Below are 115,343 nucleotides of genomic sequence, written 5' to 3'. Positions count from 1 at the left end.
TTGCGGTGCACGCCCAGCTCCGCGGCTGTCGGTTCCCAGCCGCCGTGGTGGGCCAGCCACGTCCGCAACGTCAGCACCAGCGCCCGGTCACCGGCTTCGTCGAGGGCCACCAGCGGCGCCAGGGTCTTCTCCGCGAAGCTCCGGGAAGCGTCCGGCGGCAGCAGCGCGTAGAAGTCCGCCGCGCCGGTTTCCGCCACCACCGGACGGCCCAGCGCCCGGGCCCGCGCCAGCAGCAGCTCCACCTCCGCCCCGGCCGACGCCGCCCGGGAAGCGGGCACCGGCGAACCCACGGCCGCCAGCCAGCCGTGCTCGCGCAGGTCCTCCAGCACCGGCCGCGAGACGTCCCCGGCGACGGCCACGAACGCCGGCCCGGGCAGCACCGAGACCAGCGGCGTGTCCAGCCGCGCCCGCAGCCAGTCCGGGCGCTGGGCCACCTCGTCCGGCCCGCGCCGGTACGCCGCCCCGGCGACCAGCCGGACCACCTCCGACCCCAGCAGCGACCGGGCCACCTCGGCGGGCGACGTCCGGCCGAGCAGCAGGCCGGTGGCCGCCGCCCCCAGTTCGGCCGCGTCCGAGCCGGCGCGGCCGACCAGGCCGAGCAGCGCCGCGCCGACCGCCAGGATCGCCCGCTCGGCGCCGTCGAAGCGCCGGGGCCTGCCGACCACCACCAGGTGCGACGCCGTCGCCTGCGGGTACACCGGCTGGACCACCACGAACCCGCCGTCCACCTCGGTGGTCGCGCTGCGGATGCCGCTGCCCGCGCGCACCGTCGCCACCAGGTCGCGCACCTGCGGCGGCAGCGGCGCCGGCGCGTCGTGCGCCGAGGCCAGGACGTCGCCGGCGCCGACCAGCGCGACCCACGCCCGCAGCTGCGCGGCCAGCGACGACGTCAGCTCGCCCAGCCCGCCGCCCGCCGCGCGGGTCAGCGTCTCGCGGGCCGCGGTGATCCGCCGCTGCTCGCGCTGGCCGGCCTCGGTCAGCGCGACCGACACCGCCCGGTTGACCGCCAGGAACGGCGTCCGCGTCGGCACCACCAGCAGCGGCAGCCCGTGCCGCGCGCACGCCCGGCGCAGCGGCTCCGGCAGCGTCTCGAACACCGTCGGGGTGAGGCCGAACCCCAGCGCCGTCACGCCGGCGTCGCGCAGCCCGCGCACGTACCGGTCGATCCGCTCCGGCAGGTTGACCCCTGCGGTGAGGATCAGCTCGCCGCCCACCAAGTAGGGCGCGGGGTCCTGCAGCTCGCTGACGTGCGCCCAGCGCACCGGCGCGTCCAGGGCGCCCGGCCGCAGGGTTTCCGGGACGACGTGGAGCGCGAGCTCCCGGTTGCCGACCACGTCCCGTAACGGGACATTCACTTCCGTGGACAGCACATCCGTGATCGAGGTCATTTCATCCCCGCCGAGGTCGACATGGAGATGAATCATCCCATGCCGCAGCGGTGGCGGGCGAACCTACGGTGTCCCGAAACGACGTGAGGAGGACACCGTGACCGGCGACTACGCGGTGATCGCGCTGTACATCGCGGGCATGATCGGGGTCGGCTGGTACGGCCTCCGGCTCGCGAAGACGAAGTCCGACTACCTCGTCGCCGGGCGGCGGCTGGGCTGGTTCATGTACTCCGGCACGATGTCGGCCGTCGTCCTCGGCGGCGCGTCCACCGTCGGCGGCGTGAAGCTCGGCTACAAGTTCGGCATCTCCGGCATGTGGCTGGTCGTCAGCATCGGCGTCGGCATCCTCGTGCTGCACACGCTGTTCGCGCGCCGGCTGGTGAAGCTCAAGGTCTACACCGTCGGCGAGATGCTCGACCTGCGCTACGGCGGCCGCACCAGCAAGGTGTCCGGCGTGGTCATGTGGGGCTACACGCTGATGCTGACCGTCACCTCGACGCTGGCCTTCGCGACCATCTTCAAGGTGCTCTTCGACCTGCCGAACTGGGCCGGGATCGCGGTCGGCGGCTCGATCGTCGTCCTGTACTCGGTGCTCGGCGGCATGTGGTCGATCACGCTCACCGACATCGCCCAGTTCGTCATCAAGACCATCGGCATCCTGGCGATCCTGCTGCCGGTCGCGATCAGCTCGGCCGGCGGCTTCTCCGGCATGAGCGAGAAGCTCGACGCGAGCTTCTTCAGCTTCACCTCGATCGGCACCGACACGATCATCACCTACTTCGTCATCTACACCTTCGGCCTGCTCATCGGCCAGGACATCTGGCAGCGCGTGTTCACCGCCCGCACGCCGGGGATCGCGACGTCCGGCGGCATCACCTCCGGCGTCTACTGCCTGGTCTACGGCCTGGCCGGCGCCCTGATCGGCACCGCGGCGCACACGCTGTACCCGGACCTCGCCAGCGCGCAGGACGCCTTCGCGACGATCGTCGAGCGCCTGCTCCCGACCGGCGTCCGCGGCCTGGTGCTGGCCGCCGCGCTGTCGGCGATGATGTCGACCGCCAGCGGCGCACTGATCGCCTGCGCCACCACGACGACGTCGGACCTGCTGACCAAGCTGGGCCTGAAGAAGGGCGGCGAGGTCAGCCGCAACCGGATCGCCACGCTGGTGCTCGGGCTGATCGCCATCGCCATCGCGATGGTCGTCGACGACGTCGTCAACGCGCTCACCATCGCCTACGACATCCTGGTCGGCGGCCTGCTCGTCGCGATCGTCGGCGCGCTGTTCTGGAAGCGCGGCACCCGCCAAGGCGCGTACGCGTCGATGGTGGCCGGCACGATCTCGGTCCTCGCGTTCATGATCATCGACGGCGTCGACGCCAACACCCCGATCTACTGGGGCCTCGGCACGAGCCTGGTCGTCTACCTCGCGGTCAGCTTCGCCACGCCCCGCACCCCCGACTCGATCCTCTCCGTCTGGACCCGCCGCCTGAGCGGCGCCGAAGAAACGCCCATCTCGAACCGGGAACAGGAGCCCACCAGTGCCTAACATCGGACCCCTCGACTCGTCGCGCGTCCCCCGGTTCGCCGGGTTCGCGACCTTCGCGCGGCTGCCGCGGATCGACCAGGTCGAGCGCGCCGACGTCGCCGTCGTCGGGGTGCCCTTCGACTCCGGCGTGTCCTACCGGCCCGGCGCGCGGTTCGGCCCGGCCGCCGTCCGCGAGGCGAGCCGGCTGCTGCGGCCCTACCACCCCGAGCTGGACATTTCGCCGTTCGAGGAGAAGCAGGTCGTCGACGCGGGCGACATCGCGGTCAACCCGTTCAACATCGGCGAAGCGATCGAAACGCTGCAGCAGGAAGCCGAAGCACTGCAGGCGGACGGGACGCGGCTGGTCACCGTCGGCGGCGACCACACCATCGCGCTGCCGCTGCTGCGCGCCGCGGCCAAGAAGCACGGACCCGTCGCCCTGCTGCACTTCGACGCGCACCTGGACACCTGGGACACCTACTTCGGCGAGCCCTACACCCACGGCACCCCGTTCCGGCGGGCGTCCGAGGAAGGGATCCTGGACACGAGCGCACTGTCGCATGTGGGCACTCGCGGGCCGCTGTACGGCAAGCGCGACCTCGAAGAGGACCGCCGCCTCGGCTTCGGCATCGTCACCTCCGGCGACGTCCTGCGCCGCGGCGTCACGGAGACCGTGGACGCGCTGCGTCAGCGCATCGGCGACCGGCCGCTGTACGTCTCGGTCGACATCGACGTGCTCGACCCTGCGCACGCGCCCGGCACCGGCACCCCCGAGGCCGGCGGGATGACCAGCCGCGAACTCCTGGAAATCCTGCGCGGGCTGCGTGACCTCAACCTGGTCGGCGCGGACGTCGTCGAGCTGGCCCCGGCCTACGACCACGCCGAGATCACCGCCATCGCGGCCTCCCACGTCGCCTACGACCTGGTGAGCCTGCTGGCCCTGGGGAAGGGCGAATGACGCGCATCGGGGGCGACGTCGTCGTCGAAACGCTGCGGGCCCTGGGCGCCGACACGGTGTTCGGCCTGCCCGGCCAGCACGCGCTGGGCCTGTTCGAGGCGCTGCGGCGAGCCGACGACCTGCGCGTGATCAGCGGGCGCGTCGAGAACAACCTCGCCTTCGCCGCCGACGGGTTCGCCCGCGCGCGGCTCGCGGCGAACCCGGACGGGCCGGTGCCGGTGACCCCGCTGGTCGTGTCGACCGGTCCGGGCGCATTGCTGACGTTGGCTTCCCTGCAGGAATCCCGCGCGGCTTCGGTGCCGGTGCTCGGGATCTCCAGCCAGGTCCCGGTCGCCGGGCTCGGCGGCGGGCGGCACGGCTACCTGCACGAGCTGCCCGACCAGCAAGCGAGCTTCCGGGACGTCGTGAAGTCGGTGCACGTCGTGCGGCGGGCGAGCCAGATCCCGTCGGCCTTGCGCGAGGCGTGGACGTCGGCGGCGACCGCGCCCTACGGCCCGGTGTGGGTCGAAATCCCGCAGGACGTGCTGCTCGGCCCGGCCGGTATCCCGCCGATCACGTCTGTTTCGGCCGCTCCTTCTTTGCCGGAACCTCTTCCGGAGCTGGTCACCGCGGCGACGGAGCTGCTGGGCGCGGCGGCGAACCCCGTCATCCTCGCCGGCGGCGGTGCGTTGCGGTCCGGCGCTTCGGCCGAGCTGATGGCGCTGGCCGAAGCGTTGCGCGCGCCGGTGATCTCGACGTTCGGCGGCAAGGGCGTCTTCGGCTGGGACCACGAGCTGTCCGGGCGATCGTGGCTGGAAGACTGGCACACCACGGAGTTCCTGGCGGACGCGGACGTGCTGCTCGTGCTCGGCTCCGGGCTGGGCGAGCTGTCCAGCAACTACCGCGAGTTCGCCCCGCGCGGCCGGGTGATCCAGGTCGAGGCCGATCTCGGCAAGCTGGAGTCGAACTACCCGGGCCTGGGCATCCACGCCGATGTCCGGCTCACGCTGCAGGCCCTGCTGGAGCAGGTGCCGATGCGGGCGTCCGACGGCCGGGCCGAGAAGGCGGTCTCCGGACTGCTCGCACGTGTCGAGTCGCGTTTGGACGCTCAAGACCTCGCCGTCGAACGCAAGCTGATCGACGACATCCGCGGCGCGCTGCCGGAGGGTACGCAGACGTTCTGGGACATGACGATCGCCGCGTACTGGGCGTGGTCGGCGTGGAACCCCGAGGGCGCGCCGATCCACACCGCGCAGGGCGCGGGCGGGCTGGGCTACGGTCTGCCGGGCGCGCTCGGCGGCGCGGCGGCCGGGGGCCCGTCGCTCGCCGTGTCCGGTGACGGCGGCGCGATGTACGGCCTCGCCGAGCTGGCCACCGCGGTGCAGCACGGCCTCGACGTCACGTGGCTGATCGTCGACGACGGCGGCTACGGCGTGCTGCGCGAGTACCTCACGGACGCGTTCGGCCAGACGACGGCGACCGAGCTGACCCGGCCCGACTTCGTCGCCTTGGCTCGTTCGTTCGGCGTCCCCGCCCGCATGTCCTCTTTGGACACGGTGGGCGCGGACCTCGCCGAGGCGATCCGCACGCCCGGGCCGTCCGTCGTCGTCCTCCCCGCGTTGCTGAAGCTGTTCGCGCCGACCCACCTGGAGCAGGCATGACCCGCACGCTCGACCTGACCGACCCGGCGACCGGCGAGGTGTCCGGCACCAGCCCCGTCGCCTCGGAGTCCGATGTGGACAACGCGCTGCAGGCCGCCGCGCAAGCGTTTGCGGTGTGGCGGCGCAGCACTCCGGCGCAGCGGCAGCTCGCGCTGCTGAAGATCGCCGACGCGCTGGAGGCACGGGCGCCGGAGTTCGCCGGCCTGGAGGTCCGCGAGACGGGCAAGATCCGGTCCGTCGTCCTCGACGAGGAGATCCCGGAGTGCGTGAGCGCCCTGCGGTTCTTCGCCGGCGCCGCGCGACACCTCGAAGGCACCGCGGCGGGCGAGTACGCGCCGGGCCACACGTCGGTGATCCGCCGCGAGCCGGTCGGGGTCTGCGCGCAGATCGCGCCGTGGAACTACCCGCTGATGATGGCGGTCTGGAAGATCGCCCCGGCACTGGCCGCGGGCAACACCGTCGTCCTCAAGCCCGCCGAGACGACGCCGTCGACGGCTGTGCTGCTGGCTCGCGTCGCGGCGGAGTTCCTGCCGGACGGCGCGTTCACCGTGCTGACCGGCGACCGCGACACGGGCCGGGCCCTGGTCAAGCACCCGATCACCGCGCTCGTCTCGATCACCGGGTCGACCCGGGCGGGCATCGACGTGGCCACCGTGGCAGCCGCCGACCTCAAACGTACCCACCTGGAACTGGGCGGCAACGCTCCCCTGCTGGTGTTCCCGGACGCCGACCTCGCTGCGACGGCCGAGGGCATCGTGGGCGCGGCGTTCTACAACGCAGGCCAGGACTGCACCGCGGGCAGCCGGGTACTCGTCCACGAGTCGATCCACGACGACTTCGTCGCTTCGCTCGCGAAGGTCGCGGCGGCGCAGACCCCGGGCGTCGACTTCGGGCCGCTGAACAGCGCGGCGCAGTTCTCGCGCGTCGAGGGCCTGATCTCGCGGCTGCCGTCGCACGCGCGGCTCGAGACCGGCGGTACGCGGTTCGGTTCGCGGGGCTACTACTTCTCCCCCACCGTGGTTTCGGGACTGCGCCAGGACGACGAGATCGTCCAGGAGGAGATCTTCGGACCGGTCATCACCGTCCAGTCCTTTTCGGACGAAGCCGCCGGCATCGCACTGGCCAACGGCGTCCCTTATGGACTGGCCGCCTCGGTGTGGACGCGCGACCTCGGCGTCGCCGCGCGGGTGTCGGCCGAGCTGGACTTCGGCTGCGTGTGGGTGAACACGCACGGACCGCTGGTCGCGGAGATGCCGCACGGCGGGTTCGGCCACTCCGGCCACGGCAAGGACCTCTCGGCGTACGCCTTCGCCGAGTACACCCGCGTCAAGCACGTGATGACGAGGTTCGCATGAGTTCCCGGGTGACGGAGGTCGAGCAGCACGGCATCGCGCCGATCCCGCCCGAGGAGCAGACGTCCCGGCCGCGCGACCTGTTCCGGATGGCGTTCGGCGGCGCGAACACGTTCGCCACGATCATCCTGGGCACGCTCCCGATCGCGTACGGCCTGAGCTTCCGCGACGCGGCTTTGGCGACGGCGCTCGGCGTGGTCGTGGGCGGGCTGGTCCTGGCCCCGATGGCGTTGTTCGGCCCGCGCACGCGCACGAACAACGCGGTCTCGTCGGGCGCGCACTTCGGCGTGGTCGGCCGCTGCGTCGGCTCGTTCCTGTCCCTGCTGACGGCGATCACGTTCTTCGCGATCTCGGTCTGGGTCAGCGGCGACGCGGTGGCCGGCGCGGCCCAGCGGCTCTTCGGCTTCGACGGCGGCGCGGTGCTGCGCGGCGTCGCGTACGGCGTGATCGCGCTCGCGACGCTGGTGGTGTGCATCTACGGCTACCGGTTCATGCTGCTGGTGAACCGAATCGCGGTCGTCCTCGGCACGCTGATCATGCTGCTGGGGATCGTGGCCTACGGCGGCACGTTCGACCCGGGCTACGCGGGCACAGGCACGTACGCGCTGGGCACGTTCTGGCCGACGTTCACCCTGGCGGCGTTGACGGCCCTGGCCAACCCGATCTCGTTCGGCGCGTTCCTCGGCGACTGGGCCCGCTACATCCCATCGTCGTTCAGCAAGCGCTCTCTCCTGACAGCGCCGTTCCTGGCCCAGGTGGCGACGCTCCTCCCGTTCGGCTTCGGCATCGCGACGGCGACACTGGTCGCGAACCCGGCCGACTACATCACCGGCCTGACGGCGATTTCCCCGCTGTGGTACGCGATCCCGCTGATCGTGGTCGCGCTGATCGGCGGCCTGTCGACCGGAACGACGTCGCTGTACGGCACCGGCCTGGACTTCAGCTCGATCTTCCCGAGGCTGTCGCGGGTCCAGGCGACGCTCCTGATCGGCACGCTGAGCGTGGCGTTCATCTTCGTGGGAAATTTCGTGCTGGACATGGTGTCGAGCATCAACGCGTTCGCGACGCTGATCGTGCTGTGCACGTCACCGTGGATGGTGATCATGATGATCGGCTTCGTCCAGCGCCGCGGTTTCTACGACGTGGCGGACCTGCAGGTGTTCAACGAGGGCCGCCGAGGCGGCCGCTACTGGTTCACCCGCGGCGTGAACTGGCGCGCGATGGCGGCCTGGATCCCGGCGACGACGCTGGGACTGCTGTGCGCGAACACCCCGATGATCGCGGGCCCGCTGCGGGATGTGGCGGGCGGGGTGGACATCAGCCTGCTGGTCACCCTGGTGACGGCGGCGGTGGCGTATCCGGTGCTGGTGAAGCTGTTCCCGGAGCCGCCGGAGGTCTTCGCGTCGGCCCCCGCGGCGGTCCCGATCGCCTTGCCCGCCGAAGCCTGACCCCCGGCCCTGGGGGCGCCCCCTGTTTTCCACTCTACCGGCGGGCACCGACAATCCCGGACCGCGAAAGAACGTTCCGCGACGCCCGGCCCCCAGCGCCCCAAGGCCACATTGGTTGCGTCCCACGCACCCAATGTGGCCTTCGGTGCGTCTGGTGCACCCAAGGCGGCCTTGGTTGCGTCCCACGCACCCAAGGCGGCCTTCGGTCCATCCCGCGCACCCAAGGTGGCCTTGGTTGCGTCCCACGCACCCAAGGCGGCCTTCGGTGCGTCTGGTGCACCCAATGTGGCCTTGGTTGCGTCCCACGCACCCAAGGCGGCCTTCGGTGCGTCTCACGCACCGAAGGCCACATTGGGGCGCTTCGAACCGGGCCGCTCAGCTGCGGTCGGCGCTCTTCTCGGACTGCTCGGGAGCCGTGCCCAGGCGGCCGGCGGCCCACTCCGTCACCCGGCGGGCCACGTCCTGCGCCGTCAGCCCGATGCGGGCCAGGACCTCGTCGCGGCTGCCGAGGTCGTGGAACGTCTGCGGCACCGCCAGATCGCGCAGCGGGACGTCGCACTCGGCGTCGCGGAACATCGCCGCCAGTGCCGAGCCGAAGCCGCCGTGGCGGCCGCTGTCCTCGACCGTCACCACCAGCTTGTGCTGCGACGCCAGCGCGACCAGCTCGGCCGGGACCGGCAGGACCCAGCGCGGGTCCACCACCGTCACGCCGATGCCCTGGTCGGCCAGCCGGTCCGCGGCCGCCAGCCCGAGGGTCGCGAACGCGCCGACCGTCACCAGCAGCACGTCGGCGCCTTCGACCGGGCGGCGCAGCACGTCGACCGTGCCGATCCGCTCCACCGCCGTCACGTCCGTGCCGACCTTGCCCTTCGAGAACCGCAGCGCCGTCGGGCCGTCGGCGACGTCGACGGCCTCGTTCAGCTCCTCGCGCAGCGTCGCCGGGTCGCGCGGGGCCGCGACGCGCATGCCCGGGACCATGCCGAGCAGCGAGAGGTCCCACATGCCGTGGTGGCTCGGGCCGTCCGGCCCGGTGATGCCGGCCCGGTCGAGCACCAGCGTCACCGGCAGGCGGTGCAGCGCGACGTCCATCAGGACCTGGTCGAACGCGCGGTTGAGGAACGTCGAGTAGATCGCGACCACCGGGTGCAGCCCGCCCATCGCGAGCCCGGCGGCCGAGGTGACCGCGTGCTGCTCGGCGATGCCGACGTCGTACCAGCGGTCCGGGAAGGACTCGGCGAACTTGTCCAGCCCGGTCGAGCGCAGCATCGCCGCGGTGATCGCGACGACGTCCTCGCGCTCGGCGCCGATCTTCGCCAGCTCCTCGCCGAACACGCCGGTCCAGCTCGGGCCCTTCACCGGCGGCAGGCCAGTCTCGGGGTCGATCGGGTCGGTCTGGTGCATCTGGTCGTGCTCGTTGTTCACCGCGGGCGCGTAGCCGTGCCCCTTCTCGGTCACCACGTGCACGATCACCGCGCCGCCGAACGCCTTCGCGCTCTGGAACGCCTTCTCCAGCGCCACCTGGTCGTGCCCGTCGACCGGGCCGAGGTACTTCAGGCCGAGGTCGGAGAACATCGCCTGCGGGCTCAGCGCGTCCTTCAGCCCGGCCTTCGCGGCGTGCAGCGCGGCGTAGATCGGCTTGCCGACGACCGGGGTGTGCTTGAGCAGCTCGCGGCCGCCGTCGAGGAGCCGCTCGTAACCGGGCTGCAGGCGCAGCGCGGCGAGGTGGTCGGCCAGTCCGCCGATGGTCGGCGAGTACGAGCGGCCGTTGTCGTTGATCACGATGACGACCGGGCGGTCCCGGTGGGCGGCGATGTTGTTGAGCGCCTCCCAGCACATCCCGCCGGTGAGCGCGCCGTCGCCGACGACGGCGATCGCGTGCCGCCCGCCGCCGTCCAGCTCGAACGCCTTCGCCAGACCGTCCACATAGGACAGGCCGGACGACGCGTGGCTGCTCTCCACCCAGTCGTGGTCACTCTCCGCGCGCGACGGGTAACCGGTGACGCCGCCGGTCTGGCGCAGCAGGTCGAACCCGGCCGCGCGGCCCGTGACGATCTTGTGCACGTACGCCTGGTGGCCGACGTCCCAGACGATCGCGTCGCGCGGCGAGTCGAACACGCGGTGCAGCGCCAGGGTGAGCTCGACGACGCCGAGGTTCGGCCCCAGGTGCCCGCCCGCGCGGCGGACCTTGTCGACGAGGAAGTCCCGGATCTCGGCAGCCAGTTCGCCGAGGTCCTCGACACTCATGCGCTTCAGGTCCGCCGGCCCGCTGAGGGACTCCAGCATCGTCACTCGTCTCCACCTCGCTCGTCTCCGGACACCCCACGTTCCGGCCAGTCTACGGAGACCCGCCAGGGTGGTTCCGCCCGCCGCGTCCGGCATCACAGGCGGAGAGCGATCACCCGTCAGCAGGCGGGGTGAACCTCATCTCCCCGGCGTGCTGTGGCGGTCACGCGGCGTGGCCACGAGAATGGCGGTCATGGCGGACTTCTTCATCGGCGGCGACTGGGTGGACGCGCTGGACGGCGGGCGCCGCGAGATCCGCTGCCCGGCCGACGGTGCCCTGGTCGCGGCGGTCGCCGAGGGCACCGCCAAGGACACCGAGGCGGCCATCGCGGCGGCGCGCCGGGCGTTCGACGCCGGCCCGTGGCCCGGCACGCCCGCGCACCTGCGCGGCGACCTGCTGCTGCGCACCGCGGACCTGCTCGACCGCGACGCGGAGGCGTTCGCGCGCGCCGAGTCGCTCGACACCGGCAAGCGCCTGGTCGAGAGCCGCTACGACATGGCCGACATCGCGGCCTGCCTGCGCTACTTCGGCAAGCTCGCGGCGCAGGACGCCGGCCGCGTCGTCGACACCGGCAACCCGGACGCGATCAGCCGGATCGTGCACGAGCCGGTCGGCGTCTGCGGGCTGATCACGCCGTGGAACTACCCGCTGCTGCAGACGGTGTGGAAGATCGCGCCGGCGCTCGCGGCGGGCAACACGTTCGTGCTCAAGCCCAGCGAGCTGACGCCGCACACGGCGATCCTGTTCCTCAAGCTGCTCACCGAGGCCGGCCTGCCCCCGGGCGTGGGCAACCTCGTCCTCGGCGCGGGCGCCGAGGTGGGCGCGCCGCTCGCGTCGCACCCGGACGTCGACCTGGTGTCGTTCACCGGCGGGCTCGCGACCGGCAAGGTGATCGCCGCGGCCGCCGCGGGCACGGTCAAGAAAGTGGCCCTCGAGCTGGGCGGCAAGAACCCGAACGTGGTCTTCGCCGACGCCGACTTCGAAACGGCGGTCGACTACGCGCTGACGGCGGTGTTCCTGCACTCGGGCCAGGTCTGCTCGGCGGGCGCGCGGCTGATCGTGCAACGCGAGTGGCACGACGAGTTCGTCGGCGAGCTGGTGCGCCGCGCCGAGCGGATCCGCCTGGGCGGCCCGTTCGACGACCGCGCGGAGACCGGCCCGCTGATCTCGGCGGCGCACCGGTCCAAGGTGGAGGCGTACGTGGCGGCGGCGCTGGCGGAAGGCGCGGTGCTGCGCACGGGCGGCCGCCGCCCCGGCGACCCGGCGCTGGCCGACGGCTTCTACTACCTGCCGACCATCCTGGACGACGTGCGGCAGGGCTCGTCGGCGGTCGTCGAGGAGTCGTTCGGGCCGGTGCTGACGGTCGAGACGTTCACCGACGAGGACGACGCGGTCCGCATCGCCAACGACACGCACTACGGCCTGGCGGGCGCGGTGTTCACGCAGGACGCTTCGCGCGCGCAGCGGGTGGCCGGGCGGCTGCGCCACGGGACGGTGTGGATCAACGACTTCCACCCGTACCTCCCCCAGGCCGAGTGGGGCGGTTTCAAGCAGTCCGGCTTCGGCCGCGAGCTGGGCCCCACGGGGCTGGCGGAGTACACCGAGGTCAAGCACATCTACCAAAACCTGCGCCCGGGCCCGCAGCACTGGTTCGCGGGCTGAGTAACCCGATCGGGATCATTCGAACGGCCCAGCGTTTTATGCTGCGTGACGTGACGCAGTGGCGAGGGCCGCGAGCCGCGCTGGTGGCGGTCGCCGGGCTCGGGGTGATCGCGGGCCTGACCCTGCGCACGGCGTCGTTCCCGGCCGCGCTGCCCCCGGGCACCCCGGACCCGGAACTGGACGTGGGCCTGCGCCTCGTCTGCGCGGCGGCGGTCCTGGTCGCGGGGACGCTGGCGTACCTGACGTTCGCGCGGCGCCAGGACGAGCCGCTGGCGATGGCGTGCCTGCCGGGGCTGGTGGTGACGGGCGTGGTGCTGCGCCACCTGGTGGTGACGTTGCCCGGGGTGGCCCGCTTCCAGCCGGCGGCGCGGGTGGTGCCGGGCGCCGGGGCGTGGGTGCTGCTGGCGTCGGGGGTGGCGATGACGGCCGCCGGACTGGCGGCGGCCTTCGCGGTGCGGCGAGCAGGCTGACACGGGCCGGGAGCATCCGGCTCGCGTAGCGGTGCACGGCGCCGCAGCGAAAGGCTCGCCCGGCGGTGCTCGGCGCCGCGCACCGGCCGCCTGCGGACGGCCGCGGGCGCAGCGAGGACGCCACCCGCGCAGGGCAGGCAGCACGAGCCGCGGTTGCGAGCCCGCCGACAGCCGCGCGAAACCACCCGCCACGCCGTCAGCACTCGACGGCGAACATCAGCCCGGCCGCGCGCGCCGGCCCGCAGCGCACGGCTCGCTCGGCGGTGCTCGGCGCCGCAGCGCACGGCTCGCCCGCGCGGCGGCCGGCAGCGCACGCCGGCCGCCTGGCGGACGGCCGCGAGCAAGGCGAGGACGCCGCCCGCGCAGGCAGGCAGCACGAGCCGCAGCTACGAGCCCGCCAACCGCCGCGCGAAACCACCCCGCCGCAGCAACCCACCCCGCCGCCAGGCACCCCTCAGTTCCGCACCGACCTCCTCCCCAAGAACGCCGCCAGCCGGTCCGCCGCCGTCGCGCCCTCCGGTGCTGCCACCTCCGGCCCGAACGGCCCGCCCGCCTGCCGCGGTGCCGAACCGAACCGGGATCGCCACTGCTCCAGCGCCCCCGCCGCCAGATCCGGCAGCAGGTCCGTCGAAGCGCCGGTCGCGTCCGCGATGTCCCAGCCGTGGACCACGTACTCGTTCACGCGCATGTGCACCAGGAACACCCCCGGCACCTCGCCCAGCGGAGTCGTCACCTTCCGCGTCAGCAGCCCCGGTGAAGTCAGCACCGAACGCGCGCGCAAGACCGACGCCGCGAACGATTCGACCGGCGACGCTCCCAAATAGTCACCGTCCGGCGCGGGCGGGCCCGCTCCCGCCCAGAACGCCACCTTCGCGTTCCCGTGGGCCAGGTGGTTCACCACCGCGCGCACGTCCCAGTCCGCGCACGCCGTGGGCGCGCGCCAGTCGGTGACCGCCGATACCAGGCCGGTCACCGTCGAAGCCGCCGTGTCGAAGTCCTCGAGTGGAGTCATGCCGACAGTGTGACCGCCACCACCGACAAAAAACTCAGGACAGCAGCGCCACGCACTCCACGTGGTGCGTCATCGGGAAGGCGTCGAACGCCCGCAGATCGGTCAGCGAGTACCCGTGCGAGGCGAACGTCGCCAGGTCGCGGGCCAGGGCCGCCGGGTCGCAGGCCACGTACACGATCCGGTCCGGGGAACCCGCCACGATCGACTCCACGACCGCCTTGCCCGCGCCCTTGCGGGGCGGGTCCAGGACCACGACGTCGACCGGCTTCTCGGCCGCCTCCAGCACGTGCTCGACACGGCCCGCCTGCCACGACACCTGCGGGAGATCCGCCAGGTTCCGCTCGCCGTCGGACACCGCGCGCCGCCCGGACTCGACCGCCAGGACGCGGCCCGACGCGCCGACCTGCGAAGCCAGCACCGACGCGAACAGCCCGACCCCCGCGTACAGGTCCCACGCCGAGCCGCCCGCCGGGGCTTCCGCCCAGTCCGCGACGACCGCCGCCAAGGTGGGCGCCGCCGCCGGGTGGACCTGCCAGAAGCCGTGGGCGTCGAGGCGCCAGTCGCGGCCCGCCGCGTGCTGGACCGCGACGCCGCCCGACAGCTGGCGGGCGCGGACCTTGCCGCGGACCGTCGACAGCTCGCGCACGTGCCGCGTGCCGTCGCCGTCGCTGGTCACCTCCAGCTCGGTGCCCGGGCGCCAGCGGCGCGCGAGGACGTCGTCCAGCGCGCCCGGCACCGCGATCGGGCACTTCTCCAGGGGCACCACGCGGTGGCTGTGGTGGGCGCGCAGGCCCGCGCGCCCGTCCTGGCCGGCGACCAGGCGGACGCGGCTGCGCCAGTCCAGCGGCCCGCCCTCCAGCGCCTCCACGACGACGTCGCGCTCGATCCCCGCCAGCCGCCGCAGCTGCTCGGCCACCACGGCGGCCTTCAGCTCGCGCTGGTACGGCGGCGTCGCGTGCTGCCAGTCGCACCCGCCGCACCCGCCGGGCACCGCGAGGGGGCACGGCGGCTCGACCCGCGCCTCGGCGGCCGACAGCACCTCCACCGCGTCGCCGCGGCAGAACGAACCGCCGTTGTCCTCGGTGACCTCGACGCGGACCCGCTCCCCCGGCAGCGCGTGCCGGACGAACACGACCCGGCCGTCGGCGCGCGCGACGCAGTGGCCGCCGTGCGCGACCGGCCCGACCTCCACCTCGAGGACCCGGCCCAGCCAGCTCGTCATTCGGCGGGCTCCTTGGGCTTCGGCGCGGCCGCCTGCTTGCCGTTGGGCGAGAACCCGCGCCGGACGTCGCCGGCCGCGGGCCGTTCGTTCCGGACGCGCGCGGCCGCCTTGGCCGAGGACTCCAGCTGCCACGGCACGCTCGCCACGATCACGCCGGACTGGAACAGCAGGCGCCCCTTGAGCCGCAGCGCGCTCTGGTTGTGCAGCACCTGCTCCCACCAGTGCCCGACCACGTACTCCGGGATGAACACGGTCACCACGTTGCGCGGGTTGTCGCCGCGCACGCGCTTCACGTAGTCGAGCACCGGCTTCGTGATCTCGCGGTAGGGCGACTCGACGACCTTCAGCGGCACCTTGAAGTTGTGCGCGTCCCACTCGGCGGTGAGCCGTCGCGTGTCCGCGTCGTCCACATTGACCGTCACGGCCTCGAGGACGTCCGGGCGCATCGCCTTGGCGTAGGCCAGCGCGCGCAGCGTCGGGCGGTGCAGTTTGGACACCAGGACGATCGCGTGGTTGCGCGACGGCAGCACGGTCGGGGTGTCGCCGAGGTCCTTCAGCTCGTCGGCGACGCGGTCGTAGTGCCGCCGGATCGCCGTCATCAGCACGTAGATCGCCACCATGGCGGCGATCGCGATCCACGCGCCGAGCAGGAACTTCGTGATCAGCACGATCACCAGCACGGTCGCGGTCATGGTCAGGCCGATCGCGTTCACCGTCTGCGAGCGCCGCATCCGCCGCCGCACGCCCGGGTCGGTTTCCTTGGCCAGCAACCGGTTCCAGTGCCGGATCATGCCGGCCTGGCTCACCGTGAACGACACGAACACGCCCACGATGTAGAGCTGGATGAGCCGGGTGACCTCGGCGTCGAAGGCGATGATCAGCACCAGCGCGAACGCCGCCAGGAACAGGATCCCGTTGGAGAACGCCAGCCGGTCGCCGCGGGTGTGCAGCTGCCGCGGCAGGTAGCGGTCCTGCGCCAGGATCGAGCCCAGCACCGGGAAGCCGTTGAACGCGGTGTTCGCGGCCAGCAGCAGGATGATGCCGGTGGAGAAGGAGATGTAGTAGAACGCCGGCGGGAAGTCGGCGAACACCGCGTGCGCGATCTGCGCGACGATCGTCTTCTGCTCGTAGCCCGCCGGCGCGCCCGCGAGCTGCTCCGCGGGGTCTTCGGCGAACTTGACGTCGGTGATCGTGGCGAGCGTGATGATGCCGACCAGCATGGTGACCGCCAGCACGCCCATCATCAGCAGCGTGGTCGCCGCGTTCTTCGACTTCGGCTTCCGGAACGCCGGGACGCCGTTGCTGATCGCCTCGACCCCGGTCAGCGCCGCCGCGCCGGAGGAGAACGCCCGCAGCACCAGGAACGCGTACGCGACGCCGGCGAAGGTGCCTTCGGCGTTCAGCGTGAACCCGGCGCTCTCGGCCTTCATCTCGGTGCCGGTGGCCGCCTGCAGCAGGCCCCACACCACCATGGCCAGAATGCCCAGGATGAAGCCGTATGTCGGGATCGCGAAGGCCTTCCCCGACTCGCGGATGCCGCGCAGGTTCAGCGACGTCAGCACGACGACGATGACGATCGAGGCGAGCACCTTGTGCTGGGCCACCCACGGGACGGCCGACCCGATGTTGGCCACACCGGACGAAGTGGACACGGCGACGGTCAGCACGTAGTCGACGAGCAGCGCGCTGGCCACGGTCAGCCCGAACTTGCCGCCCAGGTTGGTGTTGGCGACCTCATAGTCGCCACCGCCGCTCGGGTAGGCGTGGACGTTCTGCCGGTAGGACGCGACGACGACCAGCATGACCAGGGCGACCATGACGCCGATCCACGGCGCCAGCGCGTACGCCGAGAGACCCGCCACGCTCAGTGTCAGGAAGATCTCTTCGGGTGCGTACGCCACGCTCGAGAGCGCGTCGGACGCGAAGATCGGCAGCGCGATGCGCTTGGGCAGGAGCGTGTGAGAGAGCCTGTCACTGCGGAACGGACGTCCGAGGACCAGGCGTTTCAGCACGGTCGGGAACTTCGACACCACGAAAGCCTAACCGGCGGAGCACACGGTAGGTTCGGCGCTGGCATGTCGGGGTAGGAACGGACGGGTAACCGCCGAAGAGGAGGCAGGGCGTGCACGTGGTGATCATGGGATGCGGCCGGGTCGGCGCGTCCCTGGCCGCTGCGCTGGAGCGGCTCGGCCACGAGGTGGCCGTCATCGACAAGAACCAGCAGGCGTTCCGCCGGCTCGGCAGCGACTTCCACGGCCAGCAGGTCGTCGGCGTCGGCTTCGACCGCAAGGTGCTCGTCGAGGCGGGCATCGAGCGGGCCGGCGCGTTCGCGGCGGTGTCCAGCGGCGACAACTCGAACATCATTTCGGCGCGGGTCGCGCGCGAGAACTTCGGCATCGAGCACGTCGTCGCGCGGATCTACGACCACAAGCGCGCGGCGGTGTACGAGCGGCTGGGCATCCCGACCGTGGCGACCGTGCCGTGGACCACCGACCGGTTCCTGCGGACGCTGCTGCCGGACGGCGTGGCGTCGGCGTGGCGGGACCCGTCGGGCAACGTCGCGCTGCTGCAGCTGCCGCTGCACGAGGGCTGGGTCGGGCACTCCGTCCGGTCCCTGCAGGAGGCGACCGGCGCGCGCGTGGCGTTCATCATGCGCTTCGGCACGCCCGTGCTGCCGGACAACAAGACCGTGGTCCAGGACGGCGACGACGTGTGGGTGGCCGCGCGGTCCGGCACCGTCAGCGACGTGACCAGCGTGGCGCACCGCGAACCGGAGGACGAGGCATGAGGGTCGCGATTGCGGGCGCGGGCGCGGTCGGCCGCTCCATCGCCGCCGAGCTGATCGACGGCAGGCACCAGGTGATGCTCATCGAGCGCGAAGCGGATCAGTTCGAGCCGCACGCGGTCGAGCAGGCCGACTGGGTGCTCGGCGACGCCTGCGAGGTGTCGATCCTGGAGGAGTCCGGGATCGAGCAGTGCGACGTCGTCATCGCCGCGACCGGCGACGACAAGGCCAACCTGGTGGTCTCGCTGCTGGCGAAGACGGAGTTCGCGGTGCGGCGCGTGGTGGCCCGGGTGAACAACCCGGCCAACGAGTGGCTGTTCACCGACGCCTGGGGCGTCGACGTGGCGGTCTCGACGCCCCGGATGCTGGCGGCGATGGTCGAGGAGGCGGTCAGCGTCGGCGACCTGGTGCGGCTGATGACGTTCCGGCAGAGCAACGCGAACCTCGTCGAGCTGACCCTGCCGGCCGAGACGCCGCTGGCGGGGAAGCCGGTGAGCGAGCTGTCGCTGCCGCGCGACGCGGCGCTGGTGACGATCCTGCGCGGCGACCGGGTGATCGTGCCGCAGCCGGAGGACCCGCTGGAGCCGGGCGACGAGCTGCTGTTCGTGGCGACCTCGGACGTGGAGCCGGAGATCCGGACGGCGCTCGGGTACTGAGGACGTGAAGAAGGCCCCTGGCGTGCGCGCCGGGGGCCTTCTGCGTGGCTCGATCAGGCTTCGGGAGCCGCGTACTTCTCGCGCAGCCGGGCTTCGACCTCCGCGTCCGTCTCCGGCTTCGGCTCGGTCTCCGCCAGCGCCTTCAGGCGCTTGTCCGACCGCCGCACCGCCCACACGACCACCAGCAGGCCCAGCGCGTACAGCGGGTACCCCATCGCGATCTTCGCGAAGGCCAGCCAGCCCGTGTAGTCCTCCTGGTACAGCCAGCGCTGGACCACGAACCGGGCGGCGAAGATCAGGGCCATCGCCAGCGTGGCGATGTCGTAGCCGTAGCGGGACGGCTTGTCCTTGCGCCAGGCGTGGCCGCTGCCGTTGAGCATGTTCCAGACGACGCCCGCGATCGGCCAGCGGACCACCACCGACAGCACGAAGACGCCGCAGTAGATCAGGCTCGCGTAGATCCCGAACAGGAAGAAGCCCTTCGCGGACCCCGTCCGGTAGGCGATGAACGCCGCGATCGCGACGCCGAAGAACCCGGAGATCGCCGGCTGCAGCGGCTCCTTGCGGACCAGCCGCAGCACGGTGATGGCCACCGCGCTGCCGATCGAGGTCCAGATGGCCGCGGTCAGCCCGAAGAACGAGTTGGCCAGCACGAAGACGATCACCGGCAGCGACGAGTAGATCAGGCCGGACACGCCGCCCATCTGCTCGAGCAAGGTCGGCTGCGGCTCGTCGTCGGTCTTCTCGCTCGGGGCGGGTTCAGTCACGATGGGTGATCAACTCACTGGGCTCTGGAGCTCGTAATAGGGGTTGTACAGCACCTTCTGGCCGTCACGCTCGGCCATCCGGCCGCGCACCTTGATCGTCCGGCCAGGCTCGATGCCCGGGATCCGGCGGCGGCCGAGCCAGATTAGCGTCACGCCCTGTGTTCCGTCGAACAGCTCGGCCTCCAGGGTGGCGGCCTCGTTCGTCGGGCAGAGCTCCACGCTGCGCAGTCTCCCCATCACGGTGACCTCTTCACCGGAACGGCAGTCACAGGCCCGCTGCGCCCCTTCGGCGCCCGACCTCATCGACATTTCGTCTGCGTCGAGATCCTCGACGTCGCTGGTCAGCTTGCGTACCAGCCGGCTGAAGTAGCCGCCGTCTTTGGCGGACATAGGTGCTCCTGTGCTCCGGGGCCCCCGACATAACTGCTTGCGGCCCGTGCGATTCCAGCGTACTGCGGTCCCCGCCAGGGAAACGCCTTTGCGCAAAGATCGCAACGTGACGTCCGCGATCAGAGTTCCCGCCGCGGTGCTGCTGCCCGGCACCGGCTCGGACGAAGTGTTCGTCCGGGCCGTCTTCGAAGGGCCCCTGCGCGCCCTCGGTGTCCCGCTCATCGCGCCACCGCCACCCCCGGGCGCGGCGCTGGCCGACGGCTACCTGGCGACCCTGGACGCGTTGGCGGCCGACCACGGCGAGCTGCTCGTGGGCGGTATCTCGTTCGGTGCACACCTGGCTGCCGAGTGGGCGGTGCGCAACCCGGGCCGTTGCGGGGGCCTGCTGGCCGCTCTCCCGGCCTGGAACGGCGTCCCCGGCTCAGCACCCGCATCGCTCGCCGCGACGCTGTCCGCGGATCTGGTGGCCGGTTCCGGCGTGGCGGCCGCGCTGGCGCAGACCGCGGGCAGCCCGGACTGGCTGCGGGCCGAACTGGACCGGGCGTGGCGCCGCCACGGCGACGGGCTGGCCGACGGCCTGCGCGTCGCGGCGGGCCGTCCCTCGCCCACCCTCGGGGAGCTGGCGCGGCTCGCCGTCCCGGCCGGGATCGGCACCTGCACCGACGATCCGATCCACCCGACGAAAGTCGCATCGGAGTGGGCCACGGCACTCCCCCGCGGCGTCCTCGGCGAGACGACGCTCACGGCGCTGGGCGCCGACCGCGAGTCCCTCGGGCGGGCGACCGTCCTCGCCTTCCTGCGGGCCCTCGAAACGCCGTGAAGGCCTCCTTACCGGTCATAAGTGCCGGTAAGGAGGCCTTCACGGAATGAGCGTCAGCCCTGTTGCTGCTGGGCCGCGATGTGCTCGGCGACGGCCTCGGGCAGCGTGATGGTCAGCGGGGTGCGGACCGGCATCGGGGCGTCGCCGCGGTCGACGATCGTGCGGCGGACGATCTCGCGCAGCACCTCGACGGCAGCCGCGGCCTCCGACTGCGGCCCGGCGATCACGCCGCGCAGCATCCAGCGCGGCCGGTCGACGCCGACGAAGCGCAGCGCGACGTCGTTGACGATGGCCGAGATCTCCAGGCCCCACTTGCCCCGGCCGATGTTGACCTTGGCGCCGTCGGCCCGCAGCTGCTCGGCGAGCTCGGTGCTCACCTCGCGCCACAGCCCGCCCGACCGCGGCGCGGCGTACGCGCTGACCGTGATCTGGCCCTGCTCGGTGACGACGTGCACGGCCCGCACGCCCCCGGTCTCCGGGTCCATCTCGACCTGGACCTGGGAACCGTCGGGCACCGGCACCTTCACCGAGCCGAGGTCGATCCGCGGGACGCCGTCGTCGTCGAAGTCCGCGACGTCGAACGGGCCGTCGGAAACGTCCGAAAGCTCCGCCTCCTCGTCGTCGTACGGCTCGTCCTCGATCGTGTCTTCGGCCTCGGGCGCGGCGTGCCTGCCGGCGGACCCGCCCTCGGTCCGCCGCTTGCGTCCGAAAATCCCCACTACTTCTCCGTTCCTTCCCCCGCGCCGGCGCTCGCGGCGAGCGCCGGTGCTCCCAGTGTGGCGTGTCCGCCGGTGGATCCGTAGCCGCCGGCACCCCGTTCGGTGGTGTCGAGCTCCGCGACCTCGACGAACTCGGCGTGCTCGACCCGCTGCACGACCAGCTGGGCGATGCGGTCGCCGCGCGTCAGCTCCACCGGGTGCACCGGGTCGTGGTTGATCAGGCAGACCTTGATCTCCCCGCGGTAGCCCGCGTCGATCGTGCCCGGGGTGTTCACCACCGACAGCCCGACCCGGGCGGCCAGGCCCGAGCGCGGGTGGACGAACCCCGCGTACCCGGGCGGGAGCGCGATCGCCACACCGGTGCCGACCACCCCGCGTTCCCCGGGTGCCAGGACGATATCCGAGGTGGTGACGAGATCGGCGCCCGCGTCGCCCGGCCGGGCGTAGGCGGGCAGCGGGACATCCGGGTCGAGCCGGGAGAGGAGTACCTGAACGCTGGACACGGGCGGCGAGATTACTCTCTACCCGTGGGTGAATCAGCGAAGACGGCCGCTAGTGCCGCGGTCCGGCACTCCGAGCGGCTGTACGTCCCGTGGTGGGGCTGGCCGCTGCCGGTGCTCGGCGCGGTCCTGCTCGCGGCCGAGATCGACCTCGGCTACCCGGGGATCCGGGCGTGGCTGCCGTACGTGATCGCGCTGCCGGTCGTGGTGGCGCTGCTGCTGTCGCTGGGCCGGTCGAAGGTCCGCGTCACCGGCGGCGACGAGCCGGAGCTGTGGGTCGGCGACGCCCACCTGCCGCTGCGCTACGCCGGCGAGGTGGAGATCTTCGACAAGGAAGCCAAGCGCAAGGCGCTCGGGCGCGACGGCGACCCCGCCGCCTACGTGCTGCACCGCGGCTGGGTCGGCCCGGTGGTCAAGGTCCGCCTCACCGACGCGAGCGACCCGACGCCGTACTGGCTGTTCAGCACCCGGCACCCCGAGCGCGTCGCCGAGCTGCTCAAGGGCACCTGACCCCCTCCGGACATGGGAAAGGGGCCGGCCCGCCGGCCGGCCCCTTTGTCCCCAGCGCGCTTCGAGCCTCCCCCTGGGTGTCCCTCGAGGCTCTCCGTCGCGTCTGTTCGTCCCCTGTGTCGAGAACCCCCGCGCTCGTCAGGCGCAGTCGCGGCAGATCAGGCGTCCGCCGTTGTCCTCGGCCAGCCGGCTGCGGTGGTGCACCAGGAAGCACACGGAGCAGGTGAACTCGTCCGCCTGCTTCGGCACCACCTTCACGGTCATGTCCTCACCGGAAAGCCCGGAAAGGTCGGCACCCGGCAGCTCGAAGTTCTCGGCGGTCGCGTCCTCGTCGACGTCGACGACGCCGGACTGGTTCTCGTTCCGCCGGGCCTTGAGCTCCTCCAACGAGTCTTCGGCCAGCTCGTCGGCTTCGCTGCGGCGCGGAGCGTCGTAGTCGGTAGCCATCTTGTCCCTCACCCCTGCGATCAGCTTGTGTGTTCTTTTCTCCGGACCCCCGGGTCGCCCCGTGAGTCCGCCGTGCCGCTGGTCAACGTTCCAGGGCCCTCGTTTGTGCCCGACGGCCGAAGTGACCGAGGTCTCTTCTTTTCGCGCCTCTTCCTGCGGCCGGAGCCCGGGAAGGGTAGCTCACGCCCGCGACGGTTCTGCAACGAGTCAGACATTGCCGGGGATTCGTCACCCGACAGGGGGAACCCGCAGGTAAGACGCGTTGTCGTCCGTTCGGGTTGCCCACGGGTGGAGAACCCCACAGGCGGCCCGTGTCCGCTTGCCCCGGCCGGCCGGGCGTGGTGCGATCGCCGCACGGGGATCGGGCGTTCCGGCGGGGTGACCCGGAACGAGGCGCGCCGGCCGCAGCGCCTAGGCTGATCGGCCACGACGGGTGCCGGGGTTCGCACGGTCGGTTTCGGTGTTCGGGAAGGGACGGGCAGGTGGCGTCGGGGAACGGCATCGGGGACCGTGGGGCGCGGCCGTATCGCAAGCACAAGCCGCTGCCGGCGCTGATCGTCATCGGCGTGCTCGCCCTCGGCGCGATCATCGTCTGGATCAACGCGGCGGTCGGCAAGGGCGACGTCGACGAGGCCGTGAAGTGCGACCCGCCCGCGAGCCCGCCGCCGGGTGTCACGTTCAGCACCGTCCCGCACAACTCCCTCGACGACCGCGCGCCGATCCCGCCGGACAAGGTCGCGGTGAAGGTCCTCAACGCGTCGAGCACCCGCGGCCAGGGCGGCATCGCCACCACGGCGCTCAAGGAGCTGGGCTTCACCGGCGCCGGCGAGCCGGCCAACGACCCCGCCTACGACGGCCGGGTGGCCAAGTGCCGCGGCCAGATCCGCTTCGGCGAGAACGGCGTCACCGCGGCGCGGACGCTGAGCCTGGTGGTCCCGTGCGCCGAGCTGGTGCAGGACAACCGCAAGGACGCGAGCGTCGACCTGGTGACGGGCTCCCTCTTCGGCGACATCCGGCCGCGCCCCGAAGCCCGCCAGATCCTCACCCAGCTCGCCGACTGGTCCAGGACCCACCAGGGCGGCGGCGGCAACGAGCAGTCGGCGGGCGCGAAGGCCCCGGTGATCGACCAGACCCTGCTGGCCTCGGCCCGCGACGTCGCCTGCTGACTTCCCCGGCTCCCAACGCCACAACCCCCGCGCGTGGGGGCGCCCCCGATCTCCACGCTACCGGGAGGCACCGACAGTTCCGGCCGCCAAACGACAGGGTCCCGGCAAAGTCGCGGCGGCGAGCGGGTGACCGGCCGCGGGCCGGCCGCGTGGTCTGCCCGGCGTCACGGGGATGTCGTGAAAGGGTCGTTCATGTCGTCTGGCGAGATGAACGACCCTTTCATGACATCGCGGAGGGGCGGACCGGCCGGCTCAGACCTCCCCCGCCCCGCACTCGGCCAGCAGCTTCCGCAGCGGATCGGCGATCGACGGCGCCGCCGCGTAGGTCGCGTCCGCGCCCAGCTCCGGCACCGACCCCGGCACGGACACCACCGCGCCCGCCTCCGCCGCGATCAGGGCCCCCGCCGCCCAGTCCCAGCGGTGCAGGCCGTGCTCGAAGTACGCGTCCAGCCAGCCCGCCGCCACCGCGCACAGGTCCAGCGACGCCGCCCCGTTGCGGCGGATGTCGCGCACCCGCCCCAGCAGCTCCGCCGCGAAGCGGGACTGCCGCGTCCGGCGCTCGGCCGAATACGCGAAACCGGTCCCGACCAAAGCCAGTTCGAGCCGCGCGGGCTCCGACACCGCCAAGCGGCGGCCGTTCAGGAACGCGCCCTGGCCGCGGGCCGCCGTCCAGACGCGGCCGCCGGCCGGCTCCACGACCGCGCCCGCCACCGACTCGCCGTCGACCTGGGCGGCCACCGACACCGCGAACCACGGCAGCCCGTAGAGGAAGTTGACCGTGCCGTCGATCGGGTCGACCACCCAGGTCACGCCGTCGCCCGCCGCACCGCCGCCCTCCTCGCCCAGCACCTCGTCGCCCGGCCGCAGCGCGGCCAGCCGGGCGCGGATCAGGCGTTCGGACTCGTGGTCGACCGCGGTCACCACGTCGGTGTCCGCGGACTTGGTCCCGACGGCCACCGAACGACCGTTCGCCATCCCCTCCCAGGCCTCGCGGACCAGCTCGGCGGCTTCCGTCGCGACCTGCTCCGCGACGCTTTTCAGCAACGACTCGTCAACTCCCACGTCCGCCATGTCACCACATCCGGTTAAAGTCTCCGAGGCAGGCTTCTGAATCGTGCGAGAAGGGACCACGTCCGTGGTGGAGGCGACCCGCCGAGGTTTCGGCATCGACATCGGCGGCAGCGGGATCAAGGGCGCCTTGGTCGACTTGGAGCAGGGCCGGCTGATCGGCGACCGGGTCCGGATCGAGACGCCGAAGCCGTCCACGCCGTCGGCGGTGGCGGACGTCGTGCACGACATCGTCACGCAGGCGGGCTGGGACGGCCCGGTCGGCGTGACGCTCCCGGCCGTCGTCAAGAAGGGCGTCGCGCACACCGCGGCCAACATCGACAAGCAGTGGATCGGCACCGACGCCGACGCGCTGTTCGCCAAGCGGCTCGGCCGCGGCGTCGACCAGGTCGCGATGCTCAACGACGCCGACGCGGCGGGCATGGCCGAGATCCGCTTCGGCGACCCGGTCGCGCGCAAGGGCGTGACCGCGCTGCTCACCTTCGGCACCGGGATCGGCAGCGCGGTGTTCCAGGACGGCAAGCTCGTCCCGAACACCGAGTTCGGACACCTCGAGATCGACGGCCACGACGCGGAGAAGCGCGCGGCGGCGTCGGTGAAGGACAACGAGGGGCTCTCCTACCCCGAATGGGCCAAGCGGGTGCACCGTTATCTGACCGTGCTCGAGAACCTGATCTGGCCGGACCTGTTCATCGTCGGCGGCGGTGTCAGCAAGAAGGCCGAGAAATGGGTGCCGCTGCTGGACATCCGCACTCCGGTGCTGGTCGCGACGCTGCAGAACAACGCCGGGATCGTCGGCGCCGCGGCCGCCGCGGCCGAGGGCATCCAGCACTGATCCGGCGCTCGCGACGCGGCTGAGGGTGATCGCTTCGCACCGCATGCGCGTACCGTCGTTACAATGGAACACGGCCCACGGCTGCGGAGGGCAAAACCGCAGGCCGAGGCGTGATCCCCGAATGTGAGGCAGCAGTGGCCGCCAGGCCGTTGCTCGTCATGATCGACCGCTGCGAAAGGGCGTAAGTGGCAGCCGCAAGAACCGCAACCCGAGGCGGGACGAAGACAGCGACCGCAGCCGGAGAGCCGGCCGAAGAGGCAGCCACCGGGACGGCGAAGCCTGCGGCCCGCAAGACCACCACCGCCAAGAAGGCCCCGGCCAAGAAGGCCCCGGCGAAGAAGGCCGTGACCAAGGGCGCGAAGACCGAAGACGGCGATCCGGACGGTCCTGGCGAACTCGACGAAGCCGAACTCGACTCGCCCGATCTGTCGGACCTGGAAGAGGTCGAGGTCGACGTCGTCGACGAAACCGTCAACGACGAGCCGGACTCCGGTTCGGCCGACGACGACGAGGACGACGACGAGGAAGCGGACGAGGAGACCCCGGCGCAGCGCCGCCGTGGCGCCGCCGCCGACAAGGCCGCCAAGGGCTCCGACAACCCGGACTTCGTCTGGGACGAGGAGGAGTCCGAGGCGCTGCGCCAGGCGCGCAAGGACGCCGAGCTCACCGCGTCGGCCGACTCCGTGCGTGCCTACCTCAAGCAGATCGGCAAGGTCGCGCTGCTGAACGCGGAGGAGGAGGTGGAGCTGGCCAAGCGGATCGAGGCCGGGCTCTACGCCGCCGAGCGCGTGCGCACCGCCGAGGAGGAGGGCGAGAAGCTCGTCACGCAGATGCGCCGCGATCTCAAGTGGATCGTGCGCGACGGCGAGCGGGCGAAGAACCACCTGCTGGAGGCGAACCTCCGGCTCGTGGTGTCGCTGGCCAAGCGCTACACCGGCCGCGGCATGGCGTTCCTGGACCTGATCCAGGAGGGCAACCTCGGCCTGATCCGCGCGGTGGAGAAGTTCGACTACACCAAGGGCTACAAGTTCTCGACGTACGCCACGTGGTGGATCCGCCAGGCGATCACCCGCGCGATGGCCGACCAGGCCCGCACCATCCGCATCCCGGTGCACATGGTCGAGGTCATCAACAAGCTCGGCCGCATACAGCGCGAACTCCTGCAGGACCTCGGCCGCGAGCCGACGCCCGAGGAGCTCGCCAAGGAAATGGACATCTCCCCGGAGAAGGTCCTGGAGATCCAGCAGTACGCGCGTGAGCCGATCTCGCTCGACCAGACGATCGGCGACGAGGGCGACTCGCAGCTCGGTGACTTCATCGAGGACTCCGAAGCGGTCGTCGCGGTGGACGCGGTGTCGTTCACGCTGCTGCAGGACCAGCTCCAGTCGGTGCTGCAGACGCTGTCCGAGCGCGAGGCGGGCGTGGTCCGCCTGCGCTTCGGCCTCACGGACGGCCAGCCGCGCACGCTCGACGAGATCGGCCAGGTGTACGGGGTGACCCGCGAGCGCATCCGGCAGATCGAGTCGAAGACGATGTCTAAGCTGCGCCACCCGTCGCGGTCCCAGGTGCTGCGCGACTACCTGGACTGAGTCACGGCATACGGAAGAACCCCGTCACCTCGGTGGCGGGGTTCTTCCGCGTTTCAGGCCCGTCCGGTCAACGTCGTCCAGGGCACGTGCACCACCACCCGCTCCCGCAGCTGCTCGTTCAGCAGCCACAGCTCCCCCGTCGCCGGCCAGTACGACAGGTTCTGGCTGTTCACCGGCGCCTGCCCGGCCAGCCTCGACGTCGACACGCCCCCGACCCCGCCGTGCAGGCAGGACGGGTGGTCGCCCGCCACGCCCGCGTACTCCGGGCACACGCCCGTCAGCACGAAGTAGCCGTTCCGCGACACCGCGCCCTGCACGCCCCACACCGGTGAGGAAAACCCTTCGGCAGCGTGCACCAGGCCGTCGGCCGACGGCACCAGGCGGCCCGTCGTGCGGTCGAACGGCCACTTCAGGATCCGGCCGCCCGCCTCCGGGGCGTGTTCCGCCGTCACGAACGTCGAGTCGCTGTGGTCGAACGACAGCGTAGAGAGGCACGGGCGCGCACCCACCGCCGTCGTGCAGGCGCCGCCGCCCGGGTACCAGTACGCGCCGATCTGAGGCATCGCGTAGTCGTAGAACGCCGCGTGGTACTTGCCGTCCGCGCCGCGGCCGACCGTGCCCGCGCTCGCGTCGACCTTCCAGAAGCGGGTGGTGTCGAAGACGCGGATCAGGCCGCCGGTGGTCGCGACGTACAACAGGTTGCCCGACCACGTCATGCCGTGCCCGTGACCCGCCACGACCGCGAAATCGGTGTCGGAAGTCGGTTCCACGAGCAGGACGTGCCGGTACCCGAGCCCGGTCGCGTCCACAAAGGACAGCCGGACCATGGTGTCGCCCGGGGTGTGCCACGACGTCGCGGCGACGCGCTTGCCGGCGGCGGTGCCGGTCGCCGGGTCGGCGTCGCCGGAGCCGGTGAGGCCCTGCGGGATCCAGTCGTTGGTCTTGTCGTCGTTGGCGTCTTCCCAGCAGAACCCGGCCGGCTTCAGCGCCGCGGCGAGGTACGTGCCGTGGCAGAGCGGGCGGGCCTTGCGGTTGGTGTCCCCCAGCAACGACGAAAGCCCGCGCGGCGGCAGCTGGCGATCCAGCGCGGCGACCCTCGAGCCGTACGTGGCGAAGGTGTCCCCGGCGGTCAGCCGGTAGTCGTCGACCGACGCCAGCCGGGGGAAGTTCGCCGCGGCCCGGGCCGGCGGCGCCAGGGCGAGCAGCAGCAGCGTCACGAAACCGATCAGGAAGCGCATGCCCGCAGCGTGACCCGGCCCCGTACACGAGCCGTACAACTCAGGGGACGGCCAGCCCGCGCTCCCGCAGCGACTGCTCGACGCGCAGCCGTTCGATCTCGCGGTCCATCCCCTCGGGCAGCTCGGCGAGCCGGTGCGGGACGCCGACCTGGCGGCAGGCCTGGGTGAGCAGCTCGTCGTAGGCCTGCCGGGTCCCGAAGCGCCGGGCGGCGGGCGTGCCGGAGGGGTAGCCGGCGAGCAGCCGGTGCACGCGGCGCAGGTCGGCGGCGACCCGCTCGATCGGCGGTCCCGACGGCGCCGGCGCGCTCCGCTTCGCGCGGATCCGGTGGACCAGCCGCGGGACGCGCAGCGCGCACCAGAACAGCACCGTGGGAGCGAAGCAGACCACGGCGAAGAGGATCAGGTTCGCGAGGACGCCGGAGCCGTCCATCCCCCGATGGTAGCGCCGGGGACGCAACTTTCCCTACGAAAGTGGCGCCCCCGGCCGGGGATCAAGCGGGGTCGGTCTCTTCGACCAGCCACAGGACGCCCGCGGGCGGCAGCTGCAGCACCGCCGAGGCCGGCTGGCCGTGCCACGGCTCCTCGGTCGCCTCCACGAGCCCGAGGTTCCCCACCCCGGATCCGCCGTACGCCTCCGCGTCGGTGTTCACGACTTCGCGCCACCGCCCGGCGGCCGGCAGGCCGACGCGGTAGTCGTGGTGCGGGATGCCCGCGAAGTTCGCCACGCACGCCAGGCGCGAGCCGTCGGTGCCGAGGCGCAGGAAGCTGAGCACGTTGCCGCTCGAGTCGTTCGCGTCGATCCAGGCGAAGCCCTCGGGCGAGGTGTCCTGGCTGAACAGCGCCGGCGTCGACCGGTACACCGAGTTCAGCGACCGCAGCAGGTCCTGGATCCCGCGGTGCAGCGGTTCCTCCAGGAGGTGCCAGTCGAGCGAGCGCTGCTCCGACCACTCCCCCTCCTGGCCGAACTCGCCGCCCATGAACAGCAGCTGCTTGCCCGGGTGCGCCCACATGAACGCCAGCAGCGAGCGCAGCCCGGCCGCCTTGTTCCAGGCGTCGCCCGGCATGCGGCCCCACAGGGATCCCTTGCCGTGCACCACTTCGTCGTGCGACAGCGGCAGGACGAAGTTCTCGCTCCACGCGTACACGAGCGAGAACGTCATCTCGTTGTGGTGGTACGCGCGGTGGATCGGCTCGTGCGACAGGTACCGGAGCGTGTCGTGCATCCAGCCCATGTTCCACTTGAAGCCGAAACCCAGGCCGCCCAGGTGCGTCGGGCGCGTGACGCCCGGCCAGGCGGTCGATTCCTCGGCCACCATCACGATGCCCGGGTGTCGCTTGTAGACGGTCGCGTTCAGCTCCTGCAGGAACCGCACCGCGTCCAGGTTTTCGCGGCCGCCGTACTGGTTCGGCAGCCACTCCCCTTCCTTGCGGGAGTAGTCGAGGTACAGCATCGACGCCACCGCGTCCACGCGCAGGCCGTCGAGGTGGAACTCCTCGATCCAGTACAGCGCGTTGGCGACGAGGAAGTTGCGGACCTCGTTGCGGCCGAAGTCGAACACGAGCGTGCCCCAGTCGGGCTGCTCGCCGCGGCGCGGGTCCGCGTGCTCGTACAGCGCGGTGCCGTCGAACTTCGCCAGCGCCCAGCTGTCGCGCGGGAAGTGCGCGGGCACCCAGTCCACCAGCACGCCGATCCCGCGCTGGTGCAGGCGGTCGACGAAGTAGCGGAAGTCGTCCGGGGAACCGAAGCGGGACGTCGGCGCGTAGTACGACGTCACCTGGTAGCCCCACGAGCCGCCGAACGGGTGCTCCGACACCGGCAGCAGCTCGACGTGCGTGAAGCCGGTCTCGACGAGGTAGTCGCCGAGCTGGTCGGCCAGCTCGCGGTAGTCCAGCCCGGGCCGCCACGAGCCGAGGTGCACCTCGTAGACGCTCATCGGCGCCGCGGCCCACTCGGTCGCCTCGCGCTGGGCGACCCACTCGTCGTCGTTCCACAGGTACGCGGACGTGGTGACCACCGACGCCGTCGCGGGCGGCTGCTCGGTGGCGAACGCCATCGGGTCGGCCTTCTCGTGCCAGTTGCCGTCCGCGCCGAGGATCCGGAACTTGTAGCAGGTGCCCGGGCCGACGCCGGGGACGAACAGCTCCCAGATCCCGGACGAGCCGAGCGAGCGCATCGGGTGCCCGCGCCCGTCCCAGCCGTTGAAGTCGCCGATCACGCGGATGCCGCGGGCGTTCGGCGCCCACACCGCGAAGGACGTCCCCTCGACGACGCCGTTCGCCGTCTCGTACGACCGGACGTGCGAGCCGAGCGCTTCCCACAGCCGTTCGTGCCGGCCTTCGCCGATCAGGTGCAGGTCCAGCTCGCCCACCGTGGGCAGCCAGCGGTACGGGTCGTCGGCGGTCGCGGTGTGCCCGTCGTACTCGACTTCCAGCCGGTAGTCGCCGGGGTGCTCCGGCACCGCGACGGCGAACAGCGCGTCGATCACCGGTTCCATCGGGTACCGCTGCTCGCCCGCGCTCAGCGTGACCGCCTTGGCGCCGGGCAGCAGCGCCCGCGCCACGAACCCCTTGCCCGCCGGGTGCACGCCGAGGACGGAGTGCGGGTCGTGGTGGGAACCGGCCAGCAGCCGGTCGATGTCGGCGGCGGGCGGGGCCGCGGCCGGGAGGCCATCCGGAACGGCGTTCACGGTGTCATCCCTCTCCACTCGTGATCCGGGCGATCGAAGCGAGCGGCACGCCCAGCCAGTCCGGCCGGTTCGCGTGCTCGTAGCCCACTTCGTAGACCGCCTTGTCCAGTTCGAAGGCGCGCAGCAGCTCGCCCTGTTCGCGCGGGTCCGCCGCGACCGCCGCGTAGCCCTCGCAGAAGGCCGCGCGGTTGCGCTGGGACCACTCCCAGGCCCGCTCGGCCAGCGCCGGCTCGTCGGGCTGCCCGACCAGCAGCTGCTGGGCCGCGTAGTCGAACGACCTCAGCATGCCCGCCACGTCGCGCAACGGCGACCGCAGCGCGTGGCGCTCCTCCACCGGCGCCGCGGGCTCGCCCTCGAAGTCGATCAGGAGCCAGCCGCCGACGGTCCGCAGCACCTGGCCCAGGTGCAGGTCGCCGTGGATGTACTGCATGGTCACCGCGCCGGCGGGCAGCGACTCCAGCTTCTCGAACGCCGACCGCAGCGCCGGGGCGTGCGCCGCCAGCTCCGGGACCCGCCCGGCGATCGTGTCCAGGCGGGCGGCCATCGCCTTCGTCGTGCGCTCCAGCTCGTCGGCGTCGACGGTCTCCGTGCCGAGCGCCTCGGCGAGGTCGGCGTGCACCTCGGCGACGGCGCGCCCCAGCCGCTCGGCCTCGCCGGCGAAGTCGCCGCCGACCTCCTCCGCGTGCAGCTCCGGCGCCGCCATCAGGTCGCGCACGCTGGTGGTGGCCATCGCCCAGCCGTCGACGGCGTCGGCGACGAAGTGCTGCAGCATGCCGACCGTGGTCGGCTCGCCGCCGAGGTCACCGGTGATCGACCCGAGCACCGGCGCGATGTGCTTGCTGCCGACGCCCTGCAGCGCGCGGTGCAGCAGCAGGTCCTTGTTCTTGCCCGGGGTCAGCTTGCGGAACAGCTTGAGGATGTACTGCCCGCCGTAGACCAGCGAGGTGTTGCTCTGCTCCGACGAGATCGGCCGCGCCCGCAGGCCGGTCTCCAGCTCCGCGCCCGGCTCGTGCTCGAAGACGAGCGACCCCACCGCGTCCTCGCGCGCCATCAGGTCCAGCAGCACGCCGGTGAGGTCCAGGTCGCCGGACGCCTCGTACGCGTTCAGGTCGCCGACCGCGCCGATCCAGCTGGTCGACGCGATCTCCGGCGGGTGCGTCCGCCGCCCGACGAGCAGCTGGTACGGCTCGCGCCGGTCGTCCTGGGCCACTTCCACGACCACGTGCAGCAGCTGCGGATCACCGGTGAGCAGCTCGGTCACGCCGAGCGGCCGGACGCCGGTCACCGGCCGGTCCTTGCCGGCGAACCAGCGCTGCTCGGGCAGCCAGCGCTTCAGGTCGCCGGTCAGGTCGTCGACCAGCTCGCGCGGGTCGGACAAGGGACTCACCTCGTTTCGCCTTCGTCTCCCGGGCTCGTCAGCTGGAACCAGTAGAAGCCGTGGCCCGGCAGGGTCAGCAGGTACGGCAGCTCCCCGATGCTGGGGAACCGCACCCCGCCGGTGAGCTCCACCGGCGTGCACCCGCGGTGCCCGGTCAGGTCCAGCTCCACCGGCTGCGGGAACCGGGAGAGGTTGTTCACGCAGAGCACGACGTCCTCGCCGCCGTCCGGGCGCCGCCACTGGCGCTTGTAGGCCAGCACGCTCGGGTTGGACCCGCCGAGGTCGATGAAGTCGCCCTCGGCGAACGCGTGGTGCTCCTTGCGCACCTCGATCATCCGCCGGGTCCAGTTGAGCAGCGAGGACGCGTTGTTCGACTGCGCTTCGACGTTCAGGCCCTGGTAGCCGTACACCGGGTCCATGATCACCGGCAGGTAGATCCGGCCCGGGTCGCAGGAGGAGAACCCGGCGTTGCGGTCCGGGGTCCACTGCATGGGGGTGCGCACCGCGTCGCGGTCGCCGAGCCAGATGTTGTCTCCCATGCCGATCTCGTCACCGTAGTACAGAACGGGCGAGCCCGGCAGGGACAGCAGCATCGCGGTGAAGAGCTCCTGCTGGTTGCGGTCGTTGTCCAGCAGCGGGGCCAGCCTCCGGCGGATGCCGATGTTGGCCTTCATGCGCGGGTCCTTGGCGTACTCCGCGTACATGTAGTCGCGCTCTTCGTCGGTGACCATCTCGAGGGTCAGCTCGTCGTGGTTGCGCAGGAAGATGCCCCACTGGGTGCCGCTGGGGATCTGCGGGGTCTGGACCAGGATCTCCGAGATCGGGAACCGCGACTCCCGCCGCACGGCCATGAAGATCCGCGGCATCAGCGGGAAGTGGAACGCCATGTGGCACTCGTCGCCGCCGACCTGCGGGTCGCCGAAGTACTCGACGACGTCCGAGGGCCACTGGTTGGCCTCGGCGAGGAGGATGCGCCCGGGGTACTCGTCGTCGACGACCTTGCGGCAGCGCTTGAGGAACTCGTGCGTGCGCGGCAGGTTCTCGCAGTTGGTGCCCTCCTGCTCGAACAGGTACGGCACGGCGTCGAGGCGGAACCCGTCGATGCCCAGGTCGAGCCAGAACCGCAGGGTGTCGATCATGGCGTTCTGGACGTCGGGGTTCTCGAAGTTGAGGTCCGGCTGGTGGGAGAAGAACCGGTGCCAGTAGAACTGGCCGCGCACCGGGTCGTAGGTCCAGTTCGACGTCTCGGTGTCGACGAAGATGATCCGCGCGTCGGCGTAGCGCGAGTCGTCGTCGCTCCACACGTAGTAGTCGCCGTACGGGCCGTCGGGTTCGTTGCGCGACTGCTGGAACCACGGGTGCGCGTCCGAAGTGTGGTTGAGCACCAGGTCGGTGATCACCCGGATGCCGCGCCGGTGCGCCTCGTTCAGCAGGAAGACGAAGTCCTCGACGCTGCCGAACTCCGGCAGCACCGCCCGGAAGTCGCTGATGTCGTACCCGCCGTCGCGCAACGGCGAGGCGTAGAACGGCGGCAGCCACAGGCAGTCGATGCCGAGCCACGCCAGGTAGTCCAGCCGGCCGGCCAGCCCTCTCAGGTCGCCGGTGCCGTCGCCGTTGGAGTCGGCGAAGGCGCGCACCAGCACCTCGTAGAACACCGCGCCCTTGAACCACTCCGGGTTGCTGGGCGCCTGCTGCGCCGAGCGGAAGTCCCCGGCCTGGGGTTCGACCAGCATGCCGTCGGCCGTGATCGCCTCACCGGTGTGCGGCACGCCGTCCAGCCCGAGCGCCGCGTCGGGGCGGGCTTCTTCCGCCATCTGCTCCACCTCAGTCCCTCGATCCGTTCCTTCCCTGCTACCCGGCCAGCCGCCGCCGGACCGACACCACGTGGGCCACGGCCCGCCAGGGTTCGAGCCGGACGTAGTTCGCCGGTCCCCAGTCCCACGTGTCGCCGGTGACCTCGTCGTGCGCGATCAGCCGTTCGTGCGCCTCGAACCCGAGCGCCCCGGTGTCCAGCCAGAGCGTGCCCTCCTGGGGCCCGTACGGATCGAGGGTGACGACCGTGACCACGGTGTCGCCGGTGGCCGGGTCCTGTTTGGAGTAGGCCAGCAGCGCGTCGTTGTCGACGTGGTGGAAGTGCAGGGTGCGCATCTGCTGCAGCGCCGGGTGCGCCTTGCGGACGGCGTTCAGCTTGGCCAGCCACGGCTCCAGCGAGCGCCCTTCGGCGAGCGCGCGCTCGAAGTCGCGCGGCCGCAGCTGGTACTTCTCGGAGTCCAGGTACTCCTCGCTGCCTTCGCGGACCGGGACGTGCTCGAACAGCTCGTAGCCGGAGTAGACGCCCCACGTCGGCGAGATCGTCGCCGCCAGCGCGGCCCGCAGCGCGAACATGCCGGGGCCGCCGCGCTGCAGCGACTCGTGGAGGATGTCCGGGGTGTTGACGAACAGGTTCGGCCTGCCCTCGTTCCAGTGGTCGCGCAGGTCGACGGCGAAGTCGATCAGCTCCTGCTTGCCGGTCCGCCAGGTGAAGTAGGTGTAGCTCTGGGTGAAGCCGAGCCGGGCCAGGCCCCACAGCCGCGCCGGCCGGGTGAACGCCTCGGCCAGGAACAGCACGTCGGGGTGGGCGTCCTTCACCGACTGGATCAGCCAGGCCCAGAAGTCCGGCGGCTTGGTGTGCGGGTTGTCGACCCGGAAGATCTTGACCCCGTGGTCGATCCAGACGGTGATCACCCGCAGCATCTCTTCGTAGACGCCCTTGGGGTCGTTGTCGAAGTTGATCGGGTAGATGTCCTGGTACTTCTTCGGCGGGTTCTCGGCGTAGGCGATCGAGCCGTCCGGGCGGGTGGTGAAGAACTCCGGGTTCTTCAGGACCCACGGGTGGTCGGGCGCGGCCTGCAGCGCGAAGTCGAGCGCGACCTCCATGCCCAGCTCCTCGGAGCGGGCGACGAAGGCGTCGAAGTCCTCGAAGGTGCCGAGGTCGGGGTGGATCGAGTCGTGCCCGCCCTCGTCGGCGCCGATGGCCCACGGCGAGCCGACGTCTTCGGGCTTGGCGTCGAGGGTGTTGTTGGGGCCCTTGCGGTTCACCCGGCCGATCGGGTGGATCGGCGGCAGGTAGACGATGTCGAAGCCCATCTTCGCGACCCGGTCGAGCGCGGCCGCGGCGGTGGTGAAGGTGCCGTGCACCGGCTTGCCCTCGACGTCGAGCCCGCCGGTCGAGCGCGGGAAGAACTCGTACCAGGAGCCGTACGCGGCGCGCCGCCGGTCGACCCAGACCTTGAACGGCTTGCCCTTGGTGATCAGCTCGCGCACCGGGAATTCGCGCATGAGCTGGCGGATTTCGGGCGACAGCGCGGGCCCGACGCGCTCGGCGAGGCCGCGCGTCTCGTCGCGCAACGCGGTCACCGCGCCGGTCAGCAGCGCCTTCTCCGCGCGGCGGTCGGGACGGCGGGAGACGCGCTCCAGCAGCCGGGCGCCGTTTTCGATGTCGTTGGCGAGGTCTTCGGGCCCCTGCCCGGCGGCGACCTTCACCTCGACGGCGTGCTCCCACGTCGCCCAGGGATCGCTCCAGGCGTCGATCCGGAAGGTCCACGGCCCGGTCGTGTCGGGGACGATCACCGCGGCGAACTCGTCGGGGTGATCGGGTCCGCGCGGCACCATCCGCGTCTGGCGCGTCAGGCGGTCGCCGGGACCACGCCACGCGACGGTGGCGGCGACGGCGTCGTGCCCTTCCCGCCAGACGGTCGCGGTGACCGGGATGTGTTCCCCCACAACGGCTTTGGCCGGATACCGGCCGCAGCTCACGCTGGGGGAGACGTCGTCGATGCCGAGCCGGCCGGTCATGGGCAACGCCCCTCGGTGTGTCGGTTGGACGCAGGCGACGACAGTCTGCCTGACACGATCAAGCGCCTACGAGGCAGGGCTCTTTAGGTGTGTACCCACCCGCCGCCGGTCGAAACGCTGTTCCAGCAAGGAATTTCGGCCGGATGTCCGGCTCGTTACGCGCACGCGACGCCGAGCCGCGGCGACACGCGCACCCCAACAGTGCGGAGCCTTACCCGAACGGACGAAAGATGCGTCCGGTACCGGTCAGTAGGTCTCCGGTGCCGGGTCCGCGGCCAGCCGCGGGGCGCGCAGCAACAGCAGGGACCGCGACTGCAGCGTCACCCGGCTCTTGGCCTCCAGCACGCCGGGGTTGGCCGGGCTGCCGTCCGCGGTGCTCGTGTCGAGCGTCGGCTTGTACGTCTCGCCGTACTCCCGGCCCGGCAGGACGACCTCGCCCGGCGCGTCGCCCGCGTGCAGCCACAGCAGCCACGAGTGGTCGGGCACGAGCGCGCCCTCGCGGTTGCGGGCCTGGCTGTTCGAGCCGTCGATCCACATGCCGAGCGTGTGGCGCTCCTCGAACCAGTCGTTCTCGGCGAACTCCTCGCCGTCCGGGCGGAACCAGACCAGGTCGGGCTTGCCGGTCGGGGTGGTCCGGCCTTCGAAGAACTCCGGCTGCCGCAGCGCCGGGCTGTTCGCGCGCAGCCGCACCACCCGGCGGGCGAACGCGAGCATGGCCTCGGCTTCGGGGTCGTCCGGCGTCCAGTCCAGCCAGGACGTTTCGTCGTCGAGGCAGTACGCGTTGTTGTTGCCGTGCTGGGTCCGCCAGAACTCGTCGCCCATGGTGAGCATCGGGGTGCCGGTGGACAGCAGCAGCGTGGCGAACATGTTCCGGGCCTGCCGGGTGCGCAGCGCGCGGATCGCCGGGTCGGCGGTCTCCCCCTCGGCGCCGTGGTTCCACGAGCGGTTGTCGTTGGTCCCGTCGCGGTTGTCCTCGCCGTTGGCCTCGTTGTGCTTTTCGTTGTAGGACACCAGATCCCGCAGCGTGAAGCCGTCGTGCGCGGTGACGAAGTTGATCGACTGCCACGGCCGGCGCAGGTTGTGGTCGTAGAGGTCCGACGAACCGGACAGCCGGTAGGCGAGGTCGCGGACGCCGGTCGCGCCGCGCCAGAAGTCGCGCACGGTGTCCCGGTAGCGGCCGTTCCACTCGGCCCACTGGGCGCCGAAGCCGCCGACGCGGTAGCCCTCGCCGGTCGCGTCCCACGGCTCGGCGATCAGCTTGCACCGGGACAGCACGGGGTCGGTGGTGATCGCGGTGAGCAGCGTCGAGGCCGCGTCGAACGCGCCCCCGCGGGGCCGCCCGAGCGTGCTGGCCAGGTCGAACCGGAAGCCGTCGACGCCCATCTCCTGCGTCCAGTAGCGCAGCGAGTCGGTCACCAGCCGCACCACGGTCGGCGAGCCCGCCTCCAGGGTGTTGCCGCAGCCGGTGATGTCGGCCATGTGCCCGCGGTCGGTGTGCAGGTAGTACACCGGCGCGTTCAGCCCGCGGAAGCTCAGCGTCGGCCCGTCCGGCCCGCCCTCGCAGGTGTGGTTGAACACGACGTCGAGGATCACTTCGATGCCCGCCGCGTGCAGGGCGGCCACCATCAGCCGGAACTCCTCGACCTCGTGGCCCGGTTCGCTGGCGTAGGCGGCGTGCGGCGCGAAGAAGCCGAGCGGCGAGTACCCCCAGTAGTTGTGCCGCCCGGCGCGGACCAGCGACGGCTCGTCGAGGAACGAGTGCACCGGCAGCAGCTCCACCGACGTGACGCCGAGCCGGGTCAGGTATTCGATCGCGACCGGGTGGGCCAGGCCGAGGTAGGTGCCGCGCAGCGCCTCGGGGATGAACGGGTGCTGCCGGGTGAACCCCTTCACGTGCAGCTCGTAGACCACCGCTTCCTCGAACGGCACCTCCGGCTTGACGCCGGTGTCCGGCCCGCCCGGCGAGGTGACCACCGACAGCGGCACGCTGCCCAGGGAGTCCACAGTGGACATCGGCCCGCGCTCGGGGTCGCCGTTGAAGCCCTGTGCCGCGGCCAGGTCGGTCAGTCCCCCGGTGATCTGCCGCGCGTACGGGTCCACCAGCAGCTTGTGCGGGTTGCACCGCAGGCCGCGGGCGGGGTCGTACGGGCCGTGGATCCGGTAGCCGTAGCGCTGCCCCGGCGTCACCCCGGGTACCAGGCCGTGCCAGACACCGAAGGTGCGCTCGGTGAGCGCGATCCGGCGTTCCGACCCGTCGGCGTCGATCAGGCACAGCTCGACGGCGTCCGCGACGGCGGACGTGATCGCGAACCGCACGCCGCCGGCCTCGGGGTGGGCTCCGAGCGGGAAGGGGCGCCCGGCGAGGACGTGGTCGGCGGAGGGTCGTGTGGCCATTCCTGAATCGTCCCAGATACCGGCCGCTTCGCGCGCCGTGTGCGGTGCGGTTATCGGGTTTCGACCAGAACGAAACCGTCCGGCGGCAGCTGGGCTGCCCCGCCGTCGACCTCGGCCCCGCCCCACGTGAGCAGGGCCGACGTGGCTCCGAGCGGGAGCGTGACCGGCCCGGGACCGAAGTTGACCGCCAGCCGCAGCGGGCCGCGGTGCAGGACGAGCCAGGAGCCGTCCGGCGAGCTGTCGACGCGCAGGCCGTCGAGCCGGGGATCGGCCAGTTCGGGCCGTTCGCGGCGCAGCCGGATCAGCGCGCGGTACAGCTCCAGCACCTCGCGGTGCCCCGGCTGGTCCGCTTCGGCCCAGTCGAGCCGCGACCGGTCCACGGTGGCCGGGTCCATCGGGTCCGGTACGTCCGATTCGCCCCAGCCGTGCCGGGAGAACTCGCGACGGCGGCCCGTGCGGACGGCCTCGGCCAGCTCGGGGTCCGGGAACGAGGCGAAGAACTGCCACGGCGTGCTCGCCGCCCACTCCTCCCCCATGAACACCATCGGTGTGAACGGCGAGCAGAACAGGATGGCCGCGCCGCAGCCCAGCCGGTTCGCCGGGACCGTCGCCGAGAGCCGGTCGCCGGTCGCGCGGTTGCCGATCTGGTCGTGGTTCTGCAGGTAGCCGAGGAAGCGGTGCCCGGGCACCGTCCGCGTGTCGACCGGGCGGCCGTGGGTCCGCTCCCGGAACGACGACCAGGTGCCGGCGTGGAAGAACGCCTCGCGCAGGACCCGCCCGAGCGCGTCCGGCGCGGCGAAGTCGGTGTAGTACCCGCTCGTTTCGCCGGTCAGCTTGACGTGCAGCGCGTGGTGGAAGTCGTCCGACCACTGGGCGTGCAGGCCATACCCGCCGCGCTCGCGGGGCGTGACGAGCCGCGGGTCGTTGAGGTCGGACTCGGCGATCAGCGTCAGCGGCCGGTTCAGCGCCGCCGACAGCGCGTCGACCTCGGTGGCGAGCTGTTCGAGCAGGTGGACGGCCCGCCGGTCCAGCAGCGCGTGGACGGCGTCCAGGCGCAGCGCGTCGACGTGGAAGTCGTGGAACCAGCTCAGCGCGTTGTCGATCACGTACCGGCGGACCTCGTCGGAGCCGGCGCCGTCGAGGTTGAGGCCGGGCCCCCAGTCGTTCTGGCCGGCGAAGTACGGGCCGAACCGGTCGAGGTAGGCGCCGGAGGGCCCGAGGTGGTTGTAGACGACGTCGAGCACGACCGCCAGGCCGCGCGCGTGGGCCGCGTCGACGAACCGCTTGAGCCCGTCCGGGCCGCCGTAGGGCTCGTGCACCGCGCCCCAGAGGACGCCGTCGTAGCCCCAGCCGGCGGTGCCGTCGAAGGAGTTCACCGGCAGCAGCTCGACGTGCGTGATCCCGAGGTCGACGAGGTGGTCGAGCCGGTCGATGGCGGCGTCGAAGGTGCCGCCCTCGGTGAAGGTGCCGAGGTGCAGCTCGTAGACGACGGCGCCGGGCAGCTGACGGCCGTGCCAGGCGTCGTCGGTCCACTCGAACTCGCCGTGGTCGTAGACCCGCGACTCCTGGTGGACGCCGTGCGGCTGCCACCGCGACCGCGGGTCGGGCAGCGGCTTCTCGTCGTCGTCCAGGAGGAAGGCGTAGTTGATGCCGTCGGCGTCGGCGTGCCACCAGCCGCCGTCGGCCGCGGTCATCTCGTGCACCTCGGCGTCGACGGCGACCCGGACCCGCTCGGCGGCCGGGGCCCAGACACTGAACCTCATGCGTCTCCTCGCACCAGCAACGCGACGGGGTACCGCTCGAACAGGGTGGCCAGGTCCGGCGTCGCGTCCCGGCCGGTGAGGACGTCGGTCCAGACGCCGTCCGGCAGCGGGAGCACGGTGTCGCGCCAGCCGCCCGCGGCTTCGAGGCCGACCGGCAGCCGGGTGACCGCGACGGCCAGATCGGGGCTGCGGGTGTAGGCCAGGCAGTGCTCCGCCGCGACGCCCTCGGCGCGCAGCGGCCGGTAGCCGCGGAACAACGCGGGGTGCTCCTGGCGCAGCTTCAGCGCCTTGTGCACGACCAGCAGCTTCGCCGCGCCCGACGCGTCGATCTCCGGCAGCTCGCCGCCGGAGATCCGCTTCAGCAGCTCGCGGCGGACCGCGTAGTCGACCGGACGGCGGTTGTCCGGGTCGACCAGCGAGAAGTCCCACAGCTCGGTGCCCTGGTAGACGTCCGGGACCCCGGGCGCGGTCAGCTGGACGAGCTTCTGCCCGAGCGAGTTGCTCCAGCCCGGCCGCTCGATCCGCGCGACGAACGCGGCCACGTCGGGGTCGTTGACGACTTTGCCGGGCCAGGCGGCGACGGCGGCCTCGAAGGCCTCGTCGTGGTCGGTCCAGCTGGTCCGGAGCTTGGCTTCCTTGGCCGCCTTGTCGAGGTAGTCCCGCAGCCGGGCCGGCTCGATCGGCCAGGTGGACACGAGCGTCTGCCAGGCGAGCAGGTTGAGCGACGGCTCGTCGATCCCGTGGCTCGCGGTCCACCGCCGGACCGCTTCGGCGAACTCACCGGGCACTTCGGCCAGCACGGCCATCCGGGCGCGGGTGTCCTCGGACCGCTTGGTGTCGTGCGTGGTCAGCGTCGTCATCGCGGCCGGGTAACCCGCTTCGCGCCCGGCGGCCAGCCGGTGGAACTCCTCGACGCCGAGGCCGAAGCGGTCCGGGTTGCCGCCGACCTCGTTGAGCGCGGCGAAGCGGGTGTAGCGGTAGAACGTGGTGTCCTCGGTGCCCTTGGCCACGACCATGCCGGACGTCTGCTGGATCCGGGTGGCCAGCTCGCCGTCCGGCTCGGCGCGGACCTGCGCGTCGAGGGCCGCGAGCGCGTCGGCGAGGTCGGGCCGCGCCTGGCGCGCTCCGGCGATCGCGGCGGCCCAGTGCGCCGCGCCTTCGGGCAGGTAGGAGCGGTAGACGGGGAAGGCGATCATGGCCTCGGCCACCGCCTGCCGCGCCTGCTCGGCGTCGACGTCCCGCAGCAGCGCCGCGATCCGCCGGACCTCGGCGACCAGGATGCGGTCGGTGACCAGGCGCCGGGCCTCGGCCTCGACGCGGTGGTAGCCGGTCTTCACGCCCAGCTCGTTCGCCAGCTCGGTGAAGGCGGGCTCGGCGGCCGGGCCGACGAAGACGCCGGCGATCTCGCGCAGGGCGTCGTAGCCGGTGGTGCCGTCGACCGGCCAGCTCTGCGGCAGCGGCTCGCCCGGGTGCAGGATCTTCTCCGCCACGATCCACGCGCCCGGAGCGTTCTCGCGCAGCCGCCGGAAGTAGCCGCCGGGGTCGGCGAGGCCGTCCGGGTGGTCGACGCGCAGGCCGGTGACGTCGCCGTCGGCCACCCAGCGCAGCACCTCGCCGTGCGTCTCGGCGAACACCGTCGGGTCCTCGACGCGGACGGCGGCCAGGTTCGTGATGTCGAAGAACCGGCGGTAGTTCAGCTCCGCGTTGCCGCGGCGCCAGCCGATCAGCCGGTAGTGCTGCCGTTCGTGGATCTCTTGCGGCGTCCCGCTTTCCGTCCCCGGCGCGATCGGGAAGCGGTGGTCGTAGTAGGCGAGTTCGCCGTCCTCGACCGACAGCTCCGCCACGGCGTCGTCGTCGCCCAGGACCGGCAGCAGGATCGGCCCGCGTGCCCAGTCGACGTCGAAGAAGGCCGCATACGGCGAGTCTCGGCCGTGTTGGAGCACGTCCCACCAGAACCGGTTCGCCTTCGGGACCTCGACCGACATGTGGTTGGGCACGATGTCGACGACCAGGCCGAGCCCGGCCTCCTTCAGCTTCACGCTCAGCTCGCGTCGGGCGTCCTCGCCACCCAGCTCTGGCCGCGCGCGCGTCGGGTCGACGACGTCGTAGCCGTGCGTCGACCCGGGCGTCGCGTCCAGCACCGGCGACGCGTAGAGCGCGCCGACACCGAGTTCGCGCAGGTAGCCGGCGATGCCGGCCGCGTCGGTGAAGGTGAACTCCGGGCGCAGCTGCACCCGGTAGGTCGACTCCGGCACCGTCATTCGGGCTCCGTCTCCGTCCGCTGCAGCACGATCAGGGACCGGGCGGGGAGGGTGAGCTGGCCGCCGCCCTCGATCGGCTCCGCGCCGGCGGGTTCCACCTCGCCGGTCGCGGTGTCGATGACGACTGTCCAGCGCTCGCCGTACCCGTTGCCCGGCAGCTTGGCGTCGATGTCCTCGTAGTGGGCGTTGAAGGCGAGCAGGAACGAGTCGTCCTCGACCTTCATGCCGCGCTGGTCGAGGTCCGGGATCGCCTTGCCGTTGAGGAAGACGACGACCGCCTTGCCGAAGCCGTCGTCCCAGTTCTGCTCGGTCATCTCCTCGCCGGCCGGGGTGAACCAGGCGATGTCGCCGAGCTTGTCGCCCTTGCCGACCGGCCCGCCCTGGAAGAACCGGCGGCGGCGGAACACCGGGTGCCGGTGCCGGAACGCGCCCAGCCCGCCGGTGAACTTGACCAGGTCCGCGTTGTCCTTGGCCAGTTCCCAGTCCATCCAGGACAGTGCGGAGTCCTGGCAGTAGACGTTGTTGTTGCCCTGCTGGGTGCGCCCGAACTCGTCGCCGTGCAGGATCATCGGGACGCCTTGCGAAAGCAGCATCGTGGCCAGCATGTTCCGCTGCTGGCGGGCACGCAGGTTCAGCACCTCGGGATCGTCGGTCTCGCCCTCGACCCCGCAGTTCCACGACCGGTTGTCGTCGGCGCCGTCACGGCCGTCCTCGCCGTTGGCCTCGTTGTGCTTTTCGTTGTAGGACACCAGGTCCCGCAGCGTGAAGCCGTCGTGCGCGGTGACGAAGTTGATCGACGCGAACGGGCGGCGGCCGTCGTCCTGGTAGAGGTCCGACGAGCCGGTGATGCGCGACGCGAACTCCCCCAGCGTGGAGGGCTCGCCGCGCCAGAAGTCGCGGACGGTGTCGCGGAACTGCCCGTTCCACTCCGTCCACAGCGGCGGGAAGTTGCCGACCTGGTAGCCACCGGGCCCGACGTCCCACGGCTCGGCGATCAGCTTCACCTGGCTGACGATCGGGTCCTGCTGCACCAGGTCGAAGAACGTGGACAGCCGGTCGACGTCGTAGAACTCGCGCGCCAGCGCCGAAGCGAGGTCGAAGCGGAAGCCGTCGACGTGCATCTCCGTCACCCAGTACCGCAGCGAGTCCATGATCAGCTGCAGTGTGTGCGGATTGCGGACGTTGAGGGAGTTCCCGGTGCCGGTGTAGTCCATGTAGTACTCGGGCTCCCCCTCCACCAGCCGGTAGTAGGCCTCGTTGTCGATGCCCCGCATCGACAGCGTCGGCCCGAGGTGGTTTCCCTCGGCGGTGTGGTTGTAAACCACGTCCAGGATGACTTCGATGCCGGCCTCGTGGAAGGCCTTCACCATGCCCTTGAACTCCTGGACCTGCCCGCCCTCGCCGGGCATCGCCGCGTACGCGTCGTGCGGCGCGAAGTACCCGATCGTGTTGTAGCCCCAGTAGTTCGTCAGGCCCTTCTCGGCCAGGCCGTGGTCGGTGACGAACTGGTGCACCGGCAGCAGTTCCACCGCCGTGACGCCGAGTTTCTGCAGGTGCTCCACGACCGCCGGGTGCGCGAGACCGGCGTAGGTGCCCCGCAGCGCCTCGGGCACGAACGGGTGGTTCACGGTCATGCCCTTGACGTGCGCCTCGTAGATGACCGTCTCGTTGTACGGCCGCTTCGGCTGGCGGTCGTTGCCCCAGTCGAAGAACGGGCTCGCCACCAGCGAGTACGGCACCCGCCCGGCGGAGTCGTCGTCGTTGCGCTCGTCCGGGTTGTCGAACTGGTAGCCGAACAGCGACTCGTCCCACTTCACGCCGTGCGAGACGGCCTTCGCGTACGGGTCGATGAGCAGCTTGTTCGGGTTGCAGCGCAAGCCGCGCTTCGGGTCGTACGGTCCGTGGACGCGGAAGCCGTAGCGCTGCCCCGGCCCGACGTTGAGCAGGTAGCCGTGGTGGACGAACCCGTCCACCTCTTCGAGCGTGTGGCGCGTCTCGGTGCCGTCGGCGTCGAACAGGCACAGTTCGACCCGCTCGGCCACCTCGGAGAACAGGGCGAAGTTCGTCCCGACTCCGTCGTAGGTGGCGCCGAGCGGGTAGGGCGTTCCTGGCCAGGGCCGCACTGGGGTCTCCTCGAGCTTGGGTCGTGCCGGTGTCGTCCGTGTCGACGGACGTGAGTCGTGCGCCGCGAAGAAGCCGTTACCCGGGCAACGGGCGGGCCGCCGCCAGCGGCGCGACCGCGGCGCGAACCCCCTTCGCGGTGAAGAAGCCGTCGACGCTGACGGGAAGGCGAATCCGCCAGTTAGGGTACTGGTCGACGGTTCCGGGCAGATTCGGCTGCCGCACCTGGCCCGCGACGTCGGCCGGCGACGTCAGCACGAGCCGCGACGCGGCTTCCGCGAGCAGGGTGTGCAGCGCGACGACCGGGTCGCCGTCCGGAATCCCTTCGCGCGCAACGAGTTCCATCAGCGCGGCCCGTTCGGCGGCGGCCGATTTCTCTTCGGCTTCGACCCCGCGGTCCAGCAGCCCCAGCTCGGCGCGCACCCGGACGTGCTCGCCCCGCAGCCAGCCCGGGACGGTCGGCAGGTCGTGCGTCGAGATGCTGGCCATCGCGTCCGGGTCCCAGCTCGCCGGCGGGGTGAACGGCTTGCCCGGCGCGTCCCAGTCCCGTTCGAACCACAGCACGGCGGAGCTGAGCATCCCCCGTTCGTGCATGGTTTCGGTGACGACGTCCTCGACCGTGCCCAGGTCCTCCCCCACGACGACCGCGCCCGCCCGGTGCGCCTCGAGCGCGAGCACGCCGACCATCGCCTCGGCGTCGTAGTGCACGTAGGTGCCGCGGTGCGCGGGCTCGCCCGGCGGGATCCACCACAGCCGCCACAGCCCGGCGATGTGGTCGACGCGGATGCCGTCGGCGTACCGCAGGACCCCGCGGATGACGTCCCGGAAGGGCGCGTACCCGGCCTCGGCCAGCTTGTCCGGCCGCCACGGCGGCAGGTTCCAGTCCTGCCCCTGCTGGTTGAACGCGTCCGGCGGCGCCCCGACCCGCACGTCGGCGGCGAAGACGTCCCGCACCGCCCAGGTGTCGGCTCCGCCCGGGTGCACCCCGACCGGCAGGTCGTGCACGATCCCGACGCTCATCCCGGCCTCCCGGGCGGCTCGCCGCGCCGCTTCCAGCTGGACGCGGCAGAGGTGCTGCAGCCAGCAGTGGAAGGCGACGCGGTCCCGGAGCTCCTCGCGGGCCCGTCCCACCTCGGCACCGGCCGGCTCCCGCAGGCCTTCCGGCCAGTCCCGCCAGTCGGCGCCGTGCAGTTCGGCGAGCGCGCAGAAGAGACCGAATTCGCGCAGGTCCTCGTCCTCGGGCACCTCCTCCACGTGGTGCGGCCACAGCAGTTCGAGCGCGGCTCGCTTGGCGGTCCAGACGGCGTCGTAGTCGATCAGGTCGCCTTCGCGGTCCGGCGCCAGCGACTCGACGGCCGCCCGGGTCGCCGCGCCGGCCCGCGCGAACGTCTCAGTGGCCGTGACGCGCAGGTAGACGGGATTGGCGAACCGACGGCTCGCGGGCGAGTACGGCGACCGCTCGACGGGGTGCGCCGGGCTGATCGCCTGCACCGGGTTGACCAGCAGCACCCCCGCGTCCAGCTCGGCCGCCGACCGCGCCGCGAAGGTGGCGAGGTCGGCGTAGTCGCCGATGCCCCACGACCCGGCCGAGTGCAGGGAGTAGAGCTGCAGCATCCATCCCCACGCGGGTTTCACGGCCGGCAGCTTCGCGGGCACGACGGCGAGCACGACGTCCTGCTCGGCGGTCACCACCCGGTGCCAGCCGAGCGGCAGGTCGCCGGGCAGCTCCCCGCTCACCTGGCGGCGCGTCCCGTCCTCCAGGACGACCTCGGCGTCCCCGGGCAGCTGCCTGGTCACTCCCTCCTCGACCACGATCGCCGGCGGCAGCCCGGCCCCGCTCTCGGCGGCGGCCAGGGCCTCGGCGATGGCATCGGCACTGGTCGCGTCGACCCCGAACTGCCCGAGAACGGCGACGACGACGTCGTCGTCCACCTCGACCCAAACCTGGTCGGCGTTCTCGTACCGGGTGGCGACGCCATACCGGTCGGCAAGCTCCTGCAGGGCACGTCGGGCGGGGATCTCATCGGGCACGGCCCCCAGCATTCCGGTGCCCGGCCGTTCCCGCCATCCACACGGTCCGACGTCACCCCGGCGGCCGTTCCCGCCCCCTCGTCCACCCCTCATCCTTTCCCCTTCCTTCCCCGGATCGCGAACAACACCACCGCCCCGCCGAGCACCATCACCACGCTCGCCGCCACGTGCAGCGAAGGCGGCAGCAGGTGCAGCTGGACGAACCAGCTCGGCGAACCCGCACCGAGCAGCCGGTTCAGCAGCCCGCCCGCCCCCTGGACCACCAGCAGGATGCCCAGCAGCTCGATCACGACCGCACCTCCTCGCGCTTACCGAACAGCTCCTCCCACACCGGACCGGTGACCAGCCAGATCACCGTCACCACGCCGAGCCGCGGGAACCACGACCACAGCGGGGCGACCTGGTCCGGCGTGCCGATCGCGAAGATCGCCCCCAGCAGCGCCACCGCCGCCAGCCCGCAGGCCAGCAGGCACTTGAAGAACTCGCGCCACTCGTGGCGCAGCTTCTCCCGCCCCCGCCGCTTCGGCGGTGGTGGCGGTCCGCCGCCGAAGCGGTGCGCGAAGCGCTCGTCGGCCCAGCGGACCATGCCGGGCCCGAACACGACGCTGAACCCCAGGTACACCGCTGCCAGACCGTGGGTGAAGTTCGCCTTCGCCCCGCCCGCCAGGTCGACGACCGTCGCCACCAGCACGACCACGTCGATCAGCGGCACCATCGCCAGCAGCACCGCCGACGCCCGCCGCGCCCGCAGCAGGTACCGCACGGCCAGCCCGGCCGCGATGAACACCCAGAACCCGATCTCGCCGGCCGCGATCACGACCGCCATCGGGTTCTCCGCGAAGAACTCCCCGATTCCGTTCACCCCTCCACGCTCGCCCACGCGGCGGCTCCGGCGCGTCGTCGGAAGGGAGGACCGGGCGTCATCACTTCGTAGGACGCGGACCCGGCACGCGATGTGCTGGGATGATCACATGCAGTTCCCTCGCCTTCGCTCGCTGCCGGTGTGGCAGCAGGACGCCCTGATCGCCCTCACCACGTGGGCGGTCGGCTTCGGCGTGTACGCGGCCGGCATCCACCGGCTGCTGGCGGGGTACGACCACGCTCCGCTGTGGGTGCGACTCCTGGAGCTGACCGCGCTGTGCGGTCTGGAGCTGCTGCGCCGCTGGGTACCGGGCGCGCTGCTCCTGGCGACGGCGGTGGTCGCGGCGGACATCTGGCTCGGCCCGTCGCTGCCGGTGCTGATCATCTACACCGACTTCCTGTACGCGGCGACGCTGTACGGCTCCCGGCGCACGAGCCGGGTGATGATCGGCGTCGCCGCGCTGTCGGTGGTGGGCGTGCTCGCCGCGGTGCTGCTGCTCGCGCAGGAGTGGCGGGTGGCCGTGCTGTCCGCGGTGGGCGTGCTGCCGTTCGTCGTCACGCCGGTGTGGTGGGCCGCGAACGTCCGGCAGCAGCGGGACATCGCCGAGACCGAGCGGGCCAACGCCGCGCAGCTGGCGAAGATCGCGGAGCTGGACCGGCGGGCGGCGGTCGCGGCCGAGCGCGGGCGGATGGCGCGCGACCTGCACGACGTGATCGCCGGGCACCTCTCGGCGATCGCGATCCAGTCGGAAGCGGCGCTCTCGCTGCCGGACCCGCAGCTGGCGAGGGCGGTCCTCGAGTCGGTCCGGGAAAACAGCGTGAGCGCACTGGAGGAAATGCGCGCGATGATCGGGTTGCTCAAAGCCGAGCGCGGAGACGCGGCGAGGACCGCGCCCGCCCGGCTGGCCGAGCTGGCCAAGCTGGTGGAGTCGGCGCGGGCGAGCGGCCTGGACGTCACCGTGGGGTCCACTGTGGACACCGCGGTGCCGCTGCCGGCGGCGGTCGACCTGACCGCGTACCGGATCACGCAGGAGGCGCTGACCAACGCGGTCAAGCACGCCCCGGGCGGGAAGGTCGACGTCGACGTCTGCTACCTCGACGGCGTCCTCGCGGTCGAGGTCCGCAACGACGCCTACCACCCGAAAGAAGACGACGGCGCCGGAACCGGCCTGCTGAACATGCGCGAACGAGCCGACGCCGTGGGCGGCAAGCTCACCGCCGGCCCGGAGGGCGAAGGCTGGCTGGTCCGCGCGGAACTACCGGTGAGCGATTCACGATGACCGTTACCGTCCTCATCGCCGACGACCACGACGCCATCCGGTTCGGCCTCAGCACCATCCTCAACCACGCGGAGGGCATCGACGTCGTCGGGGAAGCCGCCGACGGCGCCGCCGCCGTGCGGCAGGCCCGCGCCCTCCGCCCCGACGTCACGCTGATGGACGTGCAGATGCCGGGCACCGACGGCATCAGCGCCACCCGCCAGCTGGTCGCCGAAGGGCTCACGCAGGTCCTCGTGCTCACCACGTTCGACCTCGACGAGTACGTGGACGGGGCACTGCAGGCGGGTGCCGCCGGGTTCCTGCTCAAGTCCGTCGCGGCGCCGCGGCTGATCGAGGCCGTGAAGCTGGTCGCGGCCGGCGAGGGCGTGCTCGCCCCGCAGATCACCCGCCGCGTGATCAGCTCGTTCGCCGCGGCCACCCGGGGGCCGGCACCGGCGCCCGACGGCCTCTGCACCCTCACCGACCGCGAACGCGAGGTCCTCGCCTGCCTCGGCGCGGGCCTGTCCAACTACCAGATCGGCACCCGGCTGTACATCGGCGAGACCACGGTCAAGACGCACGTCTCGCGCGTGCTGGGCAAGCTGGGCCTGCACTCCCGCGTGCACGCCGCGATCCTGGCGCAGGAAAACGGGCTGACGCTCGCCGATCTGCGGAAACCCCCGTGACCTTCTAACTTCTCCTCATGGGTGTGCGGAGAACGCTGAACGTGGACGAGGTCCTGGCCCGCCAGGACTCCGGAGAGCTCAAGCGGCGGCTGCGCGGACGCGACCTGGTCGGGTTCGGCGTCGGCATCATCATCGGCACCGGCATCTTCACCCTCGCGGGCGTCGAGGCGAAGACGCACGCCGGGCCCGCCGTGACGCTGTCGTTCGTGCTCGGCGCGGTCGTCGCCGGCCTCGCGGCGCTGTGCTACGCCGAGCTCGCCTCCAGCGTCCCGACGGCAGGAAGCGCTTACACCTACGCCTTCGCGACCCTCGGGGAGGTGTTCGCCTGGATCATCGGCTGGGACCTGCTGCTGGAGTTCGCGCTCGGCGCCGCCGTGGTGTCGCGTGGCTGGTCGGGCTACCTGGCGAACCTGCTCGGGCTGTCGCCGGAGTGGTTCGGCGAAGACGCGAAGGTGAACGTCGGCGCGGTGCTCATCATCGCCGTGCTGACCGTCGTCGCCGTGCTGGGCATCAAGGAATCGGCGTGGCTGACCAACCTCTTGGTGTGCGTGAAGGTCGCGGTCTGCGTGCTGGTGCTCGCGGTCGGGCTGTTCTTCGTCAAGGGCGCCAACCTGACGCCGTTCATCCCGCCGGCGCAGGCCCCCGAGTCCGGGGCGACGGTGCTCGAGCAACCCATCGTGCAGGCCGCGCTGGGTCTCGAACAGTCGGTGTACGGCATCGCGGGCATGGTCACCGCCGCCGCGGTCGTGTTCTTCGCCTACACCGGTTTCGAAGCCCTCGCGAACCTCGGCGAGGAGACGCTGAACCCGCGCAAGGACCTCCGGGTCGGCATCCTCGGCGCGCTCGGCGTGTGCGCGCTGCTGTACATCGGCGTGTCGATCGTGCTGACCGGCATGATCCCGTTCACCGACATCGACACCGGCGCGCCGCTGGCGGACGCGTTCGACCGGGTCGGCCAGCACTGGGTCGGCGCGCTGATCTCGCTCGGCGCGGTGACCGGCCTGACGTCGGTGATGATGGTCGAACTGGTGACGATCGGGCGGATCGGCTTCGCGATGGGCCGCGACGGCCTGCTGCCGAAGGCGCTCGGCACGGCGCACCCGCGCTGGGGCACCCCGCACCGGATGACGATCGGCGGCGCGGCGCTGATCGCCGTGCTGGCCGCGTTCATCCCGATCTCCGAGCTGGCCGACATGGTGAGCATCGGGGCGCTGTCGGCGATGATCATCGTGGCGGTGGCGGTCCCGGTGCTGCGACGCCGCCGGCCCGACCTGGAGCGGCCGTTCTCCGTGCCGTTCTCGCCGGTGGTCCCGATCCTGGCCGCGCTGGCGTGCCTGTACCTGATGCTCAACCTCAACGTGCTGACGTGGATCCGGTTCGCGGCGTGGCTCGCGGTCGGCCTGGTGATCTACTTCGCCTACGGCAGGCGGCATTCCCGCTTCGCCACCGAAGCCGCGGTCAGTCCCAAGGAGACGAGCTGAGCCCGGCGACGCGAGCCGCGTCGCGGACGACGCCGGCCTGGTCGGCGTCGACGACCACGAGGACGCCGAGCCCGGTCAGCGCCGCCGTGACCCATTCGACCGGCTGGTCGTGGATCCCGTTGTCGCCCAACGACGCATAAGTGTCCACAACGGACAGCAAGGTGCCTTCGGCGCCGATGCGGATCCCCGCCAGGAGCACGAAGTGGCCGCCGGGCGGGCGCCAGCGGGACGTCCAGAGCGGCGGGACGCCGGTGTCGAGGTAGTCGAGCAGCGCGCGTTCCGGGGTGTCGTGGGCACCGAGCTCGGCGCCGTCGATCCGGGCGATCACCGCGACGCGCGGGACGTCCCACAGCCCGACCAGCAGGTCGAAGAGCGACTCGGTGGTCCACGCCCCCGTCACCGGCACCGCCACGAGAGCACCGCGGGACAGCGAACCGACGGCCGAGGCCAGCCCCGAAACCCGCGTGCCGGCGGCGGCCGGGTCGTCGACGACCGGCAGCGGCAACCGGAAACCGGCCCGCCCCACCTCACCCGGCGGGCGCACGGCCGGGCCGCGGACGGTGCCCGCGGCCGCCGCGACGGCGTCCTGGTCGGCCACGTCGAGCCCGGCCGCCCGCAGCGCCGCGAGGCCGCAGAACGCCGCGGCCAGGCCGTCTTTCTGGGGCAGCTCCGCCTGGGCCGCCGCGGCCAGGCGGGCCCCGCCCGGCAGCCAGCGCACCCCGGACAGGTCGAGCTGCCCGCCGTCGATCCCCGAAGACATCGGTCCCCTCAGTGGCTTCCCGGATTCCGTGGGGTCATCATCCCAGCCTTCAATAACGCCACAGGTGCGCGGCGACGATCTCGCCGGGAGCGCGTTCGGCCGCCCACGCCGCGTCGGACGCCCGGACCGCGCGGAAGGCGCCCAGCAGGTCGTCGCCGAGCACGCCGGCGATCCGCGGCGTGGCGAGCAGCGCGGCGTCCTGCTCGGCGGTGTCGGCCGGCAGCCGCCGCACCCCGCGCGTCTCCCGCTCCCCCGCCGTCCAGCCGCCCGGGTCTTCGCCGATCGGCTCGGGCAGCGCGGGCGCGTCCTCGATGCCCGCCATCCCGGCGGCCAGCACGACCGCGAGCGCGAGGTACGGGTTGGCGGAGGCGTCGGACGTCTTGAGCTCGACGTTCGCGTGGCCGGCGCCCAGCAGCGGCGAGCCGGGGACGTACCGCAGCGGCGCTTCGCGGTTTTCGACGCCCCAGAACGCGTACGCGCCCGCGAAGTAGCCGGGCCGCAGCCGCAGGGTGGACGGGACGCTCGGCGCGGTGATCGCGGTCAGCGCCGGCAGGTCGCGCAGCAGCCCGGCGAGGTAACCGGCGCCGTCGCCGCCGAGGTCGTCGAGGAGGTTCCGCCCCTTGCGGTGGACGGAGGTGTGCAGGTGCCAGCCGTTCCCGGCCGAACCGAGCCCGATGAGCGGCGCGAAGCTGACCACGAGCCCGTGCGCGTGCGCGGCGGCGTGAATGGTCTGCCGCGCGAGCAGCTGATCATCGGCGGCGGCCACCGGATCGGTGGCCGCCAGCGACAGCTCGACCTGCGCGACCCCGTACTCGGCGTGCAGCTGCCCGATCCGCAGCCCGTTGGCGGCGAAGTCGTGCAGCAGGGCGGCGATGAAGCCGTCGAGGCGGACCAGGGCGTGCGGGCTGTAGGCGGGGCCGGGGTGCCCGGGCGTGGTCACGATGTCGGTGCTGCCCGCGGGAGCGACGGCGAATTCCAGCTCGTACCCGGCCCGGAACTCGAGCCCCCGCCGCGCCCCCTCGGCGACCTGCGCCTCGAGCACGGCCCGCTGGCAGTAGGGCCACGGCTCGCCGTCCCGGGTGAGCTGCCGCGCGGGCGCCCAGGCGAGCGCGGGCTGCCCCGCGAGCCGCCGCAGCCGCTCGACGACGGGCACGAGCCGGATGTCCCCGGACGGCGTGGCGAGCCCGGCGTGCCCGTAGGTGATGGCGTCATGACTGTCGAAAACGGCGAAGAGCGACGTGGCCCCAACCCCGCGAACGGCGGCATCGGCGAGCCCGGCGATGGGCACGATCCGCGACCGCGGAATGCCGTTGTTGTCCGCCCAGGCGAGGTGAACACCGCCAACCCCGGCAGCCGCGAAGTCCTTCGCCGCCGCGGACGCCGCCTTGGTCATGGCCACCCGCCTCCTCCGGCCCCGGACAAACCCCACCCGTCCCGGGGGACGAGCCCCGCTCCAGCGTATCGGGCCGGTCCGACGAAAAGGCCGGGAAAGAGGCCTGCCGAGCCGAGTTGCCCACATCACGGGCCGTCTGTGGACAACTCGGCGGGCGCGGTTCGGCCGCCCTGTCGCCGACCGCTCCGGGCGGCCTCGCGGCCTTGGTACGGCCTGGCCGGTACAGGTCGCCGACCTGCGGTTTTGCCTTCGCCGGTCCGTCGCTGGCCTGCTCGGGGGGTGGCGGTGTCCGGCGCGGCCGGGGTGCGGGTCTGGGCAGAGGTTCGGCGGTGCTCGGCGCGGCCGGGGTGCGGGGCTGGGCGGGGGTTCGGCGGTGTTCGGCGGCCGGGGTGCGGGTCTGGGCAAGGCGGGCGAATTGCCGAGCGAGTCAGTCAGAGCAGGCGGGTGCGCCGAGGCTCGTGCGGTTGGCGATGGCCGTCCACGGCGAACCGCCGCATGCCGGCGGAAGGGCAGCGAGCGTAGCCGCCGCGGCAGCGCCCCCCCTCACCCCGGCGGCTCCACCCCCGCCGCCCGCTCCGCGCCGTCCCGGCTCCGCAACGCCACCCCGGCCACCACCGCCAGCGTCCCCAGTGCCTCCGGGACCGAAGGCACCTGCCCCAGCAGCAGGAACCCCATCACGCCGGCCGTCACCGGCAGCAGCGCCAGCAGCACCGCGAACCGGGCCTGGCCCAGGCGACGCAAGACCACCTGGTCCAGTGCGTACGGCACCACCGTCGACAGCACCCCGACCCCCACCCCCAGCAGCAGCATCCGCGGCGACGTCCACAGCTCCCCCGTCCCCAGCGCCAGCGGCGACAACACCACCGTCGCCGCCGCGAAGCCGATGGCCAGGCTGTCTATGCCGTCGCCGTCGACCGCCACTCGCTTGCCCAGGAGGATGTAGCCGGCCCAGGCCGCCGCCGCGGCCAGGGCGAAGGCCACGCCCAGGAACGAGCCCGCGATGCGGACGTCCGCGATCGCCACCACGCCGCAGGCCACCAGGACCAGCGCCAGCACGTCGCGCAGCGTTCGCGAGCCCAGGGCCGCCACCAGGACCGGGCCCGCGAACTCCAGGGCCACCACCGTGCCCAGCGGGAGCCTCGCGATCGCCTCGTAGAAGAGCACGTTCATGCCCGCCGTCACCACGCCGAACACGATCGCCAGCAGGAGCCGGCGGCCTTGCCACGCCGCTCGGGGCGGGCGGCGCCAGGCGAGGAGGACCGCCGCCGCGCCGAGGCAGCGGAGCCAGGCCACTCCGGCCGGGGTCGCGTGGCCGAAAAGGTCGACCGCCACCGCCGCTCCGGCGTACATCGAAATTCCGCTGAGAACGAACAAGAGCGGTGCGGGGACCGCGGAAAGCCGTCGGCGGGTTGTCACCGTACTCACGGCTCCATGGTGCCTGACCACGGAAAACGTAACTCTCCGGGTATTCGTCTCCTGCATTGCGGGATCCGGCTACGGCATCCGGGGTAAATCGACGTGACTCAGGTCCCACCGGCGCGGGAACACTTGCGAGCCGCGAAACGTCTGGAAGAGTGGAAGCACGAACACCGCGGAGCCGAAGGCGATCGCCGCCAGCGGCAGCGTTCCGAAGTGGGCGTAGCTGGATCGATGGCACCGGGCAACCGGTGCCGGGACGGAGGGAGACCCCCATGACAACGCCAACGCTCACCCGCCCCGAACTGACCGCCGCCGACCGCTGTGACCGGTGCGGAGCAGCAGCTCAGGTACGCGCCATCCTCTCCGGAGGTGGCGAACTGCTCTTCTGCGGGCACCACGCCCGCGAGCACGAGGCCAAGCTCAAGGAACTGTCCGCCGACATCCAGCGGTAACCCCGACACGCGAAAGGCGGCCGGTGCGCACAGGCACCGGCCGCCTTTCTGCATCTTGCAGAGTGCGTGGCCTTTATCACGGTACGGCCGCGAAAAGCCGTGATTCCGGACACGAAACCGGACAGGAAATCAGACAGAATCCAGCACGACTTCGAACGCCACTTCGGCGGCCCCCAGCAGCTTCACGTCGGCCCCCAGCGCGGAACTCACGATCCGGGTGCCGCCGACCGCCCGGCTGACCAGGCTGCGCCGCCGCACTTCCGCGCCGACGTGCCGCAGCACCGCCTCCGGCAGCACCGTCAGCAGGTCGCCGAGGATCACCAGCTGCGGGCCCAGCAGGTTGACGACGTTGATCAGCCCGAGCGTCAGCCACTCGGCGAACTCCGCCAGCCGCGTGAGCGCCGTTTCCGGGGCGCGGCCCAGCTCGCGCAGCTCGAACAGGATCGCGCCGCGCGGCGTGTCCTCCGGGAGCCCGAGGGCCCGGCACAGCGCCGCTTCGCCGACCTCGGTCTCCCAGCAGCCGCTGCTGCCGCAGTAGCAGGGGCGGCCGTCCGGGCGGATCACCATGTGCCCGATCTCGCCGACGTACCCCGAGCCGCCGCGCAGGGGCGAGCCTTCGGCGATGACGCCGCCGCCGACGCCGACGTCCGCCGAGATGTAGACGATGTCGGACGCCCCGCGGGCGGCCCCGCGCAGGTGCTCGGCCACCGCGCCGAACTCGGCGTCGTTGCCGACCAGGATCGGGATCTGCAGCACCCCGCCGAGCCGCTCGCCCAGTGCGACGTCGGTCCAGCGCAGGTTCGGGGCCTCGTGCACGTGCCCGTCCGCGCGCCGGATGACGCCGGGCACCGACACCCCGGCCGCCACCGGGGTCACGTCGAGGTCGCCGGCCAGGATGGCCGTCGACTCGATGACGTGCGTGATGACCTCGTCGGGCTGGCCCATCCGGCCACGCAGGTTCCAGCTGTTGCGGCCCAGGATCTGCCCGCCCAGCCCGACCAGCGCGATCGCGACGTGCTCGACCTGCAGGTCGACCGCGAGCACGACCGCCGCGTGCGGCTGGGGCAGGACCAGGAGCGAGGGGCGGCCCGCCCCTCGTCCCGGCCTCGGCACCTTCTCCTCGACGACGCCGGCTTCGGCGAGCCCGTCGACGAGGGTCTTGATCGTGCTCCGGTTGAGCCCCAGCTCGGCGGCCAGGGTCGCCCGGGTGCTCGGCCCGCCGACGTGCAGCAGGCGGAGCAGGGTCGTGCGGTTGTGCCGGCGCACCTCGTCCGGTCGTGCAACGGGTGTGCTGGTCACGGGCTTTATCATTCCATGCTGGTTCAGCGCGCCGACGCAGCCGCGCGGCGCCGGGACAGCGCGTCGACCGTGGCGGCGAGCAGCAGGACCAGACCGGTGACGATGTTGACCACCGCGGCCGGCTGCTTGAGCAGGCCCAGGCCGTTGATGACCACGGCGATCACCAGGCCACCGACGACGGCGTCGGCCACCCGGCCCTTGCCGCCGAACAGCGACGTGCCGCCGATGACCGCGGCGCCCACCGAGAACAGCAGCGTGTTCAGGCCACCGGACTGCGGGCTGACCGAACCGACCTTCGACGCGGCGACGATGCCGCCGATGGCCGCGATCGCCGAGCCGATGACGAACACGCTCGCGCGGATCTTCGGCACGTCGATACCGGCGCGGCGGGCGGCTTCCTTGTTGCCGCCGACCGCGTAGACGTAGCGGCCGTACTTGGTCCGGTTCAGCACGTAGGTCCCGGCCACCAGCAGCACCAGCATCACCGGGATGACGTACGGGATGCCCTGGATGGTGACGACCGCCTTGTTCGGCGAGCGGTTGACCGTCAGCAGCCACGTGCCCAGCGCCGAGAGGACGACGAGCGCGCCGACCTTGATCAGCACCAGCGGCGTCGGCTGGACGACCAGGCCGCGCTGGAGCCGCTTGAAGTGGCTGAGCAGCGTGACCACGGCGAAGCCGCCGGCCGCGATGAGGAAGAAGATCCAGCTGCCCAGGACGCTCAGGTTGCCGTTGGCGATCTTGTACAGGACGTCGGAGTTCGTGATGCCGATCGTGCCGCCCTCACCGATGAACTGCAGCAGCACGCCCTGCCACACGATGAACAGCGCCAGGGTCACGACGAAGGACGGCATGCCGATCTTCGACACGAGGAAGCCGGTGATGCAGCCGATCGCGGTGCCGACGCAGATGGCCAGCAGGATCTCCAGCCACGCGTTGGCCGGCACGCCGACCGCGACGATCAGCAGGCCGATCAGCGACAGCGCGGCGCCGGCCCAGATCCGCTGGTAGGCCGACAGCAGCATGGCCACCGCGAGGACCGCGATGAACGTGACGAACACGCCGGTGCCCATGGAGCCCAGCAGGTTCCCGGCGTGCACGTAGTGCAGGGCCATCACCGACGCGGCGGTACCGGACGCGACACCGGCGGCGAGGTCGATTTCGCCGAGCAGCAGCACGAAGACGATGCCCATCGCGATGATGATCACGCCGGCGCCCTGCGGGAAGACGTTGGCGATGTTCGCGAGCGTGAGGAAGTTGTCCGACAGCGCCGTGAACAGGATGACGAGCACGAGCAGGCCGAACAGCGACGGCAGCGCGCCGAGCTCGCCGGCCCGCAGGCGGGCGAAGTAGTCGCGGATCGCTTCCCCGGTTGACATCGATGTCGTGTCGATGCCGAAGTCGGAGATCGCCGCGGTCGGGTTCTGGGTCTGCGCGAGCGCGTCGGCGGGGCTGCCGACCTCGTGCTTGGCAGGGGTTTCAGTCATTTCCGGTTCTTTCTTCCCGCTCACAGGACCACGGCTTCGGGCCGGGCCAGGCCGAGGTCACCGGAGCGACCGGCGGTGATCAGTTCCACGACCTGGCCGTGGGTGACGTCCTTCGTGTGCACCTCGGCGACGAGGCGGCCGAGGTAGAGGACGGCGATGCGGTCGGCGACCTCGAACACGTCGGCCATGTTGTGGCTGATCAGCACGACGCCCAGGCCCTGCTCGGCCAGGCGGCGGACCAGGTCCAGCACCTGCCGGGTCTGCGCGACACCGAGCGCGGCGGTCGGCTCGTCGAGCACGACGACCTTGCTGTTCCACAGCACCGACTTCGCGATGGCGACGGTCTGGCGCTGACCACCGGACAGCGAGGAGACCGGCGTCCGGACCGACTTCACGGTCCGCACCGACAGGGAGGCCAGCGTCTCGCGCGCGGCCTTCTCCATGCTGGCTTCGTCCAGCTTCCAGCTGCTCCCGCGCTCGCGGCCGAGGAACATGTTCTGGACGATGTCGAGGTTGTCGGCGAGCGCGAGGTCCTGGTAGACGACCTCGATGCCGAGGTCGGCGGCGTCCTTCGGCCCCCGGATGTGGGCGTCCTGCCCGTTGAACCGCACGGCCCCCGAGTCGTACGGGTGGATGCCGGCGATGCACTTGACGAGGGTCGACTTGCCGGCGCCGTTGTCGCCGACCAGGGCGGTCACTTCGCCCGCACGCACGTCGAAGTCCACGTCGTGGAGGACGTGGACGGGGCCGAAGCTCTTGTTCAGGCCCTTGATCTCGAGGATGGGCTCACTCATGGCTGGCTTTACTCCTGGGTGGGGACCGGGCCGGGACGCGCCGTCGGGGTGCGCGTCCCGGCCCGGCTGTTCATGGGTTGAGCGGACGGCTCAGGAGATGCCGAGCGAGGTGCACTTGGCGGCGAGGTCGCCACCGCAGATCTCGGCGGCCTTCACGTAGCCCTGGGTGACGACGGTCTTGACGTCCTTCTCCAGGATCGTCGTCGGGTTGAGCAGCACGGACTTGATGTCGCGGTTGTTCTTCGGGTCGTGCAGCTTGCCCGTGGCGATCGCGTCCGCGCCGGCGGTGTCGCCCTTGGCGAGGGCGGCGGCCAGCTTGGCGGTGGCCTCGGCCTCTTCCTTGATCGGCTTGAAGACCGTCATGTACTGGTCGCCGCGCATGACCGCCATCAGGCCGTCGGCGGTGGCGTCCTGGCCGGTGACCGGGACCTTGCCGTTGAGGCCGTTCTTCTTGAGGATGGTGATGACCGCGCCGGCCAGGCCGTCGTTCGCCGCGACGACGCCGTCGACCTTGCCGCCGTTGGCGGTGAAGATCTGCTCGAACGTCGTGCCGCCGAGCTGGTTGTCCCAGTCGTTGATCGGCTGCTTCTGGATGCGCTTCAGGGTGCCCGCCGAGAACAGCGGCTCGAGGACGGAGTCCTGGCCCTTGGTGAACAGCGTGGCGTTGTTGTCGGTCGGGGCGCCCTCGATCTGGACGACGCCCGCGCCGGCCTTGCTCTTCAGCGCGTCGGCCATGGCCTGGCCCTGCAGCTGGCCGACCTTCTCGTTGTCGAACGAGACGTAGTAGTCGGCGGAGCCGCCGAGGCTCGGGCGGTCGTAGTCGATGACCGGGATGCCCGCGGTCTTCGCCTTGGCCTCGACCGCGGCACCGACGGCCGGGTCACCGGGGGCGATGACCAGGACCTTGACGCCGGAGCTGATGAAGCCGTCGGCCAGGGTGGAGAACTTCTGGTTGTCGCCCTGGGCGTTCTGGACGTCGACCTCGAAGCCCTGCGCGGTCAGCGCCGCGGTCAGCATCGGCTTGTCGAAGGCCTCCCAGCGCGCCGAGGTGGCGGTCTCCGGCAGGATGACGCCGACCTTGCCGTTGGCACCGCCGCCGGCCTGCGCGGACGAGGAAGCGGAGCTGCTCCCCGTGCCCCCGCTGTTCGAACTGTTGGCACCGCAAGCGGTCAGCACCAGGCCGGTGCTCACCGTGGCGGCGAGGAGGGTAAGGGTTCTGCTGCGCATCCTCGTTCCTTCCGGATCCAAGCATTGGTGACGAGCGGCCGTCGACGTCGTCTCGGGCCGTGCGGGGCGGTGATCCGGAGAGGCCCGGCGCACCGACGCGCATATGTTGTGGGCGACAACATATGCCGCTGAGCGGCTGCGGGGAAGATAGCTGGATCGATTAAATGACACCAATTGGACACGGTTCGGCAACACGGGCTGAACCTTGCCCGGAAAGAGCAGATCCGCTGACGATGTGATCGCCGGCACTCACTCAGTGTTACATCCAGGTTTCGTGACGCCGTGAAGGTACTCCTTCGGGGTACACCCAGCGCAACCTGTGGCGAACCCACGCGTCCGGCGCGTGATTGGTCGCCGACTTGCGAACTTGGTGCGCGAAAGTGCCCGTCGCACCACGGGAACGAGGACGTCCGGGCAGGCCGGTGGTGACACCGGCGGCACGGAGCGTCACACCTCGACTGGTCCGTACCAGGAACGGACCGTGATCACCCGAGCTTCAGCCTCTCGGGCGACGCCTACCAGGACCGCAGGGTGACGATCCGCTCCTCGAGCTGCTCGACGGTCGCCATCGCGGTCACCGGGCCGCCACACACCCGGCGCAGCTCGTTGTGGATCGCGCCGTGCGGCTTCTTGGTCCGGTGGTGGTACATGCCCACCAGCGCGTTCAGCTCCTTGCGCAACGCGCCGAGCCGCTCGCTGACCGACTGGGGACGCGCCGCCGGCGGGGGCGCCTCCTCCTTGGCCGGCTTGCGCCGCTTCTCGTCGGCGATCTGCTCTTCCTGCCGCTTGCGCAGCAGCGCGCGGACCTGGTCGGGCTCCAGCAGCCCCGGCAGGCCCAGGTACTCCTGCTCCTCGTCCGAGCCGGAGAAGACCGCCGTGCCGAACGAGTTGCCGTCGTAGATGACCTGGTCGAGCTCGGCCGAGGCGCCCAGCGAGGTGAACGCCTTCTCCTCCTCGCCCGGCTCGTCCTCGGTGCGGTTGGCCTGGGCGAGGAGCTCGTCCTCCCAGCCTTCCTTCTCCCGGTGCGGCTTGCCCAGCACGTGGTCGCGCTGGGCCTCCAGCTCGCTGGCCAGCTCCAGCAGCACCGGCACCGAAGGCAGGAAGACGCTCGCCGTCTCGCCCTTCTTCCTGGCGCGCACGTACCGGCCGATGGCCTGGGCGAAGAACAGCGGGGTCGACGCGCTCGTGGCGTACACGCCCACGGCCAGCCGCGGGACGTCGACGCCTTCGGAGACCATCCGGACCGCGATGATCCAGCGTTCGGTGGTCTCGGAGAACTCCTTGATCCGGCCCGACGCCTTCGGGTCGTCGGACAGCACCAGCGTCGGGGCCTCGCCCGAGATGCGCTCCAGGATCTTCGCGTACGCCCGCGCCGTCTCCTGGTCGGTCGCGATGACCAGGCCGCCCGCGTCCGGCACGCCCTGGCGGACCTGCGACAGCCGCGTGTCGGCGGCCTGCAGCACCGCCGGGATCCACTCGCCCGCCGGGTCGAGCGCCGTGCGCCACGCCCGGGCGTTCTGCTCCGCGGTCAGCGGCTCGCCGAGCCGCGCGGTGAACTCCTCCCCCGCGCTCGTGCGCCAGGAGGCCTCGCCCGAGTACGCGAGGAAGACGACCGGCCGGACCACGCCGTCGGCCAGCGCGTCCGCGTAGCCGTACGCGTGGTCGGCCTTGCTGCGCTGGAACCCGCCCGCGTCCGGCTCGTAGGTGACGAACGGGATGGCCGAGTCGTCGGACCGGAACGGCGTCCCGGTCAGCGACAGGCGCCGCACGGCCGGGGTGAAGGCCTCGCGGATCGCGTCACCCCAGCTCTTCGCGTCCCCGCCGTGGTGGATCTCGTCGAGGATCACCAGCGTCTTGCGGTTCTCCGTGCGCACCCGGTGCAGGGTCGGGTGCGCCGCGACCTGCGCGTACGTCAGCGCGACGCCGTTGTAGTCCGACGACGTGACGCCGGTGGTGTTGCGGAAGTTCGAGTCGATGGCGATGCCGGCCGCCGCGGCCGAGGCCGCCCACTGGTGCTTGAGGTGCTCGGTCGGCGTGACGATGGTGATCGCCTCGACCGTGCGGTCGCTCAGCAGCTCCGCGGCGATCCGCAGGCCGAACACCGTCTTGCCGGCGCCGGGCGTCGCCACCGCGAGGAAGTCCTTCGGCTTCTGCGTCAGGTACTTGGTGAGCGCCCGCCGCTGCCACGCCCGCAGCGGGCGCGCGGTCGAGTCCTTCTCCGCGGGAGGCGCGCCGAGCTGCGTCTCCGTCATGCCGGTCCCCCCTCGCTCAAGTGCTGTGACGTGCGAAAACCCTCACTGTGGTACCGACTTCTGCGTCGGCGACTGCGGTGAGGGCACTGGAGCGAGTCTACCGGCCGGGTCCGACAGTTCCGGGCACCGGCACGGGTGATGTCCCCCGACACGCCCGGCCGCAGGGGGTGTGACGAGCCAAATCAGCGGCGATGGACCATGCTGGACACGTCATGGGTGAGGTGCAGCCGTCCGGTGCGACGAAGGTGGCCCGCAAGGGGCCGTGGCGCCTTCTCACGCGCACGCTCGCCAAGGCCTGGGAGGGCAACATCTTCTCCGAGGCCGCCGAGGCGGCCTTCTGGCAGACGCTGTCGCTGCCTCCGCTGCTGCTCGGGCTGCTCGGCAGCCTGGGCTTCGTCGGCGAGTGGTTCGGCACCGGCGTCGTGTCCGCCGTGCACGACCGCATCATCGGGTTCTGCCGGACGGTGTTCAGCGCCAACGCCGTCCAGGACATCATCGAGCCGACCGTGAACAGCATCCTCACCGTCGGCAAGGGCGAGATCGTCTCGGTGGGCTTCCTGATCTCGCTCTGGGCCGGCTCGTCGGCGATGTCGTCGTTCGTGGACGCGATCACCGTCGCGCACGACCAGTACGGCGTCCGCAACGACGTCTGGCAGCGGATCTTCGCGCTCCTGCTCTACCTGTGCGGCCTGGTGATCCTGGTGGTCGGGCTGCCGCTGCTGGCGATCGGCCCCGACCTGCTGCCGGAGTTCTTCCCGGCGGACTGGCGCCCGACCGTGACGTCGTGGGTGAGCGCGCTGTACTTCCCGGCGCTCGGCGCGATGATCACCCTGGCGCTGACCACGCTGTACAAGCTCGCGCTGCCGCGGAAGCTGCCGTGGCACCGCGGGCTGCCCGGCGCGGTGCTCGCCATGGTCGTGTTCCTGCTCTCGTCGGTCGGCCTGCGCGTCTACCTGAACTGGATCACCAAGACCGGCTACACCTACGGCGCGCTCGCCGCGCCGATCGCGTTCCTGCTGCTGATGTTCTTCATCGGGCTGGCCGTGGTCGGCGGGGCGTACTTCAACAGCGCGATCCAGGAGCTGTGGCCGGCGAAGGCGACCCGGCGGCAGCGGCGCAGGTGGCGGCGGCTGGAGATGGAACGCGCTTCCGAGCGGCTGCGCACCGAAGAGGGCCGCAAGCTGTGGGAGCGCACGACCACGCCGCTCAAGCGCCCGCGCGCCGAAGACGGGGCCGGGAACGGCAGCGCACCGTCCGAAGAGGACACCCCGTCACCGAGCGCACCGGACCCGGCACCCAGCGCTCCTCAGGGTCGGGTCTCCTCCCCTGGGACGACCCGGAATCCACCCTCAGACTGAGTCGCTCCTCAGGTCGGGCATGGGAGGCTCTGCGGGTCGCTGACGACGGCATCGATCGCCGCGTCGTTCCCGAGGGGGTTCCCGAAGCCATGTCCGTGCTGGCCAGATTGAGCCTGCGCAACCGAAGCCTGATCGGCCTGCTCGCGCTCGTCGTCGTCGGGTTCGGGGCGTTCGCGCTGCCGCAGATCAAGCAGCAGCTCTTCCCGTCCCTGCAGTTCCCGCAGGCCCAGATCGTCACCGCGTACGCGGGCGCTTCGCCGGACGCGGTCGACCGCCAGGTCACCGAGCCGCTGGAAGGCGCGCTGCAGGGGCTGAAGGGGCTCGAGGAGGTCAACTCGACGTCGTCCGACGGCGTTTCGCGCGTGGTCGCGCAGTTCGAGTTCGGCACCGACATCGACGCCGCCGTCCAGCAGATCCAGCAGGTGGTGAACCAGGTCCGGCCGCGGCTGCCGCAGAACTCCGAGCCCGCCGTGTCCGCCGGGAGCACCGACGACCTGCCGGTGGTGCTGGTCGCCGCGGGCACGGCCGGGGACCCGCAGGCGCTCGCGCCCGCGCTGACCGACCAGGTCGCGCCGGAGCTGCGGAAGATCGAGGGCGTCCGCACGGTGACCGTGACCGGCGTGCAGCAGCCGCGCGTCACGATCACGCTCGACTACGCGAAGCTGGCCGCGGCGGGCGTCGACCCCACGTCGATCGCCACCACGCTGCAGACGGCGGGCGCCGCGATCCCGGCCGGCACGCTGACCGAAGGCGGCAAGACGCTGAGCGTCCAGGTCGGCGGCGGGCAGACCACTGTGGACACGATCCGCGGCCTCTACCTGACGCCCAGTACCGCCGCGCGCGGGCGCGGCCCGGTGAAGCTGGGTGACGTCGCCGGCGTCCAGGCCGGCTTCGCGCCGCCGACGTCGATCACGCGCACCAACGGCAAGCCGAGCCTCGGCCTGTCGATCACCATGGTGGACAACGGGAACGCCGTCGCGATCTCCGACGCCGTGCGCGACAAGCTGCCGGAGCTGGCGAAGAAGACCGGCGCCGAGATGAACGTGGTGTTCGACCAGGGCACCCCGGTGAAGGACGCGATCAGCGGCCTGACCACCGAAGGCCTGCTGGGCCTGGCGTTCGCCGTCGTCGTCATCCTGCTGTTCCTGCTGTCGGTGCGCTCGACGCTGGTGACCGCGGTGTCGATCCCGCTGTCGGTGGTGGTCGCGCTGCTGGCGCTGTGGACCGGCGACCTGTCGCTCAACCTGCTCACCCTCGGCGCGCTGACCATCGCGATCGGCCGGGTGGTCGACGACTCGATCGTCGTGCTGGAGAACATCAAGCGGCACCTGGCCTACGGCGAGGAGAAGCAGCGGGCGGTGCTCGACGGCGTCCGCGAGGTGGCCGGCGCGGTGACGTCGTCCACGCTGACGACCGTCGCGGTGTTCCTGCCGATCGCGTTCGTCGGCGGGTTCGTCGGGGAGCTGTTCTCGCCGTTCGCGATCACGGTGACGGTGGCGCTGCTGGCTTCGCTGCTCGTGTCGCTGACCGTGGTCCCGGTGCTGGCGTACTGGTTCCTGAAGCGGCCGGCCGTCCCGGCGGACGCCATCGAAGCCGAGCGGGCGCGCGAAGCGGCCGTCGAGAAGGAACGCCGTGGCCTGCTGCAGCGGGCGTACCTGCCGGTGATCCGGTTCGCGACCAGGCGGCGGCTGACCGTCGTGCTGCTGGCACTGCTGATCTTCGCCGGCACGGTCGGGCTCGCGACGCGGCTCAACACGAACTTCCTGGACCAGTCCGGCGGCACCACGCTGAACATGACGCAGAAGCTGCCCGCGGGCACCAGCGTCGAGGCCAAGGAGAAGGCGGCGGCGACGGTCGAGCAGGCCCTGGCCGCGGAGCCTGCGGTGCGGACCTACCAGGTCAGCATCGGCGGCGGGGGCGCGTTCGGCTTCGGCGGCGGCACCAACACGAGCATCTCGGTCACCGTCGCGAAGGACACCGACCTCGACGCGCTGTCGGACCGGCTGCGCGGGAAGCTGACGTCGCGGCCCGAGCTGGGCGAGATCAAGATCGGCGCGGACGCGTCCGGGTTCAACTCCGACCAGGTCTCGGTGACGGTGACCGCGCCGTCGGAGACCGCCCTCAAGCCGGCGTCCGACCAGGTGGTGCAGGCGCTGCGCGGGGTGTCCGGGCTGACCGAGGTGTCCAGCGACCTGAGCGTCGGCTCGCCGCGGGTGCAGGTCGAGGTGGACGACGCCGCGGCCGCCGCGCGCGGGCTGTCGGCGAGCACCATCGGCCAGGTCGCCAACCAGGCGATCGCCGGCCGCACGGTGACGCAGCTGCCGGTCGGCGGGCAGCGCACGGACATCGTGCTGCGCGCCGGTACGGCTCCGGTGACGGTCGACCAGGTCCGCGGGCTGCCGATCCCGGGTCCCGCGGGGGTCGTCCGGCTCGACGAGGTAGCGAAGGTGTCCACTGTGGACGGCCCGGCGTCGGTGCACCGCACCGGCGGCGACCTGTCGACCACGGTCACCGCCAAGAACACCGGGGACAACCTGAGCAAGACGACCGCGGACATCAAGGCCAAGCTGGACGGCCTGACGTTCACCGGCGGCGCGTCCTATTCGCTCGGCGGTGTCAGCCAGGACCAGCAGGAGGCGTTCTCGAACCTGTTCCTGGCGCTGCTGGCGGCGATCGCGATCGTGTTCCTGATCATGGTGGCGACGTTCCGCAGCCTGATCCAGCCGCTGATCCTGCTGGTGTCGATCCCGTTCGCGGCGACCGGCGCGATCGGCCTGCTGCTGGCGACCGGCACCGCGCTCGGCCTCCCGGCCCTGATCGGGATGCTGATGCTGGTCGGCATCGTGGTGACGAACGCCATCGTCCTGATCGACCTGATCAACCAGTACCGGGCCGAAGGGATGAGCGTCTCGGAGGCGGTCACCGAGGGCGGCCGGCGCCGGCTGCGCCCGATCCTGATGACCGCGGCGGCGACGATCTTCGCGCTGGTGCCGATGGCGCTGGGCATCACCGGCCAGGGCGGCTTCATCGGCCAGCCGCTCGCCATCGTGGTGATCGGCGGCCTGGTCAGCTCGACGCTGCTGACCCTGGTGCTGGTCCCGACGCTGTACACGATGGTCGAAACCCGCAAGGAACGCCGCCGCGCGCGTCGCGAGGCGCGCCGCAACCCGGCGAAGGCCCCGGAGTCGGAGTCCCTGGACCCCGCCCCCACGGCCTGACGGCCCGACCGCACGGCGAAGGCCCGCACTTTCACGTGAAAGTGCGGGCCTTCGCCGTCGTAGCTACTGCTTGAAGCGGTAGGTCATGCTGTCGAAGAGGATGCAGATGCTCGGCGACATGACGATCACCCGCAGCGTGTTGTCGCGCTCGTCGAAGTCGATGCCCTCGACCTCGAAGTTCCCGCCGCAGCCGCTGCGCAGGGGCAGCTGGCCCAGCGAGGTGACGTGGCCGCTGACGTCCGAACCGGCCAGCGGGCCGGCCAGGTCGATCTGCAGCAACGGCTTCGTGGTGCCGAAGAGGCTGCCGTCCGGGTCGTCCGACGCGCAGAGCAGGCGGGTGGCCGTCTGGAAGTCGCAGCCCTGGACGTCGCGGACCGGGTGGTCGAGGCGGATCGTGCCGGCCAGCGGCAGGTTCTGCGCCGGGTCGGTCGCCGCCGCGCCGGGCATCGGGTGGACCAGGAGGCGGTCCATCGTGCCCCACTCCCCCGCCACCATCCACCGGGCGTCCGGCGAGACCGCGGCGAAGGAGTTGTTGTTCGCTTCCCACGACTCGAGGGTGTGCTTGAAGTTCTTCCACGAGCCGTCCGGCGCCTGGACGCGGAAGAGCTTCGCGCCGCGGTCGTCACGCTGGTAGGGCTCGACGTACCAGCCCTGGGCCGAGCCCGGGTCGCCGACGTGGTTCCAGCCCTGGGAGTTCAGGTCGGCCGGGATGGTGCCGATCCCGGTGTAGCGGATGGTGGTGCCCGACGGCCGCACGATCGTCGCGAGGCCTTGGCTCTCGTCGAGGGCTCTGGCCTGGTCGCGGCCGACTTCCGTCCAGCCGGTGACGGCCTGGGCCAGTGCGGGCGAGACCACGGCCAGCAGGGCGGCGAGGGTGAGCACGATCCCGGTTCTGCGCATGTGCGGCTCCGGTGGGTGAGGGGACCTGGCCCGCTGGATTTACCAGGTCACCGGCACCCGGCACACCCGCCGAATGAAGGTTTTTCACGTTTGTTCGACGACTTGTCCGGTTCCGGACAGCCCGAAGACCCGGCGGGAACACCCGCCGGGGGTTCAGGCCGGGATCACTCGCCCGGGCGCAACCCGTCGAAGATCTCCTTGCACGCCGGGCAGACCGGCGAGCCGGGCTTCGGCGACTTCGTCACCGGGAAGACCTCGCCGCACAGCGCCACCACGTGGTTGCCCATGACCGCGCTCTCGGCGATCTTGTTCTTCTTCACGTAGTGGAACATCTTCGGCGAGTCGTCGTCGGTGGTGTCCGTGCCCTCGGGCGTGGTTTCCGGCTTCGTCAGCGTCTCGGTGCTCACCCGTCCATTGTGCCCGAGTCCCGCCCCGGACGGTCCCCGGCCTGGCAGGATCCACGGCATGTTCCAGAAGGTGCTCGCGACGTTCGGCTCCGGCGGGGCCCGGATCGACGCCCGGCTGCTCGACACCGCCGCCGCTCCCGGCCGTCCCCTGCACGGCGAGGTCCTGCTGCTCGGCGGCGAGGTCGACCAGGAGATCAAGGGCCTCTCGGTGACGCTGCTGGCGCGCGTCCGGGTCCCCGGCGAGGACAAGACCGAAGACCTCCCCTTCGGCACGCGGCAGCTCGCCGGCCGCGAAACCATCCGGGCCGGCCAGCAGGTCCGGGTGCCGTTCGAGGTGCCGCTGCCCTGGGAGACGCCGGTGACCAGCGTCTACGGCAAGCCGCTCGCCGGGATGGCGGTCGGCGTCCGGGCCGAGCTCGACCTGGCCGCCGCGGTGAGCGACCCGTTCGACGCCGACGCCGTCGCGATCGAGCCGCTCCCGGCGCAGAAGCGGGTGCTCGACGCGCTCAGCCGGATCGGGTTCACCTTCCGCGAGGCGATCCTCGAACAGGGCCGCGTCGACGGCGCCCAGCAGCAGCTGCCGTTCTTCCAGGAGATCCGCTTCGCGCCTTCGCCGCGCTTCGCGAGCATCTTCTCGCAGGTCGCGGTCACCTTCCTGGCCTCGGCGGACCGCACGGACGTCGTCCTCGAGGTCACCAAGCGGGTCCGGGTGAGCAAGACCGGCGGCTTCGGCGGGCGCGGGCAGGACTTCGTGGGGATGTTCACCATGAAGCCGGACGTGAACTGGGAGAAGCAGCTCGAAGACTGGCTCGGCCAGCTGGCCCGCCCCCGCGGGATCTTCGACTGATGGAGTGGGACGACGCCGTGGCGGCGCTGGGCGGCCAGGCCGGCGCCCGGCCGCGGCTCGAAGCGCGCTACGGCGAGCCCCACCGCCGCTACCACACGCTGGCGCACGCGGCCGGCGTCGTCCGCGACTCCGCCTGGCTGGCCGGGGACCTCGGCGACACCGAGCGCGCGGTGCTCGCCGTCGCCGCCTGGGCGCATGACGTCGTGTACGACGCGAAGCCCGGCGAAGACGAACGCGCCAGCGCGGCGTGGGCCCGTGAAGCGCTCGACGGGGTCGCCGAAGCGCACGTCGAGCGGGTCGAAGGCCTGATCCTCGCCACGATCACGCACGACGCGCCGCCCGGCGACCACCTCGCGACCGCCCTGCTCGACGCCGACCTGGCCGTCCTCGGCGCACCGCCGGACCGGTACGCGGCCTACGCGGAAGGCGTGCGCCAGGAGTACGCGAAGTACCCCGACGACGTCTGGCGCGAAGGCCGCGCCGCGGTGCTGGAAGGGATGCTCGCGCGCGAGCTGTACCGCAGCGAAGCGGCGCGAGCACGCTGGGCGACGGCCGCGGAAAAGAACCTCACGGCCGAGCTGACCCACTGGCGCGGCGGGCGAACCGATCACCGATGATGGTCCCTCGTGACCACCCCACTCCACCTGCACGAAGAGATCGCCTCGGCGCTGCGTGACGGGCACCCCGTCGTCGCGCTGGAGAGCACCATCCTGTCCCACGGCCTGCCGCCGGGCCGCAACCTGGACGTCGCCCGGCGCCTCGAGCGCGTGGTGCGCGACGGCGGGGCCGTCCCGGCCACGATCGCGGTGCTCGACGGCCGGGTCGTCGTCGGCCTCTCCCCCGCCGAGCTGGAGCGGGTCTGCGCGCCGGACGCCGGGCTGGACAAGCTGTCGCTGCGCGACCTCGGCCCCGCCGTCGGGCTCGGCCGCTCGGGCGCGACGACCGTGGCGAGCACGTCGGCGCTGGCCGCCGCCGCGGGCATCGGGATGTTCGCCACCGGCGGGCTCGGCGGCGTGCACGTCGGCGCCGCGCAGTCGTGGGACGTCTCGGCGGACCTCGGCGTGCTGGCGAAGGTGCCGACCGTGGTGGTCTGCTCCGGCGTGAAGTCGGTGCTCGACATCCCGGCCACCCTCGAGGTGCTGGAGACGAACTCGGTGCCGGTGCTGGGCTACCGCACCGACGACTTCCCGGCGTTCTACCTGCGCTCGTCCGGGCACCAGGTCGGCTGGCGGGTCGACGACCCGAAGCAGGCCGCCGCCGTGGTCGCCGCGCACCGCGCGTACGCGGATTCCGGTGTCCTGCTGGCCAACCCGATCCCCGAAGAGTCCGAAATGGACACGGCGCTGCACGACCGGCTGCTGGCCGAAGGCCTCGCGTTGGTCAACGAGCGGGGCGTGCACGGCGCCGACGTCACGCCGGTGCTGCTGGAGCACTTCCACACCGCCAGCGACGGCGTGAGCATCGACGCGAACGAAGCGCTCGTGCTCAACAACGCGAAGCTGGCCGCCGAAGTCGCGGTGGCGCTGGCATGACCGGGATCGTGGTGGTCGGCGACGCGGCCCTCGACGTGATCGCCCGGCACGACAAGCCGTTGCCGCACGGCGGCGACGCCCGCGCGAAGATCCGGTTCACCGGCGGCGGCTCGGGCGCCAACACGGCGTTGTGGCTGCGGCACCTCGGCGCGGAGACGACGCTGCTCGCGCGGATCGGCAACGACCCGGGCGGCCGGCTGATCCGCGCGGAGCTGGAGGCAGCGGGCGTGCGGTGCGCGTTCGCCGTCGACGACGAGGCGCCGACGTGCTGCGTCGTGGTGATGGTCGACGGCTCCGGGCAGCGGAGCATGCTGGCCGACCGCGGCGCGAACCAGCGCTTCGCGCCCGAAGACGTCACGCCCGAGGCGCTGGCCGGGGCGAGCCACCTGCACCTGTCCGGGTACGTGCTGCTCGACCCGCCGTCGCGGGCCGCCGGGCTCGCCGCGCTGGCGGCGGCGAAAGAAGCGGGCCTGACGACGTCGGTCGACCCGCAGGCGGCCGCGCACATCACCGACCCGGCGGCGTTCCTCGACGACGTCCGCGGTGTCGACCTGCTGATGCCGAACACCGAAGAGCTGGTCGCGCTGACCGGCTCGGCGGACCCGGTGGCGGCGAAGGAGCTGCTCGGCGCGGTCGGCGCGGTGGTCGTGACCGCCGGGCTCGACGGCGCCAGCTGGGTGAACCACGACGGCGTGACGAGCGTCCCGGCGGTCGAGGCGGAGTGCGTCGACTCCACCGGCGCGGGCGACGCGTTCGACGCGGGCGTGCTCACCGGCTGGCTGGCCGGCGAGTCCACTGTGGACGTCCTGCGCCACGGCACCCGCCTGGGCGCCCTCGCCGTCGGCAAGGTCGGACCTCAACCGGCCTGAAGCCGCATCTTTCTCGCCGAAAGATGCGGCTCTGGCGGCCCGGAGCGCGGCTTTCGTCGGAGGGGTGGGCCTCGGTCAGCCGTCGATGACGCGGTGGCTCGTGCCTTCGATCGCCTTCGCCTCGCGCTCGTACCGGCTGACCTTCTCGGCCTTGCGGGGCGGGCGGTCGTTGGCGATGAGCACCGCGATCCACGGCAGCGGAACCGAGATGGCGAGGAACCCCAGCGCCAGCCACCACGTGTGGTAGGTCAGCCCGGCGAGGACCAAGCACGGGATCCGGCACGCCATCATGATCACGTACTTGCGCTTGCGCGTCGCGAGCTGTTCTTCGTACGACCGCGCCGCCCCGGTGATCAGCACCGGGTCGGGGCCGCTGGCGGGCGTGGTCACTGCACCACCTCCGTCACCATCGTCCCACTTGCCCCGGTCATCCGACACCGGGGTGGGACAACCGGCTCAGCGCGGCGACGACGAGGGTCTCGATCCCGGTGCGCAGGGTCGGGTGCAGCACCGGGGCGAAGCGCGGCGAGTGGTTGGACGGGACGTCGCGCTCGAACCGGCCCTCGGTCATCGCCGTGACCACCGTCTCCGGGTCGAAGCCGCCGACCAGCCAGAACACCGAGGGCGCGCCGGCCGCGCGGCCGAACTCGCTGAAGTCCTCGCTGCCGGTGACCAGCGGGGCGGGCAGGACGACCTCCGCGCCGAAGCGGGCGCGGAAGGCCTCGGTGAGGGCGTCGTTGGCGGCCTCGTCGTTCTCCGTGATCGGGTACGAGCCGGACCGGACGATCTCCGGCGGCTTCGGCGCCCCGGCCGTGGCCGCTTCGCCGTTCACGATCCGCTCGACCGCGGCCAGCACCCGCTCGCGGACGGCCTGGTCGAAGGACCGGACGTTGACCTCCAGGACGGCGTCGTCGGCGATCACGTTGCTCGCGGTGCCCACGTGCAGCGAGCCGACGGTGACCACGGCGGAGTCGGTGGCGGCGATCTCGCGGGACACGATCGTCTGCAGCTTGAGCACCACGGACGCGGCCAGCACCGCCGGGTCGACGGTGGTCTCCGGGCGCGAGCCGTGCCCGCCGCGGCCGTGCAGGGTGATGCGCAGCGTGTCGGTCGCGGCCATGATCACCCCGGGCCGGGTGAGCACCCAGCCCGCCGGGCCGGGCACCAGGTGCTGGCCGAACACGACGTCGGGCTTGCCGGCGACGTCGAACAGGCCGTCGCGCACCATCGCCGACGCGCCGCCCGCGCTCTCCTCGCCGGGCTGGAACACCACCAGCAGCGTGCCCGACCACGTGTCACGCCCCTTCGCCAGCAGCGCGGCGGCGCCGGAGAGCCAGGTCGCGTGCATGTCGTGCCCGCACGCGTGCATGACCGGGACGTCCTTGCCGTGCTCGTCGGTGCCGCGGGCGGTGCTGGCGTAGGACAGCCCGGTCTTCTCCTCGACCGGCAGCGCGTCGATGTCGGCCCGCAGCTGCACCGTGGGCCCTTCGCCGTTGCGCAGCACGCCCAGCACGCCGGTGCCGGCGATGCCGGTGTGCACCTCGTAGCCGTCGCGCTCCAGCCGCCGGGCCAGCTCGGCCGCCGTCCGGGTCTCGGCGAAGGAGAGCTCCGGGTGGCGGTGCAGGTCGATGTACAGCGCTTCGAGCTCGGGCAGCGCCGCGTCGAGCGGGGCGAGGACGTCTTCAAGGGTCACGGGGGCCATCGTGGCAGCATTACCCACCGTGAGCACGCGAAGCGTACTGCCCGACCTGTCCGACGACGTCTGCGCGCGGCTGCGCGAAGCCTTCCGCCGCACCTCCTACGACGCCGACGGCGTGGTGGCCGCCCTCGGCGGCGCCGCGCACGCCGCGCTGGGCCGCGGCGAGCCGGTCCCCGCCGAGCGCGCGAGCCGGGACGCGGGCGACCTCGGCACGCTGATCCGGCTGTTCCTGCTCGGCGGGGTCGAGCCCGAAGCCGAGGTCAAGGCCGCTTTCTCGCCGCTTTCGCCGGAGGACGCCGTCACCGCGGGGGTACTGGCGCCGGTCGCCGGCGGTTACCGCGCCGCCCTCGACATCCGCCCGCACGGCGACGAAGAGGGCTCCTGGTGGGTGGTCTCCGACCTCGACGCCGACGTGCTCGGCAGCACCGTGCCCGAGGACCACGTGCTCGGCGTCGGCCACGCGTCGCTGTCGCTGATCCGCGCGACCAGCCGCAACCCGGTCGGCACCCTGCTCGACGTGGGCACCGGCAACGGCGTGCAGGCGCTGCACGCGGCCCGGCACGCGCGGCGCGTGACCGCGACGGACGTCTCCGAGCGGGCCCTGGCGCTGGCCGCGGCGACGTTCCGGCTGAACGAGCTGGACGTCGAGCTGCTGCGCGGCGAGTGGTTCGCGCCGGTCGCGCGCCGGAAGTTCGACCAGGTCGTCTGCAATCCGCCGTTCGTGGTCGGCCCGGCCCGGGTGGACTACACCTACCGCGACTCCGGGCTGGCCGGCGACGACGCGAGCGCGCTGGTCGTGCGGCAGCTGCCGGGCTTCCTCAACGACGGCGGCGTCGGGCACCTGCTGGCCTCGTGGCTGCACACCGGGAAGGAGGACTGGGCCGACCGGGTGAGCCGCTGGCTGCCCGCCGAGACCGACGCGTGGTTCGTGCAGCGCGACGTGGCCGACCCGGCGCTCTACGTCGGCACCTGGCTGCGGGACGCCGGGCTCGAGCCGCGGTCGCCGGAGGGCCGGGCGAAGGCGGCGGCGTGGCTCGACTGGTTCGCGGCGAACGACGTCCGCGGCATCGGGTTCGGGTTCGTCACGCTGCGCCGGGCGGCCGGGGTGAGCAGTCCCACAGTCGTCTGCGAGGACCTGCGGCAGGCCTACGACGACCCGCTGGGGCCGGAGGCGGCGGGCTGGCTGGACCGCGTCGCCTGGCTGCGCGAATCGGGTGATTCATTACTCGATGTCCGTTTTGTAGTGCCGGACACGGTTTTGCTGGAAAGCGTCGAGGAACCCGGCGACGAAGGCTGGGCGACGTCGATCCGGCGCCTGCACCGCACCGACGGACCGGGCTGGCAACACGAAGTCGACGAGCTGGCGACGCGGCTCCTCGCGGGCTGCCGCGGCGCGCTGCCGCTGGAGGACCTCATCGAGCTCCTCGCGTTCTCGCAAGGCCTCGACGCCTCGGAACTGGCGGCCACCGCGCTGCCCGTCGTCCGCGAGCTCGTCCGGCACGGGATGCTCGTCCCGGCGGGCGAGTGAGGGCCGTCGCGGCCCGCGTGACGCGGGCGGACGTCACGGTCGACGGCGCGGTCGTCGGCGCCATCGACGAGCCGGGTTTGCTTGTGCTGCTGGGAATCCACGTCGACGACGACGCGGCGAAGGCCGCCGTGATGGCGCGGAAATTGCACGAGCTGCGCGTCCTGCGTGACGAGGAATCATGCGCCACGGTGAATGCGCCGCTGCTCGTGGTGAGCCAGTTCACCCTCTACGGCGACACGAAGAAAGGGCGCCGGCCGTCGTGGACGCAGGCCGCGCGCCCCGAGGTCGCCGAGCCGTTGGTGGACGCGGTCGTGAGCGCGCTGCGCGACCGCGGCGCCACCGTGGCGACGGGGCGTTTCGGGGCGATGATGGCGGTGTCGAGCGTCAACGACGGGCCGTTCACGGTTGTCGTAGAGGTCTAGACCACAGCGCCCCGGTTCACATCCTGACCCGATTCACATCGGATTCTCAGGTTTCCCGGTCACGGAACGTTCTCAGCAAAAGCTCAGCAATGGTCGAGCAACCGGAGCGCGCCGGCAGCCGTCTCCTTTTCAGCGAGCCGGGAACGTTTTGGAAACCCGGAGCGTTGTGCCAGATGTCCAGCCAAGCCGGCCGGACCGGCGTACCGGGTTCCACAGGCCCCGGTGCGCGGGGACGCAACCGGCGGACCACCGCAGCAGCACGTTCAGCCCGTGACCGGGGAGGCAGAATGTCAGTCCAGACTCTCGAACGCGAGTCGCGCGGGATTCGCGAGCGCATCCCGGCTCAGGTGTCCGAGGAGCCGGCGGCGATGAGCGTGGGGGCGCTCACCGACGCCGACCTCGACGCCCAGAGCCCCGCCGCCGACCTCGTCCGCGTCTACCTCAACGGCATCGGCAAGACGGCCCTGCTCAGCGCGGCCGACGAGGTCGAGCTGGCCAAGCGCATCGAGGCGGGTGTCTTCGCCCAGCACATGCTGGACACCGCGGAGAGCCTGACCGCGAAGCGCCGCACCGAGCTGGCCGCCCTGGTCCGCGACGGGCACGTGGCGAAGAACCACCTGCTGGAGGCCAACCTCCGCCTGGTGGTCTCGCTCGCCAAGCGCTACACCGGCCGCGGGATGCCGCTGCTCGACCTGATCCAGGAGGGGAACCTGGGTCTCATCCGCGCGGTGGAGAAGTTCGACTACTCCAAGGGGTTCAAGTTCTCGACGTACGCCACCTGGTGGATCCGCCAGGCCATCACCCGGGGGATGGCCGACCAGGGGCGCACCATCCGCCTCCCGGTCCACCTGGTGGAGCAGGTGAACAAGCTGGCCCGCATCAAGCGCGACCTGCACCAGCAGCTCGGGCGCGACGCGACCCACGAGGAGCTGGCGGCCGAGTCGGGCATCCCGGCGCACAAGATCTCGGACCTGCTCGACCACTCGCGTGACCCGGTAAGCCTGGACATGCCGGTCGGCACCGAGGAAGACGCCCCGCTGGGCGACTTCATCGAGGACTCCGAGGCGACGGACGCCGAGAGCGCCGTGATCTCCAGCCTGCTGCAGGACGACCTGCGCCGGGTCCTGTCGACGCTGGACGACCGCGAGCAGCAGGTCATCCGCCTGCGCTACGGCCTCGACGACGGCCAGCCCCGCACGCTCGACCAGATCGGCAAGCACTTCGGGCTCTCCCGCGAGCGCGTCCGCCAGATCGAGCGCGAGGTCATGTCCAAGCTCCGCCAGGGCGAGCGCGCGGACCGGCTCCGCGCCTACGCCAGCTGACCCCTCAGTCCGACAGGGCGGGCGCACACGGTGCGCCCGCCCTCTTTTTTTGGCGTACCGCCGAGGCGACGACCAGGCATTCCGCCCGTCGTGAAAATTTTCCACGAAAACCGGGTTTTGCCTCCGCCGGACATGGGTAGCAACCCTCCGCCAACACCCGTTCGGCCGCGTTGACTTATGACTTCGGTCACGTCACATTCTTGAAGCGGCTTCGAACCGGTAGCGGCATCGACCTCGCGACCGGGTGTGCACGCACCCGGAAGCTTCCCCCGGGAGGTCGGGTCCGTCGGGGTGGACCCGGCCTCCCGACCAGCTCCCCAAACGCACGGCGGCGCAGCTCACCCAACGCACGCGGGCAGCACAACCCGGCACCCCGCAGCCAGACCTCCCCGCAACCCCGATCCGAAGCCAGAACACGGCCGGCAGCGCCGGGTCAAGGCACGCTTTCCCGCCTTGACGCGGTGCTGCCGGCCGTAGTCACAATCAGGCTTCGGGGTTGCGGAGACACCAAGCCGGGGCTGAGGGAAACCAAGCCACCGCGTGGGGTGGCCCACAGTGATCGCATGCCTCTTCGGCGCACCCTCCCCCGCCGCCTAAGCTGGCCGGATCCCGGAGCTGGCAAAGGAGCCTGGCAGTGCCGTCCACCACGTTTCAGCACACCGAAGTCCTCCCGCTGGGCAAGGACACCACCACCGAATACCGGCTGGTCACCGACCAGGGCGTCGAAACCGTCGAAGCCGCCGGGCGGACCTTCCTGAAGATCGAGCCGGAAGCGCTCACCACCCTCGCGCGCACCGCCATCACCGACATCCAGCACCTGTTGCGCACGTCACACCTGAAGCAGCTGCGGGCCATCGTCGACGACCCCGAGGCCTCCGGGAACGACCGGTTCGTCGCCATGGACCTGCTGCGCAACGCCGCCATCTCGGCCGGCGGCGTGCTGCCCATGTGCCAGGACACCGGGACCGCCATCGTCGTCGGCAAGCGCGGCGAGGGCGTGCTGACCGGCGGGGACGACGAGCGCGCGCTCTCGCAGGGCATCTTCGACGCCTACCAGCAGCTCAACCTGCGCTACTCGCAGATGGCGCCGGTGAACTTCTGGGACGAGCGCAACACGGGCACCAACCTCCCCGCCCAGATCGAGCTGTACCACAAGGAGGGGGACCCGACCTACGAGTTCCTCTTCATGGCCAAGGGCGGCGGCAGCGCCAACAAGACGTTCCTGTACCAGGAAACCAAGGCCGTCCTGAACCCGAAGCGGCTCGCCCGGTTCCTCGACGAGAAGCTGCGCAGCCTCGGCACCGCGGCCTGCCCGCCGTACCACCTGGCGATCGTCGTCGGCGGGATGTCGGCCGAGTTCAACCTCAAGGTCGCGAAGCTCGCCTCCGCGCGTTACCTCGACAACCTGCCGACCGAAGGGTCCGAGCTGGGGCACGCCTTCCGCGACCCCAGCCTGGAACAGCAGGTCCTGGAGATGACCCGGCAGTTCGGCATCGGCGCGCAGTTCGGCGGCAAGTACTTCTGCCACGACGTCCGCGTGATCCGGCTCCCCCGCCACGGCGCCAGCTGCCCCGTCGGCATCGCCGTGAGCTGTTCCGCCGACCGGCAGGCCAAGGCCAAGATCACCGCCGACGGCGTGTTCATCGAGCAGCTCGAGCGCGACCCGGCGCAGTTCCTCCCGGAGATCACCGAAGAGGACCTCTCCGACGACGTCGTGAGCGTCGACCTCAACCGGCCGATGGCCGAGATCCGCGCGCAGCTCTCGCAGCTGCCGGTCAAGACGCGGCTGTCGCTCACCGGGCCGCTGGTCGTCGCGCGCGACATCGCGCACGCGAAGATCGCCGAACGGCTCGACGCCGGTGAGGGGATGCCGGACTACCTGAAGAACCACCCGGTCTACTACGCCGGCCCGGCGAAGACGCCCGAGGGCTACGCGTCCGGCTCGTTCGGTCCCACGACGGCCGGGCGGATGGACTCCTACGTCGAGCAGTTCCAGGCGGCCGGCGGCTCGCTCGTCATGCTGGCCAAGGGAAACCGGTCAAAGCAGGTGACGGCCGCGTGCCAGGCGCACGGCGGGTTCTACCTCGGCTCGATCGGCGGCCCGGCCGCGCGGCTCGCGCAGGACTGCATCAAGAAGGTCGACGTCCTGGAGTACGCCGAGCTCGGCATGGAAGCCGTGTGGAAGATCGAGGTCGAGGACTTCCCGGCGTTCATCGTCATCGACGACAAGGGCAACGACTTCTTCGCCAGCACCGGCGACCCGGTGCTGCAGATCAGCTTCCGTTAGGACGCAAGGGAAGGGGACACCGGCCCGCCGCCGGTGCCCCCTTCCTTCCCTGCTCCCTCAGCCGACGCGCTCGATCCGCGCGCGCCGGATGAGGAACTTGCCGGGCTCCCGAACCTGTTCGAAAGCCGCGTTGTTGAGCAGCGTGCAGCTACCCGAGACCGACGTGACCTCGACCGTCGTGGACTTCGAGTTGTCCAGGTTCGTCACCTTCAGCTTCGTCCCCGCCGGGAACTGGTTGCTCGACGCGGCCGGTGCGCCGCCTTCGCCGGAGAGGGTCACGGTCGACCCCGGGCAGACGACCTCGCCGACGGCGCCGGTGTCCACACCGGACTGGTTCTGCTGCTGGTTCTGTTGCTGCGCCGGAGCTTGCTGCGCCGGCGCCTGGGCCGCCGGGGCCTGTCCGTTGTTCGCCACGACGTTCGCGGCGCACCCCGCGACCTGACGCCGCTGCTGGATCAGGTCCACCACCGCCTGCCGGTTGGCGATCCGCGCGGCCGACTGCGCGTCCGGGTTCGCCTGCTGGCCCGCGATGAAGTTCAGGTTGTTCTGCAGTGCGGTGTCGAGTCCGGCGCAGTTCTCCTTGGGAGCTTCGGCCGCGTTGCCCGCCGGGCTGCTCAGCGCGATCGCGGTCGCGGTGATGCCGGAGACACCCAGCAACGCGGCCAGCCCGATGGTCGCCTGCTTGCGGTGCCGACCACTACTCAACCGGGGCATGTGCCCCTCCTCTCTGATCACCACCTCACCCTGGGATACGGGCCGGTAACGCCTGCGGTTCACCGTTTCCGTGAAAATTTCGACAGCTTCGACAGCGGGCCTCAGGCGACCGGTACGCCGTGGTCCGAACCATTGACGCGCGCCGCCGTGGCCAGCGCCCAGCGCCCGGTGGTGAGCACGCCCAGCGCGAACACGAGAACTCCGCAGGCGGCGACGATTACCCACGCGACCCGGTCCGCCGCGGGCGAGGCCGCGGCGACGACCGCGCCGATCACCGCCACGCCCAGGGAAGCCCCGACCTGGCGGCTGGTGGACGCCACCGCCGCCGCGAGCCCCGCGCGTTCCCGCGGCATCCCGGACACCGCGGCGTTGGTGATCGGCGCGTTGAGCATGCCGAACCCGGCGCCGAAGCACACGTATCCCAGTACCAGCACCGGAATCGGCGTCGCGGGGCCGATCCCGGCGAGCACGGCGCCGGACAGGGCGATCCCCGCGCCGGCGACCAGCAGCGGCAGCCGCGGCCCGCGCGCGGCGACCACGCGGCCCGACAGCGGCGCGCACACCGCCGTCACCGCCGCCATCGGCAGCGTCAGCAATCCCGCGTGCAGCGCGGAAAACCCGCGGGTGTCCTGCAGGTACAGCGTGTTGAGGAAGAGGAACCCGGACAGCGCCGCGAAGCCGGTGACCGCGGTGAGCGTCGCACCGGAAAACGGGACGCTGCGGAAGAACCTCAGTTCCAGCAATGGATCCACGCGCCGCCGTTCGTACGGCAGCAGGACGGCGAGCGCGACCGCGGCCACGGCGAAGCAGCCGATGATCTCCGGCGACGTCCAGCCCGCGCCGCGGCCTTCGATGATCGCGTAGGTGAGCGAGGCCAGCAGGAGGATCACCAGCAGCTGCCCGACCGGGTCGAGCCGGCGCGGGTGCGGCGACCGGGACTCGGGCACGAACACCGCCGTCAGGACGATCGCGGCGACGCCGACCGGGACGTTGATCCAGAAGATCGAGCGCCAGCCGGCCCAGCCGACGAGCGCGCCGCCGACCACCGGCCCGACCGCCATGCTCAGCCCGACCACACCGGCCCACACGCCGATCGCGCGGGCGCGCTCGCGCGGTTCGGTGAAGACGTTGGTGACGATGGACAGCGCGACCGGGTTGAGCATCGACCCGCCGACGGCCTGCAGCGCACGGAAGGCGATCAGCGTCCCGGCGTTGGGCGCGACGCCGCACAGCAACGAGCCGAGGCTGAACAGCGCGAGCCCGGTCTGGAACGTCCGGCGCCGCCCGATCCGGTCGGCGGTCGAGCCGGACAGCATGAGCAGGCTCGCCAGGACGAGCGTGTACGCGTCGATCGTCCACTGCAGACTCGCGACGGACGCGCCCAGTTCGTGCCGGATCGACGGCAGCGCGAGGTTCACGATCGTGTTGTCGAGCCCGACGATGAACAGGCTCAGGCAGCAGACGGCCAGGACGACCCGGGGCCGGACGGGCTGGGGCACCGCACCCCCGCAAGTAGTTGCACGGACAATATTAAGCATTGTACAACTAATTGGGCGCGGCCTCCGTCAGGCCGGGAACAGCTCCGCGAGCCGGGCGAGGGTCTTCTCGATGCCCTGGGCGTTCTTGCGCGGGAACGGGCTGAGCGTGATGGCCAGCGGGAACTTCGCCGTCGACCAGTCGAACGTCTCGGTGACCTCGGTGCGGCCGCCGTCGAGCGGTTCGAGGCGCCAGCGCCAGCGGTGGCCGTTGAAATGGCGCCAGGCGATCAGGCGGTCCTCTTCGAACTCCACCACGGTGTTGAGGATCTTGTAGGACGGGCCCAGCTTCATGTCCATGCCGAACGTGGCGCCGAGCGAAAGCCGGTCCGGGCCGCCCGGCTGGGCGGCCCGGACCGTGCCGGATCCGTCGATGAGCGGGTGCTGGGCCGGATCGGCCAGGAGCCCGAAGATCTTCTCCGGGGTCGTGGCGACGATCGCGGTGCGTGAGACCTGGCGGCTGCCCATCACCCGAGCCTAGGCCAGGGTGATCACTTCGGCGGCGTGGTCTTCAGCACCACCGTGCGCTGGTCCAGCGGCGCGGCCAGCGCGACCGAGATCACCGGGTAGCGGATGTCCATCGTGCACATCTGGCCGGTCTGCGCCTTGGTTTCGCTCAGGTTCACGACGACGTGGTCGCCGGCCTGCTCGGTCGCCTCGCCGAGGGCGTGGCCGCAGCCACCCTCCTGGGCGCGGATGTTGAGGATGGTGCCGCCGTTGGCGGTCCACACCTCGTGCGGGTAGCCGCTGGGCAGCGCGCTGGCGTCGATCTTGGCGGGCGGCACCGGCGTACTGCCTTCGGGCACGGTGAGCCGCGGCTTCCCGGGCGGGTTCGCCGTCGGCGACCCCGGCAGCACCGACTCGCTCGGCGACGTCGAAACGCTGCCGGTCGGCGCCGCGGAGTCACCCCCGGCAGCGGGCTGGCTGGTGGGCATGTCCTGGCCGGCGCAGGCCGTCGCCATCAGCAGGAACGCGCCTGTCCCGACCACCTTCGCTAAGTACCTCATGTCCCGAAGACGGAACGGCCCCCACAGGGGGTTGCACGAAAGATCGACTCAAACGCCACTTTCCCCACGAAAGCTCCGCTCGAGACGGAGCTTTCGCAGGGAAAGTGGCGGGGTGGTCTGGGAGGGCGGGGCCGGGCTGCCCGGGGCCGCCCTCCCAGCGTCCGGGGCGGGGTCAGCCCTGGCGGAGTACCACCGTGCGGGTGCCGAGCGGCTCGGTCAGCGGCAGCGGGACCGTGATCTCGCGGAGGTAGTCCGGGCACATCTGGCCCTTCTTCCCCGCGCTGACCGCGATCAGCACCACCACCTGCTGCGGCGTCTGGTCACCGACGCGGGCCGAGACGCGGCGGCAGCCGCCCTCCTCGGCCCGGAGGATGATCGTCTTGCCGTCGAGGCTGCGGGTGAGGCTGCGCGGGTAGCCCTCGGGCAGGGAACGCGCGTCGACCTGGGACTCCGCGATCACGTCGTCGCCCGGGGCGATGCCCTGCGTGGGGCGGCCGACCGTCTGGGACGGCGGCGGGGCGACCGGCGGCGAACCCGGCAGCGAGGACGAAGACGACGTCGCGGGCGTCTCCGGCGCCGGCGCCGCCCCGGAGCCCGAACCGGCCGCGCAGGCGGTCAGCGTCAGGAGCAGCAGGACCGTACCCAGCAGTGTGCGCATACCTGCCAGACGGACCGGACGCCGGATCGGTTGCACCTACCGGTGCGCCGCCCGGCCGCGGACCAGGCCCAGCAGCACCACCCCGGCGAGGGTGACGCCGAGCAGCAGGACCGTCGCCGCGGAGGCGAGGAACACCTGGCCGCGGTCGGTCAGCGCGAAGACGCTCGCCGGGAGCGTGCGCCAGTCCGGCGGGTACAGCATCATCGTCGCACCCAGCTCGCCCATCGACATCGCCAGCGCGAGGCTCGCCGACGCCGTCATCGCCGGGAGCAGCACCGGGACGCGCACCCGCAGCATCACCCGGACGGGGGAGGCGCCGAGCGACGCCGCGGCCTGCGCGAGCTGCGGGTCGACGCGGGTGAGCGCAGCCGACACCGTGCTGAAGGCGAACGGCAGCAGGATCAGCAGGTGCCCGAGCAGCACGATCCAGCGGGTGCCGTTGAACGCCAGCGGCGGCCGGCTGAACGCGACCAGCAGCGCCAGCCCCAGCACCACCGACGGCACCGCGATCGGCAGGTGGAACAGCGTTCCGGCGAGCCGCCGCAGCCGCGGCGGCGCGGTCTCCGCGGCCAGCGCCGCCCACGTGCCGAGCAGCACCGCCGCCGCGCCCGCGACGACCCCGGTCTGGATGCTCACCGCCAGGCTCGCGAACGTCTCCCCCGCCAGCGCGTCCGCGTAGTGGCCGAGGGTGAGGCCGCCCGGCAGCACGCCCGTCCAGTGCCCGGCGAACGACGCGAGCACGATCATCACCAGCGGGGCCGCGACGACGACCGCGAACACCACGCCGAACAGCACCCACAGCAGCACCTTGCTACGCCGCGTCCACAGCAGCACCGCGCCCCCTTCCCGCCAGCACCCGGTAACACCCGTACAACAGCAGCGAAAGCGCGACGTCGACCAGCGCGACGACGCTCGCCGCCGGGAAGTCGAACGTGACGATCCCCTTGCCGTACACCAGCATCGGCAGCGTCGTGACGCCCTTCGCGCCGAGGAACAGCACGATGCCGAACTCGTTGAGCGCGAGCAGCAGCGTCAGGCAGGCGCCCGACGCCAGCGACGGCAGCGCCGCGGGCAGCACCACCCGCCCCAGCACCCGGCCCGGCCGCGCGCCCAGCGACGCCGCGACGTCGAGGTGCACGCCGGGGATCTGCCCGAACGCCGCCAGCGCCGGCCGCAGCACGAACGGCGTGTAGAACGTGACCTCGGCCAGCAGCACGCCCCACGGCGAGTACAGGAACCCGCCCGCGCCGAACACGCCCGCGCTGCCGTAGAGGAACGTGAACGCCAGCGCGATGAGGAACGACGGGAACGCGAGCACCGTGTCGACCAGCCGCGACAGGGTCCGCGCGCCGGGGAACGGGACGAACGCGATGACCAGGGCGAGGAACGTGCCGAGCACGACGCAGCCGGCGGTGGCGCCCAGCGCGAGCAGCATCGTCTGCAGCGCCGCGTCGCGGAACTCCGCCGAGCCGAGCACCTCGGCCCAGACCGCGAACCCGAGCCCGCGGTCCGTGGTCAGCGACTGCCCGGCCACCAGGACCAGCGGATACCCGAAGAACACCGCGACGACCACCAGCGGCGGCAGCACCCACAGCGAGCCCCGCCGGACACTCACGAGCCGGCTCCGACCAGCGGGCATCCGTCCGGGATGGATACCCCGACCGCCGTGCCGACGGCGAACGCCTCGGGGACCTCGGCCCGGATCGTCGTGCCGGTCGCCAGCACCAGGTCCAGCCGGTAGCCGGTGCCGCGCCACTGCACGGCCTTGACCAGCGCCGGGAGCGTGCCCGCGGCCGGTTCGCCGACGCCGACGCGGTGCGGGCGCACGCCGAGCGCGACCGGGCCGGAGCCGAGCGCGGCGGTCGGCTCGGCGGTCAGCTCGCGCTCGCCGAGCCGGACGGTCGCCGGGGACCCGGCGCGGACCAGGTCGACCGGGATGAGGTTGGCCGCGCCGAGGAAGCTCGCGGTGAACTCCGAGCCGGGCCGCCGGTAAAGCTGTTCGCAGGGCCCGGTTTCGACCAGCCGCGAGTCGCGCATGACGGCGATCCGGTCGGCCAGCGCGAGCGCTTCGCCCTGGTCGTGGGTGACGTAGACGAGCGTGGTGTCCGGCAGTTCGGCGCGCAGCCGCAGCAGTTCCGCGATCATGTCCTCGCGCAGCGCGGCGTCCAAAGCGGACAGCGGCTCGTCGAGCAGCAGGACGTCGGGCCGGATGGCCAGTGCCCTCGCCAGCGCGACCCGCTGCTGCTGCCCGCCGGACAGCTCGCGCGGGAACCGGCGGGCGTAGCCGCCCATCCCGACCAGGTCGAGGACTTCGGCGACCCGCGCGGCGACATCGGCCCGCGGCCACCGCCGCGCCTTGAGTCCGAAAGCGACGTTGTCGGCGACGCGCATGTGCGGGAACAGCGCGTAACTCTGGACGACGACGCCGAGACCGCGCCGGTGCGGCGGCAGGTCCGTGACGTCCTCGCCGTTCAGGAACACCCGGCCCGCGCTGGGCCGGACGAACCCGGCGAGCGCCTTGAGCGCCGTGGACTTGCCGGAGCCGGACGGCCCGAGCAGGGCGAGGGTTTCGCCGCGGCCGACCGCGAGGTCGAGGGAGTCCAGCGCGGTGGTCCGTCCGAAGTGGACGGACACCCCGCGGAACTCGACGGACGGCGTCACCGGCCGACGGCCTTCTTGTAGGCGGCCAGGTCGGCGTCGAGCTTGCCGAGTACGGCGGTCCAGTCCGGCTGCCAGATCTCGACGCCGTCGAGCGCGGCCTTGATCTTCGCCGCGTTCGCGCCGGTCGCGGTGACGTCGGCGCGTGCCGGGATGCCGTAGGCGTCGGCGGCCTTGGCCTGGACCTCCGGCGAGAACAGGAAATCGAGGAGCTTCTTCGCTTCGTCGGCGTGCGGCGCGTTCGTGACGAGCCCGGCGTAGTACGGCAGCGCGAACGTCGAGCGCTTGCCCTGGGCGTCGGCGGGGAAGAACACCTCGAAGCCACCGCTCTTGGCGATCTCGGCGAGGTTCATCTGGACGTCGCCGTTGGCCACCAGCAGCTCGCCCTTGGCCACCTTCGGCTGCAGCTTGCCGGTCGAGGACGACGGCCCGGCGTTGTTCGCTTCGAGCTTGCCGAGGTAGTCGAGCGCGCCCTGCTCGCCGAGGACGTGCTGCAGCTGCAGGAGCACGGCGGTGCCGTCGCCCGCCTCGCCGGGCGTCGAGTACTGGACCTTGCCCTTGAGCTTCGGGTCGAGGAGGTCGTCCCACGTCTTCGGCGTGGCCGCCGGGTTGCGGATGAAGCTGAGGTAGTTGTTCATCATCGCGGCGAAGCGGCCCTGCGGGTCCTTGTCCGACACCTGGTCCGCGCCCCGCGGGGTGTAGGGCTGCAGCAGGCCGGCGACGCGCTGGATGAACGGCGGCAGCGTGACGAGGACGTCCGCCTGGGTGTTCGCCTTTTCCTTCTCCACGCGCGAAGCGACCTCACCGGAGCCGGCGGTGACGGCCTGGACCGTGACGCCGGTCTGCTGCTTGAACTCGGCGAACCGGGCGGTGTACCAGTCTTCCAGTCCGTCCACTGTGTACACGGTGACGGTCTTGCCGCCGGCGGACGCGGCGCCGGTGCCCCCGCACGCGGCGAGCAGGGCGGTCAGCGCCACCGCGAGGACGGTGGCCAGGGTCTTCTTCATCGGGGTTCTCCTTCGAGCACGGCGGGGAGGTCGGAGACGGAGTCGAGGACGTGGGTGGCTTCGGCGAGGTCTTCGCGGCGGCCGGCGCCGGTCAGCACGCCCGCGACGACGGACGCGCCCGAGCGCAGGCCGCACAGGACGTCCGAAGCGGTGTCGCCGACGACGGCGATCCGCCGCACGTCGGTGACTTCGAGCCGCAGCGCCGCGGCGAGGACGAGGTCGGGGAACGGGCGGCCGCGGACGCCGTCGCCGGGCGCGAGCGCGAGGTCGGCGAGGTCGCGCCAGCCGAGGGCGTCGAGGATGGCCTGCTGGGTCGCGGGCGCGAAACCGGTGGTGAAGGCGACCTTCACGCCGTTCTCGCGCAGGCCGCGGATGACGGCTTCGGCGCCGGGGATCGGCTTGCTCTCCCCCACCAGCTTCCCGTAGGCGGCCTCGAAGGCCGCGTTCGCTTGCCGCGCTGGGCTTTCGTCGCCGAGGAGGGCGCGGAAGACGGCGATCTTCGACTGGCCCATGGTGTCGAGGACGTACTGCAGCATCTCGGGGTAGCGCTCGGCGGGCACGCCGGCGGCGCGGATGGCTTCGGTGAAGGCCCGCACGACGAGGCCGTCGTCGGCGACGGTCGTGCCCGCCATGTCGAGCACGACGAGTTCGGGGGTCACAGGTCCAGCTCCTCGGCGGTGTCTTCGGCGATGGCGGGCGAGCAGGTCATGCCGCGCCCGCCCGGCCCGGTGACCAGGAAGGCGTTGTCCGCGACGCGCGCGCGGTGCACGATCCGGCCGGGATCGGCTGTCTGCGCGTACACCCCCGCCCAACGGCGGCGGATCGGTGGCAGGGGGCGCCCGAGCAGGGCCCCGGCGACGTCGGCGAGGTGCGCGTAGGGGTCTTCGGTGACGTCGAAGGCGAACGGCTCGTCGTACTCGTGGGTGTCACCGACGGTGAGCGAGCCGTCGAGCCGCTGGACGAGCAGCAGCTGCATGCGGTGGGCGGCGGCGACGTCGCCCTGGGGCTGGGTTCCGGCCAGCGCGTCGAGCGCGGCGCCGCGGTAGGCCGGGTAGTAGCGGAAGCTGTCGCCGTCGGCGACGCTGGTGGTGAGCTGTTCGCCGAGCGGTTCGGTCTGGGCCATCTGCAGCCGCACGCGCCGCACCGGCGGGTCGCCGGCCAGCTCGCGCACCAAGCCGCCGGTCCGGGCGCCGGTGCAGAACAGGACGACGTCACCGTCGTGCCGCTCCCCGTGGTCGTCGACGACGCCGGTGGCGCTCAGGTGCCGGACCTCGCGCCCGGGCCGCCAGGTGTAGCGGCCGGTCTTCGCGAGTTCGGCCCGCAGCGCGGGCTGCGCGGTCCGCGGCTCGACGGCGGCGTCGCGCTCGCACCACAGCGCGCCCCGGAAGTCCCCGCGCAGCGCGGGGTTCAGCGCGCGAACCTCGGTGGCGTCAAGGAGCTTGTACCCGCGTTCGGCGGCTTCGGGCCCTTCGGCGGCTTCGCGGGCGACGGCGAGTTCGGCGTCGGTCCGGACGACGGTCAGCGAGCCGTTGGCGCGGAAGCCGAGCGCCGGGACGCGCTCACCGATCCGCTCCCACAGCAGCCGCGCCCGCCGCGCGGTCTCCAGTTCGGCACCGGACGCCCGGCCGCCGACCCAGACCAGGCCGAAGTTGCGCACGGACGCGCCCCGGGCCTCGGGTTCGCGTTCGAGCTGGACGACGTCGTGGCCGCGCTCGACGGCCTGCCAGGCGTGCAGCGTGCCGAGCACGCCACCACCCACGATGAGGATTCGCACGCCGCACACGCTGTCGGCCGCGCGCCAACGACGGCTGACCCGACGGCTAACGGAGCGTGAAGTGGCTCCGAATATTGGACCGGATGAGTTATCTCATCGTTACCTACAGCCGTCCGGCGGCGACGAACACGGCGATCGCGAGCAGCGCGACGTTGATCCCGACGTTCCGCCACTCGGCCGCCTTGTGCTGCACGATCGCCAGCCTGCCGTGCATCGCCATCGCCCCGACCATGACCACGGCCAGCCCGGCCGCGGCCCAGCCGGTCAAGGACGGCGCGACGCCGAGCAGCACCGGCAGGATCAGCCCGACCGCCGCGAACAGCTCGCAGATCGCGCGCCCCGGCAAGCACCCCAATGTGGCGTTGGTTGCATCCAGCGCACCCAATGTGGCGTTCGGTGCGTCTGACGCACCGAACGCCACATTGGGGCGCTTGGGCCGGTCAGTCCGTGCGGCCCAGCCGGGTCGTGAAGCTCAGCCGGTCACCCCGGTACAGCGACCGAACCCGCTCGAACGGCACGCCGTCCGGGCCCCACGAAACCCGGTGCATGAGCAGCATCGGCAGGGCCGGGTTGGTGCCGATCAGCAGGGCCTCCCGCGGCGTCGCCAGCACCGTCTCGACCCGCTCCTCGGCCCCGTCGAACACGACCCCGAGCCGTTCGCTCAGGCACGCGTACAGCGACTGCTCCGGGTCGAACACGTCCAGCAGGTCCGGGAAACGCTCGACGAGCAGATATGTCGACTCCAGCCCGACGCGTTCCTCGTCGGCCAGCAGCACGCGCTCGAGGTGGAAGACTTCGGCGTCCGCCGTGACCTGGAGGTCGGCGGCCAGCGCGCTGCCCGCGAGGCGCCGTTCGAGCGTGATCACGTTGCGGCCCGGGCGGATGCCCTGGCGGCGCAACCCCTCCGTGTAGCTGACCAGGGCCAGCGGCTGGACGAGCTTCGGGCCGGCGACGTAGGTGCCGCTCCCCTGGCGGCGGCTGAGCTTGCCCTCCAGCACCAGTTCGCTCACCGCCTGCCGTACCGTCGCCCTCGACACTTCGAACCGTTCGCACAATTCCCGTTCCGTGGGCAGCACCGCGCCTTCGCCGAGTTCCGCGATCACCGCCAGCAGTTCGACCTTCACCGCGTAGTAACGCGGGACGCGGCCGTGCTCGGGAATCCCGTCGAGGACGGGGCCGTCGGCGGACAGGCGGGAATGGCGTGAAGGGGCGGGCACGGAATCGACCCTATTCGGTTCCCTGTGCACCGTGGTTCGCTGTGGCGCGCAACACGTGCGAAACAAGGAGGATCACCCGGATGCGCCCGACCCCGCTCGCCCGCCGGCTCGGCCTGGCCGACGCCGTTTTCCTGGGCCTCGGCTCGATGATCGGGGCCGGCGTGTTCGCCGCGTTCGCGCCGGCCGCGCGGGCCGCGGGGAGCGGGCTGCTGCTCGCGCTCGTCGTCGCGGCCGTCGTCGCTTACTGCAATGCGACGTCTTCGGCGCGGCTCGCCGCGATTCACCCCGAATCCGGCGGGACCTACGTTTACGGCCGGGAAAGGCTCGGTGAATTCTGGGGATACCTCGCCGGGTGGGGATTCGTCACCGGGAAGACGGCCAGCTGCGCCGCGATGACGCTGACCGTCGTCGCCTACGCCGCGCCGGGGCTCGGGCAGCCGTGGCGGAGCCTGCTCGCCGTCGCGGTGGTCGCCGCGCTCACGACCGTCAACTACTTCGGCGTGCACCGGTCCGCGCTGGCGACCCGGGTGATCGTGTCGTGCACCCTGCTCGTGCTCACCGCCGCGGGCGTGGCGATGGCCACCGGCCCGTCCGCGGGCGGGCCGCTCTTCGCCTGGCCCGGGGGCGGCGGCGTGCTCGAAGCGGCCGGCCTGCTCTTCTTCGCCTTCGCCGGGTACGCGCGGCTGGCGACGCTCGGCGAGGAGGTCCGCGACCCGGCCCGGACCATCCCCCGTGCCATCCCTCTGGCGCTGGGCATCACCCTCGTCGTCTACGCGGCGCTGGCGGTGCTGCTGCTCGTGCGGCTCGGCCCGAGCGCGCTCGCCGCGAGCCCGGACCCGATCGCCGCGGCCGTCCCCGGGTGGCTCGCCCCGGTGGTCCGGGCCGGCGCCGCCATCGCGGCGCTCGGCTCGCTGCTCGCGCTCATCCTCGGCGTTTCGCGCACGACGCTGGCGATGAGCCGCGACGGCCACCTCCCCCGGTTCCTCGCCGCCGTGCACCCCCGCTACCAGGTGCCGCACCGGGCCGAGCTCACCGTCGGGCTGGTCGTGGCCGTGCTCGCCGCGTCGATCGACCTGCGCGCGGCGATCGGCTTCTCGTCCTTCGCGGTCCTGACGTACTACGCGATCGCCAACGCGGCCGCGTTCACGCTCCGGGGGACAGCCCGGATCGCCGCCGTGCCGGGCCTGGCCGGGTGCGTGGTGCTGGCGTTCAGCCTGCCACTGCCGTCCGTGCTGGCCGGCTGCGCCGCGTTGTTGCTCGGCGCATCGGCCTACGGCGTTCGCCGGATCAGGCGGTGAGAAATCACCCAACCGCCCGAAAGATCCGAAGAAAGTTGGTTGTCCCGGTCTGCGACCACCTGGTGTAGTCATGGAGCCGCTCACGGCGACGGCTTCCACAGTGGACACTGGAAGGACTGATCCCCCTTGGCTACCAAGCGCTGGTTCACCCTGCTCAGAAACGTCACCACCGCGGTGGCCGCGGTCGCCGTGGCCGCGTCGTTCGCCACGCCGGCGATCGCCGCGCAGCCGCCGTCCACCGACGTCGTCGGCGGGACCCGGGCCGCCCAGGGCGAGTTCCCGTTCATGGTCCGGCTTTCCATGGGCTGCGGCGGGGCGCTCTACACCAAGCAGATCGTGCTGACCGCCGCGCACTGCGTCAGCCGGACCGGGGCCAACACCTCGATCACGGCGACCGTCGGCGTCGTCGACCTGCAGAGCTCGAGCGCGCAGAAGATCCGCTCGACCTACGTCTACCAGTCCCCCACCTACGGCACCTCGACCGGCGGCGACTGGGCGCTGATCAAGCTCGCGAGCCCCGTCAGCGGCCTCTCGACGCTGCCGATCGCGACGACGACGGCGTACAACAGCGGCACGTTCACCGTGGCCGGCTGGGGTGCGGCCACCGAGGGCGGCGCGCAGCAGCGGTACCTGCTCAAGGCGACCGTCCCGTTCGTTTCGGACGCCACCTGCCAGGCCCAGGGCGGCAGCTACCCCGACCTGATCCCGAGCGCGGAGATCTGCGCCGGCAACCTGACCGCCGGCGGCGTCGACACCTGCCAGGGCGACTCGGGCGGCCCGATGTTCCGCCGCGACGCGAACAACGCGTGGATCCAGGTCGGCATCGTCAGCTGGGGTGACGGCTGCGCCCGGCCGCACGCCCCCGGCGTCTACACCGAGGTGAGCACGTTCGCGTCGAAGATCGCCGCGGCCGCCGCCACCCTGTAACCCGCAAGTCCGTGAAGGCCTCCTTACCGGTCATAAACGCCGGTAAGGAGGCCTTCACGGCTTTTCAGCGGGTCTTGTCCAAACGGGACAGTGCTTCTTCGTAGCCGGAGACCAGGTCCGCGACGACGTCGGCGACCGGGCGGACGGAGTTCATCCGGCCGACGATCTGCCCGACCGGCATCGACACGACGGTCGGGTCGTTCGCCGCGTGGATCCGGTTGTGCGCGTGGGAAACCAGCAGGTTCTGCAGCGGCATCGGCAACGGCTCGGGCGCGTCCGGCGCGGCCCACGCCTCGGTCCAGCGGGTCTTGAGCAGCCGCGCGGGCTTGCCGGTGTAGATCCGCGTCCGCACGGTGTCCGCCGAGGTCGCCGCGACGAGCGCCTGCTGCATGGCCACCGACTCGCCCATCGTCTGCAGGTACTCCTGCGTGGCCAGCCACATCGAGCCCATCCAGACGCCGGACGCGCCGAGCGCGAGCGCCGCGGCCATCTGCCGCCCGGACCCGATCCCGCCGGCCGCGAGCACCGGCACGTCGACGGCGTCGACGATTTCCGGCACCAGCACCATCGACGCGATTTCGCCGGTGTGCCCACCGGCCTCGTAGCCTTGCGCGACAACGAAGTCGACGCCGTTTTCGACGTGCCGGACCGCGTGCTCGGCCTTGCCGGCCAGCGCCGCCACCGGCACCCCGCGGTCGTGGCACTGGCCGATGATGTCGGCAGGCGGCGAGCCGAGCGCGTTGGCGATCAGCTTGATCGGGTGGTTCAGCGCGACCTCGACGTGCGACCGCGCGACCGAGTGCAGCCAGCCGAGCACGCCCGCGCGCTCGTCGGTGTCGTCCGGCAGCGGCGGCACCGACAACTCGCGAAGCACGCGGTCGACGAACGCGCGGTGGCCGTCCGGGATGTGCTTCGCCAGGTCGACCTGCGTGCCTTCGGCCGGGATCTTCGCCGGCATCACGATGTCGACGCCGTAGGGCTTCCCGCCGGTGTTCTCGTCCATCCAGGTCAGCACCCGGTCGAGCTCGGCGGCGTCGTTGAACCGGACGCAGCCGAGCACGCCGAGCCCGCCGGCGCGGCTGAGCGCCGCGGCGACGTGCTCCGAGGGCGTGAACCCGATGATCGGCAGGTCGATGCCGAGCCGGTCGCACAGGGGTGTCCGCACTTGCGATGTCCTCTCAGACGGGCTGGGCCGTGGCCGGTTCGTGCTCGGCCGCGTAGCGCTGGGCCCACGGGTAGTCCGGCTTGCCGCTGGGCGACCGGCCGATCTCGGCGGCCAGCCAGATCGTGCGCGGCACCTTGTACCCGGCGATCTCGCCCCGGACGTGCTCCTCGAGCGCGGCCAGGTCCGGCGCGGCGCCGTCCCGCAGCTGGACGACGGCGGCGACGCGCTGGCCGAGCCGCTCGTCCGGGACGCCGATGACCAGGGCGTCGAAGACGTCGGGGTGCGACTTGAGCGCCCCCTCGACCTCCTCCGGGTAAACCTTCTCGCCGCCGGTGTTGACGCACTGGGAGCCGCGGCCGAGCAGCGTGACCGTGCCGTCCTCCTCGTAGCGGGCGTAGTCGCCCGGGACGACGTACCGGGCGCCGCCGACCTCGACGAAGATCTTCTTGCTCTTCTCCGGATCGCCGTAGTAGCCGAGCGGGACGTGCCCGCGGCGGGCGATCAGCCCGACCGCGCCGGGCGCCGGCTCGACGAGGTTGCCGTCGTCGTCGACGAGGATCGCGTCCTTGCCGAAGCTGACCCGCGGGCCGGCGCTGTGGTCGGAGTCCTTGCCGACCATGCCGATCCCGGTGAAGCCGCTTTCCGACGAGCCGATCGCGTCGGTGATCACGGCGTTCGGCACCAGCTCGACGAACTCCTGCTTCACCGACTGCGAGAACAGCGCGGCGTGGCTGGAGACGGCGACGAGCGACGACGCGTCGTAATCGCCCTCGCGGAAGGCCTCGATCAGCGGCCGCGCCATCGCGTCGCCGACGATCGTGAGGACCTGGACCTTGTTGTCCTGCACGGCTTTCCAGATCTCGTGGGCGTCGAAACGCGGCACGAACACGACCGGGCTGCCGGTGAACAGCGCCCCGAACGCGGCCCACTGCGCGGCGCCGTGGATCAGCGGCGCGGCGGGCAGCCGGGTCAGGCTCCCGGCCTTGCCCTGCTCGGCGAGCGTCCACTCGTCGGGGATGTACTCGCCGGTGACGAAGTTGATCCCGCCGCCGAGCGCGCGCCAGACGTCTTCCTGGCGCCAGAGCACGCCCTTGGGGTAGCCCGTGGTGCCGCCGGTGTAGAGGATGTAGCGGTCGTCGCCCGACCGCTCCTCGAAGTCGCGCTCCGGGCTTTCCGCCTCGAGCGCGGCCTCGTAGTCGACTCCGCCGTAGCTCCCGTAGTCGCCGTCCGTGCCGTCGTCGATCACGACAACGTGTTTCAGTTTGGGCGTCTCGGGCAGGACGGCGGCGACCTTGTCGGCGTAGCTTCTCTCGTGCACGAGCGCGACGATCTCGGCGTCGTTGAAGAGGTAGACCAGCTCGCCGTGGACGTAGCGGTAGTTGACGTTGACGGCGATCGCGCGCAGCTTGTACGCCGCGATCATCGCCTCCAGGGCCTCGATCGAGTTGCGGGAATAGACCCCGATGTGGGACCCGCGTCCCACGCCGTGCGCGGCGAGGTGGTGGGCGAGCCGGTTGGCCCGCGCCTCCAGTTCGGCGAAGGTGACCCGCCGGTCGCCGCACACGACCGCGACGCGCTCCGGCACGGCGTCGACGGCGTGCTCCAGAAGATCCGCGATGTTGAGTGCCACGCCCCCAAAGTAGAACATGTTATCGTTCTGGGCAATGGCACTGCTCCTTCAGGAGGTCTTCCGTGGGTGAACCGCACGCGCTGGTTTCGCAAGAGGGGCAGACCCTGATCGTCACGATGAACCGGCCCGAGGCGCGCAACGCGATCACCGGCGAGATGATGTCGATCATGGTCGAGGCCTGGGACCGCGTCGATTCGGACGACTCGATCCGCAGCTGCGTCCTGACCGGCGCGGGCGGCGCGTTCTGCGCGGGCGCGGACCTGAAGTCGATGTCGCGGAACTCGCCGTCGGAGTCGTTCGCGTCGGGCAAGTTCGACCCGTCGAGCATCCCGGGCCTGCTGAAGGGCCGCCGGTTGACGAAGCCGCTGATCGCGGCGGTCGAGGGCCCGGCGATCGCGGGCGGCACGGAGATCCTCCAGGGGACCGACATCCGGGTGGCCGGCGAGTCGGCCCGGTTCGGGGTGTCGGAGGCGCGATGGGGGCTGTTCCCGATGGGTGGGTCGGCGGTGCGGCTGCCCCGGCAGATCCCGTACACGGTCGCGGCGGACATCCTGCTGACCGGCCGTCATCTGTCCGCTTCCGAAGCCTTGGCCATCGGCTTGATCGGCCACGTGGTGCCGGACGGTTCCGCGCTCACGAAGGCCCTGGAGCTGGCTTCGCTGGTCAACGCCAACGGGCCGCTCGCGGTGCGGGCGATCCTGCGGACGATCCGGGACACCGAGGGCCTGCACGAGGAGGAGGCCTTCAAGCTGGACTCGCAGTACGGGATCGAGGTGTTCGCGTCGGAGGACGCCAAGGAGGGGCCACGGGCGTTCAGCGAGAAGCGGAAGCCCGACTTCAACGGCCGCTGAGCGCGGAAAAGGCCGGGGCCCGCGAGCCCCGGCCTCCCCTCCCCCGCCTCAGCAGTTGTTCATGACGTACCAGACGGGTCCCCAGTCGCCGTAAGCGTCGTTGCTGGGCGCCGGGTCGGTCGTGAACACGTGGTAGTGCTTCTTGTTGAACATGCTCGACGTGAAGTGGTGCGACTGGTTGTTGATCCAGGAACCGCCGCTGTTCCAGCCGTCCGGGATCTCGTTGTACACACCGCAGTTCGACTTGGTCCACCGCTTGCCCGTGTACTTGGCCCCGGGGAACCCGCAGAAGTTGTAGTACGGGCAGGCGTCGGCGGCCGTCGTCACCGCGTTGCCGTCCAGGCCGTCGCCCAGCTCGTGGGCGTACTTCTCGCCCGGCAGCGGGTACAGCACCGTGGCGCCGTCCGCCGTGGTGATCTTGTTCGCCGCCACCTGGACCCCGCCGAGGGCGGCCAGGTCGCGGTCGACCTCGGCCTGCAGCTCGGCGCCCTGGGCGCGGGTCAGCCCGGCCGATTGTGCCTGCGCCGCGAAGTCCGGCCGGCCCGCCGCGCCCGCGCCGGTCACCCCCGTCACCAAGGCCACCAGCGCGACGCCGGCCACGACGCCGATCTTTCCTCGCATCGATCTCCCCTTCCGTACCAACGCTCGTTGCTTCGGACGGCGGAAATTCTCCGACCGGCCACCGGCGGACGGGGAAAACCTGGATGATCCCGGACGAGCCGGAAACCGGGGAGGGTTTCGATGCGAGCGCCGGATCCAGAGCACGCGCGGACGGTGGACGAGCTCATCGGCGAGCTCCGGTCGTTGAAGGTGTGGGCGGGCGGCCCGTCGATCACGACGGTCACCCAGCGGATCCACGCCGCCCGGCACGCGGCCGGGATCCCGGAAAGCGAATGGCCGGCGCGCGCCACCGTCGGCGACTGCTTCCGGCTCGGCCGCCGCCGGCCCAGCCCCGACCTGATCCTCGCCGTCGTGCGGGCCCTGGCGGGCGACGATCCGCCGGTGCTGCTGCGCTGGCGCCAGGCCCTCGCCCTGGTGCTCGGGGAACGCGGCGCGGCCGGCTGCGTCGGCGCGTGGGACCGGCTCCCGGCGGACGCCGCCGCGTTCATCGGCCGCGCCCGCCTGGTCCAGCGGGTCACCGACCGGTGCCGCACCTCCGCCGGCGCGGTGCTCACCGGCATGGCCGGCGTCGGGAAGACCGCGCTGGCGGTCCACGTCGGCCATCGCGTCCTCGCGGCGGACGGCGACCGGAAAACCCTCTTCGCCGACCTGCGCGGCTTCGACCCGGAAGGGCCGCCGGCGGATCCGTACGCCGTGCTCGAGTCGTTCCTCCGGCTGCTCGGCGTGCCCGGCGCGGCGATCCCGAAGACCGTCGAGGGCCGGACCGCCCTCTACCGGCGGCGGGTGGCGGAGACGCGGGCGCTCGTCGTGCTGGACAACGTCCTCGACGACCGGCAGGCCGAGCCGCTCCTCCCGCGGGCGCCGTCGTGCCCGGTACTGCTGACCAGCCGGACCGCGCTGCGGCGCCTGCCGGGCATGCGCGGCGTCTCGGTGCCGGTGTTCACCCCGGCCGAATCGCTCACCTTGCTGCGGCGGACCGCGGGCGCCGACCGGGTCGACGCCGACCCGGCGACCGCCGCCCGGATCGCCGCGCTGCTGGGCCGGCTGCCGCTGGCCCTGTCCATCATCGGCAGGCACCTGCGGGACCACCCGGACTGGCCGCTCGCCGACTACCCGGCCCCGCTGGCCGAGCTCGCCATGGAAGGCGGGGTGCGGGCCGCGATCGCCCTCTCCGACCGGGGTCTCGACGCCGGGCTCCGCCGGCTCCTGCGGCTGCTGGCCCAGCCACCCGGCCGGGACATCGACGCGGCCGCGGCCGCCGCGCTGGCCGGCCAGGACCCGGACGGCACCCGCGACCGGCTGGAGACCCTGGCGACCGCGCACCTGCTGACCCGCCCGGCGCCGGGCCGGTACGGCCTGCACGACCTGGTGCGCGCGTACGCGGCGGAACGGGCTCGCCTCGACGAGCCGGGCAGCCGGGCGCACGACGCCGTGACCCGGCTGCTCGACCACTACCGCCACCGGGTGGCCGTCGCGATGGACCTCGTGTACCCGTACGAGAAGGACCGCCGTCCCGCGGTCGCCGGCTCGCCCGGCCCCGGGCCGGTCACCGCCGAGGCGGCCCGGGACTGGCTGGACGCCGAGGAAGCCAACGTGGTGGCCGCGGCGGCGCGGCCGGGCCGGCCCCGCCACACGGCGGACATCGCGATGCTCCTGTGGCGGCACCTGCACGTGATGGGCCGCACCACGGTCGCCGTCACCCTCCACGAACGGGCGCTCGAGGCGGTCGCGGAGCTGGGCGACCGCGCGGGCGAGGTCCACGCGCTGAACCACCTCGGCGGCGCGCGCTGGAAGCAGGGGCGCATCGAGGAGGCGCAGCGGCTCTTCGCGCGAGCACTCGGCCTCGCCCGGGAAACCGGCGACCGCGTCAACGAAGGGCGGGCGCTGAACAACCTCGGCATCGTGCACGAGCGGCAACGGCGCACCCGTGAAGCGCTCGCCTGCTACGAGCAGGCCATGGCGATCGCCCGGGAGGTCGGCGACCGCGCCGGCCGGAGCCGGGCCGGGTGCAACATCGGCAACGCCTGCGCGGCGCTGGGCCGCTACGCCGAAGCGCTCGGGCAGTTCCGCGGGGCGCTGGCGATCGCCCGCGAGATCGGCGACCGCGCCAACGAGGCCTACCTGCTCAACAACATCGGCAACGTCCTGCGGCGGCAGGACCACCGTGCCGAAGCGCTCGACCACTTCCGGCGGGCACTGGCGATCGGGCAGGAGCTCGGCGACCGGGAGTACACCGGGCACGCGCTGACGAACATCGGCGCGGTGCACCAGCAGCTGGGCCGTCCCGGCGAGGCGGAGGACTGCCACCGCCGGGCGCTCGGGATCGCCCGCGACGTGGGCAGCCGGACGACGGAAGGCTTCGTGCTCACCAACCTCGGCACGCTCGACCGGCAGCGGGGCCGGCTCGCCGACGCGCTCGGCCACCACCGCGAAGCCCTCGCGATAGCCCGCGAGATCGGCGACCGGTACGTGGAGATCGAGGCGCTCAACAACCTGGGCTCGGCCCTGACCCAGGCCGGCGCGCCCGGCGAAGCGATCGACGCGCACCGGCGGGCGATGTCCCTGGCCGCCGAAGGCGGCGAGCGGTACGAGCAGGCCCGGGCCCTGGCCGGCCTCGGCGCGGCCCACGAGGCCCGCGACGAGCCCGGCGAGGCCCGCGGCCACCGGCGGCGGGCGAGCGCCCTGTTCGGCGAGCTGGGCGTCCCCGAGCCAGCCACCTAGAACACGTTCCAGTAAACCTCGATCCACTCCGCAGTGAATCTTGCCGCCAGAACGAGAACGTGTTTCACTCAACGGCGTGACCGAGACACCACTGGCGGCACCCCTCAACGTCGGTTTCGACTACACGCGCTCGACCGGGCCCGTCCTCGGCCGGTTCGTCACCGGGCTGCGCGAGCGCCGGATCGAAGGCGTCCGCGGCAGCGACGGCCGCGTTCATGTCCCCCCGGTCGAGTACGACCCCGTGACCGCCGAGCAGCTCGGCGAGTTCGTCCCCGTGGGCGACGAGGGCACCGTCGTCTCCTGGTCGTGGTGCCCCGAGCCGCTCGACGGGCAGCCGCTGAGCCGGCCGTTCGCCTGGGCACTGGTCAAGCTCGACGGGGCCGACACCGCGATGCTGCACGCCGTGGACGCCGGGTCACCGGAGAACATCCACAGTGGACAACGGGTGCGCGTGCGGTGGGCCGGGGAGACCGTCGGGCACATCCGGGACATCGCCTACTTCCTGCCCGTCGACGCCGAAGACACCGAGCCGACCGAGCCCGTTCCCCCGGTCGCCGAGCGCGAAGAGGGTGCGCCGGTCAGCGTCGTCATCACGCCGGTGCACCTGAAGTACATGCACTCCGCCTCGCCCGAGGAGAGCCGTTACCTGCGGGGACTCGCCGAGGGCAAGCTGATCGGCCAGCGCTGTCCCGAATGCGGGAAGGTTTACATCCCGCCGCGCGGCGCCTGCCCGACCGACGGCGTGCCGACCACCGAAGAGGTCGAGCTGCCCGACACCGGCATCGTGACGACGTTCTGCATCGTCAACGTCCCGTTCCTCGGCCAGCGGATCAAGCCGCCGTACGTCGCCGCCTACATCCTGCTCGACGGCGCGGACATCGCGTTCCTGCACCTCGTGCTGGGGTGCGACGCCCAGGACGTCAGGATGGGGATGCGCGTGCGGGCGTCCTGGAAGCCCCGCGAAGAGTGGTGGACGTCGCTGGAGAACATCAGCCACTTCGAGCCGACCGGCGAGCCGGACGCGGCCTACGAAACCTTCGCCCACCACCTGTGAGGTCCTGATGCCAGACGTCGCCATCGCGGGCTTCGCCCAGGCCCCCAACGTCCGGGAGACCGAGGGGACCACCAACGGCGTCGAAATGCTCGTCCCCATCTTCGCCGAGGTCTTCGCGCAGACCGGCCTGTCCAAACAGGACATCGGGTTCTGGTGCTCCGGTTCGTCGGACTACCTGGCCGGGCGCGCCTTCTCGTTCATCGCCGCGGTCGACGCGATCGGCGCGTTCCCGCCGATCCACGAGTCGCACGTCGAAATGGACGCCGCCTGGGCACTCTACGAGGCCTGGCTGAAGATCAAGATGGGCGAGGTCGAGACCGCGCTCGTCTACGGCTTCGGCAAGTCCAGCGCCGGGCAGCTGCGCCGGGTGCTCGCCCTGCAGCTCGACCCCTACGTCGTCGCTCCTTTGTGGCCGGACTCCGTTTCGATCGCCGGGCTCCAGGCGCGCCTGGGGCTCGACGCCGGGCTGTGGTCCGAAAAGGACCTCGCCGAGGTCGCCGCCCGCGGCACCGGCAAGGACGTCAGCGAGCTGCTCGACGCGCCCTACCTCGCGGACCCGTTGCGGCGGCACGACATCGCGCCGGTCACCGACGGCGCGGCCGTGATCGTCCTGTCCACTGAGGAACGCGCCCGCGACATCGTCGAGCGGCCCGCGGTGATCGGCGGGATCGAGCACCGCGTCGACTCCCCCGTGCTCGGCGCCCGCGACCTGACCCGCTCGCCGTCCACCGAGGCCGCGGCGAAGGCACTGGACCTCGACGGCGCCGATCTCGCCGAGCTGCACGCGCCGTTCACGCACCAGGAGCTGATCCTGCGCGGCGCGCTCGGGCTCGGCGACGAGGTGCGGGTCAACCCCTCCGGGGGCGCGCTGGCGGCGAACCCGATGTTCTCCGCCGGGCTGGCCCGGATCGGCGAGGCCGCCGCCCGGATCCACCGCGGCGAGTCCCGCAAGGCCGTGGCGCACGCGACGAGCGGCCCCGCCCTGCAACAGAACCTGGTGACCGTGCTGGAGGCCCGATGACCAAGCAGCTCACCGCCGTGCTCGGCACCGGCCAGACGCACCACCGCGCCAAGCGCGCGGACGTCTCGATGCCGGGCCTGCTGCGCGAGGCGATCGACCGCGCGATGACCGACGCCCAGGTCGAGTGGGCCGACATCGACGCCGTCGTGCTCGGCAAGGCCCCGGACCTGTTCGAGGGCGTGATGATGCCCGAGCTGTTCCTCGCGGACGCGCTGGGCGCGACCGGGAAACCCCTGCTGCGCGTGCACACCGCCGGGTCGGTGGGCGGCTCGACGGCGCTGGTCGCGGCGTCGCTCATCCAGGCCGGTGTCCACCGGCGCGTGCTCACGGTGGCGTACGAGAAGCAGTCCGAGTCGAACGCGATGTGGGGCCTGTCGATCCTGCCGCCGTTCCAGATGCCGGTCGGGGCGGGCGCGGGCGGCTACTTCGCGCCGCACGTGCGGTCCTACATCCGGCGGTCGGGCGCGCCCGAGCACGTCGGGGCGATCGTCGCGGCGAAGGACCGGCGCAACGGGGCGCTGAACCCGTACGCGCACCTGCGGCAGGCGGACATCACCGTCGAATCGGTGCGGGCGTCGCAGATGCTGTGGGACCCGATCCGCTACGACGAGACGTGCCCGTCGTCCGACGGCGCGTGCGCGATGGTGCTCGGCGACGAGGCCGCCGGGGACGCCGTCGAGGGCGGCGCGGCGTGGATCCACGCGACGGCGATGCGCACCGAGCCGACCACCTTCGCCGGCCGCGACCAGGTGAACCCCCAGGCCGGGCGGGACGCGGCGGCCGCGCTGTGGGCCGAGGCGGGCATCACCGACCCGATGTCCGAAGTGGACGTCGCCGAGATCTACGTGCCGTTCTCGTGGTTCGAGCCGATGTGGCTGGAGAACCTCGGGTTCGCGCCCGAGGGCGAGGGCTGGAAGGTGACCGAGAAGGGCGAGACGGCGCTCGGCGGGCGGCTGCCGGTCAACCCGTCCGGCGGGGTGCTCTCGTCCAACCCGATCGGCGCGTCCGGCATGCTCCGGTTCTCCGAGGCGGCGAAGCAGGTCATGGGCCGGGCCGGCGACTACCAGGTGGACGGCGCCCGCCGCGCGCTCGGCCACGCCTACGGCGGCGGCTCCCAGTACTTCTCGATGTGGCTCGTCGGCTCCGAAAAGCCCACGGCGTAGCTTTCACGTGAAAGCTACGCCCCCAGGTGGGCGCTTTCACGTGAAAGCGGCGGGTCAGCGGCGGGAGCGGCGCCAGCGGAGGGCGAGCAGGGTGCCGGCCACGCCGGTGAGGACGCCGACCGTGGCCGGCACCGCGATCGGCGGGTCCACCACGACCACCGGGTTCAGCACCACCGGCGCCGGCGGCTGGACCGGCTTCGGCGGCGCGTCCGAGCCGGTCGCGGTCCACGCCGTGACGTAGACGAGCAGCCGCGCCACCAGCGAGATGAAGAAGATGAGGCCGATCACCGAGCCGAACGCGATGCCGGTCGGCGAGTCGCCGATCAGCCGCAGGTAGAACCCGCCGGCCAGCTTGAGCACCTCGAACCCGACGGCCAGCGCGACCGCCCCGCGCACGGCGCTGCGCACGCCCACCTTCTGCCGCGGCAGCCGGGTCAGCACCCACAGGAACACCAGCCAGTCGGCGGCCAGCGACAGCGGCACCGAGGACGCGGACACGAGCTGGTGCCCCCAGCTGGTGTCGTCGAGGCCGGCCAGCCGCAGCAGGTAGCCGCCGAGGGCGGTGCCCGAGATGGTCAGCGTGAACGACACCAGCAGCGCCGCGCTCAGGCCGACCAGCGCGAGCAGGTCGACGGCGATGAGCCGCAGCAGCGGCTGGTCGGAGCGGTTCTGGCCCCACAGCGCGGTCAGCGAGTCCCGCAGCGCGTTCATCCAGTTCCAGCCCGAGTAGAGCCCGATCACCAGGCCGAACGCCCCGACGCTGGTCCGCTGCTCGACGAAGCCGGTGAGCAGGTCGGTGGCCTTGTCGCCGAGTCCCCCGGGCAGCGTCGAGACGATCGCGTGCACCATCGTGTCGAGCAGGTGCGGCTGGCTGGCCAGCACGAACCCGGCGACCGACGACGCGACCATCAGCAGCGGCACCAGCGACAGCAGGCTGAAGTAGGTGATCGAGGCGACGTAGTGGTACCCGCCGCGCTCGATGTAGCGGTTGGTCGCCCGTGCGATGTGGTCGAGCCACCGGTACCGGGCACGCGCCCGGGCCCAGGGGCTCGGGACCTTGGGGGAACTGTTCACGCACACTGTCTACCCAGCCGAAGGCCACTTCGCGCAGGCAACACGCGGTCGAACCATCAGCCCAGGACGACGAGCCCGGTGCCGTCGTCCACCGGGAGCGCGGCGTCCGTCGTCGCGAACACGGTGCTGCCGAGGAAGTCGAGCTCGCAGCCGAGGGTGGCGAGGAACGAGGTGTCGGCGGCGTCGCGCCCGGTGGAGATCCGCAGCATGGTCTGCCGCGGCGCGAGGCGGGTGGCGTCGAAGACGTACCAGTGCCCGTCGAGGCCGGCCTCGAAGACGGCGTGGAAGTCCATCGGGGACAGCCCGGGCGCGTAGACGCCGACGTAGCGCGCGGGGATGTCGAGGAACCGGCACAGCGTGATGCACACGTGCGCGAAGTCGCGGCAAACGCCTTCGCCGGCCAGGAGCGTGTCGATCGCGTCGTCGGTGGCGCGGCCGGAACCGACCACGTAGGACAGTCGTTCGTGGACGTGCCGGACGATCGCGTGGACCTGCTTTTCGGTGCTCCGCAAGGCGAACAGCTCCGGCGGCACCAGCCCGGCGATCCGGTCGGACGGGCAGTACCGGCTCGGCCGCGTGAAGACGGCGACGTCGGTGAGCGTGACCGGCTCCGGTTCGGGCTCGCCCAGCGCGCGCTCGGCGTGGTAGGTGACGCGGTGCTCGCCCAGTGGCAGCTCGAAGACCTCGGCGCGGGTGCCGTGCTCGAACTCGGCGACCCGGCTTTCCCCGTGCCACGAAACGGTGAGCTCCTCGGTGTCCGCGTGCGCGGCGGCGACCGAGATCGCGGCGAACCCGGGTTCGGTGACGCGGATCGAGAACTCGACGTCGACGGTCGCTCGCGGGGCCATCACCTCATGATGTCATCTTTGGCACGATTGCCGGGTGACCGACATCGTGGTGTTCCACTCCGTGCTGGGGCTGCGGCCCGTCGAACGCGGCCTCGCCGACCGGCTGCGGGCGGCCGGGCACGACGTCACCACCCCGGACCTCTACGACGGCCGCACCGCCCCGACACTCGAATCGGGCTTCGCACTGAAGGAGGCCGTGGGCTGGGAAACCATCACCCGGCGAGCCCTCGACGCGGTGCGCGACCTGCCCGCGGAGACAGTCCTGGTGGGCGTGTCGATGGGCGCGGGCGTCGTCCAGGCCGTGCTGCCGCACCGGCCCGCCACCGCCGGGGTGCTGCTGCTGCACGCGCTGGGCGACCTACCCGCCGGAGCCCGCCCCGGCCTGCCGGTCGAGGTGCACGTCGCCGATCCCGATCCGATCGCGCCCCCGGCGCAGGTCGCGGCGTGGCTGGCGGCCGCCACGCGCGCGGGCGCCGATGCCCGGGTGCACACCTACCCGGGCCTCGGCCACTTCTACACCGACGCGGACGGCCCCGACCACGACCCGGCCGCCGCCGACCTCACCTGGGAGCGCGTCCTGGAGTTCCTCAGGCGTAGCGCACCGGGTAGTGCTTGATCCCGTTGAGCCAGCTGGACCGCAGCCGCACCGGCGGCGCCGCCTCCGTGATGCCCGGCATGACGTCGGCGATCGCGTTGAAGATCAGGTCGATCTCCAGGCGGGCCAGGTTCGCGCCGATGCAGTAGTGCGAGCCCGTGCCGCCGAAGCCGACGTGCGGGTTGTCCTCGCGGAGGATGTCGAACTTCTCCGGGTCGTCGAAGACTTCGTGGTCGAAGTTCGCCGAGCTGTAGAACATGCCGACGCGGTCGCCCTTGCGGATCTGCGCGCCGCCGAGCTCGGTGTCGCGCGTGGCGGTGCGCTGGAACGCGACCACCGGGGTGGCCCAGCGGACGATCTCGTCCGGCGCGGTCTTCGGCCGCTGCTCCTTGAACAGCTCCCACTGGTCCCGGTGGTCCATGAACGCCTTCATGCCGTGGCTGATCGCGTTGCGCGTCGTCTCGTTGCCGGCGACGGCGAGCAGGATGACGAAGAAGCCGAACTCGTCCGAGCCGAGCGCTTCGCCGTCGACGTCGGCCTGGATCAGCTTCGTGACGATGTCGTCCATCGGGCACTTGCGGCGGTCCTCGGCCATGTTCCACGCGTAGCCGATGAGCTGCGTGGACGCCTCCAGCGGCTCGACCTCGTACTCCGGGTCGTCGTAGGCGACCATCTGGTTGGACCAGTCGAAGATCTTGAGCCGGTCCTCCTGCGGGATGCCGATCAGCTCGGCGATCGCCTGCAGCGGCAGCTCGCACGCGACGTCGGTGACGAAGTCGCCGCTCCCCTTCTTGCGGGCCTCGTGGGCGATCCGCTCCGCGCGGTCGCGCAGGGTGTCCTCGAGCTTCGCGATCGAGCGCGGCGTGAAGCCCTTCGACACGATCCGCCGCAGCTTGGTGTGCTGCGGGGCGTCCATGTTGAGCAGCACCAGGCGGTTGGCGTCGAGGTTGTCCTCGGTCATGTTCTCGTCGAAGCGGATGATGGCGGTCTTTTCCCGCGACGAGTACAGCGTGCTGTCGCGGGAGACCTCCTTGACGTCCGCGTGGCGCGAGACGACCCAGTAGCCGTCGTCGCGGAACCCCGCGGTGTTGTGCTTCTGGGGGTTCCACCACACCGGTGCCGTCCGCCGCAGCTCGGCGAACTCGTCCACCGGGAGTCGCTGGGCGAGGAGATCGGGATCGGTGAAGTCGAACCCTGCCGGGATGAGCGGAGCGGCCACGTTGCCTCCCACGGTTCGGCTTGGAACACGTTCTAAGTTGGATTGAAGCATACGGTGTTAACCAACGGAAGACCGTTGAGTGAAACCCGTTTACTTGACCGATGAGGGCAGGTGAGCGCACGCTCACCTCAGCAAGATCAAGATGACGTCGATCCTGCGACGGCTTGCCAGAAACGATAACTTGTTCTAGTTTTTGGATCAGTGAACAGTGTTTCCCGACGAAAGGGACGACATGGGCGTGCCGGTCATCGCCGAAGCCGTGCGAACCCCCATCGGCAAGCGGGGCGGGCTGCTGGCCGGCCTGCACGCGGCCGAGCTGCTCGGCGCCGCGCAGCTCGCACTGACCGACCGGGCCGGGATCGACCCGGCACTGGTCGAGCAGCTGATCGGCGGCTGCGTCACGCAGGCGGGCGAGCAGTCGAACAACGTCACGCGCACGGCTTGGCTGCACGCGGGCCTGCCCGAGACGGCGGGCGCGACGACGATCGACGCCCAGTGCGGCTCGGCGCAGCAGGCCACCCACCTGATCGCCGGCCTGATCGCGACCGGCGCCATCGAGGTCGGCATCGCGTGCGGCGTCGAGGCGATGAGCCGCGTCCCCCTGGGCACCAACCGCGCGGGGGCGTCCCCGCGGCCGTCGTCGTGGACGATCGACCTGCCCAACCAGTACGGCGCGGCCGAGCGCATCGCGGTCCGGCGCGGGCTGACCCGGGACGACGTCGACGCGTTCGGCGCGGCCTCCCAGCAGAAGGCGGCGGCCGCGTGGGAAGCCGGGCACTTCGACCGCGAGGTCGTCCCGGTGAAGGCGCCGGTGCTCTCCCCCGAGGGAACCCCCACCGGCGAGACCCGGCTGGTCGGCCGCGACCAGGGCCTCCGCGAGACGACGGCCGAGGGTCTGGCTCGGCTGAAGCCGGTGGTCGAGGACGGCATCCACACGGCGGGCACGTCCTCCCAGATCTCCGACGGCGCGGCGGCGCTGCTGCTGGTCGATTCCGACCGGGCGGCGGCGCTGGGCCTGCGTCCCCGGGCCCGGATCCTCGCGCAGGCCCTGGTCGGCGCGGAGCCGTACTACCACCTGGACGGCCCCATCCGCGCGACCGAACGGGTGCTGTCACGGACCGGCATGACGGTGGGTGACCTGGACCTGTTCGAGGTGAACGAGGCCTTCGCGTCGGTCGCGCTGTCGTGGCAGCAGGTCGTCGGCCCGGATCCGGCGCGGGTCAACGTGAACGGCGGCGCGATCGCCCTCGGTCACCCGGTGGGCAGCACGGGCGCGCGGCTGCTGACGACGGCACTGCACGAGCTGGAGCGCCGGGACGCCTCGACGGCCCTGGTGACGATGTGCGCCGGCGGCGCCCTCGCGACGGCGACCATCATCGAGCGGATCTAGTGTCGTGCGTCCGAGGTTCGTTGACAGCGGCCCACCGATGCGCCCCAATGTGGCGTTGGTTGCGTTGGACGCACCGAACGCCACATTGGGTGCGTTGGACGCACCGAACGCCACATTGGGGCGCTCGTCCCGAACGTGGAAGGCAACTTGCGATGCGCGGCTCTAGCCCGGCAGGTGGGCGTCCACCTCGATCTCGATCTTCATCCGCGGGTCCGCCAGGCCGCACTCCAGCATCGTCGCGGCCGGGCGGACCTCCGCGAACGCCTTGCGCAGCACCGGCCAGCACGGCTCGAAGTCCGCGCGGGACGGCAGCAGGTAGCGCACCCGCACCACGTCGGCGAGGGTGCAGCCCGCCTCCGCCAGTGCCGCTTCGATGTTGCGGACGCACTGGGCCGCCTGCTCGACCACGTCGTCCGAGATCGTCATCGCCGCGTAGTCGAAGCCCGTGGTGCCCGAGACGTACACGCGGTCGCCGTGGACGACCGCGCGGGCGTAGCCGATCCGGTCCTCGAAGGTGGAGCCGCTCAGGATCGCTCGACGTTCGGTCATGCCGCGCACATTAGCTTGTGGCGCTTGTGCTTCACTTCGAAGCATGATCTCGGAGAGCCGCTGCCCGGTTCAGGACGGTGAGCTCCTCGTCCGCCGCGGCGGCGAGGGCCCGGCGCTGCTGCTGATCCCGGGTGGCACCGGGTCGGGTGACTCCTACCGCGCGCTGGCGAAGCAGCTCTACGCGGACTACACCGTGATCACCTACGACCGGCGCGGACACTTCGGTAGCACCGACACCACCACCGGCCCGGTCCCGGTGCCGCTGCAGGCCGACGACGCGCTGGCGGTCCTCGACCACGCCACCGACGGCCCGGCGCTGGTGTTCGGCACCAGCGCGGGCGCGCTGATCGGGCTCGACCTGGTCGCCCGCCACGCCGACCGGGTGAGCGCCCTGGTCGCGCACGAACCCCCGGCGGTGCACCTGATGCCGGACGCGGGCGGCTGGCTCGAAGCGGCGGCCGAACAGGTCCGGCTGGCCCGGTCCGGGGAGCTGATGACCGCCGTGACGCGCTTCGCCGACGCGATCGCGGGCGCGGCCCTGCCCGACCTGCCGAACCTGCGGCTGCCGCACGAGGCCGACTGGATCCGGCTGTTCGACCGCGAGCTGACGGAGTTCTTCGACTACCTGCCGGACCTGCGCGCCCTGCGGCGGGCGAGCACGGAAATCTTCCCGGTGGCGGGCGAGGGCAGCCGCGGGCGGTACCACTACCAGCCGGCGAAGATCCTGGCGCTGGAGCTGGGTTTGCCGTTCACCGAGGTCCCCGGGGCGCACCTGGCGCCGCAGCGGAACCCGGCGAAGTTCGCGGCCGCGCTGCGGGACCTGCTCAGCCCGGAGGCCTGACGGACCATGTGGTCACCGGAGCAGCTGCGGCTCCTGGCTGAAGCCCGGGAACTGGAAATCACCGTCGAGGGCGGCCCGTCGCGGTGGACGCCGATCTGGGTCGTCTGCACCGGCGGGCACGCGTACGCGCGCACCTGGTACCGGCGCGGCACCGGCTGGTTCGGGGCCGCGCTGCGGTCGCGCCGGGCCCGGATCCGCGTGCCCGGCCTGGCCGCCGACGTGACGATCGAAGAGGCCGCGCCGGAGACCACCGCCGAGGTCGACGCGGCCTACCGCGCCAAGTACCCCGGCGGCGCCACCGACGCCATGGTGACCGCCGAAGCCGCCGCGACCACCCTGCGGTTCGACCCGCGGTAGTTCACACCACCCGGACGCCGTCCTTCCAGACCTCCCGGATGTTCGACGCCAGCGCCGGGAAGTCGTACGGGTCGCCCGCCACCACCACGAGGTCCGCGCGCAGGCCCGGCTCCAGGCGGCCCAGCTCGCCGTCCAGGCCCATCAGGCGGGCCGCCGAGGACGTCGTCGCCTCCAGGACGTCCGCCGGGGTCATGCCGCACGCCGCCATCAGGGCCAGTTCCTCGAGGTTCGTCCCGTGCGGGCCCACGCCGCTGTCGGTGCCCATCGCGATCCGGACCCCGGCCGCGTACGCGCGGCGGACCGCGTCGCGGTGCACCTCCACCACCTCGCGCGCCTTCGCCACCACCGCGGCGGGCAGGTCGACGCCCGCGTCGGCCGCGCGGACCACGTTGACCGGGGCGATCAGGGTCGGCACCAGCCAGGTGCCGTGGCCGAGCATCAGCTCGATCGCCTCGTCGTCGAGGTAGATGCCGTGCTCGATGGACCGGACGCCGGCGCGGACCGCGTTCTTGATGCCCGCCGCGCCCTGGGCGTGGGCCATCACCGGGCGGCCCTGCATCGACGCCTCGGCGACCAGCACGTCCAGTTCCTCCGGGCTGAACTGCGAGTGGCGCGGGTCGTCGCGCGGGGAAAGCACGCCGCCGGTCGTGCACACCTTGAGGACGTCGGCGCCCGCGCGCAGCAGCGTCCGCGCCACCCGGCGCATCTCGTCGGGGCCGTCGACCGTGGCGTCCGGGCGGCCCGGGTGCGGTACCAGCAGCGGCACGCACAGCCCGGACGGGTGCCAGCTGTCGCCGTGGCCGCCGGTCTGGCTGATCAGCCCGACCGAGATCTGCAGCCGCGGGCCCGGGATCAGCCCGTCGTCGACCGCCTGCTTGATCCCGAGGTCCGCGCCCGAGGCGTCCCGGACCGTCGTGATGCCGAGCCCCAGCGTCGCCCACAGGTTCCGCGCGGCTTCGTAGAACTGGTAGGAGAACGGCTTCTGCACGCGCGAGAGCAGCCCGATGTCCGACACCGTGACGTGCACGTGGCAGTCGAACAGCCCGGGTAGCAGCACCGCGCCCGCGCAGTCGACGCCCTCGTCGCCGTCGAGGCCGGTGCCGACGTCGACGATCCGGCCGTGCTCGACCACGACGTCGGCCGCCGCCGGCTCGGCGCCCGTGCCGTCGAAGACCGAACCACCGGTGAACACCGTGCGCGTCACGCCGCCTCCACGAGAGCAGTCTTGCGCGGCGCGACCACCGCGGCCGCCGCGAGCACGACGACGTTCACGCCGAGCCCGATCAGGCCGACGTTGACCGTGCCGGCGAAGTGCTTGTCCACAAAGGTCAGCCAGATGACGACGAGCTCGCCCGCGATCAGCCCGGCGAACACCGGGCCCTTGCCGACGGGCACCCGCTTCAGGAAGCCCAGCAGGTTCGCCGGGGCCAGCTGGACCGACCCCGAATAGGTCAGCAACAGGAGGTTGGCCAGCAGGTCCGGCCGGAAGATGCCGAGCACGAGGGCAAGGGTACTCGCGAGCACAACCGTGCCGTGGTTGATCCAGAACTGCTTGCGGCCGCTCGAGACGCGGACTATGTTGCGCGCCACCAGCGACGAGATGCCGATCAGGATCCCGGCCGCCGGCACCATCGCGGTGGCCGTCGCGGCGACCACGATGACGCCGGTGACCCACGTCGGCAGTGCGTCTTTCGACAGCGTCAGCAGTACGCCGTTCGGGTCACTCCCCTTGGGCACCACGAGGATCGCGGCGAACCCGACGACCATCGGCAGCAGCAGGCACAGCTCGTAGACCGGCATCCAGGCGTAGTTGCGCCGCAGCACCTTCGGGTCGCGCGCGGACATCAGCGCCGGCCACGAGTGCGGCAGCGTCATCAGCCCGACGCCGATCGCGCTGACCAGCATGCTCGTCACGAACCAGACGTGGTCGTTCGGTCCACTGTGGACGATCAGCTTCTCTGGGTGCAGCTGTTCGATCTTGTGGAACACTCCTCCGATGCCGCCGGCGAAGTGCGTCGGCACCGCGATGATCAGCACCACCAGCGCGACCAGCATGATGCCGTCCTTGAAGTAGGACGTCGCCGCGACACCGCGCAGCCCGGCCCACAGCACGAACGCGACCACCAGCACGCTGCCGGCGACCATGCTCAGCGTCCCGGACGCGCTGTCGCCGGTGACCAGCCGGACGATCAGGCCCAGCCCGGTGATCTGCAGCTGCAGGTAGGGCAGCACGAACACGACGCCGAGCACCGCGGACAGCGTCCCGAGCGCCCGGCTGCCGTAGCGGTCCTCGAGGAAGTCGCCCTGCGTGAGGTAGCCACGGTCCTTCCCCATCGTCCACAGGCGTTTCGCGAGGAAGAACAGCACGACGTAGGCGATCGGCACGTACGGCAGCGCGTACATCGCGGCGACGCCGCCGGAGAAGGCGAGGCCCGCCATGCCGAGGAAGGTGAAGGTGGTGAACACTTCCCCCGCCTGGAGGAACCACATCGTCACGGCGCCGAACTTCCGGCCGCCGACCGTCCATTCCGCCAGGTCCGCAGCCGGGCGGCGGCGCCCGACGAAGCCGAGCACGCCGATCAGCACGATGCCGGCGAGGGTGAAGGCGAGGATCATCCTTCGTCCTCCCGTCCGCGCATCAGCCGTTCCGACAGCAGCAGCGCCGGGGTGAACATGAGGCACCAGAACGCGCCCCACACGACCATCCGCGGCAGCCCGAGCCACAGCCCGGTGGTGTTGACGAACGGCAGGAACGGCATCAGGACCAGCGCGACGACCGGGAGCAGCGGCGGCCAGTGGTAGCTGCGCACGCGGGTCACCCGGCCAGGAGCCCGAGGCGGCGCACGGCGAGCTCGGCCAGCAGCGCGGCGCCGTCGCCGAGCACGCTGTCGTCGAAGCGGGCGCGCGGCGAATGGTTGTCCGGCGCGGTTTCCGGGTCCGTCGGGCAGGCGCCGAGGAAGAGGTACGCGCCGGGAACCCGTTCGAGCACGCGGGAGAAGTCCTCCGAACCGGTGATCGGATCGGCCATCTCGGTGAACCGTTCCGCGCCGAAGACGTCGCGGATCGTGTCGGCGACGAAGTCGTAGGCCGCGCTGTCGTTGACCGTCGCCGGGTACTCGGGTTCGTAGGTGACTTCGATGTCGAGGCCGTGCGCGGCGGCGATCCCCCGGCACACCCCGACCGCGCGCTCCCCCACCCGCGCCGCGACTTCCGGCGAGAACGAGCGCAGGGTGGCTTCGAACTTCGCGTCGTCCGGGATGATGTTGCGCCGGGTGCCGGCGTGGAACGTGCCGACCGTGACGACCACCGGGTCGAAGACGTCGAAGGCGCGCGTGACCATGGTCTGCAGCGCGGTCACCATCTCGCAGGCGGCCGGGATCGGGTCGCGGGCGTCGTGCGGGGACGAGCCGTGGCCGCCTTCGCCGAGCACGCGGACCGCGAGCGCGCCCGAGGCCGCCATCAGCGTGCCCGGCCGGGCGACGAAGTGGCCCTTCGCGTAGCTCGCGGCCGAGACGTGCAGGCCGTACGCGGCGTCGACGTGCTTGCCGGACGCGGTCAGCACGCCTTCCTCGATCATGTGGCCGGCGCCGTCCCAGCCTTCTTCGCCGGGCTGGAACATGAAGACGACGTCGCCGGGCAGGTCGTCCTTCCGGGCGGCGAGCAGCCGGGCCGCGCCGACCAGGCCGGCGGTGTGCAGGTCGTGGCCGCAGGCGTGCATCGCGCCGTCGACGGTCGAGCTGAACTCCTCGCCGCTGGCCTCGGTGACCGGCAGCGCGTCCATGTCGCCGCGCAGCAGCACGGTGCCGCCGGGCTTGCCGCCGCGGAGCACGGCGGTGATCGACGACAGGTTCTTGCCGAGGCTCACTTCCAGCGGCAGGCCGTCCAGCGCCGCGAGCACCCGGTCCTGGGTGCGGGGCAGGTGGAGGCCGATCTCGGGGATGCGGTGCAGGTCGCGGCGGAGGGCGACCAGATCGTCGAGCAGGGCGGCGGCGTCCGAGCGCAGGGTCATCCGCTGATCATGCAAGTGTCGAGCACAATGGCCGGGGAAAAACACCGGAACCACCGATGCGGGGCCCGATGAGCGAAGAATCCGCCATGTTGGCCGAGCAGGACCTCAAACTGGTCGACGCGCTCCAGGCCGCGCCGCGGGCGTCCTGGTCGACGCTCGGCCAGGCGCTCGGCGTGGGCGCGGTGACCGCCGCCCGCCGCTGGGACGCGCTGGTCGACCGCGGCGACGCGTGGCTCACCGCGTACGTCGGCGGCGAGCTGACCGCGCGGCTGTCGCTGGCGTTCGTCGAGATCGACTGCGAACCCGGCGCGGCGCTCCCGGTGGCGTCCGCGCTGGCCGCCGACCCGCGCGTGGCCACCGTCGAGTACCTGGCCGGGCCGTGCGACCTGCTCGCCCACGTCGTCACGCCGACGTTGCGCGAGCTGGCCGCGTACACGCCCGCGGTGCCCGGCGTGGTGCGGACGCGGACGGTGCTGTCCCCGCGCATGTTCACCGAAGGCAGCCGGTGGCGCGTCCGGGCGATCTCGCCGGGCCAGCGCGAGGCGCTTTCGGCGAAGCCCGCGAGGAACCGCGCGCCCCTGCGCTTCGACGACGCGGACCGGGCGCTGATCCTGGCCCTCGGCGCGGACGCCCGCGCGTCGGCGGCCTCACTGGCGGCTTCGCTGGGCGTCGGGGCGACGACGGTCCGGCGCCGGCTGGACACCCTCCTGGGCCGCGGCGCGATCCGCGTCCGGTGCGAGATCGCCCGCTCGGCCTCCCCGGCGCCGGTGACGGTGACGCTGTGGCTGCGCGTCCCGCCGGACAAGCTGGAGACGACGGCGCGGTCGCTGGCGATGCTGCCGGAGGTCCGCATGTGCGCGGCGCTGACCGGGGCGGCGAACCTGATGCTGGTGCTGTGGCTGCCTTCCCAGCACGACACGGTCGCGGTGGAGGCGCTGCTGGCGGCGAAGCTGCCGTGGCTGGAGATCACCGGGCGGGCGGTGACGCTGCGGAGCGTGAAGCTGATGGGCCGCCTGCTCGACGCGTCGGGTCGCGGAGCGGGACGGGTGCCGCTGGACTTCTGGGCCGCGGTCCCCGTGCCGGGGCACGGGGACCGCGACGGGGGCCGGTCCGGGGGATGAGGGGGGTGAGGTGGAGGGAAGCATCCACCGGACCGGGGCTTCGGGGACCGGGGGCCGGAGGGGCCATCGACCGGTGCTGGCGGACTTGCCTGCCGGGTGCTCGGCGGCCGGAGTTCGTTTGACGGGGAGGGGAATCCCGCTTGCCGCGGACCGGGGCGGAGGTGATTTCGCTTGCGGGGCGGGATCGCTTGGTGCTGGGGGGCGGATCTCGCTTGCCGGGTACCGATGCCGAGGTGAATTTCGCTTGCGGGGCGGGGATCGCTTGGCGCTGGGAGCGAATCTCGCTTGCCGGGTGCTCTCGCGTCCACTTTGGTCGGTCAAAACTCCTGGGAGGGATCGAGTTCCGGCGCCGGTGGACGCGGGGGTGAGGTGGAGGGAAGACGTCCACCGGGCCGGAACTCGCGGGGCGGGAGCGACTCCAGCCGGTTCCTCCTTCGCTGACCCGGGCTCGGCCGGGTCGGGGTGGTGATCCCGGTCCAGTGGACTGGGGGGTGAGGTGGAGGGAAAGCGTCCACCGGACCGGGGTTTCGGGGTGCGGGACCGACGGGTCCCGCGGTTTTCGAGGGTGGTGCTACCGGCCCGGCGGACCGAAGGGGGTGAGGTGGGGGGAAGGGTCCGCCGGGCCGGGGTCTATTCGGCGCAGGCCTTGCCGGAGTTGATGCAGTTGACCAGGCGGCCCATGATCTGCTTGCTCATCACGTTCGCGAAGTCGTCGTGGTCGGACCGCGGGTTGTGCTTCTCCTGGGCGAACGCGTCCACTTTGTACTGCCCGTTCTGCTGGACATCCTGCGGGACGTCGTACACCAGCGTCACCTGCAGCTGCGGCACGTTCTTGAAGCCCTTGGGGCACTTGCCCTGCTGGTCGGCGAACACGATGTGCGTGCGGTGGTTCGCGCTGTCGGTGTTCTTGCCGTCCCAGCAGTTCGGGAACGCGTGGATCCGCTCGACCTTGCTGCCCTGCGGGCAGATCGGGTAAAGGTCGGTCAGCCGGTCCTCGAAGCCGGTGCACGTCCAGCTGGGCCGGGCGTTCGCCGGGCCGTTGGTGCTCTGCTTGGCGTCGCCGTAGAGGACGCGCAGGCCGAGCGGCATCGCGGTGACCTGCTGGGCGCCGCCGCCGATGAACTTCAGGGTCGCCGACTCCGGCTCGATGATCTCGCCGTCGTTGTCGCCGACTTCTTCGTTCGCGCCTTGGGGACCGCCCAGCTCTTCCTGCTGCTGGCCCTGGTCCTGGTTCTGGCCGCCGTTCTGCTGGTCGCCGTTCTGCTGGTCGCCGTTCTGCTGCTGGTTGTTCTGGTCCTGGTTGTTCTGGTCCTGGTTCCGCTGACGGCGGTCCTGCTGCCCGTCGCGGTTCTGGTCCTGGCCGTCCTGCTGCTGGGCGTTCTGGTCGCCGGTGCGCCCGGCGCTCGTCCGGCCACCGCCGCGGCCGTCGCGCTGGCGCTGGTCCTGCTCCTGCGCGGCCTGGGCGTCCTGCCCGCTCTGGTCCTGCTGGACGTCGCCGGTCTTGCCCCGCTGCTTCTGCTGCGCCTGCTGGTTTTCGCTCTCGTTGGCCGCGTCGTCTTCGCGGTCGATGCGGATGACCGGCCAGAAGTAGGCGGACTGGTCACCGTTCTTGCAGGTGGTGTCGCCGGCGAGCAGGCTCT

Annotated in this window: 101 protein-coding genes (2 of these 101 only partly in view); 40 read left to right on the top strand and 61 right to left on the bottom strand. The window is 72.0% G+C overall.

The genetic code is table 11. The features are described 5' to 3' along the window. Window positions 1-1,388, bottom strand: the 5' portion of a protein-coding gene (locus EIY87_RS43215; RefSeq protein ID WP_191984485.1) for a PucR family transcriptional regulator. 115 nt of this gene lie to the left of the window's left edge; only the first 1,388 of its 1,503 coding nucleotides appear in the window; its start codon is at window positions 1,386-1,388; the stop codon falls past the left edge of the window. A gap of 97 nt (window positions 1,389-1,485) precedes the next feature. Here EIY87_RS43215 and EIY87_RS43210 point away from each other — a divergent pair, with 97 nt between their 5' ends. The 5 genes from EIY87_RS43210 to EIY87_RS43190 are packed head-to-tail and all read left to right on the top strand — an operon-like array spanning window position 1,486 to window position 8,311. Then, window positions 1,486-2,934 carry a sodium:solute symporter gene (locus EIY87_RS43210; RefSeq protein WP_125315790.1) on the top strand — a complete coding sequence of 483 codons (1,449 nt, stop codon included), beginning with the start codon at window positions 1,486-1,488 and terminating at the stop codon, window positions 2,932-2,934. After that, window positions 2,927-3,871, top strand: coding sequence for an agmatinase (speB, locus tag EIY87_RS43205; protein ID WP_125315789.1), 945 nt, complete (start codon window positions 2,927-2,929; stop codon window positions 3,869-3,871). Before EIY87_RS43210 ends, speB begins: the two co-directional genes overlap by 8 nt. Then, window positions 3,868-5,511, top strand: a complete 1,644-nt coding sequence (locus EIY87_RS43200) for a thiamine pyrophosphate-binding protein (RefSeq protein ID WP_125315788.1) — start codon at window positions 3,868-3,870, stop codon at window positions 5,509-5,511. The genes speB and EIY87_RS43200 overlap by 4 nt, the downstream gene beginning before the upstream one ends. Next, on the top strand, window positions 5,508-6,866 hold the full coding sequence (locus EIY87_RS43195) for an aminobutyraldehyde dehydrogenase (protein WP_125315787.1): 1,359 nt from the start codon (window positions 5,508-5,510) through the stop codon (window positions 6,864-6,866). The genes EIY87_RS43200 and EIY87_RS43195 overlap by 4 nt, the downstream gene beginning before the upstream one ends. After that, window positions 6,863-8,311 carry a purine-cytosine permease family protein gene (locus tag EIY87_RS43190; protein ID WP_125315786.1) on the top strand — a complete coding sequence of 483 codons (1,449 nt, stop codon included), beginning with the start codon at window positions 6,863-6,865 and terminating at the stop codon, window positions 8,309-8,311. The genes EIY87_RS43195 and EIY87_RS43190 overlap by 4 nt, the downstream gene beginning before the upstream one ends. 375 nt (window positions 8,312-8,686) lie before the next feature. Here EIY87_RS43190 and dxs read toward each other — a convergent pair whose 3' ends face one another. Then, complete coding sequence (gene dxs, locus EIY87_RS43185; RefSeq protein WP_125315785.1) at window positions 8,687-10,600, bottom strand: 1-deoxy-D-xylulose-5-phosphate synthase; 1,914 nt, start codon at window positions 10,598-10,600, stop codon at window positions 8,687-8,689. 187 nt (window positions 10,601-10,787) lie between these two features. Between dxs and EIY87_RS43180 the strand changes: the two genes are divergently transcribed. Together EIY87_RS43180 and EIY87_RS49090 are read left to right on the top strand one after the other, a co-directional pair. Continuing rightward, window positions 10,788-12,257 (top strand): aldehyde dehydrogenase family protein, encoded by a 1,470-nt coding sequence (locus EIY87_RS43180; RefSeq protein ID WP_125315784.1) that lies wholly within the window; start codon window positions 10,788-10,790, stop codon window positions 12,255-12,257. A 50-nt stretch (window positions 12,258-12,307) separates the two neighbouring features. Next, complete coding sequence (locus EIY87_RS49090; RefSeq protein WP_263855663.1) at window positions 12,308-12,727, top strand: hypothetical protein; 420 nt, start codon at window positions 12,308-12,310, stop codon at window positions 12,725-12,727. Window positions 12,728-13,181: 454 nt separating this feature from the next. On the opposite strand, the gene EIY87_RS43170 is transcribed toward EIY87_RS49090, so the two are convergent. Genes EIY87_RS43170 through EIY87_RS43160 form a run of 3 tightly spaced genes read right to left on the bottom strand, consistent with a single transcriptional unit; the run spans window position 13,182 to window position 16,991 of the window. Then, window positions 13,182-13,739, bottom strand: coding sequence for a TIGR03086 family metal-binding protein (locus tag EIY87_RS43170; RefSeq protein WP_125315782.1), 558 nt, complete (start codon window positions 13,737-13,739; stop codon window positions 13,182-13,184). Window positions 13,740-13,773: 34 nt separating this feature from the next. Next, a complete protein-coding gene (locus tag EIY87_RS43165) occupies window positions 13,774-14,961 on the bottom strand; it encodes a class I SAM-dependent RNA methyltransferase (protein ID WP_125315781.1) in 1,188 nt (395 codons plus the stop codon). Next, window positions 14,958-16,991: an APC family permease gene (locus EIY87_RS43160; protein WP_191984484.1), complete on the bottom strand. Its 2,034-nt coding sequence runs from the start codon at window positions 16,989-16,991 to the stop codon at window positions 14,958-14,960. Before EIY87_RS43160 ends, EIY87_RS43165 begins: the two co-directional genes overlap by 4 nt. Window positions 16,992-17,083: 92 nt before the next feature. Here EIY87_RS43160 and EIY87_RS43155 point away from each other — a divergent pair, with 92 nt between their 5' ends. Further along, a complete protein-coding gene (locus EIY87_RS43155) occupies window positions 17,084-17,749 on the top strand; it encodes a potassium channel family protein (RefSeq protein ID WP_125315779.1) in 666 nt (221 codons plus the stop codon). Further along, on the top strand, window positions 17,746-18,402 hold the full coding sequence (locus tag EIY87_RS43150; RefSeq protein ID WP_125315778.1) for a potassium channel family protein: 657 nt from the start codon (window positions 17,746-17,748) through the stop codon (window positions 18,400-18,402). Before EIY87_RS43155 ends, EIY87_RS43150 begins: the two co-directional genes overlap by 4 nt. A 53-nt stretch (window positions 18,403-18,455) precedes the next feature. Here EIY87_RS43150 and EIY87_RS43145 read toward each other — a convergent pair whose 3' ends face one another. Next, window positions 18,456-19,169 (bottom strand): DUF3159 domain-containing protein, encoded by a 714-nt coding sequence (locus EIY87_RS43145; RefSeq protein WP_125315777.1) that lies wholly within the window; start codon window positions 19,167-19,169, stop codon window positions 18,456-18,458. A 9-nt stretch (window positions 19,170-19,178) separates the two neighbouring features. Next, complete coding sequence (locus EIY87_RS43140; protein ID WP_003074944.1) at window positions 19,179-19,559, bottom strand: OB-fold nucleic acid binding domain-containing protein; 381 nt, start codon at window positions 19,557-19,559, stop codon at window positions 19,179-19,181. A gap of 136 nt (window positions 19,560-19,695) precedes the next feature. Here EIY87_RS43140 and EIY87_RS43135 point away from each other — a divergent pair, with 136 nt between their 5' ends. Continuing rightward, window positions 19,696-20,379, top strand: a complete 684-nt coding sequence (locus EIY87_RS43135) for an alpha/beta fold hydrolase (protein WP_125315926.1) — start codon at window positions 19,696-19,698, stop codon at window positions 20,377-20,379. 53 nt (window positions 20,380-20,432) lie between these two features. Here the strand turns inward: EIY87_RS43135 and EIY87_RS43130 are convergent, their stop codons facing one another. Beyond that, window positions 20,433-21,098: a DUF3710 domain-containing protein gene (locus EIY87_RS43130; protein ID WP_125315776.1), complete on the bottom strand. Its 666-nt coding sequence runs from the start codon at window positions 21,096-21,098 to the stop codon at window positions 20,433-20,435. Further along, window positions 21,098-21,601 carry a dUTP diphosphatase gene (gene dut / locus EIY87_RS43125; RefSeq protein WP_125315775.1) on the bottom strand — a complete coding sequence of 168 codons (504 nt, stop codon included), beginning with the start codon at window positions 21,599-21,601 and terminating at the stop codon, window positions 21,098-21,100. The genes EIY87_RS43130 and dut overlap by 1 nt, the downstream gene beginning before the upstream one ends. A gap of 24 nt (window positions 21,602-21,625) precedes the next feature. Here dut and EIY87_RS43120 point away from each other — a divergent pair, with 24 nt between their 5' ends. Continuing rightward, on the top strand, window positions 21,626-22,108 hold the full coding sequence (locus tag EIY87_RS43120) for a DUF3093 domain-containing protein (protein ID WP_125315774.1): 483 nt from the start codon (window positions 21,626-21,628) through the stop codon (window positions 22,106-22,108). 138 nt (window positions 22,109-22,246) lie between these two features. On the opposite strand, the gene EIY87_RS43115 is transcribed toward EIY87_RS43120, so the two are convergent. After that, window positions 22,247-22,555, bottom strand: coding sequence for a DUF4193 domain-containing protein (locus EIY87_RS43115; RefSeq protein ID WP_013224476.1), 309 nt, complete (start codon window positions 22,553-22,555; stop codon window positions 22,247-22,249). A 482-nt stretch (window positions 22,556-23,037) separates the two neighbouring features. Here EIY87_RS43115 and cei point away from each other — a divergent pair, with 482 nt between their 5' ends. Then, window positions 23,038-23,721 (top strand): envelope integrity protein Cei, encoded by a 684-nt coding sequence (gene cei / locus EIY87_RS43110; protein WP_125315773.1) that lies wholly within the window; start codon window positions 23,038-23,040, stop codon window positions 23,719-23,721. A gap of 252 nt (window positions 23,722-23,973) precedes the next feature. Here cei and EIY87_RS43105 read toward each other — a convergent pair whose 3' ends face one another. Continuing rightward, window positions 23,974-24,792: an inositol monophosphatase family protein gene (locus tag EIY87_RS43105; RefSeq protein ID WP_125315772.1), complete on the bottom strand. Its 819-nt coding sequence runs from the start codon at window positions 24,790-24,792 to the stop codon at window positions 23,974-23,976. Between the two features lie 64 nt (window positions 24,793-24,856). On the opposite strand from EIY87_RS43105, the gene ppgK reads away from it, so the two are divergent. Continuing rightward, window positions 24,857-25,624, top strand: a complete 768-nt coding sequence (gene ppgK / locus EIY87_RS43100) for a polyphosphate--glucose phosphotransferase (RefSeq protein WP_125315925.1) — start codon at window positions 24,857-24,859, stop codon at window positions 25,622-25,624. 185 nt (window positions 25,625-25,809) lie between these two features. Beyond that, window positions 25,810-27,213: an RNA polymerase sigma factor gene (locus EIY87_RS43095; protein WP_125315771.1), complete on the top strand. Its 1,404-nt coding sequence runs from the start codon at window positions 25,810-25,812 to the stop codon at window positions 27,211-27,213. A 53-nt stretch (window positions 27,214-27,266) separates the two neighbouring features. Here the strand turns inward: EIY87_RS43095 and EIY87_RS43090 are convergent, their stop codons facing one another. The 13 genes from EIY87_RS43090 to EIY87_RS43030 form a co-directional block, all read right to left on the bottom strand. Further along, the gene (locus EIY87_RS43090; protein WP_125315770.1) at window positions 27,267-28,451 is read right to left on the bottom strand and encodes a hypothetical protein; all 1,185 of its coding nucleotides are present in this window, start codon (window positions 28,449-28,451) and stop codon (window positions 27,267-27,269) included. A 40-nt stretch (window positions 28,452-28,491) separates the two neighbouring features. Then, window positions 28,492-28,881 (bottom strand): hypothetical protein, encoded by a 390-nt coding sequence (locus tag EIY87_RS43085; protein WP_125315769.1) that lies wholly within the window; start codon window positions 28,879-28,881, stop codon window positions 28,492-28,494. Window positions 28,882-28,942: 61 nt separating this feature from the next. After that, complete coding sequence (glgB, locus tag EIY87_RS43080; RefSeq protein WP_125315768.1) at window positions 28,943-31,138, bottom strand: 1,4-alpha-glucan branching protein GlgB; 2,196 nt, start codon at window positions 31,136-31,138, stop codon at window positions 28,943-28,945. Between the two features lie 4 nt (window positions 31,139-31,142). Beyond that, complete coding sequence (locus tag EIY87_RS43075; RefSeq protein WP_125315767.1) at window positions 31,143-32,516, bottom strand: maltokinase N-terminal cap-like domain-containing protein; 1,374 nt, start codon at window positions 32,514-32,516, stop codon at window positions 31,143-31,145. 5 nt (window positions 32,517-32,521) lie between these two features. Continuing rightward, window positions 32,522-34,330, bottom strand: coding sequence for a maltose alpha-D-glucosyltransferase (treS, locus tag EIY87_RS43070; RefSeq protein ID WP_125315766.1), 1,809 nt, complete (start codon window positions 34,328-34,330; stop codon window positions 32,522-32,524). 37 nt (window positions 34,331-34,367) lie between these two features. Next, window positions 34,368-36,350 (bottom strand): maltotransferase domain-containing protein, encoded by a 1,983-nt coding sequence (locus tag EIY87_RS43065; RefSeq protein WP_125315765.1) that lies wholly within the window; start codon window positions 36,348-36,350, stop codon window positions 34,368-34,370. A 246-nt stretch (window positions 36,351-36,596) separates the two neighbouring features. Next, window positions 36,597-38,744 (bottom strand): glycogen debranching protein GlgX, encoded by a 2,148-nt coding sequence (glgX, locus tag EIY87_RS43060; RefSeq protein ID WP_125315764.1) that lies wholly within the window; start codon window positions 38,742-38,744, stop codon window positions 36,597-36,599. Between the two features lie 50 nt (window positions 38,745-38,794). Further along, entirely contained in the window at window positions 38,795-40,507 is a 1,713-nt protein-coding gene (treZ, locus tag EIY87_RS43055; protein ID WP_125315763.1) for a malto-oligosyltrehalose trehalohydrolase, read from the bottom strand. After that, entirely contained in the window at window positions 40,504-42,768 is a 2,265-nt protein-coding gene (gene treY, locus EIY87_RS43050) for a malto-oligosyltrehalose synthase (protein WP_125315762.1), read from the bottom strand. The genes treZ and treY overlap by 4 nt, the downstream gene beginning before the upstream one ends. Beyond that, window positions 42,765-44,891 carry a glycogen debranching protein GlgX gene (gene glgX, locus EIY87_RS43045; RefSeq protein WP_125315761.1) on the bottom strand — a complete coding sequence of 709 codons (2,127 nt, stop codon included), beginning with the start codon at window positions 44,889-44,891 and terminating at the stop codon, window positions 42,765-42,767. The genes treY and glgX (EIY87_RS43045) overlap by 4 nt, the downstream gene beginning before the upstream one ends. A gap of 76 nt (window positions 44,892-44,967) precedes the next feature. Further along, a complete protein-coding gene (gene malQ / locus EIY87_RS43040) occupies window positions 44,968-46,932 on the bottom strand; it encodes a 4-alpha-glucanotransferase (RefSeq protein WP_191984483.1) in 1,965 nt (654 codons plus the stop codon). Window positions 46,933-47,009: 77 nt separating this feature from the next. Then, complete coding sequence (locus EIY87_RS43035; RefSeq protein WP_125315759.1) at window positions 47,010-47,210, bottom strand: hypothetical protein; 201 nt, start codon at window positions 47,208-47,210, stop codon at window positions 47,010-47,012. Further along, window positions 47,207-47,782, bottom strand: coding sequence for a hypothetical protein (locus EIY87_RS43030; RefSeq protein WP_125315758.1), 576 nt, complete (start codon window positions 47,780-47,782; stop codon window positions 47,207-47,209). The genes EIY87_RS43035 and EIY87_RS43030 overlap by 4 nt, the downstream gene beginning before the upstream one ends. A gap of 109 nt (window positions 47,783-47,891) precedes the next feature. On the opposite strand from EIY87_RS43030, the gene EIY87_RS43025 reads away from it, so the two are divergent. Genes EIY87_RS43025 through EIY87_RS43015 form a run of 3 tightly spaced genes read left to right on the top strand, consistent with a single transcriptional unit; the run spans window position 47,892 to window position 51,207 of the window. Further along, on the top strand, window positions 47,892-49,061 hold the full coding sequence (locus EIY87_RS43025; protein ID WP_125315757.1) for a sensor histidine kinase: 1,170 nt from the start codon (window positions 47,892-47,894) through the stop codon (window positions 49,059-49,061). Continuing rightward, entirely contained in the window at window positions 49,058-49,726 is a 669-nt protein-coding gene (locus tag EIY87_RS43020) for a response regulator (RefSeq protein WP_125315756.1), read from the top strand. Before EIY87_RS43025 ends, EIY87_RS43020 begins: the two co-directional genes overlap by 4 nt. Before the next feature lie 41 nt (window positions 49,727-49,767). Further along, window positions 49,768-51,207: an amino acid permease gene (locus EIY87_RS43015; protein WP_125315923.1), complete on the top strand. Its 1,440-nt coding sequence runs from the start codon at window positions 49,768-49,770 to the stop codon at window positions 51,205-51,207. Here the strand turns inward: EIY87_RS43015 and EIY87_RS43010 are convergent. The 3 genes from EIY87_RS43010 to EIY87_RS43000 form a co-directional block, all read right to left on the bottom strand. After that, window positions 51,185-51,967: a DUF6885 family protein gene (locus tag EIY87_RS43010; RefSeq protein WP_125315755.1), complete on the bottom strand. Its 783-nt coding sequence runs from the start codon at window positions 51,965-51,967 to the stop codon at window positions 51,185-51,187. The two genes, EIY87_RS43015 and EIY87_RS43010, sit on opposite strands and share 23 nt — an antisense overlap. 49 nt (window positions 51,968-52,016) lie before the next feature. Next, window positions 52,017-53,360 (bottom strand): type I glutamate--ammonia ligase, encoded by a 1,344-nt coding sequence (locus EIY87_RS43005; RefSeq protein ID WP_191984481.1) that lies wholly within the window; start codon window positions 53,358-53,360, stop codon window positions 52,017-52,019. A gap of 543 nt (window positions 53,361-53,903) precedes the next feature. Next, window positions 53,904-54,710, bottom strand: coding sequence for an EamA family transporter (locus tag EIY87_RS43000; RefSeq protein ID WP_125315753.1), 807 nt, complete (start codon window positions 54,708-54,710; stop codon window positions 53,904-53,906). A 341-nt stretch (window positions 54,711-55,051) separates the two neighbouring features. Between EIY87_RS43000 and EIY87_RS42995 the strand changes: the two genes are divergently transcribed. After that, window positions 55,052-55,231 carry a DUF7455 domain-containing protein gene (locus EIY87_RS42995; RefSeq protein WP_125315752.1) on the top strand — a complete coding sequence of 60 codons (180 nt, stop codon included), beginning with the start codon at window positions 55,052-55,054 and terminating at the stop codon, window positions 55,229-55,231. Window positions 55,232-55,360: 129 nt separating this feature from the next. Here the strand turns inward: EIY87_RS42995 and EIY87_RS42990 are convergent, their stop codons facing one another. The 5 genes from EIY87_RS42990 to EIY87_RS42970 all read right to left on the bottom strand — a co-directional run bounded on the left by EIY87_RS42990 (window position 55,361) and on the right by EIY87_RS42970 (window position 62,290). Beyond that, window positions 55,361-56,542: an ROK family transcriptional regulator gene (locus EIY87_RS42990; RefSeq protein ID WP_125315751.1), complete on the bottom strand. Its 1,182-nt coding sequence runs from the start codon at window positions 56,540-56,542 to the stop codon at window positions 55,361-55,363. Between the two features lie 11 nt (window positions 56,543-56,553). Beyond that, window positions 56,554-58,017 (bottom strand): sugar ABC transporter permease, encoded by a 1,464-nt coding sequence (locus tag EIY87_RS42985; RefSeq protein WP_125315750.1) that lies wholly within the window; start codon window positions 58,015-58,017, stop codon window positions 56,554-56,556. Between the two features lie 20 nt (window positions 58,018-58,037). Further along, on the bottom strand, window positions 58,038-58,811 hold the full coding sequence (locus EIY87_RS42980) for an ATP-binding cassette domain-containing protein (protein ID WP_103351750.1): 774 nt from the start codon (window positions 58,809-58,811) through the stop codon (window positions 58,038-58,040). Between the two features lie 90 nt (window positions 58,812-58,901). Then, on the bottom strand, window positions 58,902-60,038 hold the full coding sequence (locus tag EIY87_RS42975; RefSeq protein ID WP_125315749.1) for a sugar ABC transporter substrate-binding protein: 1,137 nt from the start codon (window positions 60,036-60,038) through the stop codon (window positions 58,902-58,904). 515 nt (window positions 60,039-60,553) lie between these two features. Then, window positions 60,554-62,290, bottom strand: coding sequence for a DEAD/DEAH box helicase (locus EIY87_RS42970; protein ID WP_125315748.1), 1,737 nt, complete (start codon window positions 62,288-62,290; stop codon window positions 60,554-60,556). A 212-nt stretch (window positions 62,291-62,502) separates the two neighbouring features. Between EIY87_RS42970 and EIY87_RS42965 the strand changes: the two genes are divergently transcribed. Continuing rightward, entirely contained in the window at window positions 62,503-63,648 is a 1,146-nt protein-coding gene (locus EIY87_RS42965; RefSeq protein WP_125315747.1) for a YihY/virulence factor BrkB family protein, read from the top strand. Window positions 63,649-63,737: 89 nt separating this feature from the next. Continuing rightward, entirely contained in the window at window positions 63,738-66,866 is a 3,129-nt protein-coding gene (locus EIY87_RS42960) for an efflux RND transporter permease subunit (protein ID WP_125315746.1), read from the top strand. Window positions 66,867-66,929: 63 nt separating this feature from the next. Here EIY87_RS42960 and EIY87_RS42955 read toward each other — a convergent pair whose 3' ends face one another. Beyond that, the gene (locus EIY87_RS42955) at window positions 66,930-67,766 is read right to left on the bottom strand and encodes a hypothetical protein (protein ID WP_191984480.1); all 837 of its coding nucleotides are present in this window, start codon (window positions 67,764-67,766) and stop codon (window positions 66,930-66,932) included. Between the two features lie 164 nt (window positions 67,767-67,930). Continuing rightward, window positions 67,931-68,173: a DUF3039 domain-containing protein gene (locus tag EIY87_RS42950; RefSeq protein ID WP_163046767.1), complete on the bottom strand. Its 243-nt coding sequence runs from the start codon at window positions 68,171-68,173 to the stop codon at window positions 67,931-67,933. Between the two features lie 58 nt (window positions 68,174-68,231). Between EIY87_RS42950 and EIY87_RS42945 the strand changes: the two genes are divergently transcribed. The 4 genes from EIY87_RS42945 to EIY87_RS42930 are packed head-to-tail and all read left to right on the top strand — an operon-like array spanning window position 68,232 to window position 71,421. Continuing rightward, window positions 68,232-69,020, top strand: coding sequence for a sporulation protein (locus EIY87_RS42945; protein WP_125315744.1), 789 nt, complete (start codon window positions 68,232-68,234; stop codon window positions 69,018-69,020). Next, entirely contained in the window at window positions 69,020-69,637 is a 618-nt protein-coding gene (locus EIY87_RS42940; protein ID WP_125315743.1) for an HD domain-containing protein, read from the top strand. The genes EIY87_RS42945 and EIY87_RS42940 overlap by 1 nt, the downstream gene beginning before the upstream one ends. Before the next feature lie 9 nt (window positions 69,638-69,646). Beyond that, window positions 69,647-70,552, top strand: a complete 906-nt coding sequence (locus EIY87_RS42935; protein WP_125315742.1) for a pseudouridine-5'-phosphate glycosidase — start codon at window positions 69,647-69,649, stop codon at window positions 70,550-70,552. Beyond that, window positions 70,549-71,421 carry a carbohydrate kinase family protein gene (locus tag EIY87_RS42930; protein WP_191984479.1) on the top strand — a complete coding sequence of 291 codons (873 nt, stop codon included), beginning with the start codon at window positions 70,549-70,551 and terminating at the stop codon, window positions 71,419-71,421. The genes EIY87_RS42935 and EIY87_RS42930 overlap by 4 nt, the downstream gene beginning before the upstream one ends. A 75-nt stretch (window positions 71,422-71,496) precedes the next feature. Here EIY87_RS42930 and EIY87_RS42925 read toward each other — a convergent pair whose 3' ends face one another. Both EIY87_RS42925 and EIY87_RS42920 read right to left on the bottom strand, forming a co-directional pair. Next, window positions 71,497-71,811: a DUF3099 domain-containing protein gene (locus EIY87_RS42925; protein WP_125315741.1), complete on the bottom strand. Its 315-nt coding sequence runs from the start codon at window positions 71,809-71,811 to the stop codon at window positions 71,497-71,499. Window positions 71,812-71,848: 37 nt separating this feature from the next. Continuing rightward, window positions 71,849-73,114 (bottom strand): amidohydrolase, encoded by a 1,266-nt coding sequence (locus EIY87_RS42920; RefSeq protein ID WP_125315740.1) that lies wholly within the window; start codon window positions 73,112-73,114, stop codon window positions 71,849-71,851. Between the two features lie 28 nt (window positions 73,115-73,142). On the opposite strand from EIY87_RS42920, the gene EIY87_RS42915 reads away from it, so the two are divergent. From EIY87_RS42915 to EIY87_RS42900, 4 genes are all read left to right on the top strand, one after another. Next, window positions 73,143-74,648: a DUF7782 domain-containing protein gene (locus EIY87_RS42915; RefSeq protein WP_191984478.1), complete on the top strand. Its 1,506-nt coding sequence runs from the start codon at window positions 73,143-73,145 to the stop codon at window positions 74,646-74,648. After that, entirely contained in the window at window positions 74,645-75,070 is a 426-nt protein-coding gene (gene dtd, locus EIY87_RS42910) for a D-aminoacyl-tRNA deacylase (protein ID WP_125315739.1), read from the top strand. Before EIY87_RS42915 ends, dtd begins: the two co-directional genes overlap by 4 nt. Window positions 75,071-75,357: 287 nt before the next feature. Beyond that, a complete protein-coding gene (locus EIY87_RS42905; RefSeq protein ID WP_125315738.1) occupies window positions 75,358-76,392 on the top strand; it encodes a sigma-70 family RNA polymerase sigma factor in 1,035 nt (344 codons plus the stop codon). 634 nt (window positions 76,393-77,026) lie between these two features. After that, window positions 77,027-78,679, top strand: a complete 1,653-nt coding sequence (locus tag EIY87_RS42900; RefSeq protein WP_125315737.1) for a fumarate hydratase — start codon at window positions 77,027-77,029, stop codon at window positions 78,677-78,679. 57 nt (window positions 78,680-78,736) lie between these two features. Here the strand turns inward: EIY87_RS42900 and EIY87_RS42895 are convergent, their stop codons facing one another. The 13 genes from EIY87_RS42895 to EIY87_RS42835 form a co-directional block, all read right to left on the bottom strand. Continuing rightward, window positions 78,737-79,393 (bottom strand): RlpA-like double-psi beta-barrel domain-containing protein, encoded by a 657-nt coding sequence (locus tag EIY87_RS42895; RefSeq protein ID WP_125315736.1) that lies wholly within the window; start codon window positions 79,391-79,393, stop codon window positions 78,737-78,739. A 101-nt stretch (window positions 79,394-79,494) separates the two neighbouring features. Next, window positions 79,495-80,892, bottom strand: coding sequence for an MFS transporter (locus tag EIY87_RS42890; RefSeq protein ID WP_225440395.1), 1,398 nt, complete (start codon window positions 80,890-80,892; stop codon window positions 79,495-79,497). A gap of 66 nt (window positions 80,893-80,958) precedes the next feature. Next, complete coding sequence (locus EIY87_RS42885) at window positions 80,959-81,396, bottom strand: SRPBCC family protein (RefSeq protein ID WP_125315734.1); 438 nt, start codon at window positions 81,394-81,396, stop codon at window positions 80,959-80,961. Between the two features lie 23 nt (window positions 81,397-81,419). Continuing rightward, complete coding sequence (locus tag EIY87_RS42880) at window positions 81,420-81,917, bottom strand: hypothetical protein (protein WP_125315915.1); 498 nt, start codon at window positions 81,915-81,917, stop codon at window positions 81,420-81,422. A 190-nt stretch (window positions 81,918-82,107) separates the two neighbouring features. Further along, window positions 82,108-82,593, bottom strand: coding sequence for a hypothetical protein (locus EIY87_RS42875; RefSeq protein ID WP_125315733.1), 486 nt, complete (start codon window positions 82,591-82,593; stop codon window positions 82,108-82,110). Between the two features lie 36 nt (window positions 82,594-82,629). After that, window positions 82,630-83,427 (bottom strand): ABC transporter permease, encoded by a 798-nt coding sequence (locus EIY87_RS42870; RefSeq protein WP_125315732.1) that lies wholly within the window; start codon window positions 83,425-83,427, stop codon window positions 82,630-82,632. Next, complete coding sequence (locus tag EIY87_RS42865) at window positions 83,405-84,232, bottom strand: 2-aminoethylphosphonate ABC transporter permease subunit (protein WP_125315731.1); 828 nt, start codon at window positions 84,230-84,232, stop codon at window positions 83,405-83,407. The genes EIY87_RS42870 and EIY87_RS42865 overlap by 23 nt, the downstream gene beginning before the upstream one ends. Further along, window positions 84,205-85,254: an ABC transporter ATP-binding protein gene (locus tag EIY87_RS42860; RefSeq protein ID WP_125315730.1), complete on the bottom strand. Its 1,050-nt coding sequence runs from the start codon at window positions 85,252-85,254 to the stop codon at window positions 84,205-84,207. The genes EIY87_RS42865 and EIY87_RS42860 overlap by 28 nt, the downstream gene beginning before the upstream one ends. Further along, entirely contained in the window at window positions 85,251-86,258 is a 1,008-nt protein-coding gene (locus EIY87_RS42855; protein ID WP_125315729.1) for a 2-aminoethylphosphonate ABC transporter substrate-binding protein, read from the bottom strand. The genes EIY87_RS42860 and EIY87_RS42855 overlap by 4 nt, the downstream gene beginning before the upstream one ends. After that, the gene (locus tag EIY87_RS42850) at window positions 86,255-86,917 is read right to left on the bottom strand and encodes a phosphonatase-like hydrolase (RefSeq protein WP_125315728.1); all 663 of its coding nucleotides are present in this window, start codon (window positions 86,915-86,917) and stop codon (window positions 86,255-86,257) included. Before EIY87_RS42850 ends, EIY87_RS42855 begins: the two co-directional genes overlap by 4 nt. Continuing rightward, a complete protein-coding gene (locus EIY87_RS42845) occupies window positions 86,914-88,032 on the bottom strand; it encodes a TIGR03364 family FAD-dependent oxidoreductase (protein WP_125315727.1) in 1,119 nt (372 codons plus the stop codon). The genes EIY87_RS42850 and EIY87_RS42845 overlap by 4 nt, the downstream gene beginning before the upstream one ends. A gap of 103 nt (window positions 88,033-88,135) precedes the next feature. After that, a complete protein-coding gene (locus EIY87_RS42840) occupies window positions 88,136-88,378 on the bottom strand; it encodes a DoxX family protein (protein ID WP_263855662.1) in 243 nt (80 codons plus the stop codon). Between the two features lie 94 nt (window positions 88,379-88,472). Then, on the bottom strand, window positions 88,473-89,249 hold the full coding sequence (locus tag EIY87_RS42835; RefSeq protein ID WP_125315725.1) for a GntR family transcriptional regulator: 777 nt from the start codon (window positions 89,247-89,249) through the stop codon (window positions 88,473-88,475). 80 nt (window positions 89,250-89,329) lie between these two features. Between EIY87_RS42835 and EIY87_RS42830 the strand changes: the two genes are divergently transcribed. Continuing rightward, window positions 89,330-90,547, top strand: coding sequence for an APC family permease (locus EIY87_RS42830; protein WP_191984477.1), 1,218 nt, complete (start codon window positions 89,330-89,332; stop codon window positions 90,545-90,547). Window positions 90,548-90,673: 126 nt separating this feature from the next. Next, window positions 90,674-91,474 carry a S1 family peptidase gene (locus tag EIY87_RS42825; RefSeq protein ID WP_125315723.1) on the top strand — a complete coding sequence of 267 codons (801 nt, stop codon included), beginning with the start codon at window positions 90,674-90,676 and terminating at the stop codon, window positions 91,472-91,474. Window positions 91,475-91,538: 64 nt separating this feature from the next. Here EIY87_RS42825 and EIY87_RS42820 read toward each other — a convergent pair whose 3' ends face one another. After that, entirely contained in the window at window positions 91,539-92,639 is a 1,101-nt protein-coding gene (locus EIY87_RS42820) for an NAD(P)H-dependent flavin oxidoreductase (protein ID WP_125315722.1), read from the bottom strand. Window positions 92,640-92,652: 13 nt separating this feature from the next. Beyond that, complete coding sequence (locus tag EIY87_RS42815; RefSeq protein ID WP_191984476.1) at window positions 92,653-94,269, bottom strand: acyl-CoA synthetase; 1,617 nt, start codon at window positions 94,267-94,269, stop codon at window positions 92,653-92,655. 62 nt (window positions 94,270-94,331) lie between these two features. Between EIY87_RS42815 and EIY87_RS42810 the strand changes: the two genes are divergently transcribed. Further along, window positions 94,332-95,120 (top strand): crotonase/enoyl-CoA hydratase family protein, encoded by a 789-nt coding sequence (locus EIY87_RS42810; protein ID WP_125315720.1) that lies wholly within the window; start codon window positions 94,332-94,334, stop codon window positions 95,118-95,120. A gap of 48 nt (window positions 95,121-95,168) precedes the next feature. On the opposite strand, the gene EIY87_RS42805 is transcribed toward EIY87_RS42810, so the two are convergent. Then, window positions 95,169-95,741 carry an arginine repressor gene (locus EIY87_RS42805; RefSeq protein WP_125315719.1) on the bottom strand — a complete coding sequence of 191 codons (573 nt, stop codon included), beginning with the start codon at window positions 95,739-95,741 and terminating at the stop codon, window positions 95,169-95,171. A 120-nt stretch (window positions 95,742-95,861) separates the two neighbouring features. Here EIY87_RS42805 and EIY87_RS42800 point away from each other — a divergent pair, with 120 nt between their 5' ends. The 4 genes from EIY87_RS42800 (at window position 95,862) to EIY87_RS42785 (ending at window position 101,700) form a co-directional block, all read left to right on the top strand. After that, window positions 95,862-98,462: an ATP-binding protein gene (locus EIY87_RS42800; RefSeq protein WP_125315718.1), complete on the top strand. Its 2,601-nt coding sequence runs from the start codon at window positions 95,862-95,864 to the stop codon at window positions 98,460-98,462. 76 nt (window positions 98,463-98,538) lie between these two features. Then, on the top strand, window positions 98,539-99,516 hold the full coding sequence (locus EIY87_RS42795) for a Zn-ribbon domain-containing OB-fold protein (protein ID WP_125315717.1): 978 nt from the start codon (window positions 98,539-98,541) through the stop codon (window positions 99,514-99,516). A gap of 7 nt (window positions 99,517-99,523) precedes the next feature. Next, window positions 99,524-100,537: a thiolase domain-containing protein gene (locus EIY87_RS42790; protein WP_125315716.1), complete on the top strand. Its 1,014-nt coding sequence runs from the start codon at window positions 99,524-99,526 to the stop codon at window positions 100,535-100,537. Further along, entirely contained in the window at window positions 100,534-101,700 is a 1,167-nt protein-coding gene (locus tag EIY87_RS42785) for a thiolase domain-containing protein (protein ID WP_125315715.1), read from the top strand. Before EIY87_RS42790 ends, EIY87_RS42785 begins: the two co-directional genes overlap by 4 nt. A 54-nt stretch (window positions 101,701-101,754) precedes the next feature. Here EIY87_RS42785 and EIY87_RS42780 read toward each other — a convergent pair whose 3' ends face one another. Further along, complete coding sequence (locus EIY87_RS42780) at window positions 101,755-102,774, bottom strand: YhjD/YihY/BrkB family envelope integrity protein (protein ID WP_125315714.1); 1,020 nt, start codon at window positions 102,772-102,774, stop codon at window positions 101,755-101,757. Between the two features lie 56 nt (window positions 102,775-102,830). Continuing rightward, entirely contained in the window at window positions 102,831-103,622 is a 792-nt protein-coding gene (locus EIY87_RS42775) for a transglutaminase-like domain-containing protein (protein ID WP_125315713.1), read from the bottom strand. A 34-nt stretch (window positions 103,623-103,656) separates the two neighbouring features. Here EIY87_RS42775 and EIY87_RS42770 point away from each other — a divergent pair, with 34 nt between their 5' ends. Further along, window positions 103,657-104,238: a dienelactone hydrolase family protein gene (locus tag EIY87_RS42770; RefSeq protein ID WP_125315712.1), complete on the top strand. Its 582-nt coding sequence runs from the start codon at window positions 103,657-103,659 to the stop codon at window positions 104,236-104,238. Here the strand turns inward: EIY87_RS42770 and EIY87_RS42765 are convergent. Then, window positions 104,210-105,436, bottom strand: a complete 1,227-nt coding sequence (locus tag EIY87_RS42765; RefSeq protein WP_191984475.1) for a cytochrome P450 — start codon at window positions 105,434-105,436, stop codon at window positions 104,210-104,212. The genes EIY87_RS42770 and EIY87_RS42765 overlap by 29 nt on opposite strands. A gap of 232 nt (window positions 105,437-105,668) precedes the next feature. Here EIY87_RS42765 and EIY87_RS42760 point away from each other — a divergent pair, with 232 nt between their 5' ends. After that, entirely contained in the window at window positions 105,669-106,826 is a 1,158-nt protein-coding gene (locus EIY87_RS42760) for a steroid 3-ketoacyl-CoA thiolase (RefSeq protein ID WP_125315710.1), read from the top strand. A gap of 162 nt (window positions 106,827-106,988) precedes the next feature. On the opposite strand, the gene EIY87_RS42755 is transcribed toward EIY87_RS42760, so the two are convergent. Then, window positions 106,989-107,375, bottom strand: a complete 387-nt coding sequence (locus EIY87_RS42755; RefSeq protein WP_125315709.1) for a RidA family protein — start codon at window positions 107,373-107,375, stop codon at window positions 106,989-106,991. A 43-nt stretch (window positions 107,376-107,418) separates the two neighbouring features. Between EIY87_RS42755 and EIY87_RS42750 the strand changes: the two genes are divergently transcribed. After that, the gene (locus EIY87_RS42750) at window positions 107,419-108,216 is read left to right on the top strand and encodes an alpha/beta hydrolase (protein WP_125315708.1); all 798 of its coding nucleotides are present in this window, start codon (window positions 107,419-107,421) and stop codon (window positions 108,214-108,216) included. Window positions 108,217-108,222: 6 nt separating this feature from the next. Then, the gene (locus tag EIY87_RS42745) at window positions 108,223-108,573 is read left to right on the top strand and encodes a DUF2255 family protein (protein ID WP_125315707.1); all 351 of its coding nucleotides are present in this window, start codon (window positions 108,223-108,225) and stop codon (window positions 108,571-108,573) included. Between the two features lies 1 nt (window position 108,574). On the opposite strand, the gene EIY87_RS42740 is transcribed toward EIY87_RS42745, so the two are convergent. The 4 genes from EIY87_RS42740 to EIY87_RS42725 are packed head-to-tail and all read right to left on the bottom strand — an operon-like array spanning window position 108,575 to window position 112,582. Then, window positions 108,575-109,777 (bottom strand): metal-dependent hydrolase family protein, encoded by a 1,203-nt coding sequence (locus EIY87_RS42740; RefSeq protein ID WP_125315706.1) that lies wholly within the window; start codon window positions 109,775-109,777, stop codon window positions 108,575-108,577. After that, window positions 109,774-111,189 carry a sodium:solute symporter family protein gene (locus EIY87_RS42735; RefSeq protein ID WP_125315705.1) on the bottom strand — a complete coding sequence of 472 codons (1,416 nt, stop codon included), beginning with the start codon at window positions 111,187-111,189 and terminating at the stop codon, window positions 109,774-109,776. The genes EIY87_RS42740 and EIY87_RS42735 overlap by 4 nt, the downstream gene beginning before the upstream one ends. Further along, on the bottom strand, window positions 111,186-111,383 hold the full coding sequence (locus EIY87_RS42730) for a hypothetical protein (protein ID WP_191984500.1): 198 nt from the start codon (window positions 111,381-111,383) through the stop codon (window positions 111,186-111,188). Before EIY87_RS42730 ends, EIY87_RS42735 begins: the two co-directional genes overlap by 4 nt. A 5-nt stretch (window positions 111,384-111,388) precedes the next feature. Beyond that, a complete protein-coding gene (locus EIY87_RS42725) occupies window positions 111,389-112,582 on the bottom strand; it encodes a M20 metallopeptidase family protein (RefSeq protein ID WP_125315703.1) in 1,194 nt (397 codons plus the stop codon). Window positions 112,583-112,650: 68 nt separating this feature from the next. On the opposite strand from EIY87_RS42725, the gene EIY87_RS42720 reads away from it, so the two are divergent. Then, entirely contained in the window at window positions 112,651-113,703 is a 1,053-nt protein-coding gene (locus EIY87_RS42720; RefSeq protein ID WP_225440392.1) for an Lrp/AsnC family transcriptional regulator, read from the top strand. Window positions 113,704-114,333: 630 nt separating this feature from the next. On the opposite strand, the gene EIY87_RS42715 is transcribed toward EIY87_RS42720, so the two are convergent. After that, a protein-coding gene (locus tag EIY87_RS42715) for a DUF1996 domain-containing protein (RefSeq protein ID WP_125315702.1) crosses the window boundary here: on the bottom strand, window positions 114,334-115,343 show its 3' portion. It continues 385 nt past the right edge of the window; the window shows 1,010 of its 1,395 coding nt (coding positions 386-1,395); its start codon lies beyond the right edge, outside the window; it ends in the stop codon at window positions 114,334-114,336.

It is taken from the genome of Amycolatopsis eburnea, assembly GCF_003937945.1.
GTDB lineage: Bacteria > Actinomycetota > Actinomycetes > Mycobacteriales > Pseudonocardiaceae > Amycolatopsis > Amycolatopsis eburnea.
This window is presented reverse-complemented; position numbering and strand designations above follow the sequence as displayed.

What these genes read in the sequence shown, in the direction of transcription:
- EIY87_RS43090 (WP_125315770.1), bottom strand. Translation starts at nt 28,451, where the DNA reads ATGCGCTTCCTGATCGGTTTCGTGACGCTGCTGCTGCTCGCCCTGGCG.
- malQ (WP_191984483.1), bottom strand. Translation starts at nt 46,932, where the DNA reads ATGCTGGGGGCCGTGCCCGATGAGATCCCCGCCCGACGTGCCCTGCAG.
- EIY87_RS42940 (WP_125315743.1), top strand. Translation starts at nt 69,020, where the DNA reads ATGGAGTGGGACGACGCCGTGGCGGCGCTGGGCGGCCAGGCCGGCGCC.
- EIY87_RS42905 (WP_125315738.1), top strand. Translation starts at nt 75,358, where the DNA reads ATGTCAGTCCAGACTCTCGAACGCGAGTCGCGCGGGATTCGCGAGCGC.
- EIY87_RS42725 (WP_125315703.1), bottom strand. Translation starts at nt 112,582, where the DNA reads ATGACCCTGCGCTCGGACGCCGCCGCCCTGCTCGACGATCTGGTCGCC.
- EIY87_RS42965 (WP_125315747.1), top strand. Translation starts at nt 62,503, where the DNA reads ATGGGTGAGGTGCAGCCGTCCGGTGCGACGAAGGTGGCCCGCAAGGGG.
- EIY87_RS42790 (WP_125315716.1), top strand. Translation starts at nt 99,524, where the DNA reads ATGCCAGACGTCGCCATCGCGGGCTTCGCCCAGGCCCCCAACGTCCGG.
- EIY87_RS43000 (WP_125315753.1), bottom strand. Translation starts at nt 54,710, where the DNA reads ATGTACGCCGGAGCGGCGGTGGCGGTCGACCTTTTCGGCCACGCGACC.
- EIY87_RS43165 (WP_125315781.1), bottom strand. Translation starts at nt 14,961, where the DNA reads ATGACGAGCTGGCTGGGCCGGGTCCTCGAGGTGGAGGTCGGGCCGGTC.
- EIY87_RS43170 (WP_125315782.1), bottom strand. Translation starts at nt 13,739, where the DNA reads ATGACTCCACTCGAGGACTTCGACACGGCGGCTTCGACGGTGACCGGC.
- treS (WP_125315766.1), bottom strand. Translation starts at nt 34,330, where the DNA reads ATGGCGGAAGAAGCCCGCCCCGACGCGGCGCTCGGGCTGGACGGCGTG.
- EIY87_RS42750 (WP_125315708.1), top strand. Translation starts at nt 107,419, where the DNA reads ATGATCTCGGAGAGCCGCTGCCCGGTTCAGGACGGTGAGCTCCTCGTC.
- EIY87_RS42720 (WP_225440392.1), top strand. Translation starts at nt 112,651, where the DNA reads ATGAGCGAAGAATCCGCCATGTTGGCCGAGCAGGACCTCAAACTGGTC.
- EIY87_RS42960 (WP_125315746.1), top strand. Translation starts at nt 63,738, where the DNA reads ATGTCCGTGCTGGCCAGATTGAGCCTGCGCAACCGAAGCCTGATCGGC.
- EIY87_RS43065 (WP_125315765.1), bottom strand. Translation starts at nt 36,350, where the DNA reads ATGACCGGCCGGCTCGGCATCGACGACGTCTCCCCCAGCGTGAGCTGC.
- EIY87_RS42885 (WP_125315734.1), bottom strand. Translation starts at nt 81,396, where the DNA reads ATGGGCAGCCGCCAGGTCTCACGCACCGCGATCGTCGCCACGACCCCG.
- EIY87_RS43010 (WP_125315755.1), bottom strand. Translation starts at nt 51,967, where the DNA reads ATGTCTTCGGGGATCGACGGCGGGCAGCTCGACCTGTCCGGGGTGCGC.
- EIY87_RS42895 (WP_125315736.1), bottom strand. Translation starts at nt 79,393, where the DNA reads ATGCCCCGGTTGAGTAGTGGTCGGCACCGCAAGCAGGCGACCATCGGG.
- EIY87_RS43195 (WP_125315787.1), top strand. Translation starts at nt 5,508, where the DNA reads ATGACCCGCACGCTCGACCTGACCGACCCGGCGACCGGCGAGGTGTCC.
- EIY87_RS42855 (WP_125315729.1), bottom strand. Translation starts at nt 86,258, where the DNA reads ATGAAGAAGACCCTGGCCACCGTCCTCGCGGTGGCGCTGACCGCCCTG.
- EIY87_RS42755 (WP_125315709.1), bottom strand. Translation starts at nt 107,375, where the DNA reads ATGACCGAACGTCGAGCGATCCTGAGCGGCTCCACCTTCGAGGACCGG.
- EIY87_RS42745 (WP_125315707.1), top strand. Translation starts at nt 108,223, where the DNA reads ATGTGGTCACCGGAGCAGCTGCGGCTCCTGGCTGAAGCCCGGGAACTG.
- EIY87_RS43005 (WP_191984481.1), bottom strand. Translation starts at nt 53,360, where the DNA reads ATGACCAAGGCGGCGTCCGCGGCGGCGAAGGACTTCGCGGCTGCCGGG.
- EIY87_RS42830 (WP_191984477.1), top strand. Translation starts at nt 89,330, where the DNA reads ATGCGCCCGACCCCGCTCGCCCGCCGGCTCGGCCTGGCCGACGCCGTT.
- EIY87_RS43200 (WP_125315788.1), top strand. Translation starts at nt 3,868, where the DNA reads ATGACGCGCATCGGGGGCGACGTCGTCGTCGAAACGCTGCGGGCCCTG.
- EIY87_RS43150 (WP_125315778.1), top strand. Translation starts at nt 17,746, where the DNA reads ATGAGGGTCGCGATTGCGGGCGCGGGCGCGGTCGGCCGCTCCATCGCC.
- treZ (WP_125315763.1), bottom strand. Translation starts at nt 40,507, where the DNA reads ATGAGGTTCAGTGTCTGGGCCCCGGCCGCCGAGCGGGTCCGGGTCGCC.
- EIY87_RS43020 (WP_125315756.1), top strand. Translation starts at nt 49,058, where the DNA reads ATGACCGTTACCGTCCTCATCGCCGACGACCACGACGCCATCCGGTTC.
- EIY87_RS42990 (WP_125315751.1), bottom strand. Translation starts at nt 56,542, where the DNA reads ATGATAAAGCCCGTGACCAGCACACCCGTTGCACGACCGGACGAGGTG.
- EIY87_RS43025 (WP_125315757.1), top strand. Translation starts at nt 47,892, where the DNA reads ATGCAGTTCCCTCGCCTTCGCTCGCTGCCGGTGTGGCAGCAGGACGCC.
- EIY87_RS42995 (WP_125315752.1), top strand. Translation starts at nt 55,052, where the DNA reads ATGACAACGCCAACGCTCACCCGCCCCGAACTGACCGCCGCCGACCGC.
- EIY87_RS43105 (WP_125315772.1), bottom strand. Translation starts at nt 24,792, where the DNA reads ATGGCGGACGTGGGAGTTGACGAGTCGTTGCTGAAAAGCGTCGCGGAG.
- glgX (WP_125315764.1), bottom strand. Translation starts at nt 38,744, where the DNA reads ATGGCCACACGACCCTCCGCCGACCACGTCCTCGCCGGGCGCCCCTTC.
- EIY87_RS43190 (WP_125315786.1), top strand. Translation starts at nt 6,863, where the DNA reads ATGAGTTCCCGGGTGACGGAGGTCGAGCAGCACGGCATCGCGCCGATC.
- EIY87_RS42805 (WP_125315719.1), bottom strand. Translation starts at nt 95,741, where the DNA reads ATGCGAGGAAAGATCGGCGTCGTGGCCGGCGTCGCGCTGGTGGCCTTG.
- EIY87_RS42945 (WP_125315744.1), top strand. Translation starts at nt 68,232, where the DNA reads ATGTTCCAGAAGGTGCTCGCGACGTTCGGCTCCGGCGGGGCCCGGATC.
- EIY87_RS43115 (WP_013224476.1), bottom strand. Translation starts at nt 22,555, where the DNA reads ATGGCTACCGACTACGACGCTCCGCGCCGCAGCGAAGCCGACGAGCTG.
- EIY87_RS42875 (WP_125315733.1), bottom strand. Translation starts at nt 82,593, where the DNA reads ATGCGCACACTGCTGGGTACGGTCCTGCTGCTCCTGACGCTGACCGCC.
- EIY87_RS42970 (WP_125315748.1), bottom strand. Translation starts at nt 62,290, where the DNA reads ATGACGGAGACGCAGCTCGGCGCGCCTCCCGCGGAGAAGGACTCGACC.
- EIY87_RS42985 (WP_125315750.1), bottom strand. Translation starts at nt 58,017, where the DNA reads ATGACTGAAACCCCTGCCAAGCACGAGGTCGGCAGCCCCGCCGACGCG.
- EIY87_RS43180 (WP_125315784.1), top strand. Translation starts at nt 10,788, where the DNA reads ATGGCGGACTTCTTCATCGGCGGCGACTGGGTGGACGCGCTGGACGGC.
- EIY87_RS42975 (WP_125315749.1), bottom strand. Translation starts at nt 60,038, where the DNA reads ATGCGCAGCAGAACCCTTACCCTCCTCGCCGCCACGGTGAGCACCGGC.
- EIY87_RS42800 (WP_125315718.1), top strand. Translation starts at nt 95,862, where the DNA reads ATGCGAGCGCCGGATCCAGAGCACGCGCGGACGGTGGACGAGCTCATC.
- EIY87_RS42865 (WP_125315731.1), bottom strand. Translation starts at nt 84,232, where the DNA reads ATGCCCGCTGGTCGGAGCCGGCTCGTGAGTGTCCGGCGGGGCTCGCTG.
- EIY87_RS42930 (WP_191984479.1), top strand. Translation starts at nt 70,549, where the DNA reads ATGACCGGGATCGTGGTGGTCGGCGACGCGGCCCTCGACGTGATCGCC.
- EIY87_RS42785 (WP_125315715.1), top strand. Translation starts at nt 100,534, where the DNA reads ATGACCAAGCAGCTCACCGCCGTGCTCGGCACCGGCCAGACGCACCAC.
- EIY87_RS43085 (WP_125315769.1), bottom strand. Translation starts at nt 28,881, where the DNA reads ATGGACGGCTCCGGCGTCCTCGCGAACCTGATCCTCTTCGCCGTGGTC.
- treY (WP_125315762.1), bottom strand. Translation starts at nt 42,768, where the DNA reads ATGACGGTGCCGGAGTCGACCTACCGGGTGCAGCTGCGCCCGGAGTTC.
- EIY87_RS42980 (WP_103351750.1), bottom strand. Translation starts at nt 58,811, where the DNA reads ATGAGTGAGCCCATCCTCGAGATCAAGGGCCTGAACAAGAGCTTCGGC.
- EIY87_RS43140 (WP_003074944.1), bottom strand. Translation starts at nt 19,559, where the DNA reads ATGTCCGCCAAAGACGGCGGCTACTTCAGCCGGCTGGTACGCAAGCTG.
- EIY87_RS42955 (WP_191984480.1), bottom strand. Translation starts at nt 67,766, where the DNA reads ATGCGCAGAACCGGGATCGTGCTCACCCTCGCCGCCCTGCTGGCCGTG.
- EIY87_RS42735 (WP_125315705.1), bottom strand. Translation starts at nt 111,189, where the DNA reads ATGATCCTCGCCTTCACCCTCGCCGGCATCGTGCTGATCGGCGTGCTC.
- EIY87_RS42775 (WP_125315713.1), bottom strand. Translation starts at nt 103,622, where the DNA reads ATGGCCCCGCGAGCGACCGTCGACGTCGAGTTCTCGATCCGCGTCACC.
- EIY87_RS42760 (WP_125315710.1), top strand. Translation starts at nt 105,669, where the DNA reads ATGGGCGTGCCGGTCATCGCCGAAGCCGTGCGAACCCCCATCGGCAAG.